The organism is Brevibacterium casei CIP 102111, assembly GCF_900169275.1.
GTDB classification, from domain to species: Bacteria; Actinomycetota; Actinomycetes; order Actinomycetales; family Brevibacteriaceae; genus Brevibacterium; species Brevibacterium casei.
The window spans coordinates 346,030-457,653 of sequence record NZ_FXZC01000002.1 but is presented as its reverse complement, the minus strand read 5'-3'; the positions used below and the strand labels follow the sequence as shown (position 1 = coordinate 457,653).

Annotated in this window: 112 protein-coding genes and 1 tRNA gene (2 of these 113 cut by a window edge); 35 read left to right on the top strand and 78 right to left on the bottom strand. The window is 68.9% G+C overall.

The genetic code is table 11. From position 1 onward, the window contains the following. The 3 genes in view from qcrA to ctaE are tightly spaced (at most 53 nt apart) and all read right to left on the bottom strand, a layout consistent with a single transcriptional unit that may run on beyond the window. Positions 1-991, bottom strand: partial view of a cytochrome bc1 complex Rieske iron-sulfur subunit gene (gene qcrA / locus BC102111_RS05735; protein WP_009375716.1) — the 5' portion only. Its footprint begins 53 nt before the window's first position; only the first 991 of its 1,044 coding nucleotides appear in the window; it begins with the start codon at positions 989-991; its stop codon lies off the left edge, out of view. A 49-nt stretch (positions 992-1,040) separates the two neighbouring features. Continuing rightward, on the bottom strand, positions 1,041-1,829 hold the full coding sequence (qcrC, locus tag BC102111_RS05730) for a cytochrome bc1 complex diheme cytochrome c subunit (RefSeq protein WP_040341016.1): 789 nt from the start codon (positions 1,827-1,829) through the stop codon (positions 1,041-1,043). A 53-nt stretch (positions 1,830-1,882) separates the two neighbouring features. Continuing rightward, entirely contained in the window at positions 1,883-2,521 is a 639-nt protein-coding gene (gene ctaE, locus BC102111_RS05725; RefSeq protein WP_430600154.1) for an aa3-type cytochrome oxidase subunit III, read from the bottom strand. A gap of 218 nt (positions 2,522-2,739) precedes the next feature. Between ctaE and trpD the strand changes: the two genes are divergently transcribed. Continuing rightward, a complete protein-coding gene (gene trpD, locus BC102111_RS05720; protein ID WP_101623774.1) occupies positions 2,740-3,861 on the top strand; it encodes an anthranilate phosphoribosyltransferase in 1,122 nt (373 codons plus the stop codon). On the opposite strand, the gene BC102111_RS05715 is transcribed toward trpD, so the two are convergent. From BC102111_RS05715 to BC102111_RS05705, 3 genes are read right to left on the bottom strand one after another with little or no spacing between them, the layout of a single operon-like run. Continuing rightward, on the bottom strand, positions 3,829-5,583 hold the full coding sequence (locus BC102111_RS05715; protein ID WP_101623773.1) for a DEDD exonuclease domain-containing protein: 1,755 nt from the start codon (positions 5,581-5,583) through the stop codon (positions 3,829-3,831). The two genes, trpD and BC102111_RS05715, sit on opposite strands and share 33 nt — an antisense overlap. A gap of 34 nt (positions 5,584-5,617) precedes the next feature. Continuing rightward, positions 5,618-6,055 (bottom strand): hypothetical protein, encoded by a 438-nt coding sequence (locus BC102111_RS05710; RefSeq protein ID WP_232252583.1) that lies wholly within the window; start codon positions 6,053-6,055, stop codon positions 5,618-5,620. After that, positions 6,048-6,890, bottom strand: coding sequence for an alpha/beta hydrolase (locus BC102111_RS05705; protein ID WP_101623771.1), 843 nt, complete (start codon positions 6,888-6,890; stop codon positions 6,048-6,050). Before BC102111_RS05705 ends, BC102111_RS05710 begins: the two co-directional genes overlap by 8 nt. A 116-nt stretch (positions 6,891-7,006) precedes the next feature. Here BC102111_RS05705 and BC102111_RS05700 point away from each other — a divergent pair, with 116 nt between their 5' ends. Together BC102111_RS05700 and BC102111_RS05695 are read left to right on the top strand one after the other, a co-directional pair. Continuing rightward, positions 7,007-7,750, top strand: a complete 744-nt coding sequence (locus BC102111_RS05700) for a lysophospholipid acyltransferase family protein (RefSeq protein ID WP_101623770.1) — start codon at positions 7,007-7,009, stop codon at positions 7,748-7,750. A gap of 210 nt (positions 7,751-7,960) precedes the next feature. Next, entirely contained in the window at positions 7,961-8,542 is a 582-nt protein-coding gene (locus BC102111_RS05695) for a MerR family transcriptional regulator (protein WP_101623769.1), read from the top strand. 120 nt (positions 8,543-8,662) lie between these two features. On the opposite strand, the gene BC102111_RS05690 is transcribed toward BC102111_RS05695, so the two are convergent. Further along, entirely contained in the window at positions 8,663-9,481 is an 819-nt protein-coding gene (locus tag BC102111_RS05690) for a ParA family protein (protein ID WP_009375729.1), read from the bottom strand. A 176-nt stretch (positions 9,482-9,657) separates the two neighbouring features. Here BC102111_RS05690 and BC102111_RS05685 point away from each other — a divergent pair, with 176 nt between their 5' ends. The 3 genes from BC102111_RS05685 to BC102111_RS05675 are packed head-to-tail and all read left to right on the top strand — an operon-like array spanning position 9,658 to position 14,445. Beyond that, on the top strand, positions 9,658-13,059 hold the full coding sequence (locus tag BC102111_RS05685; protein WP_101623768.1) for a pyruvate carboxylase: 3,402 nt from the start codon (positions 9,658-9,660) through the stop codon (positions 13,057-13,059). After that, positions 13,052-13,552: a peptide deformylase gene (locus tag BC102111_RS05680; protein ID WP_009375732.1), complete on the top strand. Its 501-nt coding sequence runs from the start codon at positions 13,052-13,054 to the stop codon at positions 13,550-13,552. Before BC102111_RS05685 ends, BC102111_RS05680 begins: the two co-directional genes overlap by 8 nt. 38 nt (positions 13,553-13,590) lie before the next feature. Next, positions 13,591-14,445, top strand: coding sequence for a 3-hydroxybutyryl-CoA dehydrogenase (locus BC102111_RS05675; RefSeq protein WP_101623767.1), 855 nt, complete (start codon positions 13,591-13,593; stop codon positions 14,443-14,445). Positions 14,446-14,526: 81 nt separating this feature from the next. On the opposite strand, the gene BC102111_RS05670 is transcribed toward BC102111_RS05675, so the two are convergent. Continuing rightward, positions 14,527-15,786 carry an aspartate aminotransferase type Ic gene (locus tag BC102111_RS05670; protein WP_101623766.1) on the bottom strand — a complete coding sequence of 420 codons (1,260 nt, stop codon included), beginning with the start codon at positions 15,784-15,786 and terminating at the stop codon, positions 14,527-14,529. A gap of 149 nt (positions 15,787-15,935) precedes the next feature. On the opposite strand from BC102111_RS05670, the gene BC102111_RS05665 reads away from it, so the two are divergent. Beyond that, positions 15,936-16,658 carry a class I SAM-dependent methyltransferase gene (locus BC102111_RS05665; protein WP_101623765.1) on the top strand — a complete coding sequence of 241 codons (723 nt, stop codon included), beginning with the start codon at positions 15,936-15,938 and terminating at the stop codon, positions 16,656-16,658. Positions 16,659-16,718: 60 nt separating this feature from the next. Here BC102111_RS05665 and BC102111_RS05660 read toward each other — a convergent pair whose 3' ends face one another. Beyond that, the gene (locus tag BC102111_RS05660; RefSeq protein WP_009375738.1) at positions 16,719-17,183 is read right to left on the bottom strand and encodes an Hsp20/alpha crystallin family protein; all 465 of its coding nucleotides are present in this window, start codon (positions 17,181-17,183) and stop codon (positions 16,719-16,721) included. 87 nt (positions 17,184-17,270) lie between these two features. On the opposite strand from BC102111_RS05660, the gene BC102111_RS05655 reads away from it, so the two are divergent. Next, a complete protein-coding gene (locus BC102111_RS05655; protein ID WP_101623764.1) occupies positions 17,271-18,206 on the top strand; it encodes an AEC family transporter in 936 nt (311 codons plus the stop codon). A 59-nt stretch (positions 18,207-18,265) separates the two neighbouring features. Here BC102111_RS05655 and BC102111_RS05650 read toward each other — a convergent pair whose 3' ends face one another. The 5 genes from BC102111_RS05650 to BC102111_RS05630 all read right to left on the bottom strand — a co-directional run bounded on the left by BC102111_RS05650 (position 18,266) and on the right by BC102111_RS05630 (position 23,157). After that, positions 18,266-18,781 (bottom strand): ferritin, encoded by a 516-nt coding sequence (locus BC102111_RS05650; RefSeq protein WP_040341019.1) that lies wholly within the window; start codon positions 18,779-18,781, stop codon positions 18,266-18,268. Positions 18,782-18,912: 131 nt separating this feature from the next. Next, positions 18,913-20,370: an amidase gene (locus BC102111_RS05645; protein ID WP_101623763.1), complete on the bottom strand. Its 1,458-nt coding sequence runs from the start codon at positions 20,368-20,370 to the stop codon at positions 18,913-18,915. A gap of 5 nt (positions 20,371-20,375) precedes the next feature. After that, positions 20,376-21,608 carry an amidohydrolase gene (locus BC102111_RS05640; protein WP_101623762.1) on the bottom strand — a complete coding sequence of 411 codons (1,233 nt, stop codon included), beginning with the start codon at positions 21,606-21,608 and terminating at the stop codon, positions 20,376-20,378. Between the two features lie 45 nt (positions 21,609-21,653). Next, entirely contained in the window at positions 21,654-22,385 is a 732-nt protein-coding gene (locus tag BC102111_RS05635; protein ID WP_063250926.1) for a hypothetical protein, read from the bottom strand. Positions 22,386-22,410: 25 nt separating this feature from the next. Next, on the bottom strand, positions 22,411-23,157 hold the full coding sequence (locus BC102111_RS05630; RefSeq protein WP_101623761.1) for a DUF5058 family protein: 747 nt from the start codon (positions 23,155-23,157) through the stop codon (positions 22,411-22,413). Between the two features lie 139 nt (positions 23,158-23,296). Here BC102111_RS05630 and BC102111_RS05625 point away from each other — a divergent pair, with 139 nt between their 5' ends. Next, positions 23,297-23,866: a maleylpyruvate isomerase family mycothiol-dependent enzyme gene (locus tag BC102111_RS05625; protein ID WP_101623760.1), complete on the top strand. Its 570-nt coding sequence runs from the start codon at positions 23,297-23,299 to the stop codon at positions 23,864-23,866. On the opposite strand, the gene BC102111_RS05620 is transcribed toward BC102111_RS05625, so the two are convergent. The 9 genes from BC102111_RS05620 to BC102111_RS05580 all read right to left on the bottom strand — a co-directional run bounded on the left by BC102111_RS05620 (position 23,867) and on the right by BC102111_RS05580 (position 34,563). Then, positions 23,867-25,213, bottom strand: a complete 1,347-nt coding sequence (locus BC102111_RS05620; RefSeq protein ID WP_101623759.1) for an MFS transporter — start codon at positions 25,211-25,213, stop codon at positions 23,867-23,869. 674 nt (positions 25,214-25,887) lie between these two features. Beyond that, a complete protein-coding gene (locus BC102111_RS18135) occupies positions 25,888-26,328 on the bottom strand; it encodes a transglycosylase family protein (RefSeq protein WP_269668294.1) in 441 nt (146 codons plus the stop codon). 165 nt (positions 26,329-26,493) lie between these two features. Next, entirely contained in the window at positions 26,494-27,282 is a 789-nt protein-coding gene (locus BC102111_RS18130; protein ID WP_269668295.1) for a transglycosylase family protein, read from the bottom strand. 102 nt (positions 27,283-27,384) lie between these two features. Then, a complete protein-coding gene (locus BC102111_RS05605) occupies positions 27,385-29,763 on the bottom strand; it encodes an ATP-binding cassette domain-containing protein (RefSeq protein ID WP_101623756.1) in 2,379 nt (792 codons plus the stop codon). 7 nt (positions 29,764-29,770) lie between these two features. Further along, positions 29,771-30,181, bottom strand: a complete 411-nt coding sequence (locus tag BC102111_RS05600) for a VOC family protein (protein ID WP_095375569.1) — start codon at positions 30,179-30,181, stop codon at positions 29,771-29,773. Positions 30,182-30,206: 25 nt separating this feature from the next. Continuing rightward, on the bottom strand, positions 30,207-30,617 hold the full coding sequence (locus BC102111_RS05595) for a helix-turn-helix transcriptional regulator (RefSeq protein ID WP_009375762.1): 411 nt from the start codon (positions 30,615-30,617) through the stop codon (positions 30,207-30,209). After that, positions 30,614-32,146: an APC family permease gene (locus BC102111_RS05590; protein WP_009375763.1), complete on the bottom strand. Its 1,533-nt coding sequence runs from the start codon at positions 32,144-32,146 to the stop codon at positions 30,614-30,616. The genes BC102111_RS05595 and BC102111_RS05590 overlap by 4 nt, the downstream gene beginning before the upstream one ends. Positions 32,147-32,154: 8 nt before the next feature. After that, positions 32,155-33,516, bottom strand: a complete 1,362-nt coding sequence (locus tag BC102111_RS05585; protein WP_095375568.1) for a flavin monoamine oxidase family protein — start codon at positions 33,514-33,516, stop codon at positions 32,155-32,157. Positions 33,517-33,627: 111 nt separating this feature from the next. Further along, a complete protein-coding gene (locus BC102111_RS05580) occupies positions 33,628-34,563 on the bottom strand; it encodes an SDR family oxidoreductase (protein WP_063250919.1) in 936 nt (311 codons plus the stop codon). Positions 34,564-34,626: 63 nt separating this feature from the next. Here BC102111_RS05580 and BC102111_RS05575 point away from each other — a divergent pair, with 63 nt between their 5' ends. Further along, complete coding sequence (locus tag BC102111_RS05575) at positions 34,627-35,577, top strand: helix-turn-helix transcriptional regulator (RefSeq protein ID WP_095375567.1); 951 nt, start codon at positions 34,627-34,629, stop codon at positions 35,575-35,577. 24 nt (positions 35,578-35,601) lie between these two features. Here the strand turns inward: BC102111_RS05575 and BC102111_RS05570 are convergent, their stop codons facing one another. After that, complete coding sequence (locus BC102111_RS05570; protein ID WP_101623755.1) at positions 35,602-36,366, bottom strand: septal ring lytic transglycosylase RlpA family protein; 765 nt, start codon at positions 36,364-36,366, stop codon at positions 35,602-35,604. A 136-nt stretch (positions 36,367-36,502) separates the two neighbouring features. Further along, complete coding sequence (locus BC102111_RS05565) at positions 36,503-36,844, bottom strand: hypothetical protein (protein WP_095375565.1); 342 nt, start codon at positions 36,842-36,844, stop codon at positions 36,503-36,505. A 55-nt stretch (positions 36,845-36,899) separates the two neighbouring features. On the opposite strand from BC102111_RS05565, the gene BC102111_RS05560 reads away from it, so the two are divergent. Both BC102111_RS05560 and BC102111_RS05555 read left to right on the top strand, forming a co-directional pair. After that, positions 36,900-37,679, top strand: a complete 780-nt coding sequence (locus BC102111_RS05560; protein ID WP_095375564.1) for a glycerophosphodiester phosphodiesterase family protein — start codon at positions 36,900-36,902, stop codon at positions 37,677-37,679. 48 nt (positions 37,680-37,727) lie between these two features. Continuing rightward, positions 37,728-38,069: an RNA polymerase-binding protein RbpA gene (locus tag BC102111_RS05555; RefSeq protein ID WP_009375781.1), complete on the top strand. Its 342-nt coding sequence runs from the start codon at positions 37,728-37,730 to the stop codon at positions 38,067-38,069. A gap of 87 nt (positions 38,070-38,156) precedes the next feature. Here BC102111_RS05555 and BC102111_RS05550 read toward each other — a convergent pair whose 3' ends face one another. Both BC102111_RS05550 and BC102111_RS05545 read right to left on the bottom strand, forming a co-directional pair. Next, positions 38,157-38,909, bottom strand: coding sequence for a polyprenol monophosphomannose synthase (locus tag BC102111_RS05550; protein WP_009375783.1), 753 nt, complete (start codon positions 38,907-38,909; stop codon positions 38,157-38,159). A gap of 321 nt (positions 38,910-39,230) precedes the next feature. Beyond that, positions 39,231-40,145: a metal-dependent hydrolase gene (locus BC102111_RS05545; protein ID WP_095375563.1), complete on the bottom strand. Its 915-nt coding sequence runs from the start codon at positions 40,143-40,145 to the stop codon at positions 39,231-39,233. Between the two features lie 77 nt (positions 40,146-40,222). On the opposite strand from BC102111_RS05545, the gene BC102111_RS05540 reads away from it, so the two are divergent. Continuing rightward, positions 40,223-41,941: a 5'-3' exonuclease H3TH domain-containing protein gene (locus BC102111_RS05540; protein ID WP_223289871.1), complete on the top strand. Its 1,719-nt coding sequence runs from the start codon at positions 40,223-40,225 to the stop codon at positions 41,939-41,941. Position 41,942: 1 nt separating this feature from the next. After that, positions 41,943-44,204, top strand: a complete 2,262-nt coding sequence (secA2, locus tag BC102111_RS05535) for an accessory Sec system translocase SecA2 (RefSeq protein ID WP_095375561.1) — start codon at positions 41,943-41,945, stop codon at positions 44,202-44,204. 3 nt (positions 44,205-44,207) lie between these two features. Here secA2 and BC102111_RS05530 read toward each other — a convergent pair whose 3' ends face one another. From BC102111_RS05530 to BC102111_RS05510, 5 genes are all read right to left on the bottom strand, one after another. After that, on the bottom strand, positions 44,208-46,958 hold the full coding sequence (locus BC102111_RS05530) for a DEAD/DEAH box helicase (RefSeq protein WP_095375560.1): 2,751 nt from the start codon (positions 46,956-46,958) through the stop codon (positions 44,208-44,210). Next, entirely contained in the window at positions 46,955-47,734 is a 780-nt protein-coding gene (gene tatC, locus BC102111_RS05525; RefSeq protein WP_009375792.1) for a twin-arginine translocase subunit TatC, read from the bottom strand. The genes BC102111_RS05530 and tatC overlap by 4 nt, the downstream gene beginning before the upstream one ends. A 65-nt stretch (positions 47,735-47,799) precedes the next feature. Next, a complete protein-coding gene (gene tatA, locus BC102111_RS05520) occupies positions 47,800-48,081 on the bottom strand; it encodes a Sec-independent protein translocase subunit TatA (protein ID WP_040341024.1) in 282 nt (93 codons plus the stop codon). A 78-nt stretch (positions 48,082-48,159) separates the two neighbouring features. Further along, the gene (locus BC102111_RS05515; protein WP_095375559.1) at positions 48,160-49,047 is read right to left on the bottom strand and encodes a WYL domain-containing transcriptional regulator; all 888 of its coding nucleotides are present in this window, start codon (positions 49,045-49,047) and stop codon (positions 48,160-48,162) included. Beyond that, a complete protein-coding gene (locus tag BC102111_RS05510; RefSeq protein WP_223289872.1) occupies positions 49,031-50,047 on the bottom strand; it encodes a helix-turn-helix transcriptional regulator in 1,017 nt (338 codons plus the stop codon). The genes BC102111_RS05515 and BC102111_RS05510 overlap by 17 nt, the downstream gene beginning before the upstream one ends. 59 nt (positions 50,048-50,106) lie before the next feature. On the opposite strand from BC102111_RS05510, the gene BC102111_RS05505 reads away from it, so the two are divergent. Then, positions 50,107-51,234: a DUF3866 family protein gene (locus tag BC102111_RS05505; RefSeq protein ID WP_095375557.1), complete on the top strand. Its 1,128-nt coding sequence runs from the start codon at positions 50,107-50,109 to the stop codon at positions 51,232-51,234. 44 nt (positions 51,235-51,278) lie between these two features. On the opposite strand, the gene BC102111_RS05500 is transcribed toward BC102111_RS05505, so the two are convergent. The 7 genes from BC102111_RS05500 to dop all read right to left on the bottom strand — a co-directional run bounded on the left by BC102111_RS05500 (position 51,279) and on the right by dop (position 57,344). Then, positions 51,279-51,653, bottom strand: a complete 375-nt coding sequence (locus BC102111_RS05500) for an FKBP-type peptidyl-prolyl cis-trans isomerase (protein ID WP_009375802.1) — start codon at positions 51,651-51,653, stop codon at positions 51,279-51,281. Between the two features lie 77 nt (positions 51,654-51,730). Then, positions 51,731-52,687 (bottom strand): FKBP-type peptidyl-prolyl cis-trans isomerase, encoded by a 957-nt coding sequence (locus tag BC102111_RS05495; RefSeq protein WP_223289873.1) that lies wholly within the window; start codon positions 52,685-52,687, stop codon positions 51,731-51,733. Positions 52,688-52,723: 36 nt separating this feature from the next. Beyond that, positions 52,724-54,127 carry a Pup--protein ligase gene (gene pafA / locus BC102111_RS05490; RefSeq protein WP_101623753.1) on the bottom strand — a complete coding sequence of 468 codons (1,404 nt, stop codon included), beginning with the start codon at positions 54,125-54,127 and terminating at the stop codon, positions 52,724-52,726. Beyond that, positions 54,127-54,816, bottom strand: coding sequence for a proteasome subunit alpha (gene prcA / locus BC102111_RS05485; protein WP_101623752.1), 690 nt, complete (start codon positions 54,814-54,816; stop codon positions 54,127-54,129). Before prcA ends, pafA begins: the two co-directional genes overlap by 1 nt. Then, the gene (prcB, locus tag BC102111_RS05480) at positions 54,813-55,613 is read right to left on the bottom strand and encodes a proteasome subunit beta (RefSeq protein WP_009375810.1); all 801 of its coding nucleotides are present in this window, start codon (positions 55,611-55,613) and stop codon (positions 54,813-54,815) included. The genes prcA and prcB overlap by 4 nt, the downstream gene beginning before the upstream one ends. 1 nt (position 55,614) lies before the next feature. Then, complete coding sequence (locus BC102111_RS05475) at positions 55,615-55,806, bottom strand: ubiquitin-like protein Pup (protein WP_095375555.1); 192 nt, start codon at positions 55,804-55,806, stop codon at positions 55,615-55,617. Further along, positions 55,806-57,344 (bottom strand): depupylase/deamidase Dop, encoded by a 1,539-nt coding sequence (gene dop, locus BC102111_RS05470; RefSeq protein WP_095375554.1) that lies wholly within the window; start codon positions 57,342-57,344, stop codon positions 55,806-55,808. Before dop ends, BC102111_RS05475 begins: the two co-directional genes overlap by 1 nt. Before the next feature lie 32 nt (positions 57,345-57,376). Here dop and BC102111_RS05465 point away from each other — a divergent pair, with 32 nt between their 5' ends. Continuing rightward, the gene (locus tag BC102111_RS05465; protein ID WP_101623751.1) at positions 57,377-57,772 is read left to right on the top strand and encodes a DUF3054 domain-containing protein; all 396 of its coding nucleotides are present in this window, start codon (positions 57,377-57,379) and stop codon (positions 57,770-57,772) included. A 47-nt stretch (positions 57,773-57,819) separates the two neighbouring features. Here the strand turns inward: BC102111_RS05465 and arc are convergent, their stop codons facing one another. From arc to BC102111_RS05450, 3 genes are read right to left on the bottom strand one after another with little or no spacing between them, the layout of a single operon-like run. Further along, a complete protein-coding gene (gene arc / locus BC102111_RS05460; protein ID WP_095375553.1) occupies positions 57,820-59,469 on the bottom strand; it encodes a proteasome ATPase in 1,650 nt (549 codons plus the stop codon). Further along, positions 59,466-60,470, bottom strand: coding sequence for a tRNA (adenine-N1)-methyltransferase (locus tag BC102111_RS05455; protein ID WP_095375552.1), 1,005 nt, complete (start codon positions 60,468-60,470; stop codon positions 59,466-59,468). Before BC102111_RS05455 ends, arc begins: the two co-directional genes overlap by 4 nt. 46 nt (positions 60,471-60,516) lie before the next feature. Beyond that, on the bottom strand, positions 60,517-61,677 hold the full coding sequence (locus BC102111_RS05450) for a site-2 protease family protein (RefSeq protein WP_009375825.1): 1,161 nt from the start codon (positions 61,675-61,677) through the stop codon (positions 60,517-60,519). A gap of 131 nt (positions 61,678-61,808) precedes the next feature. Between BC102111_RS05450 and BC102111_RS05445 the strand changes: the two genes are divergently transcribed. Then, the gene (locus BC102111_RS05445) at positions 61,809-62,618 is read left to right on the top strand and encodes a RecB family exonuclease (protein WP_095375551.1); all 810 of its coding nucleotides are present in this window, start codon (positions 61,809-61,811) and stop codon (positions 62,616-62,618) included. Here the strand turns inward: BC102111_RS05445 and BC102111_RS05440 are convergent. Further along, positions 62,596-63,255, bottom strand: coding sequence for an HAD family hydrolase (locus BC102111_RS05440; RefSeq protein ID WP_009375829.1), 660 nt, complete (start codon positions 63,253-63,255; stop codon positions 62,596-62,598). The genes BC102111_RS05445 and BC102111_RS05440 overlap by 23 nt on opposite strands. Before the next feature lie 22 nt (positions 63,256-63,277). Here BC102111_RS05440 and BC102111_RS05435 point away from each other — a divergent pair, with 22 nt between their 5' ends. Then, complete coding sequence (locus BC102111_RS05435; protein ID WP_095375550.1) at positions 63,278-64,108, top strand: proteasome assembly chaperone family protein; 831 nt, start codon at positions 63,278-63,280, stop codon at positions 64,106-64,108. A 26-nt stretch (positions 64,109-64,134) separates the two neighbouring features. Here BC102111_RS05435 and mshC read toward each other — a convergent pair whose 3' ends face one another. From mshC to BC102111_RS05420, 3 genes are read right to left on the bottom strand one after another with little or no spacing between them, the layout of a single operon-like run. Then, entirely contained in the window at positions 64,135-65,394 is a 1,260-nt protein-coding gene (gene mshC / locus BC102111_RS05430) for a cysteine--1-D-myo-inosityl 2-amino-2-deoxy-alpha-D-glucopyranoside ligase (RefSeq protein ID WP_101623750.1), read from the bottom strand. 40 nt (positions 65,395-65,434) lie between these two features. Next, entirely contained in the window at positions 65,435-66,244 is an 810-nt protein-coding gene (locus BC102111_RS05425) for an SCO1664 family protein (protein ID WP_095375548.1), read from the bottom strand. A gap of 10 nt (positions 66,245-66,254) precedes the next feature. Beyond that, entirely contained in the window at positions 66,255-66,818 is a 564-nt protein-coding gene (locus BC102111_RS05420; RefSeq protein WP_009375837.1) for a DUF3090 domain-containing protein, read from the bottom strand. 77 nt (positions 66,819-66,895) lie between these two features. Here BC102111_RS05420 and BC102111_RS05415 point away from each other — a divergent pair, with 77 nt between their 5' ends. Further along, on the top strand, positions 66,896-67,198 hold the full coding sequence (locus tag BC102111_RS05415; RefSeq protein WP_095375547.1) for a hypothetical protein: 303 nt from the start codon (positions 66,896-66,898) through the stop codon (positions 67,196-67,198). Between the two features lie 5 nt (positions 67,199-67,203). Here the strand turns inward: BC102111_RS05415 and BC102111_RS05410 are convergent, their stop codons facing one another. Next, positions 67,204-68,103, bottom strand: coding sequence for an aldo/keto reductase (locus tag BC102111_RS05410; protein ID WP_095375546.1), 900 nt, complete (start codon positions 68,101-68,103; stop codon positions 67,204-67,206). 69 nt (positions 68,104-68,172) lie between these two features. On the opposite strand from BC102111_RS05410, the gene BC102111_RS05405 reads away from it, so the two are divergent. Next, a complete protein-coding gene (locus tag BC102111_RS05405; protein ID WP_095375545.1) occupies positions 68,173-69,006 on the top strand; it encodes an undecaprenyl-diphosphate phosphatase in 834 nt (277 codons plus the stop codon). A 3-nt stretch (positions 69,007-69,009) separates the two neighbouring features. Here the strand turns inward: BC102111_RS05405 and BC102111_RS05400 are convergent, their stop codons facing one another. Continuing rightward, entirely contained in the window at positions 69,010-69,750 is a 741-nt protein-coding gene (locus BC102111_RS05400) for a histidine phosphatase family protein (RefSeq protein ID WP_095375544.1), read from the bottom strand. Between the two features lie 37 nt (positions 69,751-69,787). Here BC102111_RS05400 and BC102111_RS05395 point away from each other — a divergent pair, with 37 nt between their 5' ends. Further along, a complete protein-coding gene (locus tag BC102111_RS05395) occupies positions 69,788-69,991 on the top strand; it encodes a DUF5703 family protein (protein ID WP_176472425.1) in 204 nt (67 codons plus the stop codon). 29 nt (positions 69,992-70,020) lie between these two features. Then, positions 70,021-70,998, top strand: a complete 978-nt coding sequence (locus BC102111_RS05390; protein ID WP_223289874.1) for a DMT family transporter — start codon at positions 70,021-70,023, stop codon at positions 70,996-70,998. Here BC102111_RS05390 and BC102111_RS05385 read toward each other — a convergent pair. From BC102111_RS05385 to BC102111_RS05365, 5 genes are all read right to left on the bottom strand, one after another. Then, positions 70,952-72,259 (bottom strand): M20/M25/M40 family metallo-hydrolase, encoded by a 1,308-nt coding sequence (locus BC102111_RS05385; protein WP_095375542.1) that lies wholly within the window; start codon positions 72,257-72,259, stop codon positions 70,952-70,954. The two genes, BC102111_RS05390 and BC102111_RS05385, sit on opposite strands and share 47 nt — an antisense overlap. A 160-nt stretch (positions 72,260-72,419) precedes the next feature. Then, a tRNA-Leu gene (locus tag BC102111_RS05380) sits at positions 72,420-72,507 on the bottom strand. A 190-nt stretch (positions 72,508-72,697) separates the two neighbouring features. After that, the gene (locus tag BC102111_RS05375) at positions 72,698-73,543 is read right to left on the bottom strand and encodes a MaoC/PaaZ C-terminal domain-containing protein (RefSeq protein ID WP_095375541.1); all 846 of its coding nucleotides are present in this window, start codon (positions 73,541-73,543) and stop codon (positions 72,698-72,700) included. Beyond that, positions 73,543-74,898 (bottom strand): 3-oxoacyl-ACP reductase, encoded by a 1,356-nt coding sequence (locus BC102111_RS05370; RefSeq protein WP_095375540.1) that lies wholly within the window; start codon positions 74,896-74,898, stop codon positions 73,543-73,545. Before BC102111_RS05370 ends, BC102111_RS05375 begins: the two co-directional genes overlap by 1 nt. Further along, on the bottom strand, positions 74,895-76,184 hold the full coding sequence (locus BC102111_RS05365; protein ID WP_009375861.1) for an acetyl-CoA C-acetyltransferase: 1,290 nt from the start codon (positions 76,182-76,184) through the stop codon (positions 74,895-74,897). Before BC102111_RS05365 ends, BC102111_RS05370 begins: the two co-directional genes overlap by 4 nt. A gap of 58 nt (positions 76,185-76,242) precedes the next feature. Between BC102111_RS05365 and BC102111_RS05360 the strand changes: the two genes are divergently transcribed. Together BC102111_RS05360 and BC102111_RS05355 are read left to right on the top strand one after the other, a co-directional pair. Beyond that, positions 76,243-76,890: a TetR/AcrR family transcriptional regulator gene (locus tag BC102111_RS05360; RefSeq protein WP_101623749.1), complete on the top strand. Its 648-nt coding sequence runs from the start codon at positions 76,243-76,245 to the stop codon at positions 76,888-76,890. A 50-nt stretch (positions 76,891-76,940) separates the two neighbouring features. After that, entirely contained in the window at positions 76,941-78,974 is a 2,034-nt protein-coding gene (locus BC102111_RS05355) for an acyl-CoA dehydrogenase family protein (RefSeq protein WP_009375868.1), read from the top strand. A 91-nt stretch (positions 78,975-79,065) separates the two neighbouring features. On the opposite strand, the gene metX is transcribed toward BC102111_RS05355, so the two are convergent. The 8 genes from metX to BC102111_RS05315 all read right to left on the bottom strand — a co-directional run bounded on the left by metX (position 79,066) and on the right by BC102111_RS05315 (position 91,292). Further along, positions 79,066-80,100, bottom strand: a complete 1,035-nt coding sequence (gene metX, locus BC102111_RS05350; protein WP_009375871.1) for a homoserine O-acetyltransferase MetX — start codon at positions 80,098-80,100, stop codon at positions 79,066-79,068. A 1-nt stretch (position 80,101) separates the two neighbouring features. After that, positions 80,102-81,424, bottom strand: a complete 1,323-nt coding sequence (locus BC102111_RS05345) for a bifunctional o-acetylhomoserine/o-acetylserine sulfhydrylase (RefSeq protein ID WP_009375873.1) — start codon at positions 81,422-81,424, stop codon at positions 80,102-80,104. Between the two features lie 125 nt (positions 81,425-81,549). Further along, positions 81,550-84,888 (bottom strand): error-prone DNA polymerase, encoded by a 3,339-nt coding sequence (locus BC102111_RS05340; RefSeq protein WP_101623748.1) that lies wholly within the window; start codon positions 84,886-84,888, stop codon positions 81,550-81,552. Next, entirely contained in the window at positions 84,888-86,531 is a 1,644-nt protein-coding gene (locus tag BC102111_RS05335; protein WP_009375877.1) for a DNA polymerase Y family protein, read from the bottom strand. The genes BC102111_RS05340 and BC102111_RS05335 overlap by 1 nt, the downstream gene beginning before the upstream one ends. After that, a complete protein-coding gene (gene imuA', locus BC102111_RS05330; RefSeq protein ID WP_009375879.1) occupies positions 86,521-87,180 on the bottom strand; it encodes a DnaE2-dependent mutagenesis accessory factor ImuA' in 660 nt (219 codons plus the stop codon). Before imuA' ends, BC102111_RS05335 begins: the two co-directional genes overlap by 11 nt. Before the next feature lie 39 nt (positions 87,181-87,219). After that, positions 87,220-89,004, bottom strand: a complete 1,785-nt coding sequence (locus BC102111_RS05325; RefSeq protein ID WP_009375881.1) for an HNH endonuclease signature motif containing protein — start codon at positions 89,002-89,004, stop codon at positions 87,220-87,222. A 236-nt stretch (positions 89,005-89,240) separates the two neighbouring features. Further along, entirely contained in the window at positions 89,241-90,170 is a 930-nt protein-coding gene (locus tag BC102111_RS05320; RefSeq protein WP_040341026.1) for a cation diffusion facilitator family transporter, read from the bottom strand. 141 nt (positions 90,171-90,311) lie between these two features. Next, positions 90,312-91,292, bottom strand: coding sequence for an SDR family NAD(P)-dependent oxidoreductase (locus BC102111_RS05315; protein ID WP_040341027.1), 981 nt, complete (start codon positions 91,290-91,292; stop codon positions 90,312-90,314). A 54-nt stretch (positions 91,293-91,346) separates the two neighbouring features. Between BC102111_RS05315 and BC102111_RS05310 the strand changes: the two genes are divergently transcribed. Genes BC102111_RS05310 through BC102111_RS05295 form a run of 4 tightly spaced genes read left to right on the top strand, consistent with a single transcriptional unit; the run spans position 91,347 to position 93,843 of the window. Continuing rightward, positions 91,347-91,775 carry a MerR family transcriptional regulator gene (locus tag BC102111_RS05310; protein ID WP_009375887.1) on the top strand — a complete coding sequence of 143 codons (429 nt, stop codon included), beginning with the start codon at positions 91,347-91,349 and terminating at the stop codon, positions 91,773-91,775. A gap of 9 nt (positions 91,776-91,784) precedes the next feature. Continuing rightward, positions 91,785-92,471: a class I SAM-dependent methyltransferase gene (locus tag BC102111_RS05305; RefSeq protein WP_009375889.1), complete on the top strand. Its 687-nt coding sequence runs from the start codon at positions 91,785-91,787 to the stop codon at positions 92,469-92,471. Between the two features lie 47 nt (positions 92,472-92,518). Beyond that, entirely contained in the window at positions 92,519-92,983 is a 465-nt protein-coding gene (locus tag BC102111_RS05300) for a tRNA (cytidine(34)-2'-O)-methyltransferase (RefSeq protein ID WP_063250289.1), read from the top strand. A 35-nt stretch (positions 92,984-93,018) separates the two neighbouring features. Beyond that, a complete protein-coding gene (locus BC102111_RS05295; protein ID WP_009375891.1) occupies positions 93,019-93,843 on the top strand; it encodes a PfkB family carbohydrate kinase in 825 nt (274 codons plus the stop codon). A 102-nt stretch (positions 93,844-93,945) separates the two neighbouring features. On the opposite strand, the gene BC102111_RS05290 is transcribed toward BC102111_RS05295, so the two are convergent. Then, the gene (locus BC102111_RS05290) at positions 93,946-94,200 is read right to left on the bottom strand and encodes a type B 50S ribosomal protein L31 (RefSeq protein ID WP_009375892.1); all 255 of its coding nucleotides are present in this window, start codon (positions 94,198-94,200) and stop codon (positions 93,946-93,948) included. Between the two features lie 197 nt (positions 94,201-94,397). Between BC102111_RS05290 and BC102111_RS05285 the strand changes: the two genes are divergently transcribed. Further along, on the top strand, positions 94,398-94,961 hold the full coding sequence (locus BC102111_RS05285; RefSeq protein ID WP_009375893.1) for a YbaK/EbsC family protein: 564 nt from the start codon (positions 94,398-94,400) through the stop codon (positions 94,959-94,961). Positions 94,962-95,009: 48 nt separating this feature from the next. On the opposite strand, the gene BC102111_RS05280 is transcribed toward BC102111_RS05285, so the two are convergent. Next, a complete protein-coding gene (locus tag BC102111_RS05280; protein WP_009375896.1) occupies positions 95,010-95,816 on the bottom strand; it encodes a phosphatase in 807 nt (268 codons plus the stop codon). Positions 95,817-96,074: 258 nt separating this feature from the next. On the opposite strand from BC102111_RS05280, the gene BC102111_RS05275 reads away from it, so the two are divergent. Next, entirely contained in the window at positions 96,075-96,593 is a 519-nt protein-coding gene (locus tag BC102111_RS05275) for a hypothetical protein (protein WP_141236324.1), read from the top strand. Between the two features lie 3 nt (positions 96,594-96,596). Here the strand turns inward: BC102111_RS05275 and BC102111_RS05270 are convergent, their stop codons facing one another. From BC102111_RS05270 to BC102111_RS05260, 3 genes are read right to left on the bottom strand one after another with little or no spacing between them, the layout of a single operon-like run. Continuing rightward, positions 96,597-97,496 (bottom strand): TrmH family RNA methyltransferase, encoded by a 900-nt coding sequence (locus BC102111_RS05270; RefSeq protein WP_009375900.1) that lies wholly within the window; start codon positions 97,494-97,496, stop codon positions 96,597-96,599. Then, positions 97,493-98,305, bottom strand: a complete 813-nt coding sequence (locus BC102111_RS05265; protein WP_009375901.1) for a sulfite exporter TauE/SafE family protein — start codon at positions 98,303-98,305, stop codon at positions 97,493-97,495. Before BC102111_RS05265 ends, BC102111_RS05270 begins: the two co-directional genes overlap by 4 nt. Positions 98,306-98,329: 24 nt before the next feature. Further along, complete coding sequence (locus BC102111_RS05260) at positions 98,330-99,115, bottom strand: ABC transporter ATP-binding protein (RefSeq protein WP_009375902.1); 786 nt, start codon at positions 99,113-99,115, stop codon at positions 98,330-98,332. Between the two features lie 43 nt (positions 99,116-99,158). Here BC102111_RS05260 and BC102111_RS05255 point away from each other — a divergent pair, with 43 nt between their 5' ends. Next, positions 99,159-99,893 carry a hypothetical protein gene (locus tag BC102111_RS05255; protein WP_009375903.1) on the top strand — a complete coding sequence of 245 codons (735 nt, stop codon included), beginning with the start codon at positions 99,159-99,161 and terminating at the stop codon, positions 99,891-99,893. Beyond that, positions 99,890-100,540: a phosphoserine phosphatase SerB gene (gene serB, locus BC102111_RS05250; RefSeq protein ID WP_009375905.1), complete on the top strand. Its 651-nt coding sequence runs from the start codon at positions 99,890-99,892 to the stop codon at positions 100,538-100,540. The genes BC102111_RS05255 and serB overlap by 4 nt, the downstream gene beginning before the upstream one ends. A 1-nt stretch (position 100,541) precedes the next feature. Here serB and BC102111_RS05245 read toward each other — a convergent pair whose 3' ends face one another. The 3 genes from BC102111_RS05245 to BC102111_RS05235 form a co-directional block, all read right to left on the bottom strand. After that, entirely contained in the window at positions 100,542-101,030 is a 489-nt protein-coding gene (locus tag BC102111_RS05245; RefSeq protein ID WP_009375907.1) for a SixA phosphatase family protein, read from the bottom strand. Between the two features lie 10 nt (positions 101,031-101,040). Then, entirely contained in the window at positions 101,041-101,799 is a 759-nt protein-coding gene (fabI, locus tag BC102111_RS05240; RefSeq protein WP_009375909.1) for an enoyl-ACP reductase FabI, read from the bottom strand. Positions 101,800-101,864: 65 nt separating this feature from the next. After that, positions 101,865-102,575 (bottom strand): beta-ketoacyl-ACP reductase, encoded by a 711-nt coding sequence (locus BC102111_RS05235; RefSeq protein ID WP_009375911.1) that lies wholly within the window; start codon positions 102,573-102,575, stop codon positions 101,865-101,867. A 117-nt stretch (positions 102,576-102,692) separates the two neighbouring features. Between BC102111_RS05235 and BC102111_RS05230 the strand changes: the two genes are divergently transcribed. The 3 genes from BC102111_RS05230 to BC102111_RS05220 are packed head-to-tail and all read left to right on the top strand — an operon-like array spanning position 102,693 to position 104,346. Further along, entirely contained in the window at positions 102,693-103,247 is a 555-nt protein-coding gene (locus tag BC102111_RS05230) for a DUF3099 domain-containing protein (RefSeq protein WP_009375913.1), read from the top strand. After that, positions 103,244-103,456 carry a hypothetical protein gene (locus BC102111_RS05225; protein ID WP_009375915.1) on the top strand — a complete coding sequence of 71 codons (213 nt, stop codon included), beginning with the start codon at positions 103,244-103,246 and terminating at the stop codon, positions 103,454-103,456. Before BC102111_RS05230 ends, BC102111_RS05225 begins: the two co-directional genes overlap by 4 nt. Beyond that, positions 103,456-104,346 carry an SURF1 family cytochrome oxidase biogenesis protein gene (locus tag BC102111_RS05220; RefSeq protein WP_009375917.1) on the top strand — a complete coding sequence of 297 codons (891 nt, stop codon included), beginning with the start codon at positions 103,456-103,458 and terminating at the stop codon, positions 104,344-104,346. The genes BC102111_RS05225 and BC102111_RS05220 overlap by 1 nt, the downstream gene beginning before the upstream one ends. A gap of 40 nt (positions 104,347-104,386) precedes the next feature. On the opposite strand, the gene BC102111_RS05215 is transcribed toward BC102111_RS05220, so the two are convergent. The 9 genes from BC102111_RS05215 to sufB form a co-directional block, all read right to left on the bottom strand. Then, complete coding sequence (locus BC102111_RS05215) at positions 104,387-105,985, bottom strand: ABC-F family ATP-binding cassette domain-containing protein (protein ID WP_009375919.1); 1,599 nt, start codon at positions 105,983-105,985, stop codon at positions 104,387-104,389. Continuing rightward, positions 105,982-106,650 (bottom strand): ribonuclease H family protein, encoded by a 669-nt coding sequence (locus BC102111_RS05210; protein ID WP_176472424.1) that lies wholly within the window; start codon positions 106,648-106,650, stop codon positions 105,982-105,984. Before BC102111_RS05210 ends, BC102111_RS05215 begins: the two co-directional genes overlap by 4 nt. Before the next feature lie 203 nt (positions 106,651-106,853). Continuing rightward, positions 106,854-107,189, bottom strand: coding sequence for a metal-sulfur cluster assembly factor (locus BC102111_RS05205; protein WP_063250279.1), 336 nt, complete (start codon positions 107,187-107,189; stop codon positions 106,854-106,856). After that, positions 107,189-107,692 carry a Fe-S cluster assembly sulfur transfer protein SufU gene (gene sufU / locus BC102111_RS05200; protein WP_100227421.1) on the bottom strand — a complete coding sequence of 168 codons (504 nt, stop codon included), beginning with the start codon at positions 107,690-107,692 and terminating at the stop codon, positions 107,189-107,191. The genes BC102111_RS05205 and sufU overlap by 1 nt, the downstream gene beginning before the upstream one ends. Further along, positions 107,689-108,966: a SufS family cysteine desulfurase gene (locus BC102111_RS05195; protein WP_101623747.1), complete on the bottom strand. Its 1,278-nt coding sequence runs from the start codon at positions 108,964-108,966 to the stop codon at positions 107,689-107,691. Before BC102111_RS05195 ends, sufU begins: the two co-directional genes overlap by 4 nt. Continuing rightward, positions 108,966-109,724 (bottom strand): Fe-S cluster assembly ATPase SufC, encoded by a 759-nt coding sequence (sufC, locus tag BC102111_RS05190; protein WP_009377232.1) that lies wholly within the window; start codon positions 109,722-109,724, stop codon positions 108,966-108,968. Before sufC ends, BC102111_RS05195 begins: the two co-directional genes overlap by 1 nt. An 11-nt stretch (positions 109,725-109,735) precedes the next feature. Beyond that, positions 109,736-110,059, bottom strand: coding sequence for a non-heme iron oxygenase ferredoxin subunit (locus tag BC102111_RS05185; RefSeq protein ID WP_009377230.1), 324 nt, complete (start codon positions 110,057-110,059; stop codon positions 109,736-109,738). Continuing rightward, positions 110,056-111,231 (bottom strand): Fe-S cluster assembly protein SufD, encoded by a 1,176-nt coding sequence (sufD, locus tag BC102111_RS05180; protein WP_009377228.1) that lies wholly within the window; start codon positions 111,229-111,231, stop codon positions 110,056-110,058. Before sufD ends, BC102111_RS05185 begins: the two co-directional genes overlap by 4 nt. 33 nt (positions 111,232-111,264) lie before the next feature. Beyond that, a protein-coding gene (sufB, locus tag BC102111_RS05175) for a Fe-S cluster assembly protein SufB (RefSeq protein WP_009377226.1) crosses the window boundary here: on the bottom strand, positions 111,265-111,624 show its 3' portion. Its footprint extends 1,071 nt past the window's final position; 360 of the gene's 1,431 nt are visible here — the last part of the coding sequence; the start codon falls outside the window, past its right edge; its stop codon occupies positions 111,265-111,267.

Genomic DNA, 111,624 nt, shown 5'->3' with positions numbered 1-111,624 from the left:
ACTGCGCGACCAGGTAGCCTTCGCTGTCCACGGTGATGGGCAGCTGGGGCAGCGGGCGCTTCGCCGGGCCGAAGATGACCTTGCAGTGCTCGGTCACGTCGAACGTCGACTGGTGGCACGGGCAGAGCAGGTGATGGGTCTGGTGCTCGTACAGCGCCACGGGGCAGCCGACGTGCGTGCAGATCTTCGAGTACGCGACGATGCCGTCGTACGACCAGTCGGCGCGAGCAGGATCCTCTTTGAGCTCCTTGGGATCGATGCGCATGAGGAGGACAGCGGCCTTCGCCTTCTCGTCGAGCGCATGACCCTCGTTCGTGTCATCGCCGATGCCGGAGGGAAGGACATGGAAGGCCGAACCGATTGTGACGTCCTCAGCCTTGATCGGACGCTCCGAATCAGGGGAGGGGATTCCGCCCGGGTCGCGGATGAGTCGCACACCCTCGCCCCACAGGGTCTTGAACAGCGCATCGCCCGGAAGCGGACCGAGGTCGCGGAAGACGAGGATCGCCGGCAGGGGTGCGATCGCGAGAGCGGCGATGAGCGTGTTGCGCAGAAGCGGACGACGGGCGATGCCCGACTCCTCCTTGGCCTGGTGGAGGATCTCGAGCGCGATCGCCTGATCCTCTTCGCTGCCGTTGATGTCATGGCGCTCATCGATGCCCTCATGATCGCTCATGAGGTTCTTCGCCCAGAGCACCGCGCCGGCACCGAGGCTGAACATCGCCACGGCGGCACCGAGTCCCACCATCATGGTGTGGATGCGGATGCTCTCCATCGACTCTCCCAGCGGGAAGAGGAAGTACGCGACGATGAACCAGATCGTGCCGATCATCGAAGCGATGAACCACAGCGCCACCTGGCGCTCGGCGACCTTCTGGGCACGCGGGTCGGCGTCGGTCAGTCGCGGCTTGTGCTCAGGCAGGCCAGGGTTGGTGAACCCGTTCAGCTCCTCGAGCTGGCTGCCGCCGCCGGAGTGCTCTTTCGAGGTCATGAATTTCCCCGTCTAATCTCGTGATGGTAGGTGAACGACAACTGCGGACTCACTTCGCCCTCGAGGAGAGCCATACGGTGATGCCGATGACTGCGGCGAGTCCGAAGAACCAGATGAAGAGGCCCTCAGCCACTGGTCCCAGGGATCCGAGCTTGAATCCGCCGGGGGAGGGGTTCTCCGACACTTCCCGGATGTACGAGATGATGTCTCGCTTGTCCTCGGGAGTGAGGTTCGCGTCGTTGAAGATGGGCATGTTCTGAGGTCCGGTCTGCATCGCCTCGTAGAGGTGCTTGGGCGAGACCTCGGACAGGTTCGGCGCGTACTTGCCGCGGGTGAGCGCACCGCCGGCGCCGACGACGTTGTGGCACATCGCGCAGTTCGTGCGGAAGAGCCCGCCGCCGGCGGCGGGGTCACCCTTCGCAGGATCGAGGTACTGCTCCTCCGGGATCGCCGGTCCCGGTCCGAGCGAGGCGACGTAGGCCGCGAGCTGCGCGGTCTGCTCGTCGTTGAACTGCGGTTCCTTGACGCGGGCCTGCGGGCCGTTCGCCTGCAGCGGCATACGACCCGTGCCGACCTGGAAGTCGACCGCTGCCGCACCGACGCCGATGAGTCCGGGTCCGGCCTTCGTGCCCTCGGCATTGAGGCCGTGGCATGTCGCGCAGTTCGCGGCGAAGAGCTTCTTGCCCTCTTCGATGTCGGAGGCGCTGGCCGTCGTTGAGGCATTCGCGCTCGAGGTCTGGGTGAAGAGTGCGTACGCTCCGCCGGTCAGCAGCAGGCCCACGAGGAGGAGCACGACGAGTGCCATCGGGTGCCTGCGGCGATCTGCTAATAGCTTCACGTGATGGTCCTTTGCTTGGAGTTTCGAGTGTCCGACCGAATGCTCGGTGCCGGCTACTGGAGGAGGTAGATGACGCCGAAGAGGCCGATCCAGACGACGTCGACGAAGTGCCAGTAGTAGGACACGCAGATCGCGAAGGTCGCCTCATGGTGCCCGAACTTCTTCGCCCCGTACGCACGTCCGATGACGAGCAGGAAGCAGATGAGTCCGATGGTCACGTGGAGACCGTGGAAGCCGGTGGTGAGGTAGAAGACGGAGCCGTACCCGTCGGTGTTGATGGCCACACCCTCGCGAACGAGCTCTGCATACTCCATGACCTGGCCCGACACGAAGACCGCGCCGAGGAGGAACGTCAGATAGAACCATTCGACCATGCCCCATTTGGCGATGTTGAACAGCGAGCCGGTCCGCCGTGGGCGGAACCTCTCGGCAGCGAACACGCCCATCTGGCAGGTGAAGGACGACGACACCAGGATGATGGTGTTGCCGAGTGCGAACGGAACGTTCAGCATCTCGGTGCGCGTCTCCCACAGACCCGGCACGACGGATCGGATGGTGAAGTACATGGCGAAGAGCGCGGCGAAGAACATCAGGTCGCTTGCGAGGAACACGATGAAGCCCACCGTGGTCACATTCGGGCGATTGACTACCGGATGTGCTGGCGCTGTCTGGGATGCAGTGGCAGTTGACACCCCACCATTATTACCCGTCTCGGGGTGAGTTTTCACCTTTTACCCAGGTTTCGGAGGAGAAATTTCTACACGGTGTAGCGAAAACCGCGGATTGGTGCCGCAATCTCGTTCCGGTGTGACGTCCACCCCGCGTGTCGAGAACGCGATAGGATGCCGCAGGTAAGCTCCGCCTCCTGTCCGGAGGCGGTGGATGTCCCCTGTTTGGAGAGCCCTCTGCGATGACGGAACAGCCGCGTACGACAGCTCCGGAGACACCTGTCTCCGGGACCGGATCGACACGGGAAGCCGGCATCGCGGACTGGCCCGATCTCCTCATGAAGCTCATGCACGGTCAGGACCTCGACGAGGCGGAGGCCTCGTGGGCGATGGATCAGATCATGTCCGGCGAGGTCCCCGATGTGACGATGGCCGCATTCCTCGCCGCCCATCACACGAAGGGCGAGACCGTCGCCGAGATCGCCGGACTCGTCTCGGCGATGATGGACCACGCCGTACCGCTGCCGGGCCTCGAGGACTCCGTCGACATCGTCGGCACCGGCGGCGACCGAGCGAAGACGGCGAATATCTCCTCGACCGCAGCGATGATCATCGCCGCGACCGGCCAGCGGGTCGTCAAGCACGGCAACCGCGCGACCTCCTCGGCGTCGGGGTCGGCCGACGTCCTCGAGGCCCTCGGCGTCCGTTTCGACATCACCCCTGAGCAGACCGGCCAGGTCGGCGCCGAGGTGGGTCTGGCCTTCTGCTTCGCCAACGTCTTCCATCCCTCGATGCAGTTCGTCGCCGCGGTGCGCAGGCAGATCAGCGTGCCCACGGCCTTCAACATCCTCGGACCGCTGACCAACCCGGCCCGCGCCCGACACACGGCGATCGGCGTCGCCGATGCGCAGATGGCGCCGCTCGTCGTCGGCACCTTGGCCAAGCGCGGGCATCAGGCCGTCGTCTTCCGCTCCCGCGACGGTCTCGACGAACTGAGCAACACCGACGTCAACGACGTGTGGGAGGTCAGGCACGGTGAGGTCGAGCACACGACGTTCGACGCCCTCGACCTCGGGTTCGAGAGAGTGACGAAGGACGCGCTGCGCGGCGGCGGGCCGCAGGAGAACGCCGCGATCATGCGCTCCGTGCTCGCCGGTGAGGCGTCGGCGGTGCGCGACATCGTCCTCATCAACTCGGCTGCGGCCCTCGTCGCCGCCGATGAGGTCGCCGCCGGTTCGTTCACCGAACGGCTCGCGGCGAAGCTGACGATCGCCGAGGAGACCGTCGATTCCGGGCTCGGCGCCGCGAAGCTCGATCAGCTCGTCGAGGTCTCAACCCGCATCGCCGAGGCGAACGGCTCCTGAGGCGGTCGCGTGATGGTTCGCACCGGCGGCCGGCATCGCCCACCCGCCGCTCGAGCGCCACGCGACCGCGGTCTCGAGCCAGTGCGCGAGCATCCGCGTCTCCTCCGGCAGCGCATCGGCGCCGGAGGGGAAGGGTCCCGGCGACGGCACCCACTCCGCGGTCGATGACAACGCCGTGAACGCCTCGGCGAGTCCGGCTGTGCTCGCCCGGTGTGCCGCTGCGGCGAGTTTGCCGTGGCGGACGACGACGAGGTCGATCCCGCCCTCAGGGGCCGGAGACCATGCCTGGATCTCTGCGACGGCGGCCAGCCCGGCCACGGTCTCGGCGCGCGCTGCGGTGAGCAGGGCCGCCCGCATGCCGTCACGGACCTCGGCGGCGGTCTCATACCGCGCCTCGGAGGCGAGCCGGGCCATCCGCGCTCCGCTGTGTTCGCGCAGGGTCGAGAGATCTCCGCCGAGGACCGCACGGAGACCGGAGATGAGCTCGGCGTACTCCGCCGGGTCGCTCACCCCCGCGCACGGACCCCCGCACTGGCCGACCTGGGCGCTCACACACGCACGGTGGTCGGCCGCCGTCACAGCCGTCACCTTCGCGGTGCAGCGTTTGACGGGATAGAGGGTCTCGAGGAGCTCCTTGACGGCCTGGGCGGTCTTGCGGGAGCGGAACGGGCCCAACGGCGGAGCGGGCGAGCGTTCGAGGGCGGAGACGGCCCGGGCGACGGAGAGCCGAGGGAAGGTCTCGTCGCTGAGGACGACCCACGCGTTGCGCTCCGGGTTCTTCGACCTCCGGTTGTACGGGGGCGCGAGTTCGCCGATGAGCCTGACCTCCCGGACCTCGGCCTCGAGGACGTGGGCGCACGGCAGGCACGAGACCTCCTGGGCGGCGGTGACCATTTCGGCCATCCGGCCGCGGTTCTCCGAGGCGTTGAAGTACCCGCGCACGCGCCGGGCCATATTGCCCGACTTGCCGATGTAGAGCACTCTGCGGGTGCCGTCGAGGAACATGTACACCCCGGGCTCGGCGGGCACGCCCTTGGCGAGATGGGATTTCGCCTGCCGCTTCGCCCACCCTGACTGGCGGACCGTGGCGAGCTCCTCGAGCGTCGTGATCCCGTACCCGCCGAAGCGCTCGAGGAGACGGTGGAGGACCTCGCCGGTCGCCCGCGCATCGGAGAGCGCACGATGGTCGGGTTCGACCACGGTGCCGAAGTGCGCGGCCAGGGTCCCGAGCTTGTGGTTGCGGACCTCGTCCCGGCCGAGCACCCGCCGGGAGAGGGTGACGGTGTCGAGGACCTGCGGCTGCGGCCAGTGGTAGTCGAGGCGTTCGCACGCCGAACGGAGGAAGCCGATGTCGAACGGGGCGTTGTGGGCGACGAGGACCGCTCCGACGGCGAATTCGAGGAAGCTCGGCAGCACGGAGCGGATCGAGGGCGCGTCGTCGACCATCGCGTGGGTGATGCCGGTGAGCCGGGAGACGAATGGGGAGATGACCGAATGCTCGGGTTTGACCAGCGACTGGAACTCCCCGATGACCTCGCCGCCGCGCAGCTTGACCGCGCCGATCTCCGTGATCTCCGAGGTGCCCGAATGGGTGCCGGTCGTCTCGAGGTCGACGACGACGAAGGTGACCTCATAGAGGGGAGTGCCGATGTCGGCGAACGAGAGCTGGGTGCGCTCGAGTCCGTGCGGGGCGCGGTCGAAGGGCGTGGCCGGTAACGACATGCCTAGAAGTGTGCCATCCGGTGCTGACGCGGACTCACACCGACGCCCCGTTGTCGCCGCCCTCGGTGCGCGAGCGGGTGGGCAGGTGGAAGAAGAGTCCGACGGCGCCTCCGATGCCGACGGCGAGTCCGACGAGGAGGAACCACGTCGGCAGGGGACGGAAGAGGACCGCCCCGACGATGAGGAGGACGACCGCGCCGAGGGTCGCTGCGACGGAGAGCATGAACGTCGGCGGCGCTGTGCGCCAGCCGATCGGGGCAGCCGGCTCCGGCTCCCAGCGTTCGGTCTCCTCGAGCCTCTCCCGGATCTCCTCGACCGGCATCTCGCTCATCGGAGCATCGGGTTCGGAGATTCGGGCCACGAGGTCGTCCCAGTGGCTGTCGCTGATGCGCGACGAGTCGCCGATCCGTTCGGATTCGGGCACGTGGTCGCGCCAGTCCTCGCGCTCGTCGTCCCCGTTCATGTCATTCATCAGCAATCCCCGGCGCGGGTCTATTCCCTTCCCCTCCCGCCGAGGCGGCCGAAACCCCTCCCGCCGAGGCGGTCCGCACGGTGGTCCCGCGGGCGGCAGTCGCGACCGCCTCGGCGATGACCTCGGCGTCGAAGTCGAGGGTGGCCACGTGGCGGGATCGGCGCAGGGCGATGATCTCGGGAGCCTCGGGCAGCCGGGAGCGGAGCACGCGGAGGCTGCGCGGACCCACGACGTTGTCCTGACCGGAGACGAGGACCGTCACGGGGGAGGTGATCTCCCAGAGGTCGGTGCGCAGGCCGGTGAGCGCCGAAGCGAGCGAGGCGACCGCCGCGACCGGAGTCCGGTCCCCGGCGTACTCGTCGCGTCCCGGGTGGGCGATGTCGTTGCCGATCGCCGCGACCGTCGGCACGATCCGGGAGAGGACCGGCAGCAGCGGGGCGAGCGGGGAGTCGACGTAGAGCGCCGGGTTGACGACGACGATCGCATCAGGCGGCTTCGGAAGCGTGCCGAGGGCGAGGCTGAGCGCCCCGCCCATCGAGAGCCCGGCGACGACGACGTGCTCATGGTCGGCCTGCAGTGACCGCAGCTCCGCCTCGGCGGCGGCGAACCAGTCCGACCACGACGTGGCGGCGAGATCCCGCCAGGTCGTACCGTGGCCGGGCAGCAGGGGGACGCTCACGCTGATGTCGTCGGCGGCCAGGGCGCGGGCGATCGGATGCCACGCCGCCGGGGAGCCGGTGATGCCGTGGAGGAAGAGGACGGCGACGTCGGCGCGAGGCGACACGGACGAGTACGCGGCCCGCGGAGCAGGCAGCGGTGCGAAGTCGATCTCCATGCTCCCAGCATCCCACGAACACAGGATTCGGGCATCGTCGGCGGCGGTCCTCGCCGTCGGAAGTTGGATATATGATGACCGGGGACGACAAAGCGTCGTGACATGGAAGGGTGCACGTGTTCTACTGGTTTCTCAAGCGGGTCCTGGCCGGACCCATCCTGCGGATCCTCTTCCGTCCGTGGGTGCGGGGGCTGGACAACCTGCCGCAGGACGGGCCGGCGATCATCGCCGGCAACCACATGCACTTCATGGACTCGATCTTCGTCCCCCTGCTTGCGCCCCGCCCCGTCGTCTACCTCGCGAAGAAGGACTACTTCACCGGTCGCGGCATCAAAGGAGCGGTGACGCGCTGGTTCTTCAAGCTCAACAATCAGCTCCCGATGGACCGCGGCGGCGGCTCCGGATCGCAGGCCTCGCTCGAGGCCGGACTCAAGGTCCTGCGCGAAGGCAATTCGCTCGGCATCTATCCGGAGGGCACCCGGTCACCCGACGGCAAGCTCTACCGCGGCCGCACCGGCATCGCCCGCCTCGTCCTCGAATCCGGGGCCCCGGTCATCCCGGTGGCGATCATCGGCACCGACAAGATCCAGCCGGCCGGCCGCCTCATCCCGAAGTTCCGACGCGTCGGCGTCGTCTTCGGTTCGCCCATGGACTTCTCCAAGTACGAGGGGCTGCCCGTCGACCGGTTCCTCCTCCGGTCGATCACCGACGAGATCATGTACGAGATCATGCGCCTGTCCGGCCAGGAGTACGTCGACACCTACGCCTCGACCGTGAAGACGAAGCTGCTCACCTCCGCGAAGCCGAAGAAGCCCGCCGAGGAGGCCGACGAGGGCCCTGCCCCCGAACCGGCGAACTGAGCCGACGCGCGGCTCCCGGTGTTCGAATACTCCCATAACGGCGACACGCGCAAATCGTTACCTTGGGGTGTTTGTCCCTCCGACTCCGGCACAATAGTTTGGAGTTGTTGAATCCCACTGTAGGTTCGCTGCGAAGAGCGGTAGAATGGCTTCATTCTCTGCCCGACAACGCGACCTCACTTCCCCCAGGGACTATAAGGAGGAGTCGGTGTGAACCGCTCAAGTCACGAAAGCGTCGAGTCGACGCCCTTGCCGTCCGCGGCACAGGGGCTCCTGTTCGACGACGACCTGCCCGTCCTCGATGAGGAGGCCGGCTACCGCGGTCCGACCGTGTGCAAGGTCGTCGGCATCACCTACCGTCGACTCGACTACTGGGCGCGCACCGACCTCGTCACCCCCTCGATCCGCAACGCCACCGGCTCGGGCAGCCAGCGCCTCTACAGCTTCCGCGACATCCTCGTCCTCAAGATCGTCAAGCGCCTTCTCGACACCGGCGTCGGGCTGCAGTCGATCCGCACCGCCGTCGACCACCTCCGCTCTCGCGGCGTCGAGGACCTCTCCCAGATCACTCTGATGTCCGATGGTGCCAGCGTCTTCGAATGCACGTCCCCCGACGAGGTCGTCGACCTCCTCCAGGGCGGGCAGGGCGTCTTCGGCATCGCCGTCGGCCGCGTGTGGAACGAGGTCGAGGGCAGTCTCTCCGAACTGCCGAGCGAACGCCTCCCCGAAGACGACTCGACGCTCTTCGCCATGGACGAGCTCGCGCAGCGCCGCGCACAGAAGCTCGGCTGAGGTCGGCTCAGACCTCTTCGTCCGAACAATCCCACAGAGTGAGGGCCCCATCCGATCGGATGGGGCCCTCACTGTTGTCTCAGATCCGGTTGTCTCAGATCCAGCGTGCGTAACGCCGGCTCACGACGACTGCTTCGCCGCCTTGCGCCCACGGATGTTCTCCGAGCGCAGGGCTCGCTCGAGCAGCGCATCGAACGAGGAGGCGACCTCCTCGGCGGGCTTGCCCGGCCACGAGTGGATGGGTCGGGCGGATCCCTGGGCCTGCTGCATGACTGCGCGTTCGGCCAGCGGGGGATTGAGGACGAGGGGACCGAACATCTCCCGCATCTCCTGGATCCGGTAGTCATGCTCGGTCGAGCCTGCACGGACGCGGTTGACGACGAGGCCGAGCGGCTGGATCTGTGAGGTGCCCCGCTGCCGCAGCTCGTCGGCGGCGCGCAGGGCGCGATCGGCGGCGGCGACGGAGAAGAGGCTGGGCTCGGTGACGACGGCGACGCGGCTGCTCGCCGTCCACGCGGTCCGGGTGAGCCCGTTGAGGCTCGGCGGGCAGTCGATGAGGATGAGCCGGTAACCCTTGGCGATCCGACTGAGCGCGTCCTCGAGCCGACGCAGGTAGCGTTCGGACAGTGAGGGACGGTCGAACTCGGCGGCCCGGGGCGAGCCGGAGATGACGTCGAGGTGGCCCTTCGTCTCGCCGACCCAGCCGGAGGGGATGATCGCCTCGGAGAGGATCTTCTGCGACTTCGGGGCCGCGAGGACATCGGCGATGTCGACCTTCGTCGAGGTCGGCACATCGAGGCCCGTCGACGAATCGGCCTGCGGATCCATGTCGACGACGAGCGTCGGGATGCCGCGGTTGTAGGCCGCCGAAGCGAGACCGAGGGTCACCGACGTCTTGCCGACGCCGCCTTTGAGACTGCTGATACTGAGGACAAGCACCCTCCTACGGTAACGTATCCGGTCCTGCGCGGCAGGCCCGACCACGCCGAGGACCGGGCGCCGTGCGAAACCAGGACCCCCTGCATTCAGTGGCACAGGTCACTGAGTAGAGTGGTCTCTCGACAGCCCGTCGACGCATCGCCCTGCGGCGATCGATACAGAAGCGAGAAACACAGATGTTCTCTAAAGTCCTTGTGGCCAATCGCGGAGAGATCGCGGTGCGCGCGTTCCGCGCGGCCTACGAGCTCGGTGCCTCCACCGTCGCTGTGTTCCCCTACGAAGACCGCAACTCCGAGCATCGGATGAAGGCCGACGAGGCCTACATGATCGGCGAGGAGGGCCACCCCGTGCGCGCCTACCTCAGCGTCGAGGAGATCATCCGCGTGGCCAAGGAGTCCGGCGCCGACGCCGTCTACCCGGGATACGGCTTCCTCTCCGAGAACCCCGACCTCGCCCGCGCGTGCGCTGAGAACGGCATCACGTTCATCGGCCCCAAGGCCGATGTCCTCGAACTCGCCGGCAACAAGGTGCAGGCGCTCTCGGCGGCCCGCAGCGCCGGCATCCCCGTGCTCGACTCGACCCGTCCCTCCGCCGACGTCGCCCAGCTGCTCGCCGACGCGGAGTCGATGGAGTACCCGCTCTTCGTCAAGGCCGTCGCCGGCGGCGGCGGACGCGGAATGCGCCGGGTCTCGGAGGCCTCCCAGCTCGAGGACGCGCTCAAGGCCGCGATGCGCGAAGCCGAAGGCGCCTTCGGCGATCCCACGGTCTTCATCGAGCAGGCCGTCCAGCGTCCCCGCCACATCGAGGTGCAGGTGCTCGCCGACAACGACTCGAACGCCATCCACCTCTTCGAACGCGACTGCTCCCTGCAGCGGCGCCACCAGAAGGTCATCGAGATCGCCCCGGCACCCAACCTCGACCCCGAGATCGCCGCCGCCCTCCACTCCGATGCCCTCAAGTTCGCCCGGGCGCTGGGCTACCAGAACGCCGGCACCGTCGAATTCCTCCTCGAGACCGAAGGACCTCGGGCAGGCAAGCACGTCTTCATCGAGATGAACCCGCGCATCCAGGTCGAGCACACGGTGACCGAGGAGATCACCGATGTCGACCTCGTCGCCTCGCAGATGCGCATTGCCGCGGGGGAGAGCCTCGAGGATCTCGGCCTGCGCCAGGAGGACCTACGGATCAAGGGCGCGGCCCTGCAGTGCCGCATCACCACCGAGGATCCCGCGAACTCGTTCCGGCCCGACACGGGCACGATCACCGCCTACCGCTCTGCCGGCGGCGCGGGCGTTCGCCTCGACGGCGGCACCGTCCATGCCGGAGCCTCGGTGAGTGCGCACTTCGATTCGATGCTCGTCAAGCTCACGTGCCGCGGGCGCACCTTCGCCCAGGCCGTGTCCCGGGCCCGGCGCGCGCTCGCTGAGTTCCGCATCCGCGGCGTGTCATCGAACATCGGCTTCCTCCAGGCCGTCCTCGAGGACGACGCCTTCATCCAGGGCGACATCGCGACATCCTTCATCGAGGAGCGTCCGCAGCTTCTCGACGCCCGGGTGAGCGCCGACCGCGGCTCGAAGGTCCTCGACTACCTCGCCGACGTCACCGTCAACCGCCCCCACGGCGAAGCGAAGGTCCATCTCCGTCCCGCGGAGAAGCTGCCGGAGGTCGACCTCGCCCAGGCCCCGCCGGCCGGCAGCCGTGATCGTCTCCTCGAGCTCGGCCCCGAGGGCTTCGCCCGTGCCCTGCGGCAGCAGACGCCGCTGGCCGTGACCGACACGACCTTCCGCGACGCCCACCAGTCGCTGCTCGCCACCCGGGTGCGCACCCGGGATCTCCTCGCCGTGGCCGGGCACGTCGCCCGGATGACGCCCGAGCTGCTGAGCATCGAGGCGTGGGGCGGGGCGACCTACGATGTCGCGCTGCGCTTCCTCGGCGAGGATCCCTGGGAGCGCCTGGCCCAGCTGCGGGAGGCGATCCCGAACATCGCCCTGCAGATGCTCCTGCGCGGACGCAACACGGTCGGCTACACCCCGTACCCGACGAAGGTCACCGATGCCTTCGTCGACGAGGCGGCGCGGACCGGCATCGACGTCTTCCGCATCTTCGACGCCCTCAATGACATCGAGCAGATGCGTCCGGCCATCGAAGCCGTCCGTGCCACCGACACGACGATCGCCGAGGTGGCCCTGTGCTACACCTCGGACATCCTCGATCCGCGGGAGGAGCTCTACACCCTCGACTACTACCTCCGGCTGGCCGAGGAGATCGTCGGCGCCGGTGCTCATGTGCTCGCCGTCAAGGACATGGCCGGACTGCTCCGTCCCGCCGCGGCTGCGAAGCTCGTGACCGCCCTGCGGGAGAACTTCGACCTGCCCGTCCACGTCCACACCCACGACACCGCCGGCGGTCAGCTCGCGACCCTCTTCGCCGCCGCGGATGTCGGAGCCGACGCCGTTGACGCGGCCTCGGCGGCCATGGCGGGGACGACGAGCCAGCCGAGCCTCTCCGCCCTCGTCGCCGCGTTCGAGCACACCGAGCGCGACACCGGCATCAGCCTGGCCGCGGTCCAGGACCTCGAACCGTACTGGGAGTCCGTGCGCAAGGTCTACGCGCCCTTCGAGTCCGGTCTGCCGGGGCCGACGGGTCGCGTCTACCGCCATGAGATCCCCGGCGGGCAGCTTTCCAACCTCCGCCAGCAGGCCGTGGCTCTCGGCCTGGGGGAGCGCTTCGAGGAGATCGAGCGGATGTACGAGGCCGCCGACGACATCCTCGGCCACCTCGTCAAGGTCACCCCGTCGTCGAAGGTCGTCGGCGACCTTGCCCTCCACCTCGTCGGTGCCGGCGTCGACCCCGAGGAGTTCGCCGCGCACCCGGAGAAGTTCGACATCCCCGACTCCGTCATCGGCTTCCTCTCCGGCGACCTCGGCGATCCTCCCGGCGGATGGCCGGAGCCGTTCCGTTCGAAGGCGCTCAAGGGCCGCACCCACAAGCCCGTCGTCGAGGACCTCGCCGAGGCGGATGCGGCGGCTCTCGAGACCCCGGGACCGGAGCGTCAGGCCAAGCTCAACGAGCTGCTCTTCCCCGGACCGACGAAGGAGTTCGACCGGATGCGCGCGAGCTACGGCGACCTGTCCGTCGTCGAGACCTCTGAGTACCTCTACGGTCTCACCTCCGGCGATGAGCACACGGTCGAGCTCTCCAAGGGCAAGAACCTCCTCATCGGCCTGCGCGCGATCGGGGAGACCGACGAACGGGGCATGCGCTCGGTGATGTTCACCCTCAACGGACAGCTGCGTCCCCTCGAGGTCCGCGACCGCTCCGTCGAGACCGACGTCAAGACCGCGGAGAAGGCCGACCCGACCCAGTCCGGTCATGTGGCGAGCCCCTTCGCCGGGGTCGTCACCCTCCAAGTCGACGTCGGCGACACCGTCGAGACCGGTGACGTCATCGCGACGATCGAGGCGATGAAGATGGAGGCCTCGATCACCGCGCCCTCCTCGGGCTCGATCTCCCGGGTCGCCATCGACTCGGTCTCCCAGCTCGAAGGCGGCGATCTCGTGGCGGTCATCGGTGGCTGAGCGCGAGATCCGCCTGTGGGGCGATCCGGTGCTGCGCACCGTCTGCGCCCCCGTCACGGTCTTCGACGACTCCGTGGCTGCACTGGCCGCCGACCTCGTCGACTCCTCGCTGCCCGAGGGCAGGGCGGCGGTCGCGGCACCGCAGATCGGAGTCGGGCTGCGCGCCTTCGGCTACGATGTCGACGGCCGCACCGGATACATCATCAACCCGGAGATCGTCGAGGTCGGAGGTGAGCTGCGCGACATCGAGGAGGGCTGCCTGTCCGTGCCCGGGCTCTTCTTCCCGACACCGAGGTGGGAGTTCGCCCGCGCCCGCGGCGTCGATGCGCAGAACAACCCGGTCGAGATCTCCGGCACCGAGGTGTTCGCGCAGATGATCCAGCACGAGGTCGCTCATCTCGACGGCCAGGTCTACATCCAGACCCTGCCGGGGGAGAGGCGGCGTGAGGCGATGAAGGCGATCCGCTCCGCCTCGTGGTTCCTCGCCTCATGACCGCACCGACGGACACAGACAACGAAGGGAAGACACCTATGGTCATCGCACGCACCGCCGTCGTCGGCAGCGGACTGATGGGAGCCGGCATCGCCGAGGTGCTCGCGAAGTCCGGCTGCGACGTCATCGTCTCCGAGGTCGACACCGCGGCCGTCGACGCCGGACGCGCCCGGATCGAGAAGTCCCTGGCCAAGGCCGTCGAGCGCGGAAAGCTCACCGCCGGTGATTCGGAGGCGGCACTGGCCCGGCTGCGCTTCACCACGGACATCGCCGACCTCGCCGACCGCCAGCTCGTCATCGAAGCGGCGAGTGAGAACGAGGAGGTCAAGCGCTCGATCTTCGCCGGTCTCGATGCCGTCGTCACCGATGAGCACGCGATCCTCGCCTCGAACACCTCGTCGATGCCGATCATCCGCTTCGCCCAGGCGACGACCCGGCCCGAACGGGTCCTCGGGATCCACTTCTTCAATCCCGCACCGGTCCAGCCCCTCGTCGAGATCGTCTCCTCCGTGCTCACCGCCGAGGAGGTGAGGGAGACGGCGACCGCGTTCGTCTCCGAGGTCCTCGGCAAGGCCCCGGTCCAGGCCTCGGACCGACCCGGGTTCATCGTCAACGCCCTCCTCATTCCGTACCTGTGTTCGGCGATCAGGATGCTCGAGTCCGGCTACGCGACGAAGGAGGACATCGACGCGGGCATGGTCAAGGGCTGCGCCCACCCGATGGGCCCGATCGCCTTGGCCGACCTCGTCGGCCTCGACACGTGCCTCTTCGCCGCCGAGAGCATCTTCTCCGAGACCGGTGATCCGGCGGCCAAGCCGCCCGTCCTCCTCTCCCGGATGGTCGATGCGGGACTGCTCGGGGTGAAGTCGGGACGCGGATTCTACGAATACTGATCCGGGACCCCTGAGGCCTGAGGAATACGCGAAGGGGCACCCGGTCGGACCGGGTGCCCCTTCGCGTGGTCGGACCGCGGCTCAGCCGGCGAGGAGCTTCTCGTAGCTCGCGAGCTTGACGCAGGCGACGAGTCCCTCGGCGGCGAGTTCGACATCGCCCAGGCTCGGCATCGTCGGGGCGATGCGGATGACGTTCCCGCCCGGGTCGATCCCGTACGGGTGGGTCGCACCGGCGGGGGTGAGCTTGACCCCGGCCTCGGCGGCGAGCTTGACGATCCGCTCCGCCGTGCCCTCGAGGGTGGTCAGGGTGATGAAGTACCCGCCGTCGGGCTTCGTCCATGTCGCCAGGTCCGTGCCGCCGAGACCGGTCTCGAGGGCGTCGAGGACGGCGTCGAACTTCGGGGCGATGATCTCGGCGTGCTTGCGCATGTGGTCGACGACTCCTTCGGCGTCGCCGAAGAAGCGGAGGTGGCGCAGCTGGTTGACCTTGTCCGGACCGATCGCGATCTTCCCGAGGTTGGCGATGAACCACCTCATCGTCTCCGGCCCGGCCCCGAAGAACGACACCCCGGATCCGGCGTGCGTGATCTTCGATGTCGACGCGAAGATCCAGGGGCGCTCCGGGTGCCCCGCCTCGGCGCAGAGGGAGAGGATGTCGAGGTTCTCGGGATGGTCCTCCCGGAGGTGGTGGAGACCGTAGGCGTTGTCCCAGAGCAGGGTGAAGTCGGGGGCGGCCGCCGGCATCGCCGCCAGCTGCGCGGCACGCTCCGGGGTGATCGTGATGCCGGTCGGGTTGGAGTACATCGGCACGAGCCACATCCCTTTGACGGTCTCGTCCTCGGCGAGGCGCTGAGCTTCGGCGACGATGGGCCCCTCATCGTCCATCGGGATGGAGAGGAGCTCGAAGCCGAGGGATTCGGCGAGCGTGAAGTGGCGGTCGTAGCCGGGGACCGGGCAGATGAGCCTGTGCGGTCCCGCACCCCACGGGGCGCCGGAGACGGCGGTGCCGTGGAGGAGGGCGAAGGTGAGCGCCTGGCCCATGAGGGTGAGCGAGGCGTTGCCGCCGGCGAGCAGCTGCTCGGTGGGGACCTTGAGCAGCGGAGAGAAGAGCTCCCGGAGTTCGACGATGCCCTCGATCCCCCCGTAGTTGCGCGCATCGACCCCGCTCGGTGTGCGCACGTCGTCGCCGCTGACCGCGGTGAGGAGGCCGTCTGCGAGGTCGAGCTGCTCGCTTCCGGGCTTGCCGCGGGTGATGTCGAGGCTGAGCCCGCGGGAGGCGAACTCCTCGTAGGCGCGCGAGGCTGCCTCGAGTGCGGACTCGAGGTCGGGGGTAGAGGTCATCGATGCTCCTTCTCGCCGAGGTGTCGGCGCTGGTTCTCGCCGGTCCTCCCATCCTAATCACACGGTGCGACGGGGACCGCTAGAGTTGGATGCCGAGACTCGGCGCCCAGCCCGGAGACGGCGCCGGAACCGGGGGAGAGGAGAGAGCGATGGTCAGGCCCCGCGCCCGCGCCGCTCATGGCACCCGTTTCGGTGCCGAGGCGCACCGCTACGACGCGGTGCGACCCGACTATCCGGCGGACGCCCTTTCCCTCCTCGGACTGGAATGGACGGGCCTCGACGTGTGCGACCTCGGCGCGGGGACGGGGATCCTCAGCCGGCAGCTGCTCGACCGCGGGGCTGCCGTCGTCGCCGTCGACCCCGACGAGGCGGCCCTGCTCCGCAATCCCGCCCCCGGCCGCACAGGCACCGCCGAGGACACGGGTCTGCCGACCGCCTCGTGTGACGTCGTCACCGTCGCCCAGGCCTGGCACTGGTTCGACGAGGCGGCCGCGGCGATCGAGATCGGCCGGATCCTCCGCCCCGGAGGCAGGCTGCTCATCCTCATCAACCAGCTCGACGTCCGCGTCGACTGGGTGCTGCGGCTGAGCCGGATCATGCATGCCGGCGACGTCTACCGCCCCGCCTACGTCCCCGCACCCGACGGCTTCTCCCTCGTCGACCGTGCGGTCATCGACTTCGCCACCCCGCTCGACATCGACGGGATCGTCGACCTCGCCCGCACCCGCTCCTATTGGCTGCGGTCGGATGCGGCGACCCGGGCGCGGGTCGAGTCCAATCTGCGCGGCTACCTCACCGAGGAGCACCCGATCGACGGTGCCGTCGACCTGCCGTACATGTGCCTGGCCTATGTGCTCGAACCCTCAGCGTGAACACGACGGCGGGGCCGCACCTCGTGCGACCCCGCCGGACGGGTGAGGGATTGAGACCCCTCAGAGCCGCTGCTCGTCGTCGGTCTCGATGACCTCGGTGGACTCGACGACCTCGGTCTGCTTCGGCGCCTGGTGCTGGACGCTGATCTTGCGCGGCCGCGCCTCCTCGGCGACGGGGATCGTCAGCGTGAGCACTCCGTCCTCGTAGTCGGCGCGGATGCGGTCGAGGGCGACACGGTTGCCGAGCGTGAGCTGACGGGCGTACGTGCCCGTCGTCCGCTCCCGGGTCAGCCACTTGACGTCCTTGTCGCCCACCGGCGAGGTGCGCTGAGCGCGCACGGTCAGCGTCCGGTCCTCGACGTCGACGTCGATGCTCGATGGCTCGACGCCGGGCATGTCGATCGCGGCGATGAAGACCTCACCGTCACGGTAGAGGTCCATCGGCAGGGTCGTCGCGTTCGGGTTCCGGGTCACCTCGGTGAAGAAGCGGTCGAGGTCGCGGATGGGATCGAATCGGGTGGCCATGGGCATCCTTTCTGCAGGGGTCCTTTACATTGAGTCAATCACACTCAACTTTGAAATCGTCGCGTGCTCATGGAACTCTCAACGAATATGAGCCTGTCTCCGATCCTACTCGCGCTCGTCCCGGTCGTCGTCCTCATCGCCGGCGGCCGGGCGCTGCGTGCCGTGCCGATGTTCGGCGCCGCCGAGTTCTGGTCCGGGGCCGAGAGGCTCGCGTACTACTGCCTCCTCCCCGTCCTCCTCTTCGCCTCCGTCGCCGAGGTGGACGTCTCCCACGTCCCGCTCCTGCCGCTGACGGCGGCGCTCGTCATCCCCACCGTCCTCGTCTCCCTCGCCCTCGTCGTACTCAGGTCCGTGGTCGCGCAGGATCTCCCGTCCTTCACCTCGGTCCTCCAGGGCGGGATCCGGTTCAACACGTACATCGGCCTGTCGATCTCTGCGAGCCTCTTCGGGTCCGAGGGGGCGGCCCTGGCCGCGATCGTCGCTGCCATCCTCGTGCCCACGGTCAACATCGTCTCGAGCCTCGGGTTCGCTCTGCTGCGGACCGGTCCGCGGACGGCTCTCGGGATGCTGCGCGTCGTCGCGACGAACCCCCTCGTCCTCGGGTGCGCAGCCGGAGGAGTGTGGAACCTCGTCGGGGTGCCGGTGCCCGACCTCGCCTCTGCGGTCCTCGACCCGCTCGCCGCAGCGGCCCTGCCGATCGGGCTGCTGTGCGTCGGCGCGGGGCTGCGCCGATTCTCGCTGCGCGACCACGCAGGAGCGCTCATCACCTCGACCGTGGCCAAGCTCGTCGTCCTTCCGGGCCTCAGCCTCGCCGCCCTCGTCGTCACCGATGTGCCCCCGGTCGCCGCGGCGGTGGGGCTGAACTTCCAGGCGATCGCGACCGCGAGCTCCGGCTATGTCATGTCCCGTCAGCTCGGCGGCAACTCCGAGCTCATGGCCGCGCTCATCGCCGTGCAGACGGTCCTCATGCTCCTCACCCTGCCCCCGGTCCTCCTCCTCGCCCAGGTCGTCCTCGGGGTATGAGACGACGGCCGGCCCCCGGGAAGGGGACCGGCCGTCGTCTCAGTGGAAGGAGGCGGTGCTCACTCGCTCTCGGCGGTGATGTCGGGGTGACGCGAGCCGAGGGCGTTGTCGATCGAGAGCAGACCCGAGCCGCTGTCGCCGACGATCTCGAGGCGGCCGATGATCTCGCTGATGCTCGCCTCCTCCTCGACCTGCTCGTCGATGAACCAGTTGAGCAGCGGCAGGACGTCGAGGTCGCCTTCGGACTGCGCGGTCCGGTAGATGTTGCGGATCGACTCGGAGACCTTCTCCTCGTGCGCGAGAGCGGCCTTGAAGAAGTCGAGCGGACGCGAACCCGAGACCTTCGGGGCGGCGATGTCGCCGATCTGCGGGGCGAAGCCGCGATCGACGCAGTGCTGGATGAACTTCGCCGCGTGGACCTGCTCCTCCTCCGACTGTGCGCGCATCCACCGGGTCATGCCCGGCAGGTCCTGATCGTCGAGCTGGATCGACATCTGCAGGTAGACCATCGAGGCCTCGAGCTCGAGCGTGACCTGCTCGCCGAGGACCTTCTGCATTGCGGGGCTCATGTGCATGTGCATCTCCTAAAGGCTGTGGCCGGCGGCGGTCTGCCGCCCGCGTCCAGACTATCGTGACACCATTTCTGGAACCGTTCCAGTGTGGAAAGGCTCGGCAAACAGTGCTGAGGCAAGCCGAACCTTCGAGGTCAGGACAGGTCCTGCGGGCCTGCGGCGGGGATCTCAGGGTGGCGGTCGCTCACTCGGGTGGCCTGCTCGAACGCGTGGGCGATGGAGAGGAGGCGGACGTCGTCGCCGGGCCGGGCGACGAACTGGACCCCGACGGGCAGGCCCGAGTCGGAGAAGCCGGCGGGAACCGAGATCGCCGGGCAGCCGGTCGCGGAGATCAGACACAGCGCCCGCATCCAGTCGAGATAGGACTCCATCGCCACGCCGTCGATCTCCGTGGGGTACTCGAGGCCCGTGTCGAAGGGCAGGACCTGGCAGGTCGTGAGGACGAGGACGTCGTGATCGGCGAAGAACCCCTCGACCTCGGCGCTGAGCCGGGCGCGCGCGGTCTCGGCCGAGGCGACCTCGGCGCCGGTGAGGCGCAGACCCTGCTCGATGTTCCACACGACGGAGTCCTTCATCCGGTCCCGGTCCGTCTCGAGGAGGGAGCCCCAGGAGCCGACGAAGTCGAGGGCGCGGCGGACGGTGAAGACCTCGTCGGCGTCGCTGAGGTCGGGGATCGTGTCCGAGACCCGGGCACCGAGTCCTTCGAGGACCGCAGCGGTGCCGGAGACGATCTCCCGCACCTCAGGATCGAGGGGGAGGAGGCCTCCGAGGTCGGGGCTGAAGCCGATCCGCACGCCGGTGAGCTGTGGTACCGCCTCGGCGCCGAGGCGGAACTCGGCGAGGTCGAAGACGGACCCGGGGTCGGGCAGGGAGGCCGGTGCACCCGGTTCGGGTCCGGAGGCGACGCTCATGAGGAGGGCGACGTCGGAGACGGTGCGGGCCATGAACCCGCTCTGGGCCAGCCACGCGAAGGGATTGCCCGGACGGGTGTGGGGGATCCGTCCGTTCGAGGGGCGGAAGCCGACGACGTTGTTGAAGGAGCCGGGCGAGCGCAGGGATCCGCCCATGTCGGAGCCGTCCCCGGAGGCCTGGATGCCCGCCGCCAGCGCGGCCCCGACCCCGCCCGAGGAGCCCGAGGCCGATTTCGTGAGGTCGTAGGGGTTGCGGGTGGTGCCGAAGACGGGGTTGAAGGTGTGGGAGCCTGCGGCGAACTCGGGCACGTTCGTCTTCCCCGACGTGATCACTCCGGCCCGGCGGAGGCGGGCGATGATGAGCGAGTCGGCCTCGGGTACCCGATCGGCCATGATCGGCGAACCCCACGTCGTACGCATGCCCGCCGTGTCGTGGGTGTCCTTATGGGTCATCGGCACCCCGTGGAGGACGCCGACCTCCTCTCCGGCTGCGAGCGCTTCGTCGGCGGCGGCGGCCTCGGCCATGGCGCGGTCGTCGTCGCGGGTGACGACGGCGTTGATCGCCGGGTTGACCTCGTCGATGCGGCGCAGCTGATCGGTCAGGGCCTCCCTGGCGGAGATCTCCTTCGCAGCGATCCTCGCCGCGAGCTCACGGGTGCTCAGCCACCTCAGGTCGTCCATGCCGCTCACTTCCCGATCCGGCTGAGCACGGCGGTCAGGGCCGCGCGCAGGCCGGTCTCGAGCGTCGTCGGCACGTCGTCGGGGGCGAAGTGCGGGGAGTGGTTGCCGGCCGGGGGTTCGTCGCCGTCGAGGGAGGCGGGGGAGTACCCGCCGAAGAACCAGTAGACGAGGGGGACCCCGATCGCGTCGGCGAAGGCCCCGACGTCCTCGCTGCCGGTGACTGCCGGGACGACATGGACGTGGGCGGCGCCGAGTTCGGCCTCGGTCGCGGAGACGAAGGCCGCGGTCGCGTCGGGATCGTTGAAGCAGCGGGGGAAGGAGTGCATCTCCTCAATGATCGGTTCCGGTGCCCCCGATGCCTGCGCCTCGGCGGCGATGATCCGGCGCACCCGGTCGAGGACGGTGGCACGGACATCCTCGTCGAAGGTGCGGATGTTCAGGGTGAACTCCGCGGTCTCGGGGATGATGTTCTCCTTGAGCCCGCCGTGGAAGGTGCCGACGGTGACGACGGCTGCGTCCCGGCCCGAGATCTCGCGGGAGACGACGGTCTGCAGGCGGGTGATCATGAAGGCTCCGAGGACGATCGGGTCGATCGCGTTCTCCGGCTGTGAGCCGTGGGCCTGCCTGCCGCGGACGGTGACCCGGAGGGAGTCGGACATCGCCATCGCCGTGCCCGAGGAGACGTAGATGTCGCCGGCCCGCCCCGGCCACACGTGCTGGCCGTAGACGACCTCGGGCTTGGGGACGGTCTCCCAGAGGCCGTCCTCGAGCATCGCCTTCGCGCCCGCGGCGATCTCCTCACCGGGTTGGAAGAGGAGGACGACGGTGCCCGACCACGCGTCCCGGTGCGCGGTGAGGGCCCGGGCGAGGTGGAGGCCGACGGTGATGTGCGTGTCGTGCCCGCACCCGTGCATGACCGGGGTCGTCGTGCCGTCGGGGAGGATGCCTTCGGCAGTGGACGAGTAGGGGAGGCCGGTGTCCTCGGCGATGGGCAGACCGTCCGTGTCGGCCCGGAAGGCGACGACCGGGCCCTCGCCGTTCTCGATGACCGCGACGACCCCGGTGCCGCCGAAGGCCTGCGGTACGAGGCCGAGGGCCTCGAGACGGTCGGCGATCGCCTTCGCGGTCTCGATCTCCTGCATCGAGAGCTCCGGGGAGCGGTGGAAGTCCTCGTAGTCGGCGACCGCCTCGGCGAGGGTGTCGGTGATCGCGGTGCCGATCTCGGTGTTCAGCGACATGGTGTCCTTGTCTCTCGCAGGGTCAGGGTCTCATGGGTCACGGTCTCAGTTGATGCCGGTCGGATCGTCACCCGGGTCGCGGACGTCGGTGACCGCCTTGTTCCTCGTGAACCACGTGATGATGATCGTCACGAGGACCACGATAGCGACGTCCCCGGGGGCGAGGACGGGGACGATCGGAATGAGGACGAGGATGACGAGGGCGGCGACGGTGAGCGCGATGATCGTCGCCTTGACCTGCCGGAGCGAGACGATGAGCTGGATGGTCACCCCGCCGAGGATCGCCGGGAGGATGTAGAGCTGGGCGATGAGGGTGATGTCCTCGGGGATGATCGTCACCAGCCAGGTGCCGAGGACGCCGACGAAGAGGACCATGGAGAAGACGTGGATGAGGGCGGCACCGCAGATCGCCATCGTCGCGGCATACTCGCCTCGTCGGGTCCCCGGCTTCGCCCCGATCGTGTCCTGGGCGACGATCGCCGAGGGGAGGAGCTTGTTGGCGATGTTGCCGATCATGAACGCCTGGTACATCCCGGCTGGGCCGAGGATCGGGTAGTAGGTGAGCGGTTCGACGATGTAGAAGACGCCGTAGACGGCGAAGACGGCGAGGAATGCCGTGAGGATGTCGCCGACGGTGATGTCGGCCTGCGCGACGAAGAGGAGATAGAACGGCACCGAGGTGGCGATGAGGAACCCGGCGAAGAGCGTGATCGAGCCCCACTTCGTCGTCGTCCTCTCGAACGCCTCGTGGGACGGTGTGGTGATGGAAGGCGGCATGGTCGGGCTCCTCTGTGCGGGTCGATCAGCTCGGGGCGACGCCGAGGCCGGCGTAGTGGGCGAAGTAGGCGGCGACGAGTCCGGCGAGCACGGCGATCCCCAGCGCCCACTCCTTGAGCCAGGACTGGCGCAGGGTGCGGGCGAGGAGGAGGCAGACGGCCATGACGGCGGCGGACGCGGCGATCGCGATGATGTGGGTCGGCGACTTGGGGATCTCTCGGAAGGTCAGGGCCGCGAAGGCGGCCAGCAGTGCGGCCCCGGGGATGATCGACATGAGCGCGGGATTGACCTTCTCGAGCCTGTGGGAGCTGCGGCGGAAGATCGGGGTGAGGATGAGCGTGGCGAGCATCCACCCCGCCCCCGAGAGGCTCATCGCCATGAGCGCGACGATGAAGACGCCGCGGGTGAACGTCGCATCGCCGAGATTCGCCTCCATCGTGCCCGCCGCGATCGAGGCGGAGGCGACCTCGGTGGCGGCCGAGCCGATGAGGCCGACGCGGACGATGACCGGGGGAGTGCCGAAGAGCGGCAGGAGGGCGATCGCGACGAGGACGACGGCCAGCGACGGCCCGATCGCCGCGACTCCACCGGCCCGGAAGGCCCGCGTCACCTCGGCCTGGGTCATCCCCGCCGACTCCGCGTTCCTGCGCACTGCGGACATGTAGATGAGCGACTGGACCACGACGACGCCCATGACCGCGAGTGCGAGGATCCAGAGCAGCGGGGCGTTCGCCAGGGGCAGGTAGTCGGCAGTGCCGCTGGCCGTCACCATCGTCGGACTCCTCACGCCGTCGTGAATGCCTTGTCAGAGCAACATAACCCGAATCCGGCAGGTCTCACAGTGTTCTCTCAGGATTTCCCACCTGATGAGAACCCGTGTCACCCGGTCGTGCCCGTGGGAGAATCGGGCCATGCCCGATCCCGTCATCGACGCCCAGCTCGATTGTGCCGAGCGGTGCTGGGTCACGGCCCTCGGTCGTCTCGGCGCCGAGGCGGTCGACCGTCCCAGCGGGTGCGCGGGGTGGACGAACCGGGACCTCGTCAACCACCTCGTCGGCGGGGGACTGCGCTACGCGATGCTCCTGCGGCAGGAGGATCCGGCAGCGGTCGAGGCGACGAGAGCCGAGGACCACCTCGGCGAGGATCCGCTCGTCGCGTTCTGGGAACGCGAACGGGATTTCCGGGCGAGTGCGGGGGAGTGCGACCTCGACCGCGATGTCGCCCACCGGATCGGACCGATCTCCGGCCATCAGCTCGTGCGGATGCGGATCCTCGAACTCACGCTTCACGCCGCCGACCTCTCGACGGGAACGGGTCATGCCTGGCCGATCGAGGAGTCGCTGGCCGAGTGGATCGAGTCCGGGCTCGGCGACCTCATCGTCTCGCTCGGCGCGACCGGCGGGTACGCTCCGCCTCGGGAGGCAAGCGCGTCCGTCACCGCTGCCGAGCGCGTGCTCCTGCTCTCCGGACGCACCCCCTGATCACGACGACCGGGCATTATCACCGCGGACGAGGACCTTGTCCCGTTCAGGATCGGCGAAGATCAGCGTGAGCAGCGCGCTGAGCGCGGCGGCGACGCCGAGGACCTGGAACGCGGTCGCGTAGCCGTCGCCGGGGCTCGCGGCGGCGTCGACGATGAGTCCGGTGACGTACGGGCCGATGAGACCGCCGATGGCCATGAGCGCGAGGAAGATGCCGAGGGTGCCCGCGGTCTGTTCGGGCGGGCAGATCTCGGAGACCGCGGCGTTGGAGAGCGGGAGGACGACGACCCCGACACCGTAGCCGATCGAGACGATCGCGACGGCCGCGGCCGGGTTCTCGATCGAGGGGAGGAGGAAGAGGATCCCGCCACCGACGATGACGAGCAGGGACGGTCCGACGATGCGGACGAACCGGGAGGACCACCCGCGGGCGAGGAGGAAATCGGAGAGGAGGGTGCCGCCGATGAGGCTGATGAGGCCGACGACCGAGGGGATCGCGAGCATCGATCCGGCCTCGAGGCGACTGAAGCCGAGCCCGACCTCGAAGTAGGACGGCAGCCAGGTGAGGACGACCGTGACGAGGGCGTAGATGCTCGCGACGAGCGGCACCCCGGTGAGGAAGGTGCGAGTGAGCAGGATCCGTGCCCACGGCACCCTGGGCTCGTCGGTGCCGGAGTCCGACGACGTCTTCGTCGGACCGGTCGCCTTCGCGGGGCCGGTCGCCTTCGCGGGGATGTAGGGGCCGACCTCCCAGAGGCGCAGCCAGAAGACGCACCAGACGATGCCGATGACCGCCATGGTGATGAGCGCGCTGCGCCACCCGTAGGTCACCGAGAGGTAGGCGAGCAGGGGAGCGAGGACGATCTTCGCGACCGAGGCGGCGCTGGCGAGCAGGGCACCCGGGAAGCCGCGGCGCTCGGTGGGGTGCCACGAATACGCGGCGGTGTGGATGAGCGCAGAGCTCGGTCCTTCGGCGATTCCGAGGAGCATGCGGGAGACGACGAGCACGGCGAAGGTCGCCGAGACGACGAGGGGGAGCATGGCCGCGGCCCAGACGAGGGCGAGGACGAGGAGGACGGTGCGCAGCGACATCCAGCGGTTGAGCGCCCCGGCGAAGAACCCGCCGATCGTGAAGGCGAAGAAGAAGAGGCTGCCGACGAGTCCGATCTGCGCCGCGCTGATGCCGAGTTCGTCCTTGAGGGCCTGGGCGATGATGCCGAACGCGGCTTTGTCGCCGTAGTTGACGACGTAGAGGACGACGAGCAGGGCGGTGAGCGACCACGCCTTCCGGCGGGACTCGGATCCCGGATGTGTCGTCGTGGCAGGGGGAGTGGGCTGGAGGACCATGAGCTTCCTTGCGTCGTGGAATCATCCGACCAGCAGTGTGGCCGCGATCACACTCACCTTACTGATCGCACGTTCGAACAGTCAATGGATCCTGTGGGAAGTGAGACCGGAATCGGGGGACTGAGGCAGTCGTCGATCTCAGTACACGCGTAGTCATCCGTGGTCAGGGAGCCGCATCGTACACTGGTGCGCTGATACTCGAGGACGCAGGGGCGAGTGGCATGCAGTGCCATATTCTCGCGGGATGCGCGGACCGAGGGCGTCCGCGAACCGCTGATGGCAGATGAATTCTGGACGACGCGTGAACCACAGAGGGCACATGCACTGCAGACGGCGACGGACGTTCAGCGGCGCACGGCGGCGACTGACGGCCGAGGCTCGCCGAGGTGGCGACTGACTGACGCGTCGGCAGCTGATCTGCTGACGCGAGCTGCCCAGCCAGAGAACGAACTGCCGATGCGAGTCCGCCGACTCGAGGGGAGCCGGCCCAATCAGTGTAGTTAACATAATGTATATTATCGGCGTATTGCACAAGGTTGCGCGATACCGCGACAATGCCCGTCACTTCCGCGAGGACGACTGTGGCCGTGGACGGTGCGGCACCGCCCACGGCCACAGGGAGATCTCTGCAGGTCGAGTTCTCCGCAGTTGGCGATCTCGTCAGCGCGAATCGCTCAGTTCGTCACGCTGTATCCGCCGAGTCCGACTTCGCCGGAGTCTCCGCCGTCACCGGATCCGCCGTCACCGTCGTCCGCAGCGCCGTTCTCCTTCGTCAGACCGGCCTTCTCACCGCAGGTCGGCCACGCGCCAGGACCCTGTTCGGCCAGCGTCTTCTGTGCGACGCTGATCTGCTCCTGCTTGCTCGCTTCGTGCGGCATTCCCTCACCGCCGAATGCCTTCCACGTCTGCAGGGAGAACTGCAGGCCGCCGTAGTAGCCGTTGCCGGTGTTGATGCTCCAGTCTCCGCCGGATTCGCATTCGGCGACGCGGTCCCAGACTCCTTCGGACTCGGCGGCCTGTGCCGGTGCGCCCATGCCGACGAGTCCGGCTGCGGCGATCGCTCCGACGCCGGCCAGCAGTGCTGTTCTGCGCAGGTCAGTCGTGGCGAGTTTCACGATGTCATCTCCCGAGGTCGATTGCATTCGGTCCATCGGTCCGGCCGTTACCGAACCGTTATACAACCTAACGAAGATGTACGTTCATGTCCGCCGAGTGCGCGTGGGAATCGGCTCAGAGCTCGGTCACCGTGCCCTGAATGGTCGTGCTCCCCCGTCGACCGATCACTTGTTGAGATCGATGACGTGCCCGGTGAGACCCGTGTCGTTGGCGTTCGACGAGTTCTCGTCCGCACCGTCGTCGGTGCCGGCGCCCTCGCTGCCCGGGGTCTCAGTCAGGGATTCGTCCTCGGTCGTCGAGTCGTCGTCCTTGGGGTCTTCGGGCTTCGAGTCATCGGCCGGCTCATCCGATTTGGGCTCCTCAGCCTTGGACTCGTCCTGCTTCGGCTCGTCGTCCGTCGAGTCCTCGTCCGTCTTCGGTTCGTCCGCCTTCGGCTCTTCGGTGGGCTCGTCGTTCTTCGGTTCCTCAGTCGGCTCGTCCGCCTTGGGCTCGTCCTTCTTCGGCTCCTCAGCCTTCGGCTCGTCCTTCGGTTCGTCCTTCGGCTCGTCCTTCGGTTCGTCCTTCTTGGGTTCGTCGGCCCGGCCGTCGTCGGCGGCGCCGTTCTCCTTCGTCAGACCGGCCTTCTTCCCGCACGTCGGCCACGCTCCTGGACCCTGGACGGCGAGGGTCTTCTGCGCGATTCGAATCTGCTCCTCACGGCTGGCCTTGTGCGGCATCCCCTCACCACCGAACGCCTTCCACGTCGACAGGGAGAACTGCAGGCCTCCGTAGTAGCCGTTGCCGGTGTTGATGCTCCAGTCACCGCTCGATTCGCATGCGGCGACGCGATCCCAGACGCTCTTCGCCTCGTCAGCCTGCGAGGGCGCTCCCACGCCGAGGAGTCCGGCTGCGGCCAGTGCGGCGGCACCGACGAGCGCGGCGGTTCGGTGCAGATGAGTCGTGAGGAGTTTCACAGTGGTCGTCTCCGTTGTGAGGTGGACAGGGAAGAAGCCTCGGATGTCACCGAACCCCTGCTCACGGTAATCGACTCCCCCGACCGTGTCCATATCGGGCGTTCAGACGACGGCGCCCTCCCGCACGTATTCGCCGAGGTGGCGTGCCGTGAGCGTCGACCCGTCCGCGATGAGTTCGGCCGGGGTCCCCGCGAAGACGATGCGTCCGCCGTCGTGACCGGCACCGGGACCGAGGTCGATGAGGTGGTCCGCATGCGCCATGACCGCCTGATGGTGCTCGATGACGATGACCGTGCGTCCGGAATCGACGAGTCCGTCGAGGAGGCCGAGCAGGTTCTCGACGTCGGCCAGGTGCAGGCCCGTCGACGGTTCGTCGAGGACGATGACCGAGGCGGCCTCGGCGGCTTTCGCCGACAGGTGGGTGGCGAGTTTGAGCCGCTGCCGCTCACCGCCGGAGAGCGTCGTCAGCGCCTGACCGAGGCGGAGGTAGCCGAGTCCCACATCGACGAGGGTGCGGGCGACCCGTGCCGCCGCGGGCACCTTCGACTCCCCCGCGGCGAAGAAGTCGACCGCCTCGGCTGCGGGCATGTCGAGGACCTCGCGGATGCTGCGGCCCCCGAACGTGTACTCGAGCACGGCGGCCTGGAAGCCCTTGCCCTCGCAGACATCGCACGGTGCGGACATCCCTGCCATGACCCCGAGGTCCGAGTAGATGATCCCCGTGCCGTTGCACACCGGGCACGCACCTTCGGAGTTCGCGCTGAAGAGCGCGGGCTTGACGCCATTGGCCTTCGCGAACGCCTTCCGGATCGGGTCGAGCATGCCCGTGTACGTCGCGGGATTCGACCGCCTCGACCCCTTGATCGGGGCCTGATCGATGACGACGATGCCCTCGCGCCCGACGAGGGAGTCGTGGATGAGCGTGCTCTTGCCGGACCCTGCGACACCGGTGACGACGGTGAGGACGCCGAGTGGGATGTCGACGTCGATGTCGCGGAGGTTGTTGCCGTTCGCTCCCCTGATCTCGAGCGCACCCTCGCCGATGCGGGCCTCCTCCTTGAGCGAGGCCGTGAACCCGAGGTGCTCACCGGTGCGGGTCCCCGAGGCGCGCAGGCCCTCGACGGTGCCGGTGAAGCAGATCTCTCCCCCGGCGCTGCCCGCACCGGGACCGAGGTCGACGACGTGGTCGGCGATGCCGATCGTCTCCGGTTTGTGCTCGACGACGAGGACCGTGTTGCCCTTGTCCCGGAGCTGGAGGAGCAGCCGGTTCATCGACTCGATGTCGTGCGGGTGGAGGCCGATCGTCGGTTCGTCGAAGACATAGGTGACGTCGGTGAGCGCCGAACCGAGGTGGCGCACGAGTTTGATCCTCTGCGCCTCTCCCCCGGACAGCGACCCCGACGACCGCTCGAGGGAGAGGTAGCCCAGCCCGATGTCGACGAAGGCCTGCACCGTCGCGCGCAGGGAGTCGAGGAGCGGGACGACCGTGGGATCGTCGATCTCATCGAGCCAGGTGGGAAGGTCGGAGATCTCCATCGCGCACACCTCGGCGATCGACTTCCCCGCCAGCAGCGACGACCGTGCGGCGGCATTGAGCCGGGTCCCCTGGCATTCCGGGCAGACGGTGAAGACGACGGCCCGGTCGACGAACTCGCGGATGTGCTTCTGCATGCCGTCGCGGTCCTTCGAAAGGAACGAACGGTTGATCCGCGGGATGAGACCGTCATAGGTCATGTTCGTCCCGTTGATGACGATCTTCTCGCCCTCGAGGTGGAGCAGGGCATGGCGTTCGGACTCGGTGAACTCGCCCACCGGCATGTCGGGGTCGAAGAGCCCCGACTCCGAGTAGAACCGCACCGACCACCCGCCGACCTTGAACCCGGGGATCGTGATCGCCCCGTCGTTGATCGACTTCGACTCGTCGACGATCTCACTGATGTCGATGTCGGTGGCCGTGCCCATGCCCTCGCAGTGCGGGCACATGCCGCCGTTGACGGTGAAGGTGCGCCGCTCGACCTCCTTCGTCTCCCCCTTCTCGATCGTCACCGCTCCCTTGCCGCTGATCGTCGCGACGTTGAACGAATACGCGTTCGGAGACCCGAGGTTCGGTTCGGCGAGGCGGGAGTAGAGGATCCGCAGCTTCGCGTTGATGTCGCTGACAGTGCCGACGGTCGAGCGCGGATTCGATCCGATCCGCTCCTGGTCGACGAGGATCGCCGTCGTCAGGCCCGAGAGGACGTCGACGTCGGGCCGGGCCATCGTCGGCATGAACCCTTGGACGAAGGCGCTGTAGGTCTCGTTGATCATCCGCTGGGACTCGGCGGCGATCGTGCCGAAGACGAGCGAGCTCTTGCCGGAGCCGGAGACCCCGGTGAAGACGGTGAGTCGGCGTTTGGGCACGTCGACGGAGACGTCCTTGAGGTTGTTCTCCCTCGCCCCGCGCACCTGGATGAAGTCGTGGCTGTCCGCTGGCTGAGTCATCGGCGCGTCACGCCCGCTGCTGGATGCGGATCATGTTCCCGGCGGGATCGCGCAGAGCGCAGTCGCGCAGTCCGTAGGGCTGGTCCATCGGCTCCTGCACGATATCGGCGCCCTTGGCCTCCACCTCGGCGAAGGCGGTGTCGACGTCGGGGCTGGCGAGGACGATCGCGGCATAGCTGCCCTTGGCCATGAGCGAGTCGATGGCCGCCCGTTCGGATTCGCTCACGGTGGGGTCGACGACGGCGGGGGTGAGCACGATCGACGTGTCGGGCTGGCCGGAGGGGCCGACGGTGATCCACCGCATCTGCCCCTCCCCCACATCGAGGCGGACGTCGAACCCGAGGACGTCACGGTAGAAGGTCAGCGACGCCACGGCGTCGACGTGCGGCAGGAAGCTGGCGTTGATCGAGATGTCCATGCCCTCATCCTAGACGCGGGCGTTCTCACGGGACTTCTCGATTCCTGACCGGTCGCAGCGCGGCCTTGACGACGATGCTCGGCAGCGCATGGGCGCCGTGGGCGGCAGCCGCCCGGTACTCGCGCGGGGAGACTCCGACGAGTTCGCGGAACCGGGTGCTGAAGGTGCCCAGGGAGGAGAAGCCGACAGCGAAGCAGATCTCGGTGATGCTCAGGTCACCGCGGTGGATGAGCGCCATCGCCCGCTCGATCCGCCTCGTCATGAGGTACGAGTACGGGGGTTCGCCGAAGGCGGCGGCGAACCGGCGGCTGAGATGGCCGGCGGACATGTGGACGCCCGCGGCGAGGCCGGGGACGTCGAGGGGACGGTCGTACTCGCGGTCGATCCGGTCCCGGACCCGGCGCAGGGCCACGAGCTCGGGATCGGCACCGCTCACTCGGCGTGGAGTCCCTGCTTGAGGGTCTCCCCGCGGAAGAACGCCGGATGCCGGATCGCCTGGACGATCATGATGACGACGCCGAGGAGGAGCACCCCGATCCCGAGGACGAAGACGAGGCCGATGCCGAAGACCGACGACCCCGAGCCGTACGCGGGGTCGAGGGAGTCGATCGCGGTGCGGACGAAGATGACGAGCAGGGTGACCCCGCCGATGAGCGGGAAGAGGAATCGGAAGAAGACCGTGCGCGCTGAGACGAAGAGCGACTTCCGGAAGTACCACGTGCACGCGAGTCCCGTGATCCCGTAGTAGAAGCAGACCATGAGGCCCAGCGCGGTGATCGTGTCCCACAGCGCGTTCTCCGACAGCAGCCGCATGACGACGTAGAAGATGATCGCGGCCGCCGCCGAGGTGATCGTCGCCACCGACGGGGACTTGAACCGCGGGGAGACGTTGCCGTAGCGCTTCGGCAGGGCCCCGTAGTGGCCCATCGCGAGGATCGTCCGCGAGGGTGAGACCATCGTCGACTGCAGTGAGGCGAGCGAGGACGAGAGCACGGCGATCGAGACGATGATGGCGAAGGGTCCCATGATCGGTCCGGCCAGGGCCGCGAAGATCGACTCCTGGTTCTCCGGGTTGCCCGCCCCGAGGCCCTCGGTGCCGACCCCGGCGTAGGAGATCACGGCGATCGTGCAGGCGAGGTAGATGATGACGATCGCGAAGATCGTGAGCATCGCCGCCCGTCCCGGGGTCTTCTCCGGGTCCTTCGCCTCTTCGTTCATCGTGATGACGGTGTCCCAACCCCAGAAGAGGAAGATCGAGAGCGACACGGCAGCCGCGATCGTCGAGAAGTCGCCTGCGGCCACGGGGTTGAACCAGTCGAGTTGAACGGGTGTCGGGTCGTAGGCGGTGCCGGTGGCGACGTGGACGAGCGCGGAGATGACGAACCAGCCGAGGGCGAGGACCTGGAAGGCGACCAGCCACACCTGGACCTTCTCCGTGGCTTCGACGCCGCGGTAGGAGATCCACGCGGCGACTGCGGTGAGCGCCACGGTGATGGGGATGTTGATCCACAGCACCCGTGTGAGGTCGGCGATCGCCGGGTCGGAGAAGATCTGGCTGAGCAGGATGAAGAGGAAGTCGACGCCGACGGCGGCGAGGTTGGACAGCACGAGGACGGTCGCGGCGATGAGGCCCCAGCCGCCCATCCATCCGAGCCACGGTCCGAAGGCCCGTGTGGCCCACGTGAAGGTCGTGCCCGAGTCGGGCATGGCCGTATTCAGCTCGCGGTAGCCGAAGACGACGAGGAGCATGGGGACGAAGCCGATGAGGAGGATCGCCGGGGTGTGGACGCCGACCTCCGAGATCGTCGGGCCGAGCCCGGAGGTCAGGGTGTATGCGGGGGCGATGCAGGCGATGCCGATGATCGCTCCGCCGATCGCGCCGACCTTTCCTGCTGAGAGCCCCTTCGCGCTCAGTCCGGAGTCGGTCTCGATGGGGCGGTCCGGTGCGGGTGTTGCCGAGGTCATTCGCTCATCTAATCAGATCGGTGCCCGGAGGAGAGAATCGTCTCAGCGGTGGTTCTGCCGATGCGCACCGCCCCGTCGACGTGCTGGTAGCCGCGGCCGGCGATGTCGGAGCTGGCGAACCGGATCGGTCCGACCGGGTCGTTCTGATACCGGCCCCACCGGTGGAGCCCGCCGAGGTCGTAGCTCGTCGCGTACGCCCCACGCGTCCATTCCTCGGCGCCGAAGTCCGAGAGGTGGAAGACGATGGGGTCGAGGGCTTCGGGTCCGAGGAAGTCGGCGATCGCCTCGAGGATGGTGCGCTTGCGGTCCTCCTCGTCCAAGGCCCACATCGCGTCGGCGTTGACGTCGGAGATGAACCCGACGAGGGTGCCCTGCTCCTCCCCGTGGTTCGTGTTGTCGTAGACCTCCTGGACGAGATGCCCGACGCCGAAGCCGGTGCCCGAGAGTCCCGCATCGCGCCAGAAGGGCCGCGGGTAGGTCGCATGGACCTTGATGACCAGCCCCATCGACTGGTGCTGGTGGAAGACCTGCTGGAGGCGCGGCAGGTGGGGGACGTAGGTGATCCGCGAGTAGAGGTTCGGGGGCACGGCGACGATGACGTCGGTGCCCGCGAACTGCGCGTCGTCGGTGCTCACGACGACTGGGTCACCGGACCAGTCGATTGTGCGCACGGGGCTGTTCAGCCGCACCACCGTGTCCCCGAGGTCGGCGGCCATGAGTTCGGAGACCTGCTGCATGCCGCCGATGACGCGGCGGTCGAGGATGAAGTGGTCGTCGACGAGGTTGGAGAACGATCCCGCCGAGGCGGCCATGAGCACGGCCTGGAGCGTCGAGAACGCTGTGTCGGGTTTCGTGAGCATGCCTCCGGCGACGAACATGCCGATGTTCTCGCACGCGAGTTCGTCGGCCGACTGCTCGCGCAGCCAGTGGTGGAAGGAGATCGAGTCGAGCTCCTTCGCGTCCTCGGCATCCCAGGGACGCTCTGCCCCGATGCGCGCGGCGAGGTCGTCGAGGATGCCGATGAGGCGGTCCATCTCCGACTGCCTGCGCTCGGGGACGGGGAACGCGTCACCGGAGTAGACGGTGCGGGTGCCGTCGGGGGCGAGGAAGACCCGATCGCCGTCGCGGTGCCGGGGGAAGGTGCTCAGCCCGAGTTCGTCGACGAGGTCGAGGATCGCGGTCTGGTCGGGTGAGATCCACTGGCCGCCGATCTCGAACATCTGCCCGTCGATGCGGTCCGTCCAGGTCCTCCCTCCCACCCGGTCGCGGGCTTCGAGGACGACGACCGAGCGGCCGGCTGCGGTGAGCGTCCTCGCGGCGGTCAGCCCTGTCGGTCCCGCTCCGACGATGACGACGTCGACTCTCTCCATGGCACTCCCCCGTAATCTTCGCTGCGGCACGCGCGTCTGCGCGCGTAGCACTCAGGGTAGCCACGGGCCGGTTCCTTGGGAAGGACCGTCTCGCCGACGCGGAACGCGCGCTCACCGGAACGCCAGCGGATCGGCGTCGGGGTCGGCGTCCTTGGCCTTGAGGAAGCCCCAGGCGTCGGGGCGGGAGCCGTCGAGGTCGGTGAGTCCGTAGGTCGTCGCGAGGTCGAAGCTCGACAGGGTCCGCCCCGTGAAGCGGTGCCGGTCAGGGTCGGCGGCCAGCGCGGCGATGCCCCTCCCGAGCATGTGCGGGGTCTCGGAGACGGCGAAGTCGGCAGGCGGTTCGCTCCGGTCCGGGTCGAGGGCGTCGGAAAGCCAGGTCTCCTCGGTCGTCGAGAAGCCCTCGAGCATCATCTCCGAGCGCAGCCATCCGGGGGTGAGCGCCACGGCCGTCGCCTCGGCGCCGGCGAGGTCGTGGGAGAGGCCGAAGGCGAGGCGGCTGATCGCCGTCTTCGTCACATCGAGCCACACCGACTCCCGATAGTGCGTCGCGTTGTACTCGCTCGTCCCGTCGGTGATCTCGACGTGGAGTCCGCCGGGTCGCGCGGTGAGCAGCGGCAGCAGCGCGCGGGCCGTCCTCAGATGGCTGATGAGTCCGGTCTCCACCAGTCGCATGCCCCTGACCGCGTCCGCGCGCCAGAACGGCTCACCCCAGGAGACGTAGGCCTCTCCCCCGATGTCGCCCACGAGGATGTCGAGGTGCTCGCTGCGCGCACCGATCCGCTCGGCCAGTTCCGCGACGTCGTCGGCGACGAGGTGGTCGCAGACGACGGCTTCCCCGTCGCCGCCCTCGGCCCGGACGAGCTCGAGCGTGCCCTCGATCGTCTCGGGGCGCCCGTAGTCCGAGGGTGCATCGGTGCTCGAGCGCCCCGTGCACCACACGAAGGCTCCGGCTGCGCCGAGTTCCCGGGCGATCGCCCGTCCCGCCCCGCGGGTGGCCCCGGCGACGACCGCGGTCCGTCCGCTCAGTGGTCTCGTCTCATCAGTCATGCGACCAGTCTGGACGCCTATCCCTGACATCTTCTGTCAGCGACTGCGACTATTCTTGCCAAGGTGAAGGCTGCCCGACTCGTCTCCGAGATCGTCCTCCTCTCCGCGCGCTCGACGCCGCTCACCGCCCGCGCACTCGCCCGGCGACTCGAGGTCACCGAACGCACCATCTACCGTGATCTCGGCGAGCTCTCCTCGATGGGGGTGCCCGTCGTCGCCGAGTCCGGTCCCGGCGGCGGGATCCGTCTCCTCGACGGGTGGAGCTCCCCGCTGTCGGGTCTCAACCGCGCCGAACTCGAATCCGTCCTCATCGGGTCGCTTGCCGCCACCGATCTCGGACTCTCCCGTGAGCTCGCCACCGCGCGGGCGAAGATCCTCGCCTCCGAGTCCGACGACACGGACTTCACGCGCACCGTCATCGTCGACGGCCCCGACTGGTTCACCGAGAAGGAGGACCTTCGCGCCCTCGAGCCGCTCGTCACGGCGCTGCGCACCCGGCGTGGCGTGCGCATCGTCTACACCCGCTCCGGTGAGTCCGCCGTCCGGTGCCTCATCCCCCTCGGCCTCGCGGTCAAGGCCGGCCGCTGGTATTGCGTGGCCCAGCCGCCGGGCGGCTCGCCGCGGACGTATCGGGTCGCTCGGATCACCGACGTCGACCCCGTGTGGACGGCGGTGCGCGGGCCTGCGGACTTCGACCTCGGCGCGTTCTGGGAGAAGGCGAAGCGGGGCTTCGACCGGGCCATCCGCACGACTCCGGTCCGTCTCCGCCTCGCCGAGGCGGCCCTCCCCGATCTCCTCCGCGCCGTTCCCGGGCCGCTGACCGCGGAAGCGATCGCCTCGGCGCAACCGGTCGCCGACGGCGACGAGTGCGAGGTCGACATCCTCCTCGAATCCGCTGAGATCGCCGTCTCCCAGCTGCTCACGGTGCCCGGGGTCACGGTCGTCTCCCCGCCGGGGATACGCGACGAGGTCGCGAGCAGGGCTCGCGACCTCGTGCGGCGCAACGGGCGCTGAGGGGGCTCCGGGACGGGCCGGGGTTCAGAGGACGGTCCAGCTCCCCTGGATCTCGCCGGCGCTGATGCCGCCGACGGCCTGCATGGCGGCCTTCGAGAGGTCGATGCAGCGCGAGCCCGAGTAGGGTCCGCGATCGTTGATGCGCACGGTCACGGACTTGCCGTTGGCCGTGTTCGTCACCTTGACCTTCGTCCCCAGCGGAAGGCTCTTGTGGGCGGCGGTGAGCTTGCTCGCGTCGAAGGGTTCCCCGCTGGCGGTGGGGTTGCCGTCGATGCCGTCGCCCCCGCCGTAGTAGGACATCGGGCACGATCCCGACTGGCCGCCGGACGAGCTGCCCGAGGCCTTGGCGCCGGATCCCCCGGATGCCTCCCCGCCGCTCTTCGCCTTCGATGACGTCGACGACGAGGACTCGGCCTTCGCGGGCGCGGTCTTGGGTGCCTGGGTCTTCACCTCGAGCGAGACCTTGCCCGGCTTCTCCTTCGCCTGTTCCTCGGCCTTCTGCAGGGCCTCATCGGCAACGGGGGCGGCGGGAGCCTCGACGACGACGGGACTCTGCGCGACGACACGCGAGGAGTCCTGGGCGGCACCGGGAACCATGGCGAACGTCGAACCGACGACGGCGGCGGTCGCCGCTGCGGGGACGACGAACGCCGAGAGGACAGGGCGGGACCGGACCGCTGCCAGCACTCCCCCGGCCGACTCTGGGGTGTGGCGTCCGCTGCGCCGCTTCCGCGGCGCGAGTGCGGAGAGGAATGAGCCCTTCGTCGTCGGCGAGGAGTGTTTGCCCACTGTCCGTCCTTCGGGTGAATGCGGGCACCCAGACAGACGCTGACTGTGCCCGATGGTTATCGGATCGTTACCGAAGGACAGTCTAGTTAACGAACTGTTACATTTTCAACGCGGCGCGCGGCTGACCGCCGAACGATCACCCGCGGTCGCCGCGGCGCTGGGAGGCGCGGGCGACGAGGCGGCGGACGCCGTTGGCACCGTTGGTCACGGTCTCCTGCGCCCTGTCGAAGGCGCGTTCGACCTTGCCGCTGCGCACTGCGTCATCGATCGCGTGGGACACGTTGCCGAGTGCCCTGTTCACTCCCGACTCGGTCGCCTCGATGAGGCGGGATCCCTTCGCGGCGTCGCGGACGTTGCGCACCCCGCTGCTCGCGGCGCCGTACGCGCGCTCGGCGACGGAACGGGCCCGCTGGGCCGGGGTGCGCTTGGTCGAATCGATGACGAAGTCGGGTTCGATGGGATCTTCTGCTCGGCTCATGCCTCCATCGTTGTCGACCCCGGGGCGGATTTCAACAGGCGCCTAGGATTGGGGTATGAATTCCCAGCCGGAGGTCATTGCGCATCGGGGCGGGCGCTGGCAGGAGACGAGCGAGAACACGCTGCCCGCCTTCGCGGCCTCGGCTCGGGCCGGTGTGCACTGGATGGAGACCGATGTCCACGCCTCGGCCGACGGCGTCCTCTTCGCCGCCCACGACGCAGACCTCGACCGGATCGCCGGAGTCCCGCATCTCATCCGGGACCTTCCCGCGTCGGAGGTCGACCGCATCGATCTTCTCCACGGGGGCCGACTCCCCCGCCTTAGCGACCTCCTCGACGCACTGCCGGACGTGGAGTGGAACATCGACGTCAAAGCTCCACACTCGATCGGCCCGATGGTCCGCTTCGTCCGGACCCGGCATGCCGAGGACCGGCTGCGCCTCGCCTCGTTCTCCGACGCGACCCTGACCCGGCTGCGGGAGGCGCTGCCGGGAGTGCGCACCTCGGCCGGGACGGGTGAGACCGCCCGCTTCGCCCTCGGTTCCCTTCCCTGCCTGCCCGCGCAGGGACTCCTCGGTCTGCGCTCGGGCCTCGACGCACTCCAGGTGCCGATGCGCTGGAAGGGTCTGCCCGTCGTCACCGAGGACTTCGTCGCCCGCGCCCACCGGGTCGGACTCGTCGTCCATGTCTGGACGATCGACGACCCTGCGGACATGCTCACGCTCGCCCGCCTCGGCGTCGATGGGATCGTCACCGACGAGGTGCTCCTCGCCCAGCGCACACTCGCCTCGGGGGTCGCCGACCCGGCGTCGGAGGGGAATAGCCGGAGACGGTAGACTGTTGCCTTTGTACGGTCGCCTGCAGTCGAGTCGAAGGGAAGAGAGATGAGCGAACGCAGTCTCCGCGGTACGCAGTTGGGCTCGCGCAGCCTCGAGTCGGAGGAGGGTGTCGAGCCCGCGCCCCGGCAGATGGTCGAATTCGAGTGCGAGGACGGCACCCGCTTCAAGGTTCCGTTCTCCATCGAGGCGGAAGTGCCCTCGACGTGGGATTCGGGCATCCACGGCATCGGCGTGCGCGTCGGCGTCAACGAGCCCGACGGCGAACCCGAGAAGCATGTGCGCTCGCACTGGGACATGCTCCTCGAGCGCCGCTCGTTCGACGAACTCCAGGTCCTCCTCGACGAGCGCCTGGCGATCCGCCGCGGCGAGGTTCCCGCCCAGAGCTGAGACAGCACACACCGAGCAGGACGCTCGGATGAGGGGGTGTCGGTCCGTCGACCGACACCCCCTCTGTCATGTCCGCACGGATACGGGTCAGCTGCGGCGGCCCGAGAGCATCTGCCGCAGCTGACGACCGCGCCGGGCCAGACCCCAACCGGCGACCTTGGTGAAGGCCTCGGAGATGATCGAGGAGCTCATCTTCGACTCCCCGAGTTCGCGTTCCACGAAGACGATGGGGACCTCGAGGACGCGGAAGCCGGCGTCGACGGTGCGTCCGGTCATGTCGATCTGGAAGCAGTACCCCTGCGACTGCACCCCGGTGAGGTCGAGGGCCTCGAGCACGGCCCGCCGGTAGGCCCGGAATCCGGCCGTGGCGTCGCGGACGCCGAGCCCCATCGCCGCGTCGACGTAGAGGTTGGCGCCGCGTGAGAGGAGGAAGCGCGAGTACGGCCAGTCGACGATCTCCCCGCCGCGGACCCAGCGGGAGCCGATGACGAGGTCGGCCTCGTCCGCGAGCGCCGGAGCAAGCAGCTGGCCGAGGTCGAGGGGGCGATGGGAGCCGTCGGCGTCGAACTCGCAGATGATCGCGTAGTCACGCTCGAGTGCCCACGCGAAGCCGGCGATGTAGGCCATGCCGAGACCGGCCTTCTCGCTGCGGTGGAGGACGTTGACGCGTGGGTCGACCGCTGCGAGTTCGTCGGCCCACTCCCCCGTTCCGTCGGGGGATCCGTCATCGACGATGAGGACGTCGACCTCGGGCTGGTGCTCGAAGAGCCCGGCGAGGGTGACCGGCAGGGCGAGGCGTTCGTTGTAGGTGGGGATGACCACGAGGATTTCTGAGACCACCCGCCCCACCCTACGCCCGCAGGGGCGAAACAATGAGCCGACACCCCCGCCTTCGGACCACGGTGTGCGTGCAGTCACAGCAGCGCAGTGCACCGAGTTATCTAATGACGGGAGCGTCGGCTCCACTCCACGACCGGTGGAATGTCATCGTCGAATCTAATGGCTCCGACCGCCCCAGCAAAATCCCTCTGACCTGCGGTTTTGATCAACTTCCCAGGTGAGGGCCAGGTTCGGCGGGAAGAAATTCCTCTGCGCCTCGGCGTGTCGGATTGCTCTCGGGCCCGCAGGGCGATCTCAGGCACGCATCAGGTCCGGTCGCGCTCAGCCGATCCGGGTGGGGAGGGGGACGTCCGCGGCGAGCTCCGGCAGGCCCGGGGTGCCCGAGCGCGGGTCGGTGCTCCACGCCGCCACGCGCGGATCGGCGACCTGGACGACGAGCCGCTCGACCCGCCAGCGACCGAAGTCGGCAGCGGCACCGGGACGCAGCACTCCCCCTTCGGGGTTGCCCGCCGCGCGATGGGCGAAGCGGGTGGCGGCGTTGAATGCGGCGCGCGCGCCGATGCCGTGGGTGCCGAGGACGGCCGAGCGGACTCCCGCCCACGGGGAGTCCTCGGCGAGGACGAGGGAGACCTGGGCGCCGGCGGAGAGCAGCGGGGCGAGCGGCTGGTCGAGGCTGGGGTCGAGGGTGATCGCGATCCCGGAGCGTCCGAGCGCCTCGACGTGGGACTCCGGGACGGCGAAGTCGAGGAGGAGCCGATAGCCGAATCGCTGCGCGTGCGCCGGATGCTCTCCGAGGCGGGCGAGGACGGCGTCGAGCTCGGTGCTCGAGGCGACGGCGAGGTAGAGGGAGGTCTCGGGGAGCGTCTCGAGCTCGGCGAGGGCGGCCGCGGGCAGCCACGCCCGCTCGGTGCCCGCCGCGAGGTCGGGATAGGCGACGATGCGCAGGTCCTCGGGTGCGTCGGCGACGAAGTCCCGGATGGCGGACGAGGGGCCGAGGACGTGGACGTGGGCGATGCCGCGATCACGCAGCGCCGTCGCCGTGGGCGAATCGGGCCCGAGGATGAGACCGGCGTGGACGAACCCCGGCGCGAGGAAGTCCCCGTCGAGGTTCTCCGCCTCCGGGTCGAGGGCAAGGGCCGCCTCGTCCGAGCCGATGAAGTTCACTGTCCCGTCCGCGCTGCCGAGGGCGGTCGCGAAGGGGTCGACGCTGCTGTAGACGTCTCCGCCGTAGTACATATTCACAGCCGCCAGGCTACACCTGCCGTCCACCGCTGCGGGCATCGGCGTCAGGGGCGTCGGGTAGGGTCAGGGCTGTGAAGCCTTTGGTACTCGTCGACACCCCAGCCCTGTACTACCGCGCCTTCTACTCGGTGCCGGATTCGATTGTCAACGACGAGGGGCAGCCGGTCAACGCGGTCCGCGGCGTCGTCGACGCGGTCGCCCAGATGATCCGCCGCTTCTCCTCCGCCCGGGTCGTCGCGGCGATGGACGCGGACTGGCGTCCGGCCTTCCGCACCGCGATCATGCCCGAGTACAAGGCCGCGAGGATCAAGGACGAGGCTGCGGGGACGGAGATCCCGCCCGAACTCGACGCCCAGCTTCCCATCATGCGCCGTGTCCTCGCCGCCGCCGGCATCCCCATCGCCGAGGTGGACGGGACGGAGGCCGACGACGTCATCGCGACGATCGCCGCACAGTCGGCCACCCCCGTCGTCATCGTCTCCCCCGACCGCGACCTCCTCGCCCTCCTCGACACCGACCGCGACGTCAGCGTGCTCCGGCCCCGCAAGGGAGGGGAATGGGAGGCGATCACCGCCGCCGACCTGCCCGGCCTCTACGGTGTCGACTCTGGTATTCGCTACCGGGAGCTCGCCGCCCTGCGCGGGGATCCCTCCGACGGCCTTCCCGGCGCCGCCGGCATCGGGGAGAAGACAGCCGCGACCCTGCTCACGAGCTTCGGGTCGCTCGCGGGCATCGTCTCCGCCGCGAAGGCGGGGGTGAAGACCGGCGGGCTGAGTGTGAAGCGGGCGACGACGATCGTCGAGTCCGAGGAGATGCTCGCCCGCACCGTCGAGGTGATGACCTGTCTCACCGATGTCGACCACGGCATCGACCTCGATGCCCTCCCCCGGGCCTTCAATGCCCAGGCCCTCGAGGCCGCCGCAGCCGGGCAGAACATCGCCCGCTCCGTCGACAACCTCGCCACCGCCCTGCGCGGTCTCGCCGACGCCCCGCCCACCGACGCACAGGCGGGCCCGGGGGTCGCCGCGGCGCAGCCGGTCCGACCCGCACCGACGTCCGAGGCCGGCGTCGCGTGGCCGCACGCCCGGCTCGTCGGCTTCGACCTCGAGACGACCGGGGTCGACCCCGACACCGCGCGCATCGTCACTGCGGCCTTCGTCGAGGACCCCGACCGGGTGGAGATGTGGCTCGCGGACCCCGGCGTCGAGATCCCCGAGGCCGCGCGCGCCGTCCACGGCATCACCACCGAGTACGCACAGGCCAACGGCATGCCCGCGGTCGAGGTCGTCACCGCTCTGTGCACTGAGCTCACGGGCCTCCGGGACGAGGGCGCCGTCGTCGTCGGCCACAACATCGTCTACGACCTCAGCGTCCTCGATGCCGAGGTCCGCAGGCACCGTCCCGACCTCGACCTGCGCTCCCTGCTCCCGGCGATCGTCGACACCTTCGTCCTCGACCGCCGTGTCGACCGCTACCGCCGGGGCAAGCGCACGCTCACGGCCACCGCCGAGGCGTGGGACGTCTCCCTCCTCGACGCCCACGACGCCGCCGCCGATGCCCGAGCGGCCCTGGACATCGCCCGAGCGTTGGCTTCGAAGTCCACGGAAATCGCCGCGTACACCCCACAGGAGATCATGGCGGCGCAGGGCGAGTGGAAGCGCGCTCAGGCCGCTGACCTCCAGGCCTTCCTCCGCCGGAAGGGCAACGCCGACGCAGTCGTCGACGGATCATGGCCCATCGCCGACGAGGCTAGAATCGAGACGCGACCAGACCGATCAGAAGGACGATGACTTGGGACTCTTCTCCCGTTTGCTCAACCGGCCCGGTGCCCAGGCCGACAAGGCCACAGGATGGTTCGAGAAGGCGACCACCGACCTCGATGCGGCAGCCGCCGAGTTCGCCGATCTCAGCGATGCCGAGCTGACCGACGCCGCCAGTGAGGTGTTCGCCTCCGGCCCCGCCCGCGAGACCCTCGTCCGCTATGCGGCCCTCGCGAGGGAGGCCGCCGAGCGCACCCTGGGCGAACGCGCCTACGACACGCAGCTCGTCGGACTCATCGGACTCCTCCAGGGGCACATCGTCCAGATGGCCACCGGTGAGGGCAAGACGCTCGTCGGTGCGCTCGCCGCGGCCGGATATGCGCTCCAGGGCCGCCGGGTCCACGTCGTCAGCGTCAACGACTACCTCGCCGTCCGCGACCGGACGTGGATGCAGCCGGTCTTCGATCTCCTCGGCGTCTCCTCGGCTGCGATCTCGGCCGCCCTCGACGACGACGACCGGCGCGAAGCCTACCGGTCGGAGGTCCTCTACGCCTCCGTCACCGAGGTCGGCTTCGACGTCCTCCGCGACCGCTTCGTCCTCGACGACGAGGACATCCGGGTCGCCGAACGCGATGTCGTCATCGTCGACGAGGCCGACTCCGTGCTCATCGACGAAGCCCGCGTGCCCCTCGTCCTCGCCGGGTCCTCGTCCATCGAGGACGGTGATGAGCGCATCGCCGCCCTCGTCGAGACCCTCATCCCGGGCACCGACTACGAGATCAGTCCCGACCGCCGCGCCGTCTCCCTCACCGATGCCGGCGTCACCCGGGTCGAGGACGAGCTCGGCGTCGAACTCTTCGGCGACGGCGCCGCCGACCTCGCCGCCGTCAACCTCGCCCTCTACGCGAAGGCCCTGGTCAAGCGCGACATCGACTATCTCGTCGTCGATGGGCGGATCAAGCTCATCTCCTCATCCCGCGGCCGCGTCGCCGAACTCCAGCGTTGGCCCGACGGGCTCCAGGCCGCCGTCGAGGCGAAGGAGAAGCTCGAGACGACCGAGAGCGGGGAGATCCTCGACCAGATGACCGTCGAGGAGCTCATCCACGGCTACGAGACCGTCTGCGGGATGACGGGCACGGCGCTTGCGGTCGGCGACGACCTCCGCGAGTTCTACTCCCTGGAGATCGTCCCCGTCGACACCCACCTGCCCGTCGTCCGCGAGGACGAACCCGACCGGCTCTACACGTACCAGGAGTCGAAGGAGCGGGCGATCGTCGAGGAGGTCGTCGAGAACCACGCGAACGACCGTCCGGTCCTCATCGGCACCTCCTCGGTCGCCGAGAGCGAGTCGCTGGCGCAGCGACTGGTCGAGCGCGGCATCGACGTCGCCGTCCTCAACGCGAAGGACGACTCCGCCGAGGCCGAGATCATCGGTGCCGCCGGACGCCCGGGAGCCGTCACCGTCTCGACGCAGATGGCCGGCCGCGGCACCGACATCAGGCTCGCCGACGACTCCGTCGCCGAGGGCGGCGGGCTGCTCGTCATCGGCGCCGGACGCTACCTGTCCTCCCGCCTCGACGATCAGCTGCGCGGACGCGCGGGGCGACAGGGTGACCCCGGCACCTCGGTGTTCTTCACCAGCCTCGAGGACGAGCTGCTCACCAGGGTGCCCGAGATCCAACGGTTCGTCTCCGAAGGCGATGAGACCGGTCGGATCGACTCGAAGCGCGCGCTCACCCTCGTCGAACACGCCCAGCGCATCGCCGAGGGCCAGAACACCGCCCTGCACCGTGACACGTGGCGGTTCAACGAGCTCATGGCCAAACAGCGCGAACTCGTCCTCGCCCGTCGGCGCGAGCTGCGCACCGAGAATGAGGCGATCGACGAACTCAAGGACCGCCTCGGCGAGAGGGCGACGGAACTCGCAGAGGAGCACTCGGAGGAGGTCGTCGACGAGAGCCTTCGCGCGGTCCTCCTCTTCCACCTCGACGCCCGCTGGGTCGACCACCTCGCGTTCCTCAACGATCTGCGCGAGGGCATCCACCTGCGCACATTCGCGAAGGAGAAGCCCCACGAGGCCTTCAACACGGAGTCGATCCGGGTCTTCTCCTCGTTCTGGTCCGATGTCCTCGACGACTCCGTGAGCACCGTCGAGGAGGCGGAGTTCACCGACGAGGGCATCGATCTCGCCTCGCACGGGCTCAAGCGCCCCTCGTCGACGTGGACCTATCTCACGACGGAGAACGCGTTCGGCTCAGACATCGAGAACATCGTCAAACGGATCCGCCGGTAGCGCCTACGAGTCGGCGACGACTCCCCGGCGGACGGCCTCGATCGTCCGCCGGATGCGCACCGCGGTCTCCGGGGCGCTCACCTCGGCGAGCTGCCCGAGCAGGTCGAGGGTCTGCTTCGCCCAGCGGACGAAGTCACCGGCGGCGATGTCCGTGCCCCGGAGCGACTCGGCGAGGTTCTTCCCCTCCGTCCACCGGAACATCGGGGTGAACAGTCCCCGATCGGGTTCGGGCGTCGGAGTGAGCGCGTGCTGCTCCTCGAGGCGGAAGAGCTCCCGCCACAGGTCGATCGCCGCATCGCCTGCGACCTTGAGGTCGCGGCTGGGCGCACGCTCGGCGTGGAAGCTCTCGCTGCGGCGGGCCTGATAGACGAAGCACGAGGCGAAGGCGGCGAGTTCGGGTTCCGTGAGGCCGTCCCACAGGCCGGCGCGCACGGTGAGCGCCACGAGCAGGTCCCGCTCGCCGTAGATGCGGCGGAGCATGTCCGAGTGCTCGGGGTCGAACCCGAGGGTCGTGAGCACCTCCTGGACGCGTTCGAAGACGAGGGCGATCGACGTCGTCCTCCCCTCGATGCGCTTGATCAGGGACGCGTTCTCCTTCTCGAGCTTCGCCGCGCGGTTGGCCCACCTGGCGTGGATCTCCCGGTCGGGACAGTCATGGCAGGGGTGGGCGCGCATCCTGGCGGTGAGCTCGGCAACCGTCGAGCTCACCCCGCCGGGCGCGCTGTGGGGCACCCAACGCACGTCCCGATCGACGCGGCCATCGGCGATCGCCTCGGCGAGGATGCCCAGCAGCGCCCGACGGTCGGAGGCCTGACGGTGGTTGAACTTCTTCGGCACCCGGATCCGTCCCATCGGGGCCACCGGCTCGGTGACCTCGTGGGGACGCAGATGCCACACCTTGCCCTGCTCGGTGAGCACGGTCGGGAGCCGGGAGACGCCGTCGCGGTTCGTCATCGGGGCGATGATCACCGCAGTGCCCTCGACCCGCCGCGCGGGCAGGGTGATGACGTCGCCGATCTTCAGCGCCGACAGGGACTCGACGATCTCGCGCTGCTTGACCTTCGACTTCGTCCGCGTCTCCTGCTTCTCCGTCTCGGAGATCTCACGGCGCAGGGCCGCGTACTCGCCGAAGTCGCCCCGGTCGCAGTGCATCGACTTCTCGTACGCGGCGATCGTCGCCTCGTTCTTCCGGACCTTGCGGGCGAGGCCGACGACGGCCTTGTCGGCCTGGAACTGCGCGAACGAGGTCTCGAGGACCTTCGCGGCATCGGCCGGGCTCATCCGGGAGAGCAGGTTCGCCGTCATGTTGTAGGTGGGTCCGAACGCGGAACCGAGCGCGTACGACCGGTTGGAAGCGAGGCCGGCGATCTCGCTGATGTCCATCGTGGGGTGCCAGACGACGACGGCGTGGCCGATCCGGTCGATGCCGCGGCGGCCGGCGCGCCCGGTCAGCTGCGTGTACTCCCCCGGGGTGATCGAGACGTGGGCTTCGCCGTTGAACTTGACGAGCTTCTCGAGCACGACCGTGCGGGCGGGCATGTTGATGCCCAGCGCCAGCGTCTCCGTGGCGAAGACGACCTTGATGACCCCGGCGGAGAAGAGCTCCTCGACGAGCTCCTTGAACTGCGGGATCATGCCCGCGTGGTGGGCGGCGACGCCGCGGAGGAGGCCCTCGCGGAACGTGTGGTAGCCGAGGATCCCCAGATCCTCCGCCGGCAGCTCCTCGCGCAGCCGCTCGAGGGCCGCGTTGACGATGACGTTGTCCTCGCGGGAGTTGAGGTCGGCGCCCGTGGCGATGTACTGCTCGACGGCCTCATCGCAGCCGTTGCGGGAGAAGATGAACATGATCGCCGGGAGCATCCCCGCCTCGGCGAGGGAGGCGACGATCTGGGTCCGGCTGGGGCGGCGGAACCGGGCGCGATTGCCGCGCTCGCGCTTCGACCGGGGTCCGCCGTACGTGCGGGTCGCGTGCGCGAGCGCCGGGTCGATGCGCTCGGAGTCGTGATGGGTGAAGAGGTCGTACATCCGGTGGCCGACGAGGGCGTGGTTGACGAGCGGGACCGGGCGGTGCGAGGTCGAGACGACGGTCGTCGGCCCCCTGACCTCGCGCAGCCACGCTCCGAACTCCTCGACGTTGGACACGGTCGCCGAGAGCGAGACGACCTGGACGCGTTCGGGCAGGTGGATGATCACCTCCTCCCACACGGGACCGCGGAACCGGTCGGCGAGGTAGTGGACCTCGTCGAGGACGACGAAGCCGAGGTCGTCGAGGCCGCCCGGGTCGTTGTAGAGCATGTTGCGCAGGACCTCGGTGGTCATGACGATGATCGGCGCATCCCGGCGGATCGTCGTGTCCCCGGTGAGGAGTCCGACGTTCTCGGCGCCGTGGACGGCGACGAGATCGGCGAACTTCTGGTTGCTCAGCGCCTTGATCGGGGTGGTGTAGAACACCCGGGTGCCGGCGTCCATCGCGAGGTCGACGGCGAACTCGGCGATGATCGTCTTGCCGGCCCCGGTCGGCGCGGTGACGAGGACATCCTTGCCCTCCTGGAGTTCCTGGCACGCCTCGATCTGGAAGTCGTCGAGTTCGAAGTCGGTGCGGGCGAGGAAGCGACCCAGCGGGGTCTGCTCGCGCTCGGCCCGTGCCCGGAACTCCGCGTACGCCTGCGCCGGGCTCTTGGCCTCGGCGTCTGCGGTGGCCTCGGCACCCGCCGAAGCGGTGTCATGGTCGTTGCGGTCTCCGCGCCTGCTCATGCTGTGCCCTTCCCACTGTCCTCGTCGAGCTCGTCCGGGTCGACCCAGATCCCCTGGGCGACGAGCTTGCGCTTGCGGCGCCGGTCGTTGAGAATGCACACCACCCACGCCAGGCAGAACAGCGTGATCATGGGGATGACGAGGAAGAACATCGACATCGCATCGGGTGTCGGAGTGGCGATCGCGGCGAAGATGAAGACGATCATGACGATGATGCGCCACGACTTGCGGATCCGCGTCGCCGAGAGGATCCCGAGCATGTTGAGTCCGACCATGAGCACAGGCAGGACGAACGCGATGCCGAAGACGACGATGATGATCATGACGAACGTCAGGTAGTCCTGGGCGGGGATGATGTTCGTCGCCCCCTCAGGGGTGAACGACGTCAGCGCCTTGACCGCGTTGGGCAGGGCGAAGAACGCCATCGCCGAACCGGCGAGGAAGAGCGGAACGGCCGCGCCGAGGAACCCGAACGAGTAGCGCTTCTCCTTGCTCGTGAGCCCCGGGACGATGTACGCCCAGACCTGGTAGAGCCACACCGGACACGAGATGAAGAGGCCGATGAACAGGGAGAGCTTGATCTTCATGTCGAAGGCCGAGGCGACCCCCGCGAAGTTGATCTGCGCCACCCGGCCCGACGTGTCGTTGATCGTCCGGATGGGCTCCTGGAGGATGTCGAGGACCGGGTCGTAGAGGAACCATCCGCCGACCGCGCCGAGGACGATGGCGATGGCGGCGATGACGAACCGATTGCGCAGTTCGACGAGGTGCCCCATGACGGGCATCCTCTTCTCAGGGTTCTTCCTCCGTGAGGTCCGGCCTCTGCGCTGACTGCTGTCTTTCACTTCTCGCGTGGCTGCGGATCCTGATTCCTGTGCGCCGCCGGCTGCGCGGCGTCGGGGGCGGACGGGGGCGTCGACTGGGTGGACTGGCCCGCATCACGGCCGAGCTCTCCGGGTTCGGTCGTCTTCTCATCCTTGTCGTCGCGCAGGTCCTTGACCTCGGACTTGAAGATCTTCAGCGACTGACCGAGGCTCCTGGCGAGCATCGGCAGCTTGGGCGCACCGAAGATGAGGATGATGACGATGACCACCACGGCGATATGCATGGGGCTTAAGTTCATGAGAGCTCCTTGGCTTGTGTTTGCTCGAGGCGATTCTACTCTGTGCGGCTGAGCCTTTCATCCGACTCACCAGTGCGCTCAGCCGAGTCGGCGCCTCGCCGCGGCGACCGCATCGGCGGCATCGATGTCCGCGATGACGTCGGCGTGGCCCAGCAGGAAGCGGCTGAGCCAGTCGAGCGAGTGGACGGTGAAGCGCACCTCGACGCTGCCGTCGCCGCCTGCGTCGTAGACCCGTTCGTTCACGTCGATTTCATCGGCGAGCCACGCTCCCTCGGCGCGCAGCGTCATCGTCACCTCCTGCGGGGCCGGTGCGGGGGCGCCGGTGCCGATCGGCGGGTGGCTCGTCTCTTCGAAGCGGCGGATCCGTGAGAGCGCGAAGCGCCTGGGCGCCTGGGCCGAATAGCACCACGCATCGAGGTACCAGTCGGCGCCGGGCACGAGGCGGGTCGGGGCGATCGTCCGCGTCGTGAGTTCGTCGCGGGAGGCGACGTAGTAGTCGATCTCGACGGCCGCGCTGGCGTCGATGAAGCCCTTGAGCGCGCTCATCAGTTCCGCATCGGCGGGCACCGGGCTGACGTCGACGGGGGTGTGGAGGTTCTCCCCCGCGGCGAGACGCAGCTTCGCCGCCGCCGTGCGCACCGCCTCGGCATCGAGGCCGGGCAAGGCGTCGAGGAGTTCGAGGGCGAGGACGAGGAGGCCCGCCTCCTCGGCGCTCAGACGCACGGGGACGGAGACCTCCTCGGCGTTGGAGATGAAGATCTTCCCGCCGTCCCACGTCGCATCGATGAGGTCGTCGGGCATGTGCCCGGGTCGGCCGGTGACGAAGAGGAGCTCGAGGTCGTCGATGAGGGTCGCGGAGTCGATGCCGAAGTAGGCGGCCGTCTCCTCGAGGTCGGCGCCGGGATGGGCGTCGAGGTAGGGCACGAGGCTGAGCAGCCTGGTGAGGCGTTCACGCGCTGAGGACACTGCGACCTCCCAGCCGATCGAGGGCCTCGCCGATGACCTCGCGTCGTCGGTCGACGGCGCGCGCGAGCTCGTCGGGCCCGACGACACGCACGGCGTCACCGTAGCCGACGATCTCCGCGGCCAGGGTCTGAGCATCGGAGTACTCGACGACATGGTGCTCCCCATCGGTGCGCACGGACCGCCGCCGCAGCGGATCGGCGCGGTGGGCGGCGATGTCGAGGACCGCCTCGGTGACGACGGCCATCTCCGTGCTCGCATTGAGCGAGACCTGGGGCACGAAGTCGGCGGGGATTGAGTAGTCGCCGGGTTCACGGCCGCCGAGTTTGGCAAGCTTCCCCTCGATCCGGGTCAGCCGGAATGTCCGCTCGGCCCCGCGGTCGAGGTCGTTGCCGACGAGGTAGACCCGGTCGCCGCGGCTGAGCAGGGCGTAGGGTTCGAGCCGCACCTTCCGCGCGCTCTGTCCGGGCTTGTGGTACTTGAACCCGATCGCCTCGCGGGCGTTGATGTGGTGGAGCGCGGTGGCGAAGTTCGCATTCCCCAGCTTGCTCGCCGCCCCGGGCCCGAAGCCGAGCCCGGGCACGTCGTCGCTGAGCTCGAGGCCGAGCGCCCGCAGCTTCGTCAGCGCCTGCGCACTCGAGGCGCCGAGTTCGGTGTCCGACCAGAAGCGGGCGGCCACCGCCACCGCCGCCGCCTCGGACGGGGTGAGGTCGACGTCGCCCATCGCGTAGTCGTCGGTCGAGATGCGGTACCCGGTCTCTCCGACGTCGGAGTAGGCATCGTGCTCGGCGCGGGTGGCGATCGTGATGCCCATGTGCCGCAGCAGCTCCTTGTCACGGGAGAACTTGCGATCGAAGGCGACGTCGTCGAGCCCGGCGTAGCCGTCGATCGCGGTCATGAGCGTCTTCCGGGACACCCAGCCGCGGGCGGCGCGCAGGGCGATGAGCAGGTTCATCAGCCGCTCGGTCTGCTGTCGCTGCCGGTTGGGTCGTTGAGTGTTCACAGACTCCACCGTAACGCAGAACCACGGCCGGGAAGCACCGCGCGGGATAGGGTTGGGGCATGATCCATTGGCGCACAGGCACCGTCACAGCCATCCGTTCCACCCGTCCCGGCCTCACCGAGGTCACCGCCGAACTCGAGACGCCCCTGCCGGGCACCGACATCGCCGAGATCAAAGCGATCGCGTACACCGACGCCGTCGGTGAGCCCGAGGTCGGCGACACCGTCCTCCTCAACGTCTCTGCGCTCGCCAAGCGCCTGGGCACCGGCGGCTTCGGGCTCGTCGTCGCCCTCCCCGACCGCCTGCCGGCCGATCCCCCGCCGGGGCCCGGCCACCTGGTCAAGGACCGCTATTCGCCGCTCCAGACGATGGTCCTCGGCGTCGACGATCAGGAGTCCGAGCACCACGGGGTCCTCGCCGCGGCGGAATCGCTGGCAGGCATGCCCGTCCTCGTCGCCGACCTCCATTCGGCACTGCCGGCGATCGTCGCGGGCATCCGGGCGGTCGATGAGGATCTCAGGGTCGCCTACGTCCTCAGCGACGGCGCCGCGCTGCCTGCGGCGTTCTCGCAGGCCGTCGCCGGGCTCAAGGAGGCAGGATGGATCGCCGGCAGCGTGAGCACGGGACAGTCGTGGGGAGCCGACCTCGAGGCGGTGACGGTCCACACCGGCCTGCTCGCGGCCAAGCACGTCCTCGGCGCCGACATCGCCGTCGTCGCCCAGGGACCGGGCAACCTCGGCACCGGGACGAAGTACGGGTTCTCCGGGCTCGTCGCCGGTGAGCACCTCAACGCCGCGGCCCTCCTCGGCGGGGTGCCGGTCGGGGTGCTGAGGATGTCGAACGCCGATGCCCGTGGCCGGCACTTCGGGATCTCCCACCACACGCTGACCTCGCTCGCCGAGGTGGCTCGGCCCGGCGTCCGCGTCCCTGTGCCCGACTTCACGACGCTGACCGAGGCCGAACGCGCCGAGATGGACCCTGAGCCCGGGGTCATCGCCGAGACGGTCGCCGCGCAGCTGCCGCAGCTTCACGACCACGAGCGCATCGACGTCGACCTCACCGGTCTGTGGCCCGCGCTCCAGGCCTCTCCGGTGGGCCTGTCGACGATGGGACGCAGACTGCCCGCCGATGCGGCAGCGTTCCTCGCTGCCGCATCGGCGGGCAGGTATGCGGCCGGGCTCGTCTAGCCCGCGCCGGTCGGCTGAGCTGAGCGCTCAGCGCAGCGTCGGTCTCAGCGCACGCCTTCGAGGTCGCACACGAAGATGAGGCTCTCACCGGGCTTGATGACGCCGCCGGCGCCCTGGTCGCCGTAGGCGAGGTGCGGCGGGATCTGCAGGGTGCGGCGACCGCCGACCTTCATACCCTGGATGCCCTGGTCCCAGCCGGCGATGACCATGCCGGAGCCGAGCCGGAACTCGAGCGGGGTGCCGCGGTTGTACGAGGCGTCGAACTCCTCGCCGGTCGAATGGGCGACGCCGACGTAGTTGACGCTCACGGTGTCGCCGGCCTTCGCCTCGGGGCCGTCGCCGATGATGTCATCGACGATGACGAGCTCGGTCGGGGCGTCGCCGCCGGGGAAGTCGACGACGGGCTTCTGCTTGCTCATGGGTGTCTCCTTCTGGGTGGTCCTGTCAGCGATCCGGGATCGGATCGCCGGCCTCTCAGCTCTGTGCCGAGAGCCTCTCAGCCCTGTGCCGAGAGGATGTCGATGACGAAGACGAGGGTCGCGTTGCCGGGGATCTTCGGCGGGCTGCCCTGCTCTCCGTAGCCCTTGTCCGGCGGGATGACGAGGACGATCTGGCTGCCGACCTTGGCCCCGACGAGGCCTTCGTTCCAGCCTTGGATGACGTTGGCCTCGCCGACGGGATCGACGGCGAACGGCTGTCCGCCCCCGCCCCAGTTCGAGTCGAAGGGCTGGGAGGCGTCGTCCCACAGCCAGCCGGAGTACTTCACGGCGACCTTCTGCCCCTTCTTCACCTCGGGGCCGGTGCCCTCGATGGTCGTGAAGGACTGCAGCTCGGCGGGCGGTTCGCCCTCGGGCTGGGTGATCTTCGGCGTGCCGTCGTCCTCCCAGCTCACGGTGAGCGGGTTGCCCGCCTGGTCGGCCTTCTTCCCTTCCGCCCGGGTGAGCGGCTTCGTCGTGTCCTCGACGTCGATGACGTAGACGAGCGTCTGGCTCGGCTGTCCCTGCTGGGGGCTGCCGTTGAGCGTCATGAGCACGCGGGAACCGACAGGGACGCCTTCGAGGGCGTTGAACAGCTCCTCGGAGATCTGGGCCGTGTCCATCGGAAAGCCCGCCGGGGACTTCGAGTCGTAGCTCGACTCGACGACGTCTCCGGTGGTCCCGGACACGAGCGTCATCTGCGCGGTGACCTGCTCGCCGTCGGCGACGGGTTTGCCGTCGCCCTCGCTGAGCACCTTGGACTCGGTCTTCTCGACGACGAGTGGTGCCTCGAAGCTCACCGTCGGCTTCTCCCCGGGCTTGCCCTCGACGGTGATGTCGTCGAGGCTCGTCGACTTCGCGTCCTGCGCGGGCACCGATGCGGGGGCGCTGGCACCGCCGTCCTCGGGTTCGCTCTGCCCGCAGGCCGAGAGCAGCAGCACGGCTGCGGCGATGGCACTGAGCACTCTGGTGCGCACGTGGTTCCTTTCGTTCGAACTTCTCCAGCGTCGATCCTACAGGCCGGCGATGAGTGCCTCGGCCTGGGCATGCGTCGCGGAGAACGGGTCCTTGAGGGCGACCGCGCGCCCGGATTCGTCGTTGAGCCGCAGATGCACCCAGTCGACGGTGTAGTCGCGCCGGGCGTCGTGGGCGGCACGGATGAACGCGCCGCGGACCGCTGCCCGCGTCGTCTCGGGCGGTTCGTCCTTCGCCCGCGTGACCGCCTCCGCGGGGACGAGGCTCTTCGCCAGTCCCGCCGCCTCGAGTCTGGGGAAGAGTCCCGTGCCCGGGGTGATGTCGTGGTAGGCGATGTCGAGGCGCTGGATCTGCGCGTCGCCGATCCCGATCCCGCCGCGGGCCATCGCCCGGTCGATGAGCGCCTTCTTCATCACCCAGTCGATCTCCGTGTCGACGGACGAGAAGTCCTGGGTCTCGACGGCGCCGAGCATCCGCGTCCACAGGTCGATGACGTACGCGGCGAGGTCGTCGTCGCCGAGGCTGTGGTCCCCGGTCTCAACGAGGTGGGCCGCCCGGTCACGATAGTCACCGAGGAGTCCCAAGGGCGTCGTCACCGTCCCGTCGGTGCGCTCGAGCCGGGAACGGCCGGTGAGGTCGCGGGCGATGACCCGGATGTCGCGCACAGGGTGGCGCAGACCGTGGTCGGGGATCCGCGCCCCCTGCTCGATGAGGTCGAGCATGAGGACGGCGGAGCCGAGTTTGAGCGCCGAGGTGGCCGTCGACATCGAGGAGTCGCCGACGATGACGTGGAGCCTGCGGTACTTCTCCGCATCGGCGTGGGGTTCGTCGCGGGCGTTGATGATCGGCCGCGACCGGGTCGTCGCCGAGGACAGCCCCTCCCACATGACGTCGGAGCGAGCGGAGAGGCCGTAGGTGAGCTCGCCGCGGTCGGCGTCCTCATCGGGGCTGAGACTCGAGGTCCGCGGGATGATCGCGCCCGCCCCGACGAGGAGCTGCCGGGTGACGAGGAAGGGCAGGAGGACGGTCGTGAGCCGGTTGAAGTCGAGCCCGCGGCGGATGAGGAAGTTCTCGTGGGAGCCGTAGGAGTTGCCCGCGGCGTCCGTGTTGTTCTTGACCATGTGGATCCGCCCGGACAGGCCGTCGGTGTCCATGCTCGCCTGCGCCTTCTGAAGCAGGTCGATCATGTGGGCCTCCCCCGCCCGATCCTGGGCGAGGAGATCGCCGAGGCTGTCGCATTCGGCCGTTGCGTACTCCGGGTGGGAGCCGACGTCGAGGTAGAGGCGCGACCCGTTGGGCAGGAAGACGTTCGACGAACGCCCCCATTCGACGACGGGGCGGAAGAGGTAGCGGGCGATCTCCTCGGGACCGATGCGCTTGTGGTCCTCCCCCGGCGTGTGGGCGAGGCCGTACTCGGTCTCGAGTCCGTAGATCCGCGCCATCAGGCGCTCCGGAGCTCGGCGACCGCGGCATCGGAGAGCCTGCGGAACTTCCGGTGCCCGGCGACCTCGCGGTCGAGGACGGCGGCTTCGAGGTCGTCGACGGCAAGCGGTCCCGTCGTCGTTGCGGCCAGCGCGTCGATGCCGAGCCCGAGGACCTCGGGCAGCGGCTTCCGGCTCGTCACCACTCCCCGCAGACGCTCGGTGATCGCATCGGCCTGCCCGCCGATCGCCACGTGCTCGGTCTCGTCGATGACCGAACCGTCGTAGGTGATCCGATAGAGCTGGTCGTCGGCCGGGGTGTGGCCGAGTTCGGCGACGACGAGTTCGACCTCGAAGGGCTTCGACTCGGTGGTGAAGACGCCGGCGAGCGTCTGCGCGTACGCGTTCGTCAGTCCCCTGGCGGTGACGTCGCTGCGGTCGTAGGAGTATCCGCGCAGGTCGGCGTAGCGGACGCCCGCCTGGCGCAGGGTCTCGAACTCGTTGTACTTGCCGACGGCGGCGAACCCGATGCGGTCGTAGATCTCGGCGATCTTGTGCAGCGTCGGCGAGGGGTTCTCGGCGAGGAGGACGATGCCCGTCTCGAAGCGGAGCACGACGACGGAGCGGCCGCGGGCGATGCCCTTGCGGGCGAAGTCCGCCCGATCCTTCATCAGCTGTTCGGGCGAGACGTAGAACGGGGCCTGGGTCATGACTGCGCCTTCCGCGTCCGCTCGGCGACCACCTCGGTGGCGGTGGCGAGCACCTGGGCTGCCGGGATCTGCGTGACCCCGGTGCCGAGTTCGACGGTGAAGACCGTCGGGGCGATGGCCCGGACGAAGTCGGGTCCTCCCGTCGCCGAGTCGTCGTCGGCGGCGTCGAAGAGCGCTTCGACGGCGACGGCGATCGCCGCTTCGGTCTCGAGCGCCGGTTCCCACAGCTTCTTCAGCGCTCCGCGGGCGAAGCCGGAGCCCGAGCCGATCGCATGGAAGCGGTGCTCCTCGTACTTGCCGCCGGTGACGTCGAAGCTGAAGATCTGCCCGTCGGGCCGGGACTCGTCGACGCCGGCGAACATCGGCACGACGGAGAGTCCCTGCATCGCCAGGCCGAGGTTGCCGCGCAGCATCGCGGCGAGCCGGTTGGCCTTGCCGCCGAGGGAGAGGCGCGCGTCCTCGATCTTCTCGTAGTGTTCGAGTTCGAGCTGGAAGAGCCGGATGAGGTCGAGGGCGACACCGGCGGTCCCGGCGATGCCGATGACCGAGAAGTCGTCGGCGGGCCGCACCTTCTCCATCGCATGGGAGGCGATGAGGTTGCCGATCGTCGCCCTCCGGTCACCGGCCATGAGGATGCCGGATGCGGTGCGGAAGCAGATGATCGTCGTGCCCTCGGGCACCTCCGCACCGTGGTCCGCGCCGTTCCACCGGGGCAGGGCCTCGGGGGCGAGGTCACGCAGGAGGTCGGTCAGGGAGTTGCTCGTCGAGGAGAGGTACGCAGGAGGGAACCCTGCCATCTCATTGCCCGCCCTTCTGGACGAAGTTGCGGACGAACTCCTCGGCGTTGGATTCGAGGACGCTGTCGATCTCGTCGAGGATCGAGTCGACGTTCTCGGTGTTGATCTGCGCGGACACGGCCTGCGGCGGATCGACCGGGGGCTCGTCCCCGCCGGCGGAGTGGTCCTTGTTGATCTGCTCGTTCGAACTCATCACAGCCTTCTCTCTTGCGTCTTCGCGCTCAGTCTAGTCACTCCGAGACGACGGAGCAGGGTGGGTGCGTCGTCGACTCCCGCCAGCCGGTCCTCGAGCAGCGCACGGGTGCCCTTGCGCGGTTCGCTCATCGGCAGGCGCACAAGCCCGTATTCGCCGGCGTCGAGGACGAGGGAGTCCCAGCTCGCGGCGACGAGGGAGGCGGAGAACCGGGTGACCGCGAGCGAGCGGAGGTAGGCGCGGGTCCCCTCGGGCGGGGTGACGACGGCGGCTTCGACCTCGGCGTCCGTGGTCAGCCGCGTGATCCGCCCGGCCCGTTCGAGTTTGTGGAAGAGGCCCTTCTCGGGCCGGACGTCATGGTACTGGACGTCGATGAGGCCGAGCTTCGGATGGTCCCACTCGAGGCCCTCCCGCTGCCGGTAGCCCTCGAGGAGGACCCATTTGGCGACCCAGTCGATCGAGTCGGCAAGCGACTTCGGGTCGGCGGCGAGCCCGTCGAGGAAGCGGCGCCATTCGGCGAGCACTTCGGCGGTCTCCGGGTCGTCGTCGGCGTGCTCGCTGCACGCGGCGAAGTAGAGCTCCTGGATCTCCAGGGCGCTCAGGCTGGTGCCGTCGGCAAGCGGCAGCCGTGCGCTCAGGGTGAGGTCCCTGCTGACGTCCCAGAGCGACTGGAGGGGGTCGGCGAGTTCGAGGCGGGGGGCGAGTCCCTGCTCGATGAGGCCGAGGACGAGCGCGGTGCTGCCGAAGCGGACGAGGGTGGCGGGTTCGGCCAGCGTGGCGTCGCCGATGATGACGTGGAGCCGGCGGTACTTCTCCGGGTCGGCGTGGGGTTCGTCACGGGTGTTGACGATGGGCCGGCGCAGGGTCGTCTCGAGCCCGACCTGGGCTTCGAAGAAGTCCGCGCGCGAGGAGATCTGGTAGCCCGGCGTCTCCCCTTCACGTCCGAGCCCGACCCGGCCGGAGCCGCAGAGGATCTGGCGGGTGACGAAGAACGGGATGAGTCCGGCGACGAGGTCGTCGAAGTCGACGGCGCGGTCGACGAGGTAGTTCTCGTGTGTGCCGTACGACGCGCCCTTCGAGTCGGTGTTGTTCTTGTAGAGGTTGACCGGAGCGGCCGAGCGCTCGAGCCGACGCACCGAGTCGAGGGCGACGAGATCGCCCGCGCGGTCGTAGGTGACGAGGTCGCGCGGGGTGAGCACCTCCGGGGAGGAGTACTCGGGGTGGGCGTGGTCGACGTAGTAGCGCGCGCCGTTCTCGGTGACGACGTTGGCCAGGTATTCGGCTTCGACCGCTTCGGCGGGCAGGTGCGTGAGCTGGGAGGCGTCGGCATCGGCGACGTTCATGAGGAACCCGCGGGCGTCGGCGAGCGGTGACTCGGTCTCGAAGTCCCAGAAGCTCTGCGAGGACTTCAGTCCTCGCGGGCCCGCATAGGCGTCGACGACACGCGCCGAGTCCCGCATCGGATTGGCCCCCGGATTGCCCGGCTGGCTCAGCCCGAACTCCGTCTCCGATCCCATCACCCGGTGCACGGTGACCATGTCCACTCCTCCAAACGTCTAGACTCGCCTACGTGGCAGCGAAGAAATCCCATCTCCCCATCGCCCTCGTCGTCGACCTCGTGCTCGTCGTCCTCTTCACCATCATCGGTCATTACACGCACTCCGGGAATCTCGATCCCCAGGGGCTGCTCACGACCGCGTGGCCGTTCCTCGCCGGTCTCGGCGTCGCGTGGGTGCTCACCGCGGTCTGGGACCGCCCCCTGTCCCCGCTCCACTCGGGCACCGGCATCTGGGCGATCACCGTCCTCGTCGGCCTCCTCCTGCGCGGTCTCACCGGGGCCGGCGGGGATCCCGGGTCGGTTCCGGTGAGCTTCATGGTCGTCGCCTCCGTCCTCAACCTCATCACCCTCGTCGGCTGGAGGATCATCGCCACCGCAGTCGCCGGGGGAAGCCACACCCGCCGCTAGAACAGGACGCCTGCGACCGGGCGGCCCGGTCAGCGCAGGCGAACGGCTCAGAGCAGATCCGCGTCCGGCGTCGCCTCGGCGATCTCGGACTCGAGCGCCGGGGCTCCCCGGGTGGTGTCGAGGTGCATCATCCGCAGGTGCGTGACCCTCTCCCCCTTGCGCCCGGAGATCCGCGCCCACTCGTCGGGGTTCGTCGTGTTGGGCAGGTCCTCGTGCTCGCTGAACTCCTCGGCGATCGCCTCGGCGAAGTGCTCCGGATGGAGTCCGCGCTCCCCCGTCTCGAGCAGCGATTTGATCGCTCCCTTCTTCGCCCGGTCGACGATGTTGTGGATCATCGCCCCGGACGCGAAGTCGGAGAAGTGGAGGACCTCTCGGGACCCGTCGGCATAGGTCGCCTCGACGAACTCGTTCTCCGGAGTCGCGGCGTACATCCGCTCGACGCAGAAGTCGATGAGCGCGGTCACCGCAGGCTCCGGGCCGCCGTGTTCGGCGACGAGCGCGGGATGCAGCGGCAGCTCCGCGGTGAGGTACTTCCCGAAGATGTCGCGGGCGGCCTCGGCGTCCGGACGTTCGATGCGGATCTTCACATCGAGGCGCCCGGGACGCAGGATCGCGGGATCGATGAGGTCCTCGCGGTTCGAGGCGCCGATGACGATGACGTTGTCGAGCTGTTCGACGCCGTCGATCTCGGTGAGCAGCTGCGGAACGATCGTCGTCTCGACGTCGGAGGACTTGCCCGTGCCGCGGGTGCGGAAGAGCGACTCCATCTCGTCGAAGAAGACGACGACCGGGAACCCGGCGGAGGCCTTCTCGCGGGCGCGGGCGAAGATCAGGCGCAGCTGCCGCTCCGTCTCACCGACGTACTTGTCGAGCAGCTCGGGGCCCTTGATGTTGAGGAAGTACGTCCGCCTGGCCTGCGCGGCCGTGGTCCTCTCCGCCAGCGAGTTCGCCACGGCCTTGGCGATGAGCGTCTTGCCGCAGCCGGGAGGACCGTAGAGGAGGATCCCCTTGGGCGGCTTGAGACCGTGCTCGGTGTAGAGCTGCGGATGTTCGAAGGGCAGTTCGACGGCGTCCTGGATCTGACCGATCTGGTCGGCGAGACCGCCGATGTCGGAGTACGTGATGTCCGGGACCTCTTCGAGCAGGAGCGAGGAGACCTCGGGCTTCTCGACGACCTCGAGCGCGTAGTGGGTGCGGGAGTCGACGACGACGGCATCGCCGAGGCGCAGGCCGGAGTCGATGAGCTCCTGGGTGAGCACGTAGACCTGCTCGTCGTCACCCGGAGCGCCGACGAGGATGCGGGTGTCGTCGACGAACTCACGGACGGTGACGACGCTGCCGACCGCGGCGAAGTCCCCGGTGCCGATGATGACGAGGCCTTCGGAGAGGAGGACATCGGAGCCGGGGGTCAGGTGCTTCGGCTCGACCTCGGGTCCGACGGCCAGACGCATGCGCCGGCCGCCGACGATGACGTCGCCGGTGAGTCCGTCGGATGCCAGCGCCACGAGGGTGCCCCAGCTGTTCGGCGGCTCGGTCAGCCGCCGGGCCTCCTCCTTGATCCTCCCGAGCTCCTCCCTGGCGGTGCGCAGGGTCGTCGAGAGGGCCTCGTTGCGCTTGCCCGCACTGTAGAGCTGCTGGCGCAGCGAAGCGGTGTCCTCGCGCAGCTTCCTCACCTCAGGGGTGGACGTCTCGGTCATCGCTCCTCCTCCTTGTGCTCCAGTCGCCTGCCGGCCTCACGCATCACCCGCCGCAGCTTCTTCCCCGTGGCCACCCGGGTGCCGATGGCCGTCTCCGTCACCTCGCCGCCGGTCCAGGCGTCGACGTCGGCGGGTGAGGCCGGCGCCCCCTGCGGGCGCTTCTTCTTCTCCAGTGGCGCACTGCCCGGGGCCATCCGGCGGGCGATGACGAGGAATCCGGTGTGGGCGATCATCCGATGGTCGGGTCGCACGGCGAGTCCGTCGACGTGCCAGCCGCGGACCATCGACTCCATCGCGTTGGGCTCGCTGAAGCACCCCGATGCGCGCACGGCCTCGACGAAGCGCGAGAGCTGGGGGACGGTGGCGACATAGGCGATGACGGCGCCGCCCGGAGCCAGCGCCGTGCTCACGGACTCGAGCACCGTCCACGGGGTGAGCATGTCGAGGACGACGCGGTCGACGGTGCCGGGGGCGAACTCCTCGGGCAGGCGCTCGGCGAGATCGCCGACGGACACCGCCCAGTTCTCCGGTCGGCCGTCGAAGAAGTCGGCGATGTTGCCCGCCGCGATCTCCGCGAACTCCTCCCGGAGCTCGAACGAGTGGACGCGGCCCTCCGGCCCGACGGCGCGCAGCAGGGCGATCGACAGGGCGCCTGAGCCGACGCCCGCCTCGACGACGGCGGCTCCCGGGCGGATGTCGCCGAGGGTGACGATGAGACCCGAATCCTTCGGGTAGACGACTGCGGCGCCGCGGGGCATCGAGAGGACGAAGTCCTCGTAGAAGGGGCGGAAGACCTGGAAGTCGACTCCGCCCGAGTTCGTCACCACGATGCCCTCGGGACGGCCGATGATCTCGTCGTGGCCGATGAGGCCCTTGTGCGTGTGGAACACCTCGCCCGCGGCGAGCACGATGGTGTGCATCCGGCCCTTGGGATCGGTGAGCTGGATCTTCTCCCCCGCCTGGAGCACGGCTGCGGCGGGGATCGTCTCTGGCTGCGTCATGATGCTTCTACTCTACGCTGGTGAGGTGTGCCTTACGCACACCGGTTCAGGCTGCGAGAAGCTCGTCGAAGAACTCCTGCAGATCGATCACGCCGATGAGCGTGTTGCCGTCCATGACCAGGCAGAACTGCGCTTTGGGACGGTGGGTGAGGGACTCGAGGAGGTGCGGGGCGGTGATGTCCTTGGGCACCCCGATCCATCCGGCAAGGGGACGTGCCACGTCGCCGGCGGGGATCCGCGCCGAGGATTCGGCCAGTCGCCCTGCCGCGGCGTGGCGGTCGACGAGGCCGTAGGGCAGGCCCTTCTGGTCGAGGACGACGATGAGCGTGCGCTCCTTCGCGTTCCCCAGCGTGTTCGCGTAGTCGAGCGTGTCGGCGAGGTCGGCGTCCCACGTCGCGGCGATCGCCGGCTGGATGACCTGGGAGAGGTCGTAGGTCTCCATCTTCCGCGCCCGCTTGGCATGGGTGGCGGCATCGCCTGCGGAGAACCACAGCATGATCGCGATGAGCGACATCCACGCGACATTGAGCGGATCGGGCCGCTGACCGGCGAGCAGCGGGGTGATGACCGACCAGCCGATGAACCCGGCGGCGATGATCCGTCCCACCCAGCTCGCGACGATGGTGCCGAGGTACTGGGAACCGGTGATCCGCCACATCAGCGCCTGCAGCGCCCAGCCGCCGTCGAGCGGGATGCCCGGCAGCAGATTGATCGCGCCGAGGGCGACGTTGGCGAACGTGACGGCGATGAGGAGCAGCCACGGCACCGAGGACGGGGTGACCGCGCTCAGGCACCACCAGCCGAGCAGGGCGAGGACGATGTTGACGATGGGGCCGACGATGGAGATGACGAAGCTCGTCATCGCCGCCTTGTCCCGCGGGTTGTCGACCTGGGGTTCGAAGCGGGTGAACCCGCCCCAGATGTTCAGCTCGATCGCTGCGACCTTCTGCCCGTAGAACTGCCCGGCCACGCCGTGGGCGAGCTCGTGGAGGAACACCGAGGCGAAGAGGAGGACGGCGTAGGCGAACGCCACCGCCCACGACCAGATGCCGAGGTCGGGGCGGACGGTGAGCACCCAGGGGGCGAAGAGGATGGTGATGACGATCGCCGCGAGGAACCACGACCAGGCCAGGATCACCGGGGCACCGAGGACGGTGCCGAGGCGCAGACCGGAGGAGGCACCGGTCTGGTGGTTCTTCACGGCCATCGCAGGACATCCTCAGATCGGTTGGGGTCGGGACTACTCAGCCTAACAGCGACAGGTGGCTTCACCATGTCAGACGCGTCGTGTCCGCTCAACTCGGCGCCCATGTCAGACCCCCTGGCTAGAGTGGTCCCATGGCCGAGCTCACCAGTCTCTCACCGTCCCGCGCGAACGACTTCGTCCAGTGCCCTCTGAAGTTCCGGTTCCGCAGCATCGACAGGCTCCCCGAACCGCCCTCACAGGCGGCATTCAAGGGCACGCTCGTCCATTCGGTGCTCGAGCAGCTCTTCACCCTGCCCGCCGCCGAGCGGACCGAGGAGGCGGCTGCGGCGATGCTCCGCCCGAGCTGGGAGGCGCTCATCGAGAAGGACCCCGACGTCCTCGAACTCTTCGTCCACGAGGGCGAGAGGGAGACGTTCCTCACATCGGCGCGTTCCCTCATCGGCGCGTACTTCACCCTCGAGTTCCCCGAACACCTCGAACCGGAGTCGACGGAGAAGTACGTGACGACGACGCTCGACTCGGGGCTCGAGCTGCGCGGGTTCATCGACCGGGTCGACGTCGCCCCCGGCGGGGAGAAGCGGCTCGTCGACTACAAGACGGGCAGGCAGCCGAAACCGCAGTACGGACGGGAGGCGAAGTTCCAGATGGGCTTCTACGCCCTCGTCGAGTACCGGCTCACCGGCGAGCTCGTCCACACGCTCCAGCTCATGTACCTCGGTTCGCGCAGCGTCCTCAAGTCGCATCCGACGATGGCCGACATCGAGGGCAGCGAGTTCGAGATCGATGCGATCTGGAAGGACATCGTCGCCTCCGCCGAGTCCGACCGCTGGCGTCCGCGCAAGTCCCCGCTGTGCAACTGGTGCTCGTTCAAGCCGCTCTGCCCGGCGTGGGGCAATGAGGCTCCGCCGACCCCGGAGATCACGCGGATAGTCGGGACGTGACCGTGCGCAGGTCGTCGACGCCGCGTCCGGCCAGGCTCGGCCAGAGCGTCGTCCCCGGCGCCGGGTCGAGGTCGACGAGGTGCGGGATGCCGACGGCGATCGTCCCCGCCGCCTCCGCGCTGGCCAGGCCCGGACGCGAGTCCTCGAGGGCAACGCACTCGGACGGGTCGACCCCGAGCAGGGCGGCGCCTGCGAGGTAGGGCTCCGGGTCGGGTTTGCCGGCGGCCACGTCGTCGCCGGCGACGAGGCCTGCGAAGCTGCCGGGCGGGCACGCGGCGATGACCGCCTCGGCGAGGCTGCGGTAGGACATCGTCACCATCACGCACGGGATGCCCGCCTCCCGCAGCTCCTCGAGCAGCTCGAGGGCGCCGGGACGGAACGGCACGCTCCGGCGGATGCGCGCGATGACGCCGTCGAGCAGGGTCTCGACGATGACGGGGGCGGGCAGGTCGAGACCCGCGTCTCGCATCATCGATGCCGAGGTGAGGAGATCGTTGCCGACGAACTCGAGTCCCTGCTCCTCGCTCCACGGCAGTCCGTGGGCGGCCATGAGCTCGGTCTCGGCCGCGATCCAGAAGGGCTCGGTGTCGACCAGGGTTCCGTCCATGTCCCAGAGGACTGCGGCAGGGTTCGTCATGGTTCCAGCGTAATCTGGTCGCATGACATTTCTCCCATCAGGTCACGGTGCGCTCGTCTTCATCGCGTTCGAGGGACAGGATGCCGACGCCTCGGAGGCCGCGAGCTCTCTGGTCAAGGACCTCATCGACGCCTGGGCGCTCGACGACAGCGAGATCCTCGACACCGACGGCTTCTACGAGTTCCGCTTCTCCGAGCCCGAGATCGAACGCGACGAGACGGGCAGGGCGACCATCGCGTGGCCCGGCGTCGAGGTCCACCGCGGAGAGCATGCAGGCACCCCGGTGACCGTCATCCACGGGCACGAACCCGGGCTCAAATGGCGGGAGTTCCTCTCCCTCATCCTCGCCGAGGTCGGTGAGGACGATTCCGTCGTCCTCCTCGGCGGACTCCACGCAGAGGTCCCGCACACCCGTCCCTTCCCCGTCGTCGCGAACACCGAGGACCCGGACCTCGCCGCCGCGCTCGGGATCGAGATCAACAGCTACTCCGGTCCCATCGGCATCCTCGGGCTCCTCGGGGTGGCGTGCTCATGGCGCGGGCTCAAGTCGATCAACCTCTGGGTCGGCGTGCCCGACTACTTGAGCGACTCGCCGTCGCCGAAGGCGGAACTCGCTCTCGTCCGCGCCGTCGAACGGACCACGGGAGTCGAGATCGACATCCCGATCCTCGAGGAGGAGAGCCGGGCCTGGGAGCTCGGCGCCGATGAGGTGGTCTCCGCGAATCCGCAGCTGAGCGATCTCGTCAAGGAGCTCGAGGAGCGCATCGACGCCACCGAGCTGCCCGAGGCCAGCGGCGAGGCGATCGCCGCGGAGTTCGAACGCTACCTGCGCGGACGCGGCCGGGACAGGTAGGCGGCCGGGACCGGCAGCACGCGGTCTCAGTCGCGCAGGCGGATCCCGAGGAGGGAGTCGACGGCGTCGGCGACGCGGTCGCCGCTGACCGCTCCGGCATCCCCTGCCGGCGAGTCCGCGTAGTGCTCGGCCCATTCGTCGAGGATCCCGAGCGCCCGCGGGCTGTCGAGGTCGTCGGCGAGGGCTTCGCGCAGCAGTGCGATGATGTGTCCGCGCAGGCCCTCCCGGCATTCGGCCTCGCGGTCTGCGGCATGTCGCCATGCAGCGAGCCGCTTCTCCGCCGCCTCGAGCAGCTCGGGGGTGAACATCCAGTCGCTGCGGTAGTGGTTGGACAGGAGCACCGTGCGGATGACCATGGGGTCGACGCCCTCGGCGAGCAGCTGGGAGACGAGGACGAGGTTGCCCTTCGACTTGCTCATCTTCTCGCCCTGGTAGCCGACCATGCCCGTGTGCATGTAGGTCTTCGCGAGCGGACGGTGGAGCCATGCCGCACTGTGCGCGGCCCCCATCTCGTGGTGGGGGAAGACGAGGTCGCTGCCCCCGCCCTGGACGTCGACGGGCAGTCCGGCCTTCTCCTCGGCGATGACCGTGCACTCGATGTGCCAGCCGGGTCGGCCCGGTCCGAGGCTGCCCCCGTCCCAGGACGGTTCGCCGTCACGCGCGGCCCGCCACAGCAGCGGGTCGAGCGGGTTCTCCTTGCCCGGGGTCTCCGGATCTCCGCCGCGTTCGGCCGACAGCCGCAGCATCGTCGCCGTGCCGTCGTGGCTGACGCTGCCGAAGGGCGGCTGGACCGGGGTGGCGACCCGGTAGTAGACGTCGCCGGTCTCGAGCGTGTACGCCGCTCCGGCCTCGATGAGCGCCGCGACCGCCTCGGCGATCTGCGGGATCGATTCGACGACGCCGACATAGTCCTGCGGCGGGACGACGCGCAGCGCCTCCATGTCGTCGCGGAAGAGCTGGATCTGGGAGTCGGCGAGTTCGCGCCAGTCGACGCCGGTGGCTTCCGCGCGTTCGAGGAGGGGGTCGTCGACGTCAGTGGTGTTCTGGACGTAGACGACGTCGAGTCCGGCGTCGCGCCACACCCGACCGAGCAGATCGAAGGCGACGTAGGTGGCCGCATGCCCGAGGTGGGTCGCATCGTAGGGGGTGATCCCGCAGACGTAGAGGGTCGCCGTCCCGTCCTTGCCGGTGAGCTTCCGAGGACTGCGCGCCCCCGTGTCGAAGACCGTGGGCAGGATGCCGGGGGTGGACAGAGAGGGCAGTTCGGGAGCGGACCAAGACTTCACGCAGACCAGCCTAACCGAGAGGCCGGGATTCGAGCATTTCCTAGATCGGGGGCCACGGGATGACCGTGCGATCCCCCGGAGGCTCGGGGAAGGCGCCGGCCTCGGTGAGAGCCACGGCGCGGTCAGTGAGGGCGCTGATCTCCGCGGGAGCCAGGCACTCGCCGAGGCTCTCAGCGAGCTCGTCGGGCATGGCGGAGACGGCCTGCAGGGCCGCCGTCTCCGCGGCATCGAACGCTTCGCCCACGAAGCCCCAGAGGACGGTGCGCAGCTTCTCGTCGGTGTGGAAGCTCAGTCCGTTGTCGATGCCGTAGGTGCTCTCGGCGTCGGGGTCGCCGGGCAGGGTGCTGCCGGTGATGATGTGTCCGGCCTTGCGGTCCGCGTTGCCGACGAGGAGGTCGAAGAAGGCGATGCGCCGCAGCCCCGCGCCGAGGCTGTGGGAGAGGACGAGGTCGCGTCCCTCCTCGGTGCGCAGAGCGAACATCGGCACGTACCCGTCGGGGATCTCGGCCACCCCGGTCAGTGCCACGGGGTCGTCGTCTCCGGCGTCCTCGACGTAGGCCTGCAGCGAGCCGGGTCCCGCCGGGAGGTCGGTGCGCAGGACGGTCGGGGGGACGACGCCGAGGTCGAGATGCCGGCTCAGTCGGTAGGACGCGACCTCCCGCAGCCCGAGCGTCCCGCGGGGGAAGTCCCGCAGCGGCCGCTCCCCCGACATCGGCTTGTAGACGGCTTTGAGTGTGTGCTCCCCGGATTCGACGACGACGAGGGAGGTGGCATTGCTCGCCCGTGGGATGTCGCCCATGAGCGTCGACTCGCCCTGGGTGAGAGCGGTCTCGATGAGGTCGCGGGTCATCCTCCGCGCTTCAGGCTCGGGCCACGCCGTTGGCGCGCGGGCAGAGGTGTCCCTCCGGCTCGAGCGGCAGCGAGCAGAACGGGCAGTCGCCGCGCCCGGCGGAGACGACCTGTTCGGCGCGGCGGGCGAACTCGCGGGCTCCGGCCGCGTCGAGGACGGTGCGCAGGACGTCGCGCTCGACCGCGTCGTCGTCGGGGTCGGCCGAGGTTCCCGCCTGCGCGTCCTCCTCGGTGAGTTCGAAGCATTCGACGACGAGTTCGTGGGCGACGGTGTCCCAGCCGAGGCTCATCGTCCCGACCCGGAACTCCGGGTCGATGGGGACGTTGAGACCGGCGTTGTCGATCCGGTCATCGATCGCCGTCTGCGGGACGCGGGCGGCGGGGTCCTTGATCATCACCATGTCGAGGAGCTCGGTGATGCGGTCGGCGAGAATCTCCACCTGCTCCTTCTCGACGATCACGGTCGTCAGCGCGGACCCGGACTTCGCCTGGAGGAGGAAGGTCCGCTCCCCCGGCAGACCGACCGTGCCGACGACGAAGCGATCAGGGGTGGGGTGATCGTAGAGTGAGGCCATGCCGTCTAGGGTAATTCAAAGCCGTCCTGCTCCCTCAACCCTAGGCTTCTCTCTCCCGCCTGGGATACATTTGAGTCATGAGCACAGATCCTCGTGAGGCCCTGGACGCATTCCTCGAAGCGGTGAGGGAGCACTTCGCCGCATCCGCGCACCGCAACGGAGACCAAGACCCTCGCGTCGAAGCCGCCTACATGGCACTCGCCGACGCCTTCGAGATCTACGAAGACGCCATCTACACCGCGTATGACGAGGTCACCCCCTTCGAGCTCTTCGACGATGTCGAGGATGCGAAGGCCGACGACGATGAGGACGAGGACTACGACGAGTTCGGCGTCGCCGACGATGACGACGACGAGGACGAGGTCGACCCCCGGAGGTGAGCCGCTCAGGAGATCTGCTCGAGCACCTCGGCGATCTCCGGGGCGAGGGCGACGTCGCTGTCAAGGATCTGCGCGAGCTGCTCGGGGGTGCGTGCTGAGACGAGCGTCGAGGCAATCCCGCGGTCTCGGTTGAAGGCCAGGGCGATGTCGGTCGTGCTCACGCCGAGCGCCCCCGCCGCCCGACGCACCCCGGCAAGCACCTTCGCCGACCGGTCGTCGAGGTAGGCGGAGACGTAGTCGGAGAGCTCCCCGGCCAGACGGGAGTCCTGCGGGGTCGCCCGCTGATACTTGTCCGTGAGCACGCCGCGCCCGAGGCCGGCTCCAGCGATGATCCCCACTCCCGCGTAGTCGGCGGCGGGGACGAGGTCGGCGTCGGCATCGCGGTTGAGCAGCGAGTACTCGGTGAGAGCACAGGCGATCGGGATGCCCGCACCGCGCATCTCTGCGAGCTGCCAGCCCGTGTGGTGGGAGACGCCGACGTAGCGGACGGTGCCGAGGGTGAGCAGGGTGTCGATCGCCGAGGCGGTCTCGGAGCGGTCGACCTCTTCGTCGAAGACGTCGAGGACGAGGATGTCGAGATGGTCGCGCCCCGTGTTCTCGAGCAGCCGACGCACCTGGTCGAGAATGCGGGCGCGCCCGAGGCCGAGCTCGATGTGGGAGGACTCACTGACCGAGACTCCGACCCGGCCGGCGAGCACGAGGTCATCGGGCAGGGTGAGCTGTCCGAGCACGGCGGCGGCGTGGAGGCCGGAGCTGGGGAGTTCGAGGAGATTCCCGCCCGCGGCGGCGAAGTCGTCGACGAGGCGCTGCGCCCCGTCCGCATCGACCCGGTGTCCCCATTCGAATGTGCCGAGGCCCACATCGCTGACGTCGAGACCGGTCGTGCCGAGGCGGTTGTGCTTCATGATTCTTGAGGTTACCCGATTCGCCGACTACCGTGGTCACGTTCCCCCACCCCCTTCTCAAGGAGACCCATGTACGACTGGCTCGTGGCCGCCGTGCTCGGAATCGTCCAGGCACTCACGGAATTCCTTCCGATCTCGTCGTCGGCGCACGTGCGCATCGTCGGGGAATGGCTGCTCCCGGGTCAGGACCCGGGCGCGTTCTTCACGGCGATCATCCAGATCGGCACGGAGGCCGCCGTCGTCGTCTACTTCTGGCACGACATCGTCTCCATCATCACCAAGTGGTGCAAGGCGCTGGTCGGCCGACACGATCGCAAGGACCCCGAGGTGCGGCTGGGCTGGCTCATCATCATCGGCTCGATCCCCATCGTCGTCATCGGCCTCCTCTTCGAGGACTACATCGAAGGCGCCTTCCGGAGCCTGTGGATCACGGCGACGATGCTCATCGTCTTCGGTCTCATCATCGGCTTCGCCGACTGGGTGGGCAAGAAGCAGTACACCCTCGATGACATGACGTGGGGGCAGGGCATCGTCTACGGTCTCGCGCAGGCACTCGCCGTCATTCCCGGCGTCTCCCGCTCCGGCGGGACGATCATGGCCGGTCGCTTCATGGGCTTCGAACGCCCGGCCGCCGCCCGCTATTCGTTCCTCCTCGCGATCCCCGCCGTCCTCGGTTCGGGCTTCTACGGGATCTACAAGAGCCTCGGGGCCAACGACATGGTCCTCGGCTGGGGACCGACGATCCTCGCGACCGTCATCTCCTTCGGGCTCGGCCTCGTCGTCATCCACTGGTTCCTCGGCTACATCAAGACCCGGTCGTTCGCGATCTTCGTGTGGTACCGGGTGGCGCTCGGCATCCTCATCTACATCCTGCTCGCCACGAACGTCCTCCAGCCGCTCTGAGGCTCACGCGAGCCCACCGCCGCCGGGCACCCCTGACACGGAGAGCCCGGCGGCGGTGATCGACATCGCTGTCATCACCGGCACGCGCCCCGTGTAATCGATGACGGTGAACGACCCGGGGGCCACCGACAGCCGCTGGAAGTCGTCGAGGGGCATGCCGAGCGCATCGGCGATGATCGCCTTGATGATGTCGCCGTGGGAGACGACCATCGCCCATTCGCGGAGGTCGCCGCCGTCCTTCCCAGCGTCTCCCCCGCCGCCGTCCTTCCCAGCCTCTTCGGCGCTCGCCTGCGCGGCCTCGCGCTTCGCCTCCTCGACAGCACGGAGTTCGGCGACGAGCCCGGCGACGCCGGCCACCGCACGATCTGCCGCCTCGGCGATCGACTCCCCACCGGGGAAGCGCATCTGCGAGGCCCGCTGCGCCACGGTCTCCCACTCGGGGGTGGTGACGAGATCCTCGAGGCGGCGCCCCGTCCAGTCGCCGTAGTCGAGTTCGATGAAGTCCTCGGCCACCTCCGTCGTTCCGAATCCGGCGAAGCGTGAGGCGATCGCCGCCGTCTCCGCGCACCGCGTGAGCGGGGAATGGAGGAGGCGGGAGAATTCGCTGCGCGGAAGCATCCGCAGTGTGTCCTCGAGAGCGCGGACTCCGTCCTCGGTCAGTGACACGCCGGGGGCGCGTCCGGCCAGTATCCCTGCCGTGTTCGCGCTCGAGAGTCCGTGCCTGAGGAGGACGATGACGGGCATACGATCCAGACTAGCCCACATCGTCTACAGTGGGCCTATGAAACGTCAGCGCCCGAGAATGACCTACGAGTACAGGTCGGTCTCCTTCTCCAAGGACGTCCCGCGCTCCGTCACGCTGCAGGAGCTCAACGACCAGGCCGAGTACGGCCAGTGGGAGCTTGCGCGGACCAGGATCACCGCGGGCGGCACCCGCACCGTGTGGCTGCGGCGCAAGATCATGCCGCTGCCTGCCGCCGGTTGACCGCAGCCCGCGGTTCCTCGGGCTCGGCTGTGCCCGGGGCATCCTCCCTCCTCACGCTGCTCACAGCGGGGTTCGTCACGATCGTCGCCGGTGCGGCGATGTCGCTCCAGGGGCGGGCGAACGGCCTACTCGGCCCCGTCCTCGGTCACGCGGTCTTCGCCGCCCTCGTCTCCTTCGCCACCGGTCTCCTCATCGTCGGTGCCGTGCTCGTCTGCTCACCACGGGCTCGGACCGGCACCGTCGTCCTCGTCCGTCTCGTGCGCTCCCGCAGGCTTCCGTGGTGGATGCTCCTCGGTGGACTCAGCGGGGCGCTCGTCGTCGTCGCACAGGCGACGACCGTGCCGATCATGGGCGTGGCGATGTTCACGATGGCCTTCGTCTCGGGTCAGGTCACCGGTGGACTCGTCGTCGACGCGACGAGGCTGCCGCCCGGTGGCCGACAGCGACCCACCCTGCTGCGCATCCTCGGCGTCCTCATCGTCCTGGCCGCCCTCGCCGTCGGCACCGAAGAGCGACTGGCGGGCGGAGTGCCGCTCTGGGCTCCCCTGCTGCCGTTCGCCTCGGGCACCCTCACCGCCGTCCAGCAGGCGTTCAACGGTCGGATCCGGGCCGTCTCCGGCTCGGCGCTCGTCGCGACCGCCGCGAACTTCGCGACGGGGCTGCTCGCCCTCGTCCTCGCCACCGCCCTCGTCATGGCCGCAGGTGCACGGTGGACGGACTTCCCCACCGCACCGGGTCAGTGGTGGCTGCTCCTCGGCGGGGCGTTCGGGGTCGTCTTCATCGGGCTGACCTCACTCACGGTCGCCCGCCTCGGCGTGCTCCTGCTCAGCCTCTTCTCGCTCTTCGGCAACCTGCTCGGGGCGATGCTCCTCGACGCCCTGCTGCCGCTGCCGGGCTCGCTCGTGAGCGTGACGACGGTGCTCAGCGCCGCAGGAGTGCTCGCGGGGATCGCGGTGACGATCACGCCTTCATCAGGAAGTCGCCGAGGACGCGGGTCCCGAACGTGAGGGCGTCGACGGGCACCCGCTCATCGACCCCGTGGAACATCGCGGGGAAGTCGAGGTCGCCGGTCAGGCGCAGCGGCGCGAAGCCGTAGCCGGCGATGCCGAGCTCGGACAGCGACTTGTTGTCGGTGCCTCCGGAGAGCGTGTACGGCAGGATCGCCGCCTCGGGGTCGGCGCTGCGCAGGCTCGCCTGCATCTGCGCGACGAGGGGAACCTCGAACGGGGCTTCGAGAGCGGGACCCTCCTCGTTGACCTCGATGTCGATGCCCTCCCCCGCGAGCTCCTTGATCGTGAGCATGACGTCCTCGTGCTGACCGGGCAGCGTGCGGCAGTCGACGTAGCCGGTCGCAGTCCCGGGGATGACGTTGTGCTTGTAGCCGGCGTCGAGGTAGGTCGGGTTCGACGTGTTCTGCAGAGTCGGGGCGACGAACTTCTCGACCGAGCCCAGTTCGGCGAGCAGTTCACCGATCGTCTCTGCGGTGAAGGGGATGCCGGTCATCTCGGAGACGCCTTCGAGCAGCTGCCGGGTCGCGATCGGGATCTCCTGCGGCCACTCGTGTTCGCCGATGCGCGCGATCGCCGCGGCGAGACGGGTGACGGGGTTGTCGTCGTTGCGCTGCGACCCGTGCCCGGCGGAGCCGTGGGCGATGAGGTTGAGCCAGGCGAGGCCCTTCTCCGCGGTCTGGATGAGGTAGACCCGCTGACCGCGGATGTCGACGGAGTAGCCGCCGACCTCGGAGACCGCCTCGGTGGCACCGCGGAAAAACTCGGGATGGTTGCGCACGACGTACCGGGCACCGTACTCACCGCCGGCCTCCTCGTCGGCGAAGAACGCGACGATGATGTCACGGCGCGGGGTCAGACCCTGGCGGACCATGTCACGCACGGAGGCGATGATCATCGCGTCCATGTCCTTCATGTCCACGGCGCCGCGGCCCCAGAGGAGCCCGTCCTTGATGGTGCCGGCGAAGGGGTCGACGCTCCAGTCCTCGGCGGCGGCCGGGACGACGTCGGTGTGACCGTGGACGACGAGCGCGGGAGCGGTCGCATCGGCACCGGGGATGCGCGTGACGAGGGACGCCCGGCCGGGAGCGGATTCGACGATCGTCGAGTCCAGCCCCACCTCGGCGAACCAGGACTCGATGAGCTCGGCGGCCGGCCGTTCGGGGTTGGCCTTGTTCCCGCCCCAGTTCTGCGTGTCGATGCGGATGAGCTGCTGGCACAGGGAGGTCACCTCGGCCTCGGCGATGCTGAAGTCGAACACTGTCGATCCCCTTCGTTGCGGCGTGCTGGACAGGATCCACGTTATCCCACACGCGACCGGACGCGAGGACCGGGTGCCGAGGACCGGGTGCGTGAGGACCGACAGTCCTGTGAATGCCGGAAGGCCCTCCCGGATCTCTCCGGGAGGGCCTTCCCTGTTGTGCGCGAAGGGGGACTTGAACCCCCACGTCCGATAAGTTGGACACTAGCACCTCAAGCTAGCGCGTCTACCAATTCCGCCACCCGCGCTGGCAACAGGAATTACTCTACACGCCATCTCCGGCGACGCAAAATCGAATCGGCACTATGTGAGCGACCCCACATGACGAGGCCCCTGACCACGGCGTTCATGCCGTCGTCAGGGGCTCGTCATGGGGCGTTCACCGACCCGCATTCGCGGGCTCACCGACCCGCTCACCGACGTGCTCGCCGTTGCCGGTCAGCCCTCGATCGCCTCGACGGAGGAGAGGACGTGCGGCTTGCCCTTGGCAGGGTCGAAGACCGCGAACCGGGCGCTCTCGTGTCGGTGGCCTGCAGTGAAGGCGAACCCGACCGTCGAGGGCAGGAGGATCGGCTTGGCGAACGAGACGTCCCACCGGTAGGCATCGAGCCTCGGGTCGGCGACCGCCAGCGCCCGGGATGCCGTGTACATGCCGTGGGCGATGACGCGGGGGAACCCGAAGCCGCGGGCGGCGAGCCCGTTGAGGTGGATCGGGTTGTAGTCCCCGGAGGCCTTCGCGTAGCGCTGTCCGATGATCGGGTCGAGCCGCCACAGCGCGGTCGGCCGCGGAGCGACGAAGTCCTCGCGCTCGGGCTGCTCCTGGGGTTTCGCCCCGTCGAGGTGCTTGCCCTTCGCGAGGTACGTCGTCGTCTCCGTCACGGCGAGTTCGCCGTCGACCGAGGCGCGCATGACGACGTCGATCGTCGTGCCCGCCGGGTGGGTGAAAGGTCCGGCGAGGGAGACGTTGAGGTCGACGACGTCACCGATGCGCACCGACCGGTGGACGTCCATCCGGTTGCGCACATGGACCATGCCCACCAGCGGCAGCGGCACCGCCGGGTCGGCGAGGAGCTGCATGCTCAGCGGGAACGCGAGGATGTGGAGGTAGCCGGGGTGGACGGTGTCGGTCAGCGGCGCCTCGACGACCCGGGTGAACCCGGCGTACGCGGTCGCTTCGAGGGCGACGCTGCGCCCGATCTCCCGGTCCGGGAGTGAGGCGCCCGGCTGCGGACCGAACGGCAGGGCCTTGACGAGGGCCTTCGCATAGACGGGAAGCATGCTCATCACGCACCCACCATGTTCTGACCGCACACCCGCAAGGTCTGTCCGTTGATCCCGCGCGCCGAGGCCGAGGCGAGGAACGCGATGGTCTCGGCGACGTCGACGGGCAGTCCGCCCTGCTGGAGGCTCGAGAGGCGACGGGCGACCTGACGGGTGAGCGCGGGCATCGCCGCGGTCATGTCGGTCTCGATGAACCCGGGGGCGACCGCATTGGCCGTGCCCCCGAGTGCCGCGAAGTCCCTCGCCGAGGCGGCCGTGAGTCCGATGACCCCCGCCTTCGACGTCGCGTAGTTCGTCTGCCCGCGGTTGCCCGCGATCCCCGAGGTCGAGGCCAGGGAGACGACCTGCGCTCCCTCGGCGAAGCGGCCCTCATCGAGCAGGCGGGCGTTGATCCGCGCCTGCGAGGCGATATTGACGGCGATGACGGAATCCCACCGGGAGGCGTCCATGTTCGCCAGCAGCTTGTCCCGGGTGATCCCCGCATTGTGGACGAGGATGTCGACGCGACCCCCGGCCGCCTCGGCGATGGCGTCGGCGGCACCGTCTGCGGTGATGTCGAGCTGCAGGGACTTCCCGCCGACGGCGTTGATCACCTGGGCCAGGGCCTGCCCGGCCTGGGGCATGTCGACGCCGATGATGTGGGCGCCGTCGCGGGCGAGGACACGGGCCACCTCGGCGCCGATGCCGCGGGCGGCACCGGTGACCACGGCCGTGCGCCCCGCCAGAGGGCCGTCCGTGCCGGTGGCGAGGAACTGCGCATCGGTGGCCGCGGTGCCGGCACCGGATCCGACGGTGAGGAACTGCCCGTCGACGTACGCGGACTTGCCCGAGAGGAGGAACCACAGGGCGGCGGTGACCGAAGGGGCGTCGATGCCGACGCCGGGTCCGAGCAGGATGCCGTTGGCCGTCGCACCCCGGCGCATCTCATGGGCGAGCGACCGGGTGAAGCCGGTCAGCCCCTGCGCGGTCGCGGCGAGCTGCGGGTCCTGCTCGTCCGGGTCGGGGGCCGGTGAGATCGTGACGACCCGGCCGCACTTCGCCAGCGAACGCAGCGCGCCGCCGACGGCGAGGACGGTCTCCGAGAGCCCCTCGGGGGTGGCTGCCTCGTCGAGGACGGCGATGATCGCCCGCAGCGATTCGCCCGGTGCCACGTGCCTGCGGACCTCGAAGCCGTTGTCGAGGAGAAGGTCGGCGATCGTCTGCGCGCCTGAGCCCGGACCGAGCACGAGCACGGGCTTGCGCCGGTACGACTCCGGAGTGGAGTCGAAGCGCTGGAGTTCGACGGGCTGGGGCAGCCCGAGTGTCTTGGCGACCTTGCCGAGCGGTCCGCTCATGAGGTCGAGGTAGGTGTCCTTCATGCTGCCTCCACGATCGCGGTGAGTCCCTGTCCGCCTGCGGCGCAGATCGAGACGAGGGAGCGCTTCTTTCCGGTGAGCTTGAGGTACTTCGCCGTCGTCGCGATGATGCGCCCGCCGGTGGCGGCGAAGGGGTGCCCGGCGGCGAGCGACGAGCCGAGCGGGTTGAGCTTCGTCCTGTCGATCGTGCCGAAGGGTCCGTCGAGGCCGAGCTTCTCGCGGCTGAACTCCTCGGACTCCCAGGCCGCGAGGTGGCAGAGGACGGTCGAGGCGAAGGCCTCGTGGATCTCGAAGACATCGAAGTCCTCGAACGTGAGCCCGTTGCGCGCGAGCAGGCGGGGCACCGCGTAGGCCGGGGCCATGAGGAGGCCCTCGGCGCCGTCGACGAAGTCCACGGCGGCGGCCTCGGCGTCGACGATCCGGGCCAGCGGGGTGAAGCCGTGGTCGGCGGCCCACTCCTCGCTGCCGAGCAGGACGGAGGCTGCGCCGTCGGTGAGCGGCGTCGAGTTGCCTGCGGTCATCGTCGCCGGCTCCGGCAGGCGCTTGCCGAAGACCGGGGAGAGCTTCGCGAGGGACTCGAGGCTCGAGTCGGCCCGGAGGTTCGTGTCCCGGCTCACCCCGAGGTAGGGGGTGACGAGGTCGTCGAAGAAGCCCTCGTCCCACGCGCGGGCAAGTCCCTGGTGGGAGGCCAGCGCGAGTTCGTCCTGCGCTTCCCGGCTGATCCCCCAGGCGGCGGTCGTGATCGCCTGGTGCTCACCCATGCTCAGGCCCGTCCGCGGCTCACCGGTCGACGGGGCCTGCGGAGCGAGGTAGGCGGGCCGGATCTGGGCGGCGATGCGCATCCGCTGGGTGAGCGTCTTAGCGCGGGAGAGTTCGAGGAGGATCTCGCGCAGCGAGTCCCCGACGACGATCGGGGCGTCGGAGGCGGAGTCGACGCCCGCGGCGATGCCGGACTCGATCTGTCCGGCGTTGATCTTGTTCGTCAGGCTCACGACGGTCTCGAGTCCGGTCGCACAGGCCTGGCCGATGTCGAAGGCCGGAGTCGTCGGGGACAGTGCCGATCCGAGCACGGCCTCACGGGTGAGGTTGAAGTCCTTCGAGTGCTTGAGCACGGCACCGCCGGCGACTTCGCCCATCGTCTCCCCGGCGAGGCCGAAGCGGGCGACGAGGCCGTCGATCGTCGAGGTGAGCATGTCGAGGTTGCTCGCCTTCGCGTACTGCTTGTTCGAGCGGGCGAAGGGGATGCGGTTGCCGCCGAGGATGACGGCGCGGTGGGTGGGAGCGGACATTGGCACCTCCGTTGAGTGGAATTAGCTGATACCGACAGTACCTGATACCGTCTGTAACATGAAATCGCTCACAGACGGCCGCTCGACGAGGTGGCAGGAGCACCGCGACTCCCGCCGGCGCGAGCTGCTGCGCACCGTCCGCCACGTCGTCGACGAACGCGGCGACGACCTCTCGATGGAGCAGATCTCGGAGTTCTCCGGGACGACGAAAGCCGTGCTCTACCGCTACTTCACCGATCGTGCGGGTCTCCAGGAGGCGATGGGCGACTGGGCGATGCAGGTGATCGCGAACTCCCTCGACGAAGCCAGCACCACCGTCGCCGACTCCGACGACGCACGACCCGTCGACCGCCGGGACACCCTCGAGGCGATGATCCGCGCCTTCGTCGGCCTCGCCGCGGGAGCACCGAACGTCTACCGGTTCTGCGACCAGGCCGTGGGCCGCTTCGATCCCGGCGAGCAGGGCGGTTTCTTCTCCGAGGTCGCCGACCTGCTGGCCGAACGCCTCGACCTCGACGTCACCGACTCTCGGTTCGACGGCGACGACGGCAGGCTCTGGGCGGCCGGCGCCATCGGCTTCGTCCGTGCCGCGACGGAGACCTGGCTCAAGTCACCGGGCTCCCCCGACGCCTTCGCCGCCTCGGTGAGCACGTGGCTCTGGGCCTCGCTGCCGCCCGAAGCCGGGGCGGCACTCCCAGCCCCCTGACCCCCTCAGCCCATCCACTCGTCCGCACCCATCAGATCAGGAGCATCCGCATGAACGACTTCGCCCTCGACCTCGATCCGACAGCCATCCAGACCATCCTCGACGGCGACTGGGCCGACGCCCGGCACCTCGGCAGGCAGCTCGCCCTCGATGAGACCACCCATCTCGACCCGGCCGACGACCTCGAGACGACCCGGGCGACGACGCTCACCGCCGTCGGACTCATGGCCGCCACCGAACTCCCCATGGCCGCGCTTCCCGCCGCCCTCGGCGGGACGAACGAACATGCGCGCACTGTCGCCGGGTTCGAGGAGACGGTGACCGCCTCGCCGAGCCTCCAGATCAAGGCCGGCGTCCAGTTCGGCCTCTTCGGCGGGGCGATTCTTCACCTCGGCAACCCCGACCAGCACGCGCAGTGGCTTGTGCCCGCCCAGAAGGGCCAGCTGCTCGGCTCGTTCGCGATGACCGAGATCGGCCACGGCTCCGACGTCGCGGCGATCGGCACGACCGCGACCTTCGACCCGGAGACCGACGAGTTCGTCATCGACACGCCCTTCACGGCGGCGACGAAGGAGTACATCGGCAACGCCGCGCGCGACGCCCGTGCCGCCGTCGTCTTCGCCCAGCTCATCACCGCAGGCGTCAACCACGGGGTGCATGCGCTCTTCGTGCCCGTGCGCACCGAGGCCGGAGAGCCGATGCCGGGCGTGAGCATCTCCGACGACGGCTTCAAGGGCGGACTCAGAGGCGTCGACAACGGACGCTTCGCCTTCGACGCGGTCCGCGTCCCGCGCACGAACCTCCTCGACCGCTACGGCGCTGTCGACGAGACCGGCGCCTACACCTCGCCGATCGACTCCCCCGGACGCCGGTTCTTCACGATGCTCGGCACCCTCGTCCAGGGCCGGGTCTCCCTCGACGGCGCCGCGGTCGTCGCGAGCAAGCTCGCCCTCGACATCGCCGTGCGCTACGGCCTCGAACGCAAGCAGTTCACGACCGTCGACGACTACACCGAGACGACCCTGCTCGACTACCAGCAGCACCAGCGCCGACTCATGCCCGCGCTCGCCGCGACCTACGCTTCGGCACTCGCCCACGAGAAGCTGCTCACCTCGTTCGAGGAGGTCTTCTCCGGGGCCGACGACAGCGAGGAGAACCGTGCCCTGCTCGAGACCCGAGCGGCGGCCTTCAAGGCCGATTCGACGTGGATGGCCCTCGACGTCATCCAGGAGTGCCGCGAGGCCTGCGGCGGGGCCGGCTTCATGGCCGAGAACCGCCTCGTCGGCCTCCGGGCGGACATGGACGTCTACGTCACCTTCGAGGGCGACAACACCGTCCTCCTCCAGCTCGTCGCCAAGCGCATCCTCGGCGACTACGCGAAGGAGTTCGCGCACATCGACGTCGGCGGCGCCGCCCGCTACATCGGCACTCAGGCCGCCGAACACACGCTCTACCGCACGGGTCTCGCCAACGCCGGACTCGCGATCTCCGACGTCTTCACCCCCAATCTCTCAGAGCGGCGGATCCGTTCGGGTCGTCTCCAGCGCACCCTCCTCGAATCCCGCCTCGAGGTCATGGTCTCCGGGCTGGCCGCTGCACTGCGCCCGGCGGCGAGGCTGTCCCCGGAGAAGGCCGCCGAGCTCTTCAACTCCCAGCAGCACGAACTCGTCGAGATGGCCCGCGCGTATGTCGAACTCGAGAAGTGGAAGGCCATCGACGAGGCGATGAAGGAGCAGAAGGACCCCGCGCAGGAGAAGATCTTCCGTCGCCTCCGCGACACCTACGGCCTCAGCCTCATCGAGAAGCACATGGGCTGGCACCTCATGTACGGTCGCCTCCCGATGTCGCGGGCCCGGCAGGTCGGCGAGACCCTCAACCGGCTGTGCGCGAAGCTCGCGGCCAACGCCCTCGACCTCGTCGACGCCTTCGGCTACGGCGATGATCACCGACGCGCGACGATCGCCACGGGCATCGAGGCCGAACGTCAGGCCGAGGCCGCCGCCTACTACCGTCGCGCCCGCGCCCAGCGGGACTACCCGGTCCCGGAGAAGCAGCTGCGGAAGACCGGTTCCCGCACCGCCTGAACCCGGACGCACCCGGACCCCGGGCTTGGCCCGTCCCGCTGAGTCCGCCCACACTGAGCCCGCCGCACAGCGCTTCTGCGCCGCGGCGGGCTCAGCTGGTGAGGAAGTCCCGCAGCGCCGCGGAGACGGCGACCGCCTCGGTGAGGAACCCATCGTGACCGACCGCCGAGTCGATGGTCCGATGCTCGACCCTTCCGGGCAGGTTGGCGGCGAGCTGCGCGACCTGACTCGGCGGGAAGAGCCGATCGGAGGAGACGGAGATGACGAGGCTGTCGGTGCAGGCCTCGGCCAGGGCCGTCCGGAGGTCGGCGGAGCGTCCGGTGCGCACATCGTGGTCGCGCAGGGCTCGGGTGAGCAGGATGTAGCTGTGGGGGTCGAAGCGAGCGGTGAGCTTCTTCGCCTGATGGTCGAGGTAGGAGGTGACCTCGTAGTAGTCCGCCGACCGCAGCCGGCGGGAGAAGCGGTCGTTGAGGTCGGCGTCGTTGCGATAGGTGAGATGGGCGATCTGCCGGGCGAGTCCGAGACCGGCGGCCGGGAAGCGCCCGATCGCCTGGTAGTCGCCCGAACAGTAGTCGGGATCGAGCTCGATCGCCCGCTCCTGCATCATCGCCCACGCGATCTGGTCGGCGTCGACGAAGGCCGGGGCGGCGATGATCGCGCACTTCGCGGTCTTGCGCCGATCGAGGAGACCGAACTCGAGGGCCCTGGCCCCTCCCATCGAGCCCCCGATGACGGCGTGCCAGGTCTCGATGCCGAGGATCTGGGTGAGGTTGTGCTCGAGGCGGGCCATGTCCCTGATCGTCACCGTGGGGAACCTCGACCCGTAGGGCAGGCCGTCGGAGAAGGGCGACTGCGGGCCCGTCGTGCCCGAACAGCCGCCGAGGGCATTCGCGCAGACGACGAAGTACTCATCCGTGTCGACGGCCTGACCGGGGCCGACGACCCCGGACCACCAGTCGGTGGCCCGGGTGTCGCCGGTGAGCGCATGCTCGATGAGGATCGCGTTCGACCGGTCGGCGTTGAGCGTGCCGAAGGTCTCATAGGCGATCTCGACGGTGCCGAACGTGTGCCCGGAGTCGGTGGTGAAGCCGAGGATCCGCTCGACGGAGGTGCTGCGAATGGTCATCTCAGGCGGCGGTGGACTGCGTCGCCGCGGCCGCGGCGAAGCCGGCGTCGAGGTCGGCGATGATGTCGTCGATGCCCTCGAGGCCCACGGACAGGCGCACAAGCGCGGGGTTGACCCCGGCCGCGGCCTGCACGGCCTCGTCGAGCTGCGAATGGGTCGTCGAGGCCGGATGGATGACGAGCGAGCGGACATCGCCGATGTTGGCCACGAGGGAATGGAGCTCGAGGGCGTCGACGAAGGCGACCGCGGCATCGAAGCCGCCGGCGATGTCGAAGGCGAGGACCGAGCCCACACCCTGGGGCAGGTAGGTCTGTGCGCGCTCGTGCCAAGGGCTCGACTCGAGGCCGGCGTAGGCGACGCGGGTGACCTGGTCGTGTCCCTCGAGGTAGGCGGCGACCTTCTCGGCGTTGGCGACGTGGCGTTCGATGCGCAGGCTCAGCGTCTCCAGGCCCTGGGCGATGAGGAAGGCGTTGAACGGGCTGATCGCCGGACCGAGGTCGCGCAGCAGCTGGACGCGCAGCTTGAGCCCGTAGGAGACGTTCGCCCCGAACGGCGAGTCCGCTCCCAGGTCGCGGGCGTAGACGAGCCCGTTGTAGGAGGCGTCCGGGGTGGTGAAGCCGGGGAACCGGTCCGGATGGGCACCGTAGTCGAAGGTGCCGCCGTCGACGACGACCCCGGCGATCGAGGTGCCGTGCCCGCCGAGGTACTTCGTCGCCGAATGGACGACGACGTCGGCGCCGTGCTCGATGGGCCGCACGAGGTACGGGGTGGCGAGCGTGTTGTCGACGACGAGGGGGACGCCTGCGGTGTGGGCGATGTCGGCGACCGCGGTGATGTCGAGGATGTCGGAGCGGGGGTTGGAGACGACCTCGGCGAAGAAGAGCTTCGTGTTCTCCTGCACCGCGTCCTGCCACGCGTCGAGGTCGTCGACGTCGACGAAGGTGGTCTCGATGCCGAGCCTGCGCAGGGTGACGTCGAGGAGGTTGTACGTGCCGCCGTAGAGGCTCTTCGAAGCCACGACGTGGTCGCCTGATTCGGCGATGTTGGCGATGGCGAGGAACTCCGCGGACTGTCCCGAGGCGGTGAGGACGGCGTGGACGCCGCCTTCGAGATCGGCGATGCGGTTCTCGACGACCTCGGTCGTCGGGTTGGTGATGCGGGTGTAGATCGGTCCGAGCTCAGCGAGGGCGAACCGGTTCTTCGCCTGGTCGTTGTCGGCGAAGACGTACGAGGTGGTCTGGTGGATGGGCAGGGCGCGCGCGCCCGTCGCAGGGTCGGGGACCTGTCCGGCGTGGATCTGGCGGGTTTCGAATGACTGGGCCATGGCTTCTCCTTCGCAGCGGGTGGTGATCCCACTCTCACCCGCTCCCGGCGCTCGCCTCGGCGAACTCGTCATGAACCCGTCACCGACCGTCATGTTTCGTCACGGTCACCTGGCTCCCCTCCCGGTCACCGGAAGTTGCGGGCCTTCGTCGGCAGCTGCACCTCGAGGGGGACGAGCTTGTGCGCGTAGAGGCTGACGACGTCTCCCCCGCGCTGGATGAGGCCGGTGACGACGAGGGCGTTGCGGGTCGTCGCCACGGACCGGAACCGCTTCATCAACCCCGCTGTGGCGACGACGTTGAGCATCCCGAACTCGTCCTCGAGATTGATGAACGTGATCCCCGAGGCGGTCGCCGGCCGCTGCCGGTGGGTGACGAGGGCGGCGACGGTGAGCCGCTTGCCGTCGGGGGCCGCCGCCGCATCGGCCGTCGAGGCGTAGCCGCGCTCGGTCAGGGCCTGCCGGAGGATCTCGGTGGGGTAGCCGTCGACGGTGATCCCCGTGGAGAAGAGCTCGGCGAGGGTCGTCTCGAACGCGTCCATCGTCGGCAGCGCGGGAGCCTGGGAGACCGTCCCCGTGCCCGGCAGCACTCCCGGGTGGGCGCCGGCGACTCCCCCGGCCAGCCACAGCGCCTGCCTGCGGTCGAGGTCGAAGCCGGCCAGGGCGCCGGCGGTCGCGAGCGATTCGAGGGCCTGCTTGCCGATCCCGGTGCGTTCGGCGAGGTCGGCCACCGAGGCGAAGGGAGCGTTCGCGCGTTCGGCGACGATCACCTCGGCGAAGGAGCCGACGTGGGAGACCTCGGTGAGCCCGAGACGGATCCCCAGCTCCCCCGTCTCGGTGCGCTCCAAGTCGCTGCCGGAGTTCGAACGCGCGACGTCGACGGGCAGGATCGGCACGCCGTGCCGGCGGGCATCGGCGATGAGCGACTGCGGGGAGTAGAAGCCCATCGGCTGGGCGCGCAGGAGACCGGCGGTGAACGCCGCATGGTGATGGAACTTGAACCACGCCGACTGGTAGACGAGGTTGGCGAAGCTGATCGCATGCGATTCGGGGAACCCGTAGTTGGCGAACGCGGCGATGGTCGAGAAGATCGCCTCCGCGGTCTCGGCTTCGACCCCCTTGGCCCGGGCGCCGGTGCGGAACTTCTCCGCGAGTTCGGCCATCCTCCTCTCCGAACGGCGTGAGCCCATCGCCTGCCGCAGCCGGTCGGCATCGGCTCCGGTGAAGCCGCCGACGTCGATGGCCATCTGCATGAGCTGCTCCTGGAACAGCGGCACCCCGCACGTCTTCTCCAGGGACTTCTCGAGCAGCGGGTGGAGGTATTCGATCGGGTCGAGGCCCTGCCGCCTGCGGATGTAGGGGTGGACGGATCCACCCTGGATGGGCCCGGGACGGATGAGCGCGACCTGGACGGCGAGGTCGTAGAAGTTCTCGGGTCTCAGCCGCGGCAGGGTCGCGAGCTGGGCGCGGGACTCGACCTGGAAGACGCCGACGGCGTCGGCGCGGCGCAGCATCGCGTAGACCTCCTCGTCCTCGTCGTCGATGAGCGCCCGGTCGATGCGCTCTCCGGTGTGCCGGGCGACGAGGTCGACCATCTCGTGGAGGGCGGTGAGCATGCCCAGGCCGAGGAGGTCGAACTTGACGAGGTCCATCGCCGCGCAGTCGTCCTTGTCCCATTGGACGACGGTGCGGTGGTCCATCGTCGCGTGCTCGATGGGCACGACCTCCCCGATGGGACGGTCGGCGAGGATCATCCCACCCGAGTGGATGCCGAGGTGGCGGGGTGAGCCGAGCAGGTCGCCTGCGACGTCGAGGACCTGGGCGGGCACCGGGGACTCGTCGGCCTCGGGCAGGGTCGACCAGCGGTTGCTCGACTTCGAGAACGCGTCCTGCTGGCCGGGGGCGAAGCCGAGGCTGAAGGCGGAGTCCCGGATCGCCGACTTCGCCCGGTAGGTGATGACGTTGGCGACCTGGGCCGCCCGGTCCCGCCCGAAGTGGTCGTAGACGTACTGGATGACCTCTTCGCGCCTGCCCGATTCGATGTCGATGTCGATGTCGGGATACCCCTTGCGGTCCGGGGAGAGGAACCGGTCGAAGAGGAGGTTGTGCTTGACGGCGTCGACGGCGGTGATGTCGAGGACGTAGCAGACCGCGGAGTTCGCCGCCGAACCCCGGCCCTGGCAGAAGATCGACTCCCGGTGGCAGAAGCTCGTGATGTCGTGGACGATGAGGAAGTACCCGCAGAAGCCGAGCCGGGCGATCATGTCCATCTCCTTCTCGAGCTGCTCCCAGGCCCGGGGGTGCTGGGCGCGGGTGCCGTAGCGGCGCAGACCGCAGTCGGTGACGAGTTCGCGCAGGTACTCCTCGGCCTCCCGGTCATCGGGCATCGGAGCGCGCGGCAGGTCGGGACGCGCGGTCTCGAGGGTGAAGGCGCAGTCCGTGCCGATCCGCGCCGCGGTCTCAAGCGACTCGGCGGGGAAGCGTGCGGCCATCTCCTCCCCTGAGTGGATGCGGTGCTCCGCGGTCGTCGGCAGCCAGCCGGCGAGGTCGTCGAGGGGACGCCGGGAGCGGATGGAGGCGCGCACCTGTGCCGAACGCCAGTGCGCCCGGGTCGCGAAGTGGACGTTGCTGCTCGCCATCGTCGGCAGGCCCGTCCGAGATGCCAGTTCGCCGAGGTGGCGCAGCCTCTCGTCGTCGTCCGGGGTGCCGTCGCGGCTGAGTTCGACGGCGAGGGAGTCGGCGCCGAAGAGTCCGATGAGCCGGCGCAGGGCGCTCAGGCCGCCGTCGGGGTCGCTCAGCGCCCGGCGCAGCGGTCCCTTGCGGCAGCCGGTGAGGATCATCCAGTCCGCACTCCTGGCCCCGAGGTCCTCGAGGTCGAAGACGGGACGGTTCTTCTCCCCGCGCAGGTTGGCCTCGGTGATCGCGGCCGAGAGGCTGCGGTAGCCCTCGACCCCGCGGGCGAGGACGAGCAGGTGGGTCGCCTCGGGGTCGGTCTGTCCGGGGATCTTCTCGGTCAGGCCGAGGGAGAGTTCGGCGCCGAAGACGGTGGGCAGCCCCACCGAGGCTGCGGCATGGGCGAAGCGGACGGCACCGTAGAGGCCGTTGTGGTCGGTCAGGGCCATCGCGCTCAGGCCGGCGGCGGCCCCGGCGGTCACGAGGTCCTCAGGGTCGGAGGCCCCGTCGAGGAAGCTGAACTGGGAGTGCACATGCAGCTCCGCCCACGGGCGGGTGCGCGAGGGCAGGAGGATCGGACCGGGGGTGCCGCTGCCGAGGGACCCCGGGTAGCGGGAGATGGAGTCGGGGCCGCGCGGGCCCACGGAGACCGGATAGCGGTCGGGGCGGGAGAACGCCGGGGCGTCGGAGCCGTCGGCGTGCTTGTCGACCGGGCGGGGGTTCGAACCCGCCGACGTGCCCTCGAGGCGGCGGGCGAGCTCCGACCACGGGGTGCGCGGATTGTTGAATCCCATCAGCGGTACTCCCCCGTGAGGTACCACTGGCCGGACTCCTTGCTCAGCAGCAGCGCACGACCGGACTCGGTGACGACCTGCAGACGGGTCCGGTACGTCGCCCGCTGGGGATCCCACCACCCGGATTCGATGGGCCACGATCCGGAGAAGTCGACGATCGCCTCGGTGGTGCCGGTGGGGAACCGGATCGCGCGGGGAGGCTGCGCGAGCCCGGACGGACGGGCGTCGACCGGTCCTCCCCCGGCTGAGAACACGTCGACGGCGACATGGTCGACGGTGGTGGGCCGGGGTGCCCCGAGGGAACCCGGCCACGGCGCCTGCGGGTTGCGGGTCGGGCACGCCGTCTGCTGCCAGGGGGTCCAGAGGTTCGTCTCCGCCGGATCCCACCCGCCCTGGAGTCCGGGCACGAGCACGGAGTCAGGTCCGAAGAGTCCCTGCAGACGCTCGAGGGTGTGCGTGATCTGCCCGGTGTTCTCATCGAAGAGGCTGCGCGTCGCCCCGATCGGGGTCGTCAGCTCGGCGGCGGTGAGGCCGAGCGCGGTGATCCCCTCCTCGGAGAAGTCCTCGGGATCCGGGCCCGGGTCGTCCGCGTCTTCCCCGGTGCTCCCGCGTCCGACGGCACTGCCGCCGCCGGCGGTGCTGCCGACCCCACCGCGTCCGGGATTCCCGCGTCCGACGCTGGCCAGCCACCCCTCGGCCTGCCAGCGCAGGCGGTCGGCGATGGCGTTCTCGCTCATGTCCTCGATCCGCCAGGTCCGGCTCGAGGACTGTCCACCGGCGGCGAGGAGGTCGATCGTCACCTGCGTGCACACGAGTCCGCTGCCGCGGACGCGGCCGAGCAGGTCGGCGGCGAGCTGTCGGGCGAGGAAGCCGAGTGTGTCGCTGCGGGTCGTCGGGGTCTCCAGTGCGCTCTCGACGCACAGGTCCTCGGTCCGGGTGTGGTCGCGCAGCGGTGCTTCGTCCCGTCCCGAGGCGAGGTCGTGCGCGCGCCGTCCCTGCGGGCCGAACCGGGAGAGTACGTCGACCGCGTCGAGTGCTGCGAGCGCCCCCAGAGTGCGCAGCCCAAGGTGGGTGAAGACGTCGATGAGCTCCGCCCAGTCCCCGTCCGCTGACTCGAGGGCGGTGATCGGCTGGGCGGCGAGGAACTCGACGGTCTCCCCCGGTTCGATCCGGCTCGCCTGGGAGGCGGCGATGCGGGCGGCGAAGACAGTGTCGGCGATGCCGGGGAAGAACTCCCAGCCGGTCGCCGGCACGAGGGCGGAGACGAGGGCTTCGACGGCGGCGGCCTCATCGGGGTAGCCGTGCCGGAGCGCATCGAGGGGAATCGCCAGGGTTCCCGGGCTCAGCAGTGTGAAGCGGGCGACGAGGTCCTCGAGCGCGCCCACCCCGGCGGAGAAGTGACGGTTGTCGACGTCTTCGTCCCACGGAAGGACCCGGGCCTCAGGGCAGCGGTATCCCGCGGCCCGCTTGTTGTTGCCGATGGCGATGCCTGCGGCCCGGGCCGGGGCGTTGGCGGCGATGACCCGGCCCGCGTGGAGGACGGCGACCGGGGTGCCCGGGCTGAGTTCGTGCTCGACGGCAGCGGCGACCGCCGGCCAGTCGGGAACGGTGAGGACGAGGGTGCGCGTGGGATCAGCCGACACTGCGGATCACCGGCCTCTCCGTCTCCGACACCTCGGCGGGGGTTCCGTCGGGACCGGGCAGGAGGAAGCGGTGGACGCCGGTCTGCGAGCGGGCTTCGACGAGGCACGAGCGCAGCCGTCCGCGACCGTGATCGGTGCCCGACCAGCGCAGACCGGTGATCTCGATCTGCTCGGTGCTGCCCGACAGCGGGCTGAGGCTGATGACGCTCATCTTCCTCTCGCGCACCTTCGCGAGCAGTCGGGCACGCTCCCCCGGGCTCGGGAGGTAGGCAGGGTCGATGAGGAGGATGTCGAAGGACTCGATGAGGATCGAGGCCACCCGCAGCCAGTCCTGAGGCGGGGTCGCAAGGTTGACGAAGTGGCCGAGGTCGATGCCGAGGTCGGCGATCGAGGACACTGCGGGCTCACCGAGGCCGATCCCGGCGCACCACTTCTGCTCCTGGGTCGACGCGGCGATCGCTGCCAGAGCACAGGTCAGCGACTGTCCGCCGGTGAAGGAGACGATCTCTCCACGCGGCAGGCCACCACGCCGGAACATCGGCGCGAGCACAGGATGCACGGGTCGAGGCGGATGGCCGTCGAACAGGGACGTTGCCGTGGAGATCCCCATCTCCCGGCTGAGCTGTTCGATGAGTGGTGCTGCGGACATGACATCTATTATCGAACTGGTGTTCGAAATAGGCAAGATTCAGGCGACCTTTTCGTTCGCTCGGGCGTGTCGCGCTTCCGCTTCGAACATCCATGCCAGACAATTGCCCAGGTCAAAACCGTAGCCCCCGCCGAGGGTGCTCGGATCGGCATTCTCGGTCGCCTTCTCAACCGCCTCGACGACCTCGCCGAGCCGCGCGGTATCGAAGACCCGGTGGAAGGGGTCCTCCTCCTCGCACGCGAAGAGCTGGTGCCCGTCGGGGAGGAGGAACGCGAACGCCGGCGCCCCTTCGAGCGCTCCCGAGAACGAGGCTGTCGTCCGCACGATCCTCAGGCCGTGCTCATGGACGGCGATGTGGTGGGAGCGGCAGAGCAGGATGAGGTTGTCGAGATCGGTCGCCCCGCCCTGCGACCACGGCCGGATGTGGTGGGCCTCGCAGCCTCTCCGGGCGAGGCAGCCGGGGAACTGGCAGCCGACGTCGCGCGCGCTCAGCGCCATCCGCTGCCGTCTGCTCGCGAGCCGCTTCGATCGGCCGAGCCTGAGCACATCGCCTGACTCGTCCTTGATGATCCCGCTGACAAGTGCTTCGCAGGCCAGACGCTGGGCCGTGGCGGCGGTGATGCCGCCGAACCCGTCGATCCGACACGTCTCGTCGGCACGGCCGGGGTCGTCAGCATCCGGATCGAACCCTTCCGACGTCCCCGCGGGGACGTCGTCGTCATCCGGCGTCCCCGCGGGGACGCTGTCAGGACAGTCGGACTCGGACGCGAGGAGGGCGGCACCGGAGCGGACGAGCACCTCGGCGGAGGTGTGGACGAGCATGCGCGCCCGATCGAGGTCGACGGCACCCGAGGGCTGCGCGTGCGGGAAAGCGCGGACGATCTCCATGAGGCACGCGGTCTGCGGGATCCGCTCGCGACGCCGGGGCGCACCGCCGCCATCAGCGGCCTCGTCCGCGCGGCGCTGCGCCTCGGCGTCTCTGCGCTCGATGATGCGCCGGGCGGCCGCGAGCATCGTGACGATCTCGGCCGCATCGTCTTCGGGAAGGTCGATGACGATGCGGGTCCGACCGGGGCCGGCCGTGCAGATGAGAACGTCGTCCTGCGGCAGGCACCGCGGAAGCTCACCTGACTCCTCGGCAGCGCTGAGCTTCCGATAGTTGCGTGAGACGACGCTGACCTGCGCGCCGGTGCCGACCTTCGCCAGGCGCGCGGCATCCTCATCGGGGATCCGGTCGACGAGGCGGGAGACCTCCCGCACCTTCGAGTAGCTGAGGTCTCCCTCGCTCAGACCCTTCTTGACGCGCGGCATCCTGCGCAGGGCGTACATCACCCTGACATACTCCCGTGCGGTGTGGGCGCTCACCGAGGCGATGTGCATGACCCAGCCGGGCAGGCTCTTCACCCCCACCCACTGCGCCCAAAGGTCTCTGCGCTCGGCCTCGTCGATGAGGGCGATGATCCGCGCCTGGCAGTGGGCGACGCAGGCGATGTTGGCCTGGATGTCGGAGACGATCTCACTGCCTGTGAGCGCATGGAGGCCGTCGTTGGACTCCGCGGGATCGGCGTCGTCGGCGACCGGTCGCGGATCGAAGGGGTTGATGACGGGCTTGCCCGGCGACGTCGATCCGCCGAATACGGTAGATACGGAATCTACGGGTTGATACGGTTCACTGCGCTTCCGACCGCGGCCTCCCTCGGGATACCCCGCACCGACTCCCCCGCCTCCCTTCCACCCCGTCCGGCCTGCATTCGGCTCTGTCGTCGACGCTGCTGTCGACTCCGCCGTCGACACCGTCTGAACCAATCCGATCGCCTCGTCCATGTCGGCACCTTCCCCTCGGCCGCTGCGGTTCATTCGCCCCCATGGCGGTCGAACCATGCATCCACGGTAGAGGTCGGCACTGACATAGAAAGCCCGATCACGGAGAGATCAGCGCACTCGAAGGAGACACTTCTTCGATTCATCTTCGTTTGTGCAGGTGAGGAGACGCGGAGTCCCCGCGGGTACGCTTTCGCATCGCGGTCGCACGTCCCCGCAGGGACGCGCCAGCCGCAGTCTTACGGCGAAACGGCCGGAGCGTCCTTCGTGGTGAAGGACACGGTGATCCACGCATGGGGATCGTCCCCGCCGAGGCGGCCTTCGACGGTGTCGCGGATGCGGTCCCAGTCCTCAAGTGCCCGCGGCGGCAGGCCCTTGGGCACGTAGAAGACGATCTCGACCGTTCGGGACCGTCCCTGTGCCGCGGCATAGACCCGGTAGTCGTCGAATCCTTCGGCGGCACTGACGTCCTCAGCGACCGCCTCGGCGTCCTTCCGCAGTCCTGGAGGGGTGACGAGCGAGACTTCGGACAGTGCCTTGCGCAGCGTCGAGAAGGGAACGGGGATGAGGACGAGGGCGACGACGGTGAGGACGGCCGGGTCGACGTAGGGCATGAACCATTCCGCCTCGGTGCCGTCGATGATCATGCCGATGACGAAGGCGATGAGCAGGGCGCCGGTGACTCCGCCGGCCATGATCCAGCCTTTGACGTCCATGGCGACGAACTCCGAGCCGATGCGCCGGTTCGCCCGGTGTTCGAGGACACCCATGACCACGGTGATGACGACGACGACCGCGGCGTAGACGACGGCGGGGCCGAAGTCGACCTCCCGTCCCCCGCTCAGCAGCGCCGAGACCGCCTGGAAGAGCGCGTACGCGGCCACCCCCATCATGAGCACGGAATTGACGAGGAGGACGATCGGCTCGAAGTGCCAGAAGCCCATCGTGAACGCGTTCTGGGTACGCACCGAGAGCCGATTCGCCACGGACCGGGAGATGAGGCCTGCGACGGTGAGGGAGACGACGGACATCACCGCGTCCATGAGTGAGAACACCCCGTCGAAGAGGATCGCGAACGACCCCGAGACGAGACCGAACCCGATGCCGAGCACGGAGACGAGGAGGATCGCTGCGAGGGAGACCTTGAGTGCCTGCTGTTCGGTGCGCATGTGACGGTTGGGTCCCTTCACCTCGGCGGATGTCCTCGAACCATCCTATCGATCTCGCCGAGGCGCTCGCCCGGTCCCACACATCACGACGCGTCCCCGCGGGGACGCATCAGGGGATCTGACGTCCCCGTCAAGACGCGTTCAGCGCGCACCGGTGCCGAAAGCATCGACTCCGGTCAGTCTCGCCGACTCACGCCACAGACGTTCCGCGGCGTGAGCATCGAGTGCGTACTCGCGCACTCCGCCGTCCTCGATCGGCGAGCCGGGGGCAGCCACAGGCGCGACATCGCAGTCTTCGCAGTAGAGCCCTCCACGGCCCTCGAGCGCGGGTGACGTCGCCGCCCACAACCCGGTTGCAGCTCCTTGCGCGGCAGATTTGAATCCCGCGCCGATGACCGTGCCGTTCTCATCGATCCATCCGCGTTCGACCTGCTCAGCACGCGTCATGTCCCTCTGCAGGCCGGTGATGATCGAACCCGGATGCAGGGAGAACGCCCGGACACCACTCGTGCGACCGAGAGCATCGAGGTGGACGGCGGTGAGCACGTTCGCGGTCTTCGCCTGACCGTAGGCGAGCCACTTGTCGTAGCCGGTCCCAAAGTACATGTCGTCCCACCGGATGTCAGAGAGGTGATGGCCGACCGAGGAATAGGTGACGACGCGCGCGTCATCGGCGTCTGCCAGAAGGGGAAAGAGACGGTTGATGAGCGCGAAATGCCCCAGGTGGTTGATCGCGAACTGGCTTTCCCAGCCCGGGCCCACCCGTCGTTCCGGCGACGCCATCACTCCGGCTGCCGTGATGAGCAGCTCCAGCCGCTCGGTCTCGGCGGCCACCCGTTCGGCGGCGCTCCGGACGCTGTCGAGGTCGGCCAGGTCCATGGGGATCACCGTCACACCACTCAGAGCGCCGACAGCCGATAGGGCTGCGTCCATACGCCGTGCAGGGACGATCACGCGGGCGCCCGCCCTGGCCAGCGACCGTGTCGTCTCCAAACCGAGACCGGAATAGCCACCGGTGACCACCGCAGTCGTTCCGCCCATATCGATACCGTCAAGCACCTCGTCGGCGGTGGAGGAGGCGCCGAATTCCACTCCGATCGGAGTCTGTTCACTGTGAGTCATGCCACGACACTACGAGCTAGAGTGAACTCGAAGTCAAGGGATGGGAGCACGACGATGAGTGACCACGGCGAAGCGACGACGTACACGATCGGCGACGTGGCCGAGCAAACGGGAATGAGTGTGCACGCCCTGCGGTACTACGAGCGGATGGATCTTCTCATCGCCCCCGTCGACAGGTCGCCGAGCGGTCGACGCATCTACACCGCTGCCGACCTCGAATGGCTGCAGGTCTGTGTCCGCCTCCGCGAATCCGGCATGCCACTGACCGAACTCCAGCGCTTCGCCTCCCTGGTCCGCCAGGGACCGGGCAACGAACACGACCGTCTCCGGATCCTCAACGACCACCGCGAACGAGTCGACGCTCAGATCCGCGCGCTCGAGGAGTGCCGAGAGGTCATTGAGTGGAAGACGAACGTCTACGCCGCGCATGTTGCCGACGGTTCTTCGGCCGGATCGTGGGACAGAGAGCCGGGCACCGTCTAGGCTCATCCCATGAGCACCGCCGACTACGAGACCCCGACCCGCGACTCCTACGATGCGATCGCGCAGGCCTACACCGATTGGGTCTCCGCCGAACTCACCGCCAAACCCCACGACCGCGCCGTCCTCGGCGCCTTCGCCGAGCTCGTCCTCGCCACCGGACACACCGAGGCGATCGACCTCGGGTGCGGCCCCGGCCGGATCACGGCCTTCCTCACCGGCCTCGGCCTCGACGCGACCGGGCTCGACCTCTCCCCGGAGATGATCGCCCAAGCCTCCCAGCTCTACTCCGACCTCAGCTTCACCACCGGATCGATGACGTGCCTGCCCTACCCGGAGAACAGCTTCTCCGGAGCACTCGCGTGGTATTCACTCATCCACATCCCCGATGACCGTCTCGACCGGGTCATCGCCGAGGCGGCGCGGGTCCTGCGCCCCGGCGGGTACTTCCAGCTGGCGTTCCAGCTCGGCGACTCGGTCGACCACTTCTCCGACCTCGCCGGCTACGACGTCGACCTCGACTTCCACCGCCGCAGCATCGACGACGTCGTCGCTGTCCTCACCGCCCACGGGTTCTCACTCGTCACCCGGATGGAGCGCGAACCCGACACAGCCGGCCGCTACCCGGAATCGACCCCGCAGGGGTACGTGCTCGTGCGCCTTGAGACGAGCGACCGCCTCGGCGAGGATCACTACTGACACACGAGGACGGAGTCGACCCGAACGGATGAGATGATGGTCGACATATGAGCATCGACATCGTCTTCCACACCCCGGAGATCCCCGGCAACACCGGCAACGCGATCCGGCTCGCCGCCGTCACCGGCGCGCACCTCCACGTCGTCGAACCCCTCGGCTTCGACCTCACGGACGCGAAGCTGCGTCGCGCCGGACTCGACTACCACGACCTCGCCCACGTCACCGTCCACCCGGACCTCGATCACCTGTGGCAGACCCTGGGTCAACGTCGGGTCATCGCGTTCACGACGCACACGACCGACTCCTTCGCCGAGGTTGCCTACGAGGACGGGGATGTCCTCCTCTTCGGGCAGGAGTCGACGGGTCTGCCCGCCGAGGTCGTCGACGACGACCATGTCGACCTGCGGGTGCGGATCCCGATGCTGCCTGGCCGCCGCTCGCTCAACCTCGCGAACTCGGCGTCGATCGCGATCTACGAGGCATGGCGCCAGCACGGATACGCGGGCGCGTAGACTTCTCGCGAGAAGTCTCCCGTGAAAGGACCACCATGACCGCCAAGCTGCTCACGATCGCCGGTTCCGACGTCTCCGGCGGTGCCGGACTCGAAGCCGACCTGAAGATGTTCGAGGAGTACGGTGCCTTCGGCACCGCCGTCGTCACCTGCATCGTCACCTTCGACCCCGACAACGAGTTCGGTCACGCGATCGACTTCATCGAGCCCGAGGTCGTCAACCGTCAGCTCGGCTCGGCGCTCGCCATCCACGAATTCGACGCGATCAAGTCGGGCATGCTCGGCTCCGTCGAGTCCGCCCTCGTCCTCGCCGAGGACCTCAAGTCCAACGAGCTCCCCTACGTCTTCGACCCCGTCCTCGTGTGCAAGGGCTCAGGGTCGATGGTCGACCTCAAGGACCTCTTCGTCGACAACCTCGTGCCTCTGGCCACGGTCATCACCCCGAACCTCGAAGAGGCGGCCGTCCTCGCAGGTCTCGAGCCCATCGACTCGGTCGAGGGCATGATCGAAGCCGCGAGGATCATCCACGGTCAGGGCGCGAAGAACGTCGTCGTCAAGGGCGGTGCGCGCCTGGCCGGTGAGGACGCGATCGACATCCTCTTCGACGGTGAGACGGTGACGACGCTGCGCTCGCGCAAGGTCAACGACAAGCTCGTCAACGGCGCAGGATGCTCGTTCGCCTCGTCGATCGCCGCCGGCATCGCCACGGGCCTGTCGATCACCGACGCCGTGGTCAAGGCGAAGGAGACCGTGGCGCATGGGATCGCTGCGAGCCTGGACAACGCCACCGGCGTCTCGTCCCTGTTCCACCCCGCCGCCCGGACGTCTCCGTCCGCCGAGGTGGTCGTCACTCTCAGCTGATCCACGCGTCCCCGCGGGGACGCCTGGCAACACACAACCGCCCCGCACACCTTTCGGTGTGCGGGGCGGTTGTCAGAGCTGTGCGGTCGGGACCGCGGGTGATCAGCGCTTGCCGAAGCCCTTGTAGCGGTCCTTGAACTTCTCGACGCGACCGGCGGAGTCGAGGATGCGCTGCTTGCCCGTGTAGAACGGGTGCGAGGCGCTCGAGATCTCGACATCGATGACGGGGTAGGTGTTGCCGTCTTCCCATTCGATGGTCTTGTCGCTCTTCGCAGTCGAGCGAGTGAGGAACTTGGTTCCGGAGGCGAGGTCGTTGAACACGATCGGCGCGTATTCCGGGTGGATGTCCTTCTTCATATTCTTACCTTTGCTGAATCCGCTCAGGCGCCTGGTATGGGTCCGACCCATCTGCCAGTGCCCGAATTCGTCTGCTGAAAACGCTTCACGCCGTAGGAACCGGACGCGAACCGACAGTCCAGTCTAACCGACGCGGGCGCGCAAAGCGATTCGAGACCCGGCCCTCCGACGCACCGGTGTCTCCTAGACTGCTGTCCATGACCACTGGTTCGACCACGCGGGCGCGTCTGAGCGCCCAGTTCGATGTCCGTCCCGCCGCCTCCGCGCCCGAGCTCATGGCCGCCTCCACCGCCGCGGCCCTGCCCACCGTCACGGGTGAGGTCGAGGTCTTCGCGATCGATCCGGAGATCGCCGACACCGCGGCACTCCTCGAAGCCACGGGCCTGGGGCCGCAGACCTCGGCGAACTGCGTCCTCGTCGCCGGTGCCCGCAGCGGTGAGGAGCGGATCGCCGCCTGCCTCGTCCTCGCCGATACGCGGGCCGACGTCAACAAGCGGGTGAAGAAGCTCCTCGACGTCCGCAAGGCCTCGTTCCTGCCGATGGACCGCGCGGTCGGCGAGTCGGGCATGGAGTACGGCGGCATCGGTCCGATCGGTCTGCCGGAGGACTACCGCATCCTCATCGACTCCCGCGTCGCCGCAGCCGATGATCTCATCATCGGCTCCGGCATCCGCGGGTCGAAGCTGCTGCTCTCGGGGCCCACGCTCGCGTCCCTGCCCGGCGCCGAGGTCATCGACGGTCTCGCCGTCGAGATCGGCTGAGACGCCCCGGCTCACCCGAGGCAGCCTCGCCTCAGCCCGCACCGGGTCTCAGCGCGCGGAGGCCGCAGTTTCCCGGCTGGGCGCACTGTCGAGCCCGGCCTGCTCGAGGACGAACTCGATGAGCGGTCCGTAGAGGTAGGGGTTGACGTCGTCATCGAGGGGCACGGTCGTCTCGATCGCGCCCTGGTCCTCGGCGACGAAGAGCGCCGGATCGTTGCAGTCGGCGTAGCCGACGGTCCGCAGTCCCCGCGCCGAGGCGGCACCAGCCCACCCGTGATCGGCGACGATGAGGTCGGGGCGGGGTTCACCGCGACGGTCGAAGTCATCGAGGAGGGCGTGCATCGGCTCGGCGAGGTGGGTGTGCGGGGTGCCCCCGTGGAGGTGCCACAGCCACACCCGGTTGAGTTCGCGGCAGTCCCCGCCGATCCCGGGCACGGAGACCTGCCCCACCTGGCGGACGATGCGGGCACCGTGGGCTTCGGCCGCCTCGGCGATGGCCATATGGACCGGAAGGAGGCCTGCGGGGTGTCCGGTCGCGAAGAGGATGGTCCCTCCGGCCCGGGCGACATCGCCGATGGCGCCGGCGAGCCGGGCGAGGGCGTCGATGCAGGCCTTGGTGGAGATCGTGTCGACACCCGAGGTGAACGCAGGGTCGGGGCGGAGTCCGGCACGGTCGACCATGAGGGCGAAGACGGAGTCGTAGTCCCACTCGCGGGTGAGTTCGACGCCGAAGTCGAACTGCCTCTCCCCGGCGAGGAAGCGGCGGATGTGCTCGAGGTTGTTCTCCCTCGGTGTCGCCACCTCCCCCGTGATGCGTCCGGTCTCCAGGGCCTGGGCAAGTGTCGTGCGGTCCACTGATCTCCTCATTCGGGGCGGCTGTGCTGCCACAGCGCCGGTCTCTCCGCCATCGCCGGTGCGGTCCCGGCGACGGCTCCCCACCACTGTATACAGTCCTGGGTCTGCGCCCTCCCCCACACTGCCTGAGCGCGGCGGCGGCTGACGAGTGTTCGCACCCTGTTCACGCACCCGTCATTCCCGCCTCCGCCGTTTCGGCACTCGGCTGGGAGGATGTGAGGTCTCCCCATCGACGACGAGCGAGCGTACGCTGGGGACATGAGCTCAACGATGCGCCTCATCACCGATCCTGCGGCCTGGATCGAGCGTGCCTTCGCCGATCCCGATGAGGACGTCATTCTCGCCAGTCCGCACGTCGTCCACGCGTTCAGTCAGCGCATCGCCGAGGCGGCCGCCGGATCCGCGCGGACGTGGGCGGTGGTGACGACGATCGATCCCGTCGCCGTCGTCCGCGGGAGTCTCTCGATCGACGGCCTCCAGCTCCTCCTCGATGCCGACGTCCAGCTCCAGCACGTCGACCGGCTGCGTACCCACTGTCTCTTCGTCGGTCGGCGGGCGCTCCTCGGATCGGCGAACCTCGGCAGAGCCGACGAGAGAGCGGTCTACCTCGACGGTGAGGAAGCTGCGGCCGAGAACTTAGCATCGCCGATGGAGCTCGCCGTCGAACTCACCGAGGATGAGCTCGCCGAGGCGTGGGCGCAGATCTCCCGGCGTCGCTCCGTCGTCGTCGACGCCCAGGACCTCGACTGGCTGCGGGCTCAGGTCCGGGAAGCCTGAGGCTCACGCCCCCTGGAGGGCGAAGCACGTGACCGCCGAGGCGGCGGCGACGTTGAGGGAGTCGACTCCCCCGCTCATCGGGATCATCACCGTCGAATCGCTCGCCGCGATCGTGCCCCGCGCAAGTCCGTCTCCTTCGGTGCCGAAGACGACGGCAGTGCGCGCAGGCGCCGCGGCCGCGAACTCCTGGATCGAGACCGAGTCCTCGTCGAGGGCGAGGGCCGCGACGTGGAAGCCGAGCTGCCGCAGGGTCTCGACCCCGCCGGGCCACGGGTCGATCCTCGTCCACGGCACCTGGAACACCGTGCCCATCGACACCCGGATCGCCCGCCGGTAGAGCGGATCGGCACACCGCGGGGTGACGAGCACGGCGTCGACGCCGAACGCGGCGGCCGACCGGAAGATCGCCCCCACGTTCGTGTGATCGACGACGTCCTCGATGACGACGACGCGCTTCGCCTCGGCGAGGAGATCGGTGACGAGCGGCAGCGAGGGCCGGTGCATCGCGGCCAGCGCCCCGCGGTGGAGGTGGAAGCCGGTGAGCGCCTCGACGGCGGCATCAGAGCCGATGTGGATGGGTGCGTCGTTCGTCGCGATGAGGTCGGCTAAGTCGAAGAGCCATTTCGGGCTCGTCAGATACGACCGCGGGGTCATCCCGGCGGCATGCGCCCGGCGGATGATCTTCGAGGACTCGGCGATGAAGAGCCCCTCCGCGGGTTCGCGGACGCTGCGCAGGGCGACGTCGGTGAGCGATGTGTAGTCGGCGAGCACGCCCCCGCTCGCAGTCGCCTCGGCGAGGTCATCGGGTTCGAAGAAGCGGAGGCGATCGGCTGCGATGCCGAGCTCGACGGCGCGGGCGATGATCTGCTCACGGGTGAGCGGGGCTTTGGCGGGGGTATTCACAGGGTGAGGATCCTCACGATCGCGACGAGGCCGAGGACGACGATGACGGCGCGCAGCAGTCCGGGTGAGAACTTCCGGCCGATCCGCGCGCCGAGGTAGCCGCCGATGAGCGAGCCGACGGCGACACAGACCACCGCGGTCCAGTTGATCCGGTCGTGGCCGACGATGATGTACGTCGTCGCCGAGACCGTGTTGACGACGAGGACGAGGACGTTCTTCAGCCCGTTGAGCCGCTGCAGGTCGTCGGAGAGGACAAGGCCGAGGAGCGCAACGAGGATGATCCCCTGCGCCGCGGCGAAGTAGCCTCCGTAGATCGCGGTGAGGAAGATGATGACGAACGCGAGCACGGTCTTCCCGGCAGACAACCCGCCTCCCTCCTCGGCGGAGACTCCGTCGTCGTGGCCACCCTCGTGCCGGCGCAGCGCCCGCCGTTTGAGGTAGCGGGAGAGGGAGGGCTGGCCGACGACCATGAGGAGCGCGAGGACGAGAAGGATGGGGACGATCGTCTCGAACGCATCCTCGGGCAGGTGGAGGAGCAGGTAGGCGCCGATGAGGGAGCCCGCCAGGGAGGCGGGGATGAACCCGGCGAACCGCTTCCACTGGCCCCGCAGCTCCTCCCGGTACCCGAAGGACGAGGCGATGTTGCCGGGGACGAGGCCCACGGCGTTGCTCATCGTCGCCACCACCGGCGGCACCCCGAAGGCGACGAGCACGGGGAAGGTGATGAGGGTGCCCGATCCGACGACGGCGTTGATCCCGCCGGCCCCCACCCCGGCTGCGACGATGAGGGCGATCTGCCAGAGTTCCATGGCCTCCATGCGCTGCGGCCGGACCTAGGACTGCGAGCGGGCGTGGAAGCGCTGTCCGTCGCGGCTGAGCTTGACGTCGATGCCGAAGGTCTCAGACAGGTTCTCCGCCGTGAGCGTCTCATCGATCGGACCGGCGGCCACGGGGGTCCCCTCGCCGAGGAGGAGGGCATGGGTGATCCCGGCCGGGATCTCCTCGACGTGGTGGGTGACCATGATCGTCGCCGGCGCCCACTTCGAGGAGAGGATCTCGGTGAGTGCGCTGAGCAGCTCCTCCCGTCCGCCGAAATCGAGCCCGGAGGCCGGTTCGTCGAGGAGGAGGAGCTCGGGGTCGGTCATGAGTGCGCGGGCGATCTGGACGCGCTTGCGCTCGCCCTCGGAGAGCGTGCCGAACGTGCGGTCCGCCAGGTGCATGATGTTGAACGCGGAGAGCAGGTCCTTGGCACGGTCGATGTCCGTCGCCTCGTACTCCTCGACCCAGCGCCCGGTCACTCCGTAGGCCGCGGTGAGGACGGTGTCGAGCGCGGCCTCCGAGTTCGGGATCCGTCCGGCCAGCGCCGTCGAGGCGTAGCCGATGCGCGGGCGCAGTTCGAAGACGTCGACGCGTCCGAGGCGCTCCTCGAGGATGCCGACCTTGCCCGTCGTGGGATGCATGCGCCCGGCTGCGAGTTCGAGCAGCGTCGTCTTGCCGGCACCGTTGGGTCCGAGCACGACCCAATGCTGGCCTTCGGAGACGGTGAGGGAGAAGTCGCGGAGGAGGAAGTTCGTCCCCCGGCGCACGGACACATTATCCACAGTCAGGACATCACTCATATCTCCCAACTCTATCTCAGGGGTGGGTCTATTCTGGTCCGACATGGACGCACAACTCGACTCACTCCTGCTCGCCCTGGCGGTCAACCATCGGCTGGCCGGAACGCTCGCCCCCGACGAGGTGAGCGCAGCGTTCCTCGACGCGGGACGTGAGGTTCCCCTCATCGTCGCCGACGCCGTCCTCGGCACCGACACCCCCACCGGTCTCCTCCTCTTCGCCGCCGCGGCACAGGCCGCCGGGATCACCCACGTCCGGCTCGCCCTTCAGCATCCCTCGCTGCCGCACACGACTCCGCCGGTGGACAAGGCCGACCGTGCCCGGGTCGGTCGGCACCCCGCCCCCGTCGTCCTCCACCGCGGGGCCCATCAGACGGGGATCATGCTCATCGGCGCCGAGGAGAACGTCGAGGTCATCGCGTGCCGGGACTCGGTCTTCCGCCCCGTGAGCGTCGACACCCCCACCGAGGCGCTGCGCCGTCTGCGCCTCCTCGTCATGGAGGGGCTCACCCTCATCGAGTCGATCGAGGTGCCCGAGGAATGGCGTTCTGCCCCGTGGCGGGACTGGCAGTCCGACCTCTCCGACGACCATCCGCTCATGTCCCTGCTGCCCGTCGACGCGGACTCCCGCGCGATCTTCGCCGCACTCGACATCCACGAACGGATGCGCACCGTGCTCGCACCGGCCACCGTCGACCCACCCGTCTTCGGCGACCTCCTGTCTCGCCTCCACCCCGCTGCCGCCGCCTACGTCATGGCTGTGGCTACGATGAAGGGGTGAGAGACTCCCGCGCGCTTCCCGGTCCCGTCCAGCTGCTCGTCATGGACGTCGATTCGACGTTCATCAACGAGGAGGTCATCGACCTCATCGCCGACCACGCCGGGGTCGGTGACAGGGTCGCCGACATCACGGAGCGGGCGATGGCCGGTGAGCTCGACTTCGCCGCCTCCCTGGCCGAGCGCGTCGCCCTCCTCAAAGGGCTGCCCGAAAGCGTCATCGACGAGGTCCGTGAGCGGATCACGCTCACCGAGGGGGCACCCGAGCTCGTCGCCTCAGTCCACGACGCCGGCGGCGTCGTCGCCCTCGTCTCCGGCGGCTTCACCTCGATCATCGGTCCCCGCGCGGAGGCGCTCGGCATCACCGAGGTCCACGCGAACGGACTCGAGGTCGATCAGGGCCGCCTGACCGGGCGGACCGCGGGCCCGGTCGTCGACCCGAGTGCGAAGGCCTCGATCCTGGCCGAGCTCACCTCCCGATACGACTGCGACCCCGAGCGGACCGTGGCGATCGGTGACGGTGCCAATGACATCGCCATGATCACCCGGGCCGGGCTCGGGGTCGCGTTCTGTGCGAAGCCCGCACTCGTCGCCGCCGCCGATGTCGCCATCGACCGGCGCGATCTGCGCGAGGTGCTCAGGTTCCTCTGATTCAGATCCCTCGGAACGAGCGGATCTCAGGGACCGGGAAGCTGCCGGGTTCGACGTTCCATGAGGGCACGTCGAAGACGGCGATCGAGGAGGGACGGAACCCATCGGGCACCCCCGCGTCCGCGGAGAGATGGCCGATCACCTCGGCGACGGTCGGCTGATGGCCGACGATGTACGCGCACTGCGCACCCGCCGGGATCGACCGGATCGCGTCCATCCAGTCCTCGACTCCTCCACCGTAGAGGGACTCGTCGACGGTGAGCTCGAGGTCGGTCCCCGACTGTCGATTGACGGCTTCGACGACGGCCTGACCGGTCTGGACGGTGCGCTTGGCCGCCGAGGCGATCGCCACCTCGGGCGTCCATCGCTCGGCGATCTCCGCGCCGGCCTCGACCGCCTGGGCGAGTCCCGTCGCATTGAGGGTCCGCTCGAAGTCGCTGGGGCCGTCAGCCTCCGCCTTCGCGTGGCGGGCGAGGATGAGCACTGGCATGGCGCGGTCCTCAGGCTCCGGTGGAGTGGAAGCCGCCGTCGACGTGGACCATCTCGCCGGTCGTGGCGGGGAACCAGTCGGAGACCAGCGCGACGATCGCCTTGCCGGCGGCCGACGTGTCCTTCTGGTCCCAGCCCAGCGGTGCGCGATCGCCCCACATGTCCTCGAGCGTCTCGAAGCCGGGGATCGAGGTCGCAGCGGTCGTCTTGAGCGGGCCGGCGGAGACGAGGTTGACGCGGATGCCCTTGTCCCCGACGTACTTCGCGAGGTAGCGGGCGGTCGACTCGAAGGCGGCCTTGGCCACTCCCATCCAGTCGTAGACCGGCCACGAGATCGTCGCGTCGAAGGTGAGGCCGACGATGCCGGCGCCCGGGTTGAGCACGGGCAGGGCAGCGACGGTGATCGCCTTGAGCGAGTAGGCGGAGACGTGGATGGCCGCCTGCACCGACTCCCACGGGGTGTCGAGGAAGACGCCGCCGAGGGCGTCCTTCGGGGCGAAGGCGATCGCGTGGACGATGCCGTCGATGTTGCCTTCGAGGCGCTCGGGCAGAGCCGCGAGGTCCTCTTCGTTCGTCGCATCGAGTTCGATGACGCGCGGGGTCACGGGCAGGCGCTCGGCGATGACCTGGGTGATCTTCATCTGCCGGCCGAAGCTCGAGAGGATGACCTCGGCTCCCTGTTCCTGCGCGATCTTCGCGGCGGCGAAGGCGATCGACGCCTCCGTGAGCACACCGGTGACGAGGATGCGCTTTCCCTCAAGAATTCCCATTGCGGTCCTTTCTCAGTTCAGTACTCCGCGAACGCGATTCGTCGCGCCGCAGAGGAGGTTGGTTGTCAGTGTCCCATGCCGAGGCCGCCGTCGACGGGGATGACGGCTCCGGAGATGTAGGACGCGTCGTCGGAGGCGACCCAGCGGACGACGCGGGCGACCTCGTCGGCTTCGGCGAAGCGCTTGGCGGGGATCGTCGCCAGGTACTCCTTCCGCTGCTTCTCGTCGAGTTCATCGGTCATGTCGGTGCGGATGAAGCCGGGAGCGACGACGTTGGCGGTGATGCCGCGGGAGCCGAGCTCACGGGTGATCGAACGGGCGAGGCCGACGAGGCCGGCCTTCGACGCCGAGTAGTTGGACTGTCCGGGCACTCCGTAGAGGCCGGAGACCGAGGAGATGAGGACGATGCGTCCCTTCTTCGCCCGGATCATGTTCGTGATCGCCCGCTTGACGGTGCGGAAGGCCCCGGCGAGGTTCGTGTCGAGGACGGCGTCGAAGTCGTCCTCGCTCATCCGCATGAGCAGGTTGTCCCGGGTGATGCCGGCGTTGGCGACGACGACCTCGACGGGTCCGAGCTTCTCCTCGACCTCGGTGAAGGCGCGGTCGAGGGATTCGGCGTCGGTGACGTCGGCGGCCACGGCGAGTGCGCCGTCGGGGGCGTCGCCGTTGCGCGAGGTCACGGCCACCGTGTCTCCGGCGGCGAGGAACTCCTCGGCGATGGTGCGGCCGATTCCGCGGTTGCCTCCGGTGACGAGGACTACTCGGGGTTCTGACACGGGACTCTCTCCTGTAGGTCGACGATACAGACCCAACCTATCGTGTTTGGTCCGACCTCGACATGCTCACACAAAGCAAGCGTATGATTTTGTAGGTAGACCCGAGTGAAGAAGGTTATGTCCAGGCACCCGCAGCAGATCACGACAGCAGACACTGCTCTCGACGACGACATGAAGTCGCGGATCATCAAGTACTCGATCACGATGACGATCCGCACCCTCTGCTTCGTAGCCGCCTATTTCGCATTCGCAGCCTCGCAGCACGTGCTCATGTGGATCTTCGTCGCCGGCGCGGTCCTTCTGCCCTACCCTGCTGTGATCTTCGCCAACGCCGGACGTGAGCGCACCCGCGACGACCGCTCGGCGCTCATCGACTCGGCCCCGCTCACCCAGTTGCCTCCCGGACGCGGGGAGACGATCAGCGAGGACGGGACGACCGTCATCGACGGCGAGACCGTCGTCGACGGTGCGACGGCGGCCGGGGACGCTGAGGCGGGTCCAGCGGCGTCGCAGCCCTTCCGCGGCGACGACGGGCGCGAGCACCTCTTCACCGCCGACATCGCCGGCGAGGTCGTCGACGAGGGCGACCTCGACGACGCGCGCGACACCGGCGACGGGCGCGGACGCGACGAGAGGCCAGGATCCGGCGACGCCACAGGTGGGCGCCGATGACGGAAGCACTGCGATGCTCGGCCAAAGGCTGCCGAGCCGATGCCGCACGGGCGATCCTGTGGAACAATCCGAGCCTGCACACGCCCGAGCGGCGGAAGGTCTGGCTCGCATGCGACGAGCACCTCGACCATCTGCGTGAGTTCCTCACCCTGCGCGGTTTCTACCGCACCGACGTGACCATCGACGAGATCCCGGAGGGCGCCGGCTGATGTCCCGCTATTCGTTCCTGCTCAGCAGCCGCTGGCTCAAGTACATCGCGATGACGATCGTCGTCGTCGTCGCCTGCGTGTTCCTCGCACTCTGGCAGAAGGACCGCCGCGCCGAACGCCAGCATGAGATCGACACGATCAATGCGAACTACTCCGCGGCCCCGGTCGACATCGGAGCGATCCTGCCGACCACCTCGGCGACTCTCGATGCCGACGACGAATGGCGTCCGGTCAGCCTCACCGGGCAGTACCTCACCGCGGACACCGTGCTCGCCCGCAACCGGACGGTGAACGACAAGGTCGGCTTCTACGTCGTCGTTCCCTTCCGGCTCACCAGCGGGGAGACGATCGCCGTCGTGCGCGGGTGGGTGCCCGAGGCCGAGTCCGTCCCCGAGGCCCCGAGCGGCGAGCAGACGATCACCGCTCGGCTCAAGATCGCCCAGGACGGATCCGAGGACACCAACCCCGCCGGGATGATCAAGGCGATCGATCCCGCCCGGATCCCCGGCATGGACGACGCGTATGCCAACGTCTACGCCGAGGAGGCCGACGTCGACGCGACCGCGGGGCTCACTCCCCTGCCCGAACCCGACGTCAACCCCGGCAACCACCTCTCCTACATGCTCCAGTGGTTCGCGTTCGGGATCATGATCATCATCGCCGTGTCGATCTCGGCCAGGCGTGAGCGCCGGGCGACCGCTGAGGCGCTCGGCACGGATGCCGGGGAGGCCGAGTACGTCGTCGTCGACAAGGCCGCCCTCGATGCGGGCGCGAAGATGACCCAGCCCGGGTCACGATACGGTCGCGGCCGCTTCGTCACCCCGAGTGCGCGCGGACGCGACGAAGCCGACGAGGACGAACTGCTCGAGGAGCGCTTCCGCAGCCGGTGAGACCGCGCAGCCGGTGAGCCGGCTCAGCCCGTGAGATCGCTCAGGTGAGGGTGACGAGGTCGAGGTAGCTGTCGTTCCACAGGTCCTCGTCGCCGTCGGGCAGGAGGAGGACCCGGTCCGGGTCGAGGGCCGCGACCGCTCCCTCATCGTGGGTGACGAGGATGATCGCCCCCTCGTACCGGCGGATCGCGGAGAGGATCTCCTCACGCGATGCCGGATCGAGGTTGTTCGTAGGCTCGTCGAGGAGGAGGACGTTGGCACTCGAGACGACGAGCGTGGCGAGTGCCAGGCGCGTCTTCTCCCCGCCGGAGAGGACCCCGGCCGGTTTGTGGACGTCGTCACCGGAGAAGAGGAACGAGCCGAGGACGTTGCGCACCGCGGTGTCGTCGAGGTGCGGGGAGTTCCGGCGCATGTTCTCGAGCACGCTGAGTTCGAGGTCGAGGGTCTCGTGCTCCTGCGCGTAATAGCCGAGCTTGAGTCCGTGACCGGGGACGACCTCACCCGAGTCGGGTTCGTCGAGACCGGCGAGGAGACGCAGCAGCGTCGTCTTGCCGGCACCGTTGAAGCCGAGGATGACCACGCGTGAGCCCTTGTCGATTGCGAGGTCGACGCCGGTGAAGACCTCCGTTGACCCGTAGCTGCGGGAGAGACCCGAGGCGGTCAGCGGCACGCGACCGCAGTCGGCGGGGGCCGGGAATCGGAGGTTCGCGACCTTCTCGGCGCTGCGTTCGTCCTCGAGGCCCGCGAGCATCCGCTCGGCGCGTTTGACCATCTGCTGGGCGGCGACGGTCTTCGTCGCCTTGGCCATCATCTTGTTCGCCTGGGCGGTGAGCGCTGCGGCCTTCTTCTCGGCGTTCGCGCGCTCCCGCCGCCGGCGCCGCTCGTCGTCCTCCCGCTGCTTGAGGTAGAGGCGGTAGCCCATCGAGTAGATGTCGATGGTCTGTCGCATCGCATCGAGGAAGAAGACCTTGTTGACGACTTCGTCGATGAGGTCGAGGTCGTGGCTGATGACGATGAGTCCGCCCGAGTACGCCTTGAGGTAGTCGCGCAGCCAGAGCACGGATTCCGCGTCGAGGTGGTTCGTCGGCTCGTCGAGGATCATCGTGTCCGGGGCGGAGAAGAGGATCCGGGCGAGTTCGACCCGCCTGCGCTGACCGCCGGAGAGCGTCCCGATCTCCTGGTTGACGAGGTCCTCGTCGAGGCCGAGGTTCGCGGCGATCGCATAGGCCTCGGATTCGGCGGCATAACCGCCGGCGGCGACGAACTCGGCTTCGATGCGCGGGTAGCGGTCGATCGCCTTCGCGGCGACATCCGCATCGGGCGAGGCCATCTGCCTCTCGGCCTTCCGCAGCCGCTTGACGAGGACGTCGAGGTCGCGGGCCCCGAGGATGCGCTCCTTGGCCGTGGCCTGCAGGTCGCCGCTGCGGGGATCCTGGGGCAGGTACCCGACGGTGCCGGAGACCGAGACGGATCCGGCATTGGCGGGGTGACCGCCCATGATCACCTTCGTCAGGGTCGTCTTCCCTGCGCCGTTGCGTCCGACGAGTCCCACCCGATCGCCCTTGTCGACGCGGAAGGAGACATCGGACATGAGGGTGCGGGCGCCGACGGCGACCTCGAGGCCGGAGGCCTGGATCATTCGCTCTCCAAACTGCGGCCGATGAGCTCGGCCAGGTATTCCTGTGGGTGGATGCCACGGGCCCGGGCCCGGGAGACGAGGGCGTCGGCGACGTGGGCGGGCACGCGGGTGGAGACGACGGTCGTCGCCTCGGCGGTGGCACCCGAGGCAGCCTCCTCGGCGCCAGCGGCGTCCTCGGCACCGACGCTCACCGGCGTCCCCGCGGGGACGTATCCCGGGCCTTCCGGGACCGGGGTGCCTCTCTGGAACGCGGTCGCAGCGGCCCGCGCGCGATCGTCGGCGGCTTCGTTCATCGCATGGTTGCTGTGGCCTTTGACCCATTCGAACTCGACCTCGCGGCCGGTCAGCGCCGCGTCGAGGGATTCGAGGAGGTCGCGGTTGAGGACCTCCCTGCCGTCGGCCTTCTTCCAGCCCTTGCGCTTCCAGCCGGGCATCCACTTCGTCAGCGCGTTGATGACGTACTGGGAGTCGCAGAAGACCTTGAGGTCCTCACCGGTGTCCGCGGTCGCGTCGAGGAGGTCGAGGACGGCCATGAGCTCACCGCGGTTGTTCGTCGCGTTCTTCCATCCGCCTGCCCGCCAGCTCTCGTCGTCGATGTACCACGCCCACCCGGCCGGTCCGGGGTTGCCGAGGGCGGAGCCGTCGGCGGCAGCGATGATCGTCACAGAGTTCTCCTCGATGTCTGAGCCCGGGCAGCAGAGTCTCGGTCCCGCCGGTCGGCGGACCCGGACCATTCTTTCATGTCCGCTCCGTGCGCGCAGACAGGACCGCTCGTGCGCTCCCCCACACGCACATCGCCGAGGTGGGACGCCCGGTTCCGGGGTCCCACCTCGGCGGTGGTCTCAGACGTCCCCGCGGGGACGCGTCCTCAGATGTTGAAGCCGAGCGCCCGCATCTGCTCGCGGCCGTCCTCGGTGATCTTCTCCGGACCCCATGGCGGCATCCACACCCAGTTGATGCGGTAGGCGGGCACGATCCCGTCGAGGCACTGGGCGGTCTGGTCCTCGATGACGTCGGTGAGCGGGCACGCCGCCGAGGTGAGCGTCATCTCGATGACGGCGGTGCCGTCGTCCTCGACGGTGAGTCCGTAGACGAGTCCGAGGTCGACGATGTTGACGCCGAGCTCGGGGTCGACGACGTCCATCATCGCTTCGCGGACCTCCTCGACGCTGGCGTTCTGCGGTGCGTCTATGACTTCGGGCATCACTTCTCCTCGTTGTCTGCTGAAGCGCTGTCAGCTGTCGCATCTGTCCCGGCCTGCGCCTGGCCGAGCGCGTCCTTGAACGCCATCCATGCCAGGAGGGCGCACTTGATCCGCGCCGGGAACTTCGACACTCCCTGGAACGCTGCGGCGTCGCCGAGTATTTCCTCGTCGGCCTCCCCGGTTCCGCGGGAGTGCATGAGCTCGTGGAAAGCGGCTTCGATCTCGAGCAGTTCGGGAATCGTCGCCGAGGCGGCGAGCTCGGTGAGCACGGACGCCGAGGCCATCGAGATCGAACACCCGTCGCCCATCCAGCGCACGCTCACGGTGCCGTCGGTGCCCAGCTCCGCTTCGAGCTCGATCTCGTCCCCGCACGTGGGGTTGACCTGGTGGGAGTACCCATGGGGTCCGGTCGCCGAGTCCCCGAGCAGGGCCGAGTTGCCGATGCGCGAGCGCGAATGGTCGAGGATGACCTGCTGGTAGAGCTGCTCCATCTGCGTAGTCATGACGCCTGCCTTCCCGCGCTCTCCTCCGTGAGCCCGAAGAACGGGCGCACCTCGGCCAGGGCCGTGAGGAAGCGGTCGACGTCGTCGGTGTTGTTGTACAGGTACGTGCTCGCCCGCGTCGAGGCGGTCACCCCGAAGCGCCGGTGGAGCGGCTGCGCGCAGTGGTGTCCCACCCGCACGGCCACACCCTTGGAGTCGAGGTACTGTCCGACGTCGTGGGCGTGGACGCCGTCGACGTCGAAGGCCACCGTCCCGATCCGCTCCTCGGCATCGCCGAGGATGCGGATCCCGGGGATCTCCCGGATCCCCTCGAGGAGGCGGCGACCGAGCTCCCGCTCATGGTCGAGAACCTTGTCGAGGCCCACCTCGGCGAGGTAGCCGATGGCCGTGGCGAAGGCCGCGACCTCGGCGACCGGCTGGGTGCCGGCCTCGAAGCGCTGGGGGGCGGACATGAACTCGGCTGAGTCCATCGTCACCGTCGTGATCATCGACCCGCCGGTGAGCACGGGCGGCAGCGCGTCGAGGAGCTCCGACTTCCCCCAGAGGACGCCGAGACCGGTGGGCCCGAGCGCCTTGTGGGCGGAGAACGCCGCGAAGTCGACGTCGAGAGCAGCGAAGTCGACGGGCATGTGCGGCACGGACTGGCACGCGTCGAGGACGACGTACGCACCGACCTCGCGGGCACGGGCGACGAGCCGGTCGATGGGGTTGATCGTGCCGAGGACGTTGGAGACATGCGTGAACGCGAGCACCTTCGTCGTCTCATCGACGATCGTCTCGAGGTCGGCCAGGTCGAGCTCTCCGGCGTCGGTCACCGGGATCCACCGCAGCTGCGCGCCGGTGGCCTCGGCGAGCTGCTGCCACGGCACGAGGTTCGCGTGGTGCTCCATCTCGGTGACGACGATCGAGTCGCCCTCGCCAAGGGAGAAACGGCTGGCGGCCTCGCCGCCGAAGCCGTGGCTCGCCCGGTCCATGCCGAGTGCGACGATGTTGAGTGCCTCGGTGGCGTTCTTCGTCCACACGACCTGGTCCGGGTCACCCCCGACGAGCCCGGCCACGGCCGCGCGCCCGTTCTCGAACGCGTCGGTGGCCATGACGGCCAGCGAATGCGCGCCCCGGTGGACGGCGGCGTTGCGCTGCGTGAAGTACTCCGTGAATGTGTCGATGACGCATTCGGGCTTCTGTGAGGTCGCCCCGGAGTCGAGGTAGGTCAGTGGTGACTCCCCGACCCTCGTCTCGAGGATCGGGAAGTCACCGCGCAGCCGGGAGAACATCAGACCGCGGCGGAGAGGAAGCGGTCGTAGCCTTCGTTCTCGAGGCGCTCGGCCAGTTCCGGTCCGCCCTCCTCGGCGACCTTGCCCTTGACGATGACGTGGACGAAGTCGGGCTTGATGTAGCGGAGGATGCGCGTGTAGTGCGTGATGAGGAGCACGCCGACGTCGGTGGTCTCGCGCACCCGGTTGACGCCTTCGGAGACGATGCGCAGGGCATCGACGTCGAGGCCGGAGTCGGTCTCGTCGAGGACGGCGAACTTCGGCTTGAGCATCTCCATCTGGAGGATCTCGTGGCGCTTCTTCTCACCGCCGGAGAAGCCCTCGTTGACGTTGCGGGTCGCGAACTCGGGGTCGACGCGCAGCTGCTCCATCGCCGACTTGAGGTCCTTCGTCCAGTTCCGCAGCTTCGGCGCTTCGCCGTCGATGGCCGTCTTGGCCGAGCGGAGGAAGTTCGTCACGGTGACGCCGGGGACCTCGACGGGGTACTGCATGGCGAGGAAGAGACCGGCCTTCGCCCGCTCGTCGACGGTCATGTCGAGGACGTCCTCACCGTCGAGGGTGACGGATCCGGAGGTGACCTCGTATTTCGGGTGACCGGCGAGGGAGTAGGCGAGGGTCGACTTGCCCGAGCCGTTGGGGCCCATGATCGCGTGGGTCTGGTTCGAGTCGATCTCGAGGTTGATGCCGTTGAGGATCGGCTTCTGGCCGGCCTCGGTGTTGACGCTGACGTGCAGGTCGGAGATCTTGAGCTTGGACATGGTTATCCTTTTCAGTTCACAGTCGTGTTCGGGTCGATGAGGATGCGGCCGGCGACCTCTTCGCAGGCATAGACCGCAACGGGTTCGAAGGCCGGGGGGCTCAGCGGGGCGCCGGTGTTGAGGTCGAACTGCGAGCCGTGGAGCCAGCATTCGATGGCGCAGCCCTCGACGTCGCCTTCGGCCAGGGACACCTCGCCGTGGGTGCAGAGATCGTCGATGGCGTGGATGACGCCGGCGGAGTCGCGGGCCAGGCAGATCTCCCGGCCCACGACGTCGACCCGCACGGCTTCTCCCGCGGCCACGTCGGCGGTGGCCGCGACGTCGATCATGCTCACAGGACGCTCCGGGCGAGTTCGTCCTCGATGCGCGCGCTGAGGACGTCCTCGATCTCGGGAACCTGGATCTTCTGGATCACCTCGTTGAAGAAGCCGCGGACGACGAGCTGACGGGCGACGTCCTCCGGGATCCCGCGCGACATGAGGTAGAAGAGGTGCTCCTCGTCGAAGCGGCCCGTCGAGGAGGCGTGGCCCGCACCCTCGATGTCGCCGGTCTCGATCTCGAGGTTGGGCACCGAGTCCGCGCGCGCCCCATCGGTGAGGATGAGGTTGCGGTTGAGTTCGTACGTGTCGATGCCGAGCGCTTCGGGGCGGATGAGGACGTCGCCGATCCACACGCTGCGCGCGTCCTTGCCCTGCAGAGCACCCTTGTACATGACGTTCGACGTCGCCTTCGCGGTGTTGTGGTCGATGTACGTGCGGTGCTCGAGGTGCTGTCCGGCATCGGCGAAGTAGAGGCCGAGGAGCTCGGCCTCCCCGCCGGTGGCGGAGTAGCGGACGTTGGCGTTGAGGCGAACGACGTCGCCGCCGAGGGTGACGACGATGTGCTTGAGCTTCGCGTCCTTGCCGACGATCGCATCGTGCTGGCCCAGGTGCTGGGAGCCGTCGTCCCACAGCTGCAGGGAGACGAAGGTGAGGTCAGCGCCGTCGCCGACGACGAGGGAGACGAGCTCGGAGTACCGGGTCAGTCCCTCGTGTTCGACGACGATCGTCGCCTTGGAGTTCGCTCCCACGGAGACGACGACATGGCCGTGGACGAGGTCCGTGCCCGCGCCGTCGGCGTGGATGATGACCGCCTCGTCGAGTTCGGTGTCGGCGGGCACAGAGTAGTGCGTCACGGTGCTCGTGCGCTCCGCGGCGACGGCTGCGGCGCGGTCCTCGGGCTCGAGGATGCCGAGCTCCTGGGCGGCGTCGAGCGAGATCTCCTCGACGGTCACGCCGGCCGGCAGGTCACCGGTGACGGTGAGCTTCGCCTCGGTAGGGGCGTCGGCGAAGAAGTCGCTCAGCCTGCGCACAGGCGAGAACCGCCACTCCTCCTCGCGGCCGGACGGGACCGGGAAGTCGGCGACAGAGAAGCTGCGCGTGCGGGCGTCGCGCTTCGCGTCGGGCACGTGGACGCCGGCACCGTGCGAGTGCTCGGAGACGCCGAGCGGATTGGTCGTATCAGTCACAAATTCTCCTTGAAGGTCAGGTCGCAGTCGGGCTCAGCCCACTGCGCCTTCCATCTGCAGTTCGATGAGGCGGTTGAGCTCGAGGGCGTACTCCATCGGCAGCTCACGGGCGATCGGCTCGACGAAGCCGCGCACGATCATCGCCATCGCCTCGGTCTCCTCGAGGCCGCGGGACATGAGGTAGAAGAGCTGGTCCTCGCTCACCTTCGACACGGTCGCCTCGTGGCCGAGCGTGACGTCGTCCTCGCGGATGTCGATGTAGGGGTACGTGTCCGAACGGGAGATGTTGTCCACGAGCAGGGCGTCGCAGAGGACGTTGTTCGACGATCCCTCGGCACCCGGGTAGACGTGGACGAGTCCGCGGTAGCCGGCCCGACCGCCGCCGCGGGCGAC

Coding starts and splice junctions, on each gene's coding strand:
- prcB (WP_009375810.1), bottom strand. CDS start 55,613: ATGGCAGGGTTCCCTCCTGCGTACCTCTCCTCGACGAGCAACTCCCTG.
- prcA (WP_101623752.1), bottom strand. CDS start 54,816: ATGACCCAGGCCCCGTTCTACGTCTCGCCCGAACAGCTGATGAAGGAT.
- BC102111_RS05590 (WP_009375763.1), bottom strand. CDS start 32,146: ATGACCTCGGCAACACCCGCACCGGACCGCCCCATCGAGACCGACTCC.
- BC102111_RS05245 (WP_009375907.1), bottom strand. CDS start 101,030: ATGCCAGTGCTCATCCTCGCCCGCCACGCGAAGGCGGAGGCTGACGGC.
- dop (WP_095375554.1), bottom strand. CDS start 57,344: ATGGTCACCGTGCACCGGGTGATGGGATCGGAGACGGAGTTCGGGCTG.
- BC102111_RS05630 (WP_101623761.1), bottom strand. CDS start 23,157: ATGGTGACGGCCAGCGGCACTGCCGACTACCTGCCCCTGGCGAACGCC.
- BC102111_RS05505 (WP_095375557.1), top strand. CDS start 50,107: ATGATCCATTGGCGCACAGGCACCGTCACAGCCATCCGTTCCACCCGT.
- BC102111_RS05625 (WP_101623760.1), top strand. CDS start 23,297: ATGCCCGATCCCGTCATCGACGCCCAGCTCGATTGTGCCGAGCGGTGC.
- BC102111_RS05600 (WP_095375569.1), bottom strand. CDS start 30,181: ATGGACATCTCGATCAACGCCAGCTTCCTGCCGCACGTCGACGCCGTG.
- BC102111_RS05275 (WP_141236324.1), top strand. CDS start 96,075: ATGAGCTCAACGATGCGCCTCATCACCGATCCTGCGGCCTGGATCGAG.
- BC102111_RS05660 (WP_009375738.1), bottom strand. CDS start 17,183: ATGGCCACCCGATTCGATCCCATCCGCGACCTCGACCGCTTCTTCACC.
- BC102111_RS05620 (WP_101623759.1), bottom strand. CDS start 25,213: ATGGTCCTCCAGCCCACTCCCCCTGCCACGACGACACATCCGGGATCC.
- BC102111_RS05560 (WP_095375564.1), top strand. CDS start 36,900: ATGAATTCCCAGCCGGAGGTCATTGCGCATCGGGGCGGGCGCTGGCAG.
- BC102111_RS05715 (WP_101623773.1), bottom strand. CDS start 5,583: ATGTCGTTACCGGCCACGCCCTTCGACCGCGCCCCGCACGGACTCGAG.
- BC102111_RS05400 (WP_095375544.1), bottom strand. CDS start 69,750: ATGCCCGTCATCGTCCTCCTCAGGCACGGACTCTCGAGCGCGAACACG.
- BC102111_RS05445 (WP_095375551.1), top strand. CDS start 61,809: ATGGCCGAGCTCACCAGTCTCTCACCGTCCCGCGCGAACGACTTCGTC.
- BC102111_RS05665 (WP_101623765.1), top strand. CDS start 15,936: ATGGTCAGGCCCCGCGCCCGCGCCGCTCATGGCACCCGTTTCGGTGCC.
- BC102111_RS05420 (WP_009375837.1), bottom strand. CDS start 66,818: ATGGCCTCACTCTACGATCACCCCACCCCTGATCGCTTCGTCGTCGGC.
- BC102111_RS05650 (WP_040341019.1), bottom strand. CDS start 18,781: ATGCACATGAGCCCCGCAATGCAGAAGGTCCTCGGCGAGCAGGTCACG.
- pafA (WP_101623753.1), bottom strand. CDS start 54,127: ATGGCGCGGATCTACGGACTCGAGACCGAGTACGGCCTCGCCCACACG.
- BC102111_RS05455 (WP_095375552.1), bottom strand. CDS start 60,470: ATGACGCAGCCAGAGACGATCCCCGCCGCAGCCGTGCTCCAGGCGGGG.
- BC102111_RS05325 (WP_009375881.1), bottom strand. CDS start 89,004: ATGGACGAGGCGATCGGATTGGTTCAGACGGTGTCGACGGCGGAGTCG.
- BC102111_RS05285 (WP_009375893.1), top strand. CDS start 94,398: ATGACCACTGGTTCGACCACGCGGGCGCGTCTGAGCGCCCAGTTCGAT.
- BC102111_RS05215 (WP_009375919.1), bottom strand. CDS start 105,985: ATGATCCAGGCCTCCGGCCTCGAGGTCGCCGTCGGCGCCCGCACCCTC.
- BC102111_RS05310 (WP_009375887.1), top strand. CDS start 91,347: ATGAGTGACCACGGCGAAGCGACGACGTACACGATCGGCGACGTGGCC.
- BC102111_RS05255 (WP_009375903.1), top strand. CDS start 99,159: ATGGACGCACAACTCGACTCACTCCTGCTCGCCCTGGCGGTCAACCAT.
- BC102111_RS05500 (WP_009375802.1), bottom strand. CDS start 51,653: ATGAGCAAGCAGAAGCCCGTCGTCGACTTCCCCGGCGGCGACGCCCCG.
- BC102111_RS05675 (WP_101623767.1), top strand. CDS start 13,591: ATGGTCATCGCACGCACCGCCGTCGTCGGCAGCGGACTGATGGGAGCC.
- BC102111_RS05405 (WP_095375545.1), top strand. CDS start 68,173: ATGTACGACTGGCTCGTGGCCGCCGTGCTCGGAATCGTCCAGGCACTC.
- BC102111_RS05475 (WP_095375555.1), bottom strand. CDS start 55,806: ATGAGTTCGAACGAGCAGATCAACAAGGACCACTCCGCCGGCGGGGAC.
- BC102111_RS05340 (WP_101623748.1), bottom strand. CDS start 84,888: ATGGGATTCAACAATCCGCGCACCCCGTGGTCGGAGCTCGCCCGCCGC.
- BC102111_RS05450 (WP_009375825.1), bottom strand. CDS start 61,677: ATGGCCGTGAAGAACCACCAGACCGGTGCCTCCTCCGGTCTGCGCCTC.
- BC102111_RS05435 (WP_095375550.1), top strand. CDS start 63,278: ATGACATTTCTCCCATCAGGTCACGGTGCGCTCGTCTTCATCGCGTTC.
- BC102111_RS05705 (WP_101623771.1), bottom strand. CDS start 6,890: ATGGAGATCGACTTCGCACCGCTGCCTGCTCCGCGGGCCGCGTACTCG.
- BC102111_RS05195 (WP_101623747.1), bottom strand. CDS start 108,966: ATGTTCTCCCGGCTGCGCGGTGACTTCCCGATCCTCGAGACGAGGGTC.
- BC102111_RS05225 (WP_009375915.1), top strand. CDS start 103,244: ATGACGGAAGCACTGCGATGCTCGGCCAAAGGCTGCCGAGCCGATGCC.
- BC102111_RS05645 (WP_101623763.1), bottom strand. CDS start 20,370: ATGGACGACCTGAGGTGGCTGAGCACCCGTGAGCTCGCGGCGAGGATC.
- BC102111_RS05205 (WP_063250279.1), bottom strand. CDS start 107,189: ATGCCCGAAGTCATAGACGCACCGCAGAACGCCAGCGTCGAGGAGGTC.
- BC102111_RS05415 (WP_095375547.1), top strand. CDS start 66,896: ATGAGCACAGATCCTCGTGAGGCCCTGGACGCATTCCTCGAAGCGGTG.
- BC102111_RS05440 (WP_009375829.1), bottom strand. CDS start 63,255: ATGACGAACCCTGCCGCAGTCCTCTGGGACATGGACGGAACCCTGGTC.
- BC102111_RS05635 (WP_063250926.1), bottom strand. CDS start 22,385: ATGCCGCCTTCCATCACCACACCGTCCCACGAGGCGTTCGAGAGGACG.
- fabI (WP_009375909.1), bottom strand. CDS start 101,799: ATGGGAATTCTTGAGGGAAAGCGCATCCTCGTCACCGGTGTGCTCACG.
- BC102111_RS05585 (WP_095375568.1), bottom strand. CDS start 33,516: ATGGAGAGAGTCGACGTCGTCATCGTCGGAGCGGGACCGACAGGGCTG.
- BC102111_RS05555 (WP_009375781.1), top strand. CDS start 37,728: ATGAGCGAACGCAGTCTCCGCGGTACGCAGTTGGGCTCGCGCAGCCTC.
- BC102111_RS05605 (WP_101623756.1), bottom strand. CDS start 29,763: ATGACTCAGCCAGCGGACAGCCACGACTTCATCCAGGTGCGCGGGGCG.
- trpD (WP_101623774.1), top strand. CDS start 2,740: ATGACGGAACAGCCGCGTACGACAGCTCCGGAGACACCTGTCTCCGGG.
- BC102111_RS05370 (WP_095375540.1), bottom strand. CDS start 74,898: ATGAAGGACACCTACCTCGACCTCATGAGCGGACCGCTCGGCAAGGTC.
- imuA' (WP_009375879.1), bottom strand. CDS start 87,180: ATGTCCGCAGCACCACTCATCGAACAGCTCAGCCGGGAGATGGGGATC.
- BC102111_RS05640 (WP_101623762.1), bottom strand. CDS start 21,608: ATGTCGCTGAACACCGAGATCGGCACCGCGATCACCGACACCCTCGCC.
- BC102111_RS05580 (WP_063250919.1), bottom strand. CDS start 34,563: ATGACTGATGAGACGAGACCACTGAGCGGACGGACCGCGGTCGTCGCC.
- BC102111_RS05220 (WP_009375917.1), top strand. CDS start 103,456: ATGTCCCGCTATTCGTTCCTGCTCAGCAGCCGCTGGCTCAAGTACATC.
- tatC (WP_009375792.1), bottom strand. CDS start 47,734: ATGGGGCACCTCGTCGAACTGCGCAATCGGTTCGTCATCGCCGCCATC.
- BC102111_RS05710 (WP_232252583.1), bottom strand. CDS start 6,055: ATGAATGACATGAACGGGGACGACGAGCGCGAGGACTGGCGCGACCAC.
- BC102111_RS05410 (WP_095375546.1), bottom strand. CDS start 68,103: ATGAAGCACAACCGCCTCGGCACGACCGGTCTCGACGTCAGCGATGTG.
- BC102111_RS05345 (WP_009375873.1), bottom strand. CDS start 81,424: ATGGCCCAGTCATTCGAAACCCGCCAGATCCACGCCGGACAGGTCCCC.
- BC102111_RS05395 (WP_176472425.1), top strand. CDS start 69,788: ATGAAACGTCAGCGCCCGAGAATGACCTACGAGTACAGGTCGGTCTCC.
- BC102111_RS05360 (WP_101623749.1), top strand. CDS start 76,243: ATGAAATCGCTCACAGACGGCCGCTCGACGAGGTGGCAGGAGCACCGC.
- BC102111_RS05305 (WP_009375889.1), top strand. CDS start 91,785: ATGAGCACCGCCGACTACGAGACCCCGACCCGCGACTCCTACGATGCG.
- sufC (WP_009377232.1), bottom strand. CDS start 109,724: ATGTCCAAGCTCAAGATCTCCGACCTGCACGTCAGCGTCAACACCGAG.
- BC102111_RS05685 (WP_101623768.1), top strand. CDS start 9,658: ATGTTCTCTAAAGTCCTTGTGGCCAATCGCGGAGAGATCGCGGTGCGC.
- tatA (WP_040341024.1), bottom strand. CDS start 48,081: ATGAACTTAAGCCCCATGCATATCGCCGTGGTGGTCATCGTCATCATC.
- BC102111_RS05365 (WP_009375861.1), bottom strand. CDS start 76,184: ATGTCCGCTCCCACCCACCGCGCCGTCATCCTCGGCGGCAACCGCATC.
- BC102111_RS05260 (WP_009375902.1), bottom strand. CDS start 99,115: ATGAGTGATGTCCTGACTGTGGATAATGTGTCCGTGCGCCGGGGGACG.
- BC102111_RS05670 (WP_101623766.1), bottom strand. CDS start 15,786: ATGACCTCTACCCCCGACCTCGAGTCCGCACTCGAGGCAGCCTCGCGC.
- metX (WP_009375871.1), bottom strand. CDS start 80,100: ATGACCATTCGCAGCACCTCCGTCGAGCGGATCCTCGGCTTCACCACC.
- sufU (WP_100227421.1), bottom strand. CDS start 107,692: ATGACTACGCAGATGGAGCAGCTCTACCAGCAGGTCATCCTCGACCAT.
- BC102111_RS05295 (WP_009375891.1), top strand. CDS start 93,019: ATGACCGCCAAGCTGCTCACGATCGCCGGTTCCGACGTCTCCGGCGGT.
- BC102111_RS05290 (WP_009375892.1), bottom strand. CDS start 94,200: ATGAAGAAGGACATCCACCCGGAATACGCGCCGATCGTGTTCAACGAC.
- BC102111_RS05545 (WP_095375563.1), bottom strand. CDS start 40,145: ATGTACTACGGCGGAGACGTCTACAGCAGCGTCGACCCCTTCGCGACC.
- BC102111_RS05265 (WP_009375901.1), bottom strand. CDS start 98,305: ATGGAACTCTGGCAGATCGCCCTCATCGTCGCAGCCGGGGTGGGGGCC.
- BC102111_RS05355 (WP_009375868.1), top strand. CDS start 76,941: ATGAACGACTTCGCCCTCGACCTCGATCCGACAGCCATCCAGACCATC.
- BC102111_RS05655 (WP_101623764.1), top strand. CDS start 17,271: ATGAGCCTGTCTCCGATCCTACTCGCGCTCGTCCCGGTCGTCGTCCTC.
- BC102111_RS05425 (WP_095375548.1), bottom strand. CDS start 66,244: ATGACCCGCGACCTCATCGAGACCGCTCTCACCCAGGGCGAGTCGACG.
- BC102111_RS05530 (WP_095375560.1), bottom strand. CDS start 46,958: ATGAGCAGGCGCGGAGACCGCAACGACCATGACACCGCTTCGGCGGGT.
- BC102111_RS05315 (WP_040341027.1), bottom strand. CDS start 91,292: ATGACTCACAGTGAACAGACTCCGATCGGAGTGGAATTCGGCGCCTCC.
- BC102111_RS05565 (WP_095375565.1), bottom strand. CDS start 36,844: ATGAGCCGAGCAGAAGATCCCATCGAACCCGACTTCGTCATCGATTCG.
- arc (WP_095375553.1), bottom strand. CDS start 59,469: ATGACCGAGACGTCCACCCCTGAGGTGAGGAAGCTGCGCGAGGACACC.
- BC102111_RS05375 (WP_095375541.1), bottom strand. CDS start 73,543: ATGAGCATGCTTCCCGTCTATGCGAAGGCCCTCGTCAAGGCCCTGCCG.
- BC102111_RS05320 (WP_040341026.1), bottom strand. CDS start 90,170: ATGCGCACCGAACAGCAGGCACTCAAGGTCTCCCTCGCAGCGATCCTC.
- BC102111_RS05300 (WP_063250289.1), top strand. CDS start 92,519: ATGAGCATCGACATCGTCTTCCACACCCCGGAGATCCCCGGCAACACC.
- BC102111_RS05230 (WP_009375913.1), top strand. CDS start 102,693: ATGTCCAGGCACCCGCAGCAGATCACGACAGCAGACACTGCTCTCGAC.